General features: G+C 64.3%; 109 protein-coding genes (2 of these 109 only partly in view). 58 read left to right on the forward strand and 51 right to left on the reverse strand.

The genetic code is table 11. From position 1 onward, the window contains the following. From ureC to urtA, 10 genes are all read right to left on the reverse strand, one after another. Positions 1 to 225 carry the 5' portion of an urease subunit alpha gene (gene ureC, locus ACKWRH_RS41340; RefSeq protein ID WP_445218234.1) on the reverse strand. It extends 1,491 nt beyond the left edge of the window, so 225 of the gene's 1,716 nt are visible here — the first part of the coding sequence; its start codon is at positions 223 to 225; its stop codon lies off the left edge, out of view. Between the two features lie 34 nt (positions 226 to 259). Continuing rightward, on the reverse strand, positions 260 to 799 hold the full coding sequence (locus ACKWRH_RS41345; RefSeq protein ID WP_445218235.1) for an HD domain-containing protein: 540 nt from the start codon (positions 797 to 799) through the stop codon (positions 260 to 262). 3 nt (positions 800 to 802) lie between these two features. Further along, positions 803 to 1,108 (reverse strand): urease subunit beta, encoded by a 306-nt coding sequence (locus ACKWRH_RS41350; RefSeq protein WP_007599812.1) that lies wholly within the window; start codon positions 1,106 to 1,108, stop codon positions 803 to 805. 11 nt (positions 1,109 to 1,119) lie between these two features. Further along, positions 1,120 to 1,422, reverse strand: a complete 303-nt coding sequence (locus ACKWRH_RS41355; protein ID WP_007605424.1) for an urease subunit gamma — start codon at positions 1,420 to 1,422, stop codon at positions 1,120 to 1,122. 39 nt (positions 1,423 to 1,461) lie between these two features. Next, a complete protein-coding gene (locus ACKWRH_RS41360; RefSeq protein ID WP_445218236.1) occupies positions 1,462 to 2,292 on the reverse strand; it encodes an urease accessory protein UreD in 831 nt (276 codons plus the stop codon). Between the two features lie 36 nt (positions 2,293 to 2,328). Further along, positions 2,329 to 3,024: an urea ABC transporter ATP-binding subunit UrtE gene (gene urtE / locus ACKWRH_RS41365; RefSeq protein ID WP_445218237.1), complete on the reverse strand. Its 696-nt coding sequence runs from the start codon at positions 3,022 to 3,024 to the stop codon at positions 2,329 to 2,331. Between the two features lie 3 nt (positions 3,025 to 3,027). After that, the gene (gene urtD, locus ACKWRH_RS41370) at positions 3,028 to 3,789 is read right to left on the reverse strand and encodes an urea ABC transporter ATP-binding protein UrtD (RefSeq protein ID WP_445218238.1); all 762 of its coding nucleotides are present in this window, start codon (positions 3,787 to 3,789) and stop codon (positions 3,028 to 3,030) included. A 5-nt stretch (positions 3,790 to 3,794) separates the two neighbouring features. Further along, positions 3,795 to 4,964, reverse strand: a complete 1,170-nt coding sequence (gene urtC, locus ACKWRH_RS41375) for an urea ABC transporter permease subunit UrtC (RefSeq protein WP_445218239.1) — start codon at positions 4,962 to 4,964, stop codon at positions 3,795 to 3,797. After that, positions 4,961 to 6,568 carry an urea ABC transporter permease subunit UrtB gene (gene urtB / locus ACKWRH_RS41380; RefSeq protein WP_445218240.1) on the reverse strand — a complete coding sequence of 536 codons (1,608 nt, stop codon included), beginning with the start codon at positions 6,566 to 6,568 and terminating at the stop codon, positions 4,961 to 4,963. The genes urtC and urtB overlap by 4 nt, the downstream gene beginning before the upstream one ends. An 82-nt stretch (positions 6,569 to 6,650) precedes the next feature. Beyond that, positions 6,651 to 7,973, reverse strand: a complete 1,323-nt coding sequence (urtA, locus tag ACKWRH_RS41385) for an urea ABC transporter substrate-binding protein (RefSeq protein ID WP_445218241.1) — start codon at positions 7,971 to 7,973, stop codon at positions 6,651 to 6,653. A 507-nt stretch (positions 7,974 to 8,480) separates the two neighbouring features. Here urtA and ACKWRH_RS41390 point away from each other — a divergent pair. The 3 genes from ACKWRH_RS41390 to ACKWRH_RS41400 all read left to right on the forward strand — a co-directional run bounded on the left by ACKWRH_RS41390 (position 8,481) and on the right by ACKWRH_RS41400 (position 10,843). Continuing rightward, a complete protein-coding gene (locus ACKWRH_RS41390) occupies positions 8,481 to 10,052 on the forward strand; it encodes a DEAD/DEAH box helicase (protein WP_445218242.1) in 1,572 nt (523 codons plus the stop codon). Positions 10,053 to 10,075: 23 nt separating this feature from the next. Beyond that, positions 10,076 to 10,363, forward strand: coding sequence for a translation initiation factor IF-1 (infA, locus tag ACKWRH_RS41395; protein ID WP_008131890.1), 288 nt, complete (start codon positions 10,076 to 10,078; stop codon positions 10,361 to 10,363). 267 nt (positions 10,364 to 10,630) lie between these two features. After that, positions 10,631 to 10,843 (forward strand): cold-shock protein, encoded by a 213-nt coding sequence (locus tag ACKWRH_RS41400; RefSeq protein WP_028148374.1) that lies wholly within the window; start codon positions 10,631 to 10,633, stop codon positions 10,841 to 10,843. A gap of 174 nt (positions 10,844 to 11,017) precedes the next feature. Here ACKWRH_RS41400 and ACKWRH_RS41405 read toward each other — a convergent pair whose 3' ends face one another. Then, complete coding sequence (locus ACKWRH_RS41405; RefSeq protein WP_063980973.1) at positions 11,018 to 11,515, reverse strand: pilus assembly protein N-terminal domain-containing protein; 498 nt, start codon at positions 11,513 to 11,515, stop codon at positions 11,018 to 11,020. Positions 11,516 to 11,673: 158 nt separating this feature from the next. Next, positions 11,674 to 12,501 carry a sterol desaturase family protein gene (locus ACKWRH_RS41410; RefSeq protein ID WP_014498223.1) on the reverse strand — a complete coding sequence of 276 codons (828 nt, stop codon included), beginning with the start codon at positions 12,499 to 12,501 and terminating at the stop codon, positions 11,674 to 11,676. Positions 12,502 to 12,770: 269 nt separating this feature from the next. Between ACKWRH_RS41410 and ACKWRH_RS41415 the strand changes: the two genes are divergently transcribed. From ACKWRH_RS41415 to ACKWRH_RS41460, 10 genes are all read left to right on the forward strand, one after another. Further along, positions 12,771 to 12,935 (forward strand): Flp family type IVb pilin, encoded by a 165-nt coding sequence (locus ACKWRH_RS41415; RefSeq protein ID WP_014498224.1) that lies wholly within the window; start codon positions 12,771 to 12,773, stop codon positions 12,933 to 12,935. Between the two features lie 70 nt (positions 12,936 to 13,005). Then, complete coding sequence (locus ACKWRH_RS41420) at positions 13,006 to 13,152, forward strand: hypothetical protein (RefSeq protein ID WP_167768029.1); 147 nt, start codon at positions 13,006 to 13,008, stop codon at positions 13,150 to 13,152. Between the two features lie 123 nt (positions 13,153 to 13,275). After that, entirely contained in the window at positions 13,276 to 13,800 is a 525-nt protein-coding gene (locus ACKWRH_RS41425) for an A24 family peptidase (protein ID WP_014498226.1), read from the forward strand. A gap of 126 nt (positions 13,801 to 13,926) precedes the next feature. Then, complete coding sequence (gene cpaB, locus ACKWRH_RS41430; RefSeq protein ID WP_445218243.1) at positions 13,927 to 14,721, forward strand: Flp pilus assembly protein CpaB; 795 nt, start codon at positions 13,927 to 13,929, stop codon at positions 14,719 to 14,721. An 11-nt stretch (positions 14,722 to 14,732) separates the two neighbouring features. Further along, positions 14,733 to 16,208, forward strand: a complete 1,476-nt coding sequence (locus tag ACKWRH_RS41435) for a type II and III secretion system protein family protein (RefSeq protein WP_445218244.1) — start codon at positions 14,733 to 14,735, stop codon at positions 16,206 to 16,208. 20 nt (positions 16,209 to 16,228) lie between these two features. Then, complete coding sequence (locus ACKWRH_RS41440) at positions 16,229 to 16,963, forward strand: CpaD family pilus assembly protein (protein WP_445218245.1); 735 nt, start codon at positions 16,229 to 16,231, stop codon at positions 16,961 to 16,963. Beyond that, the gene (locus ACKWRH_RS41445) at positions 16,960 to 18,225 is read left to right on the forward strand and encodes an AAA family ATPase (RefSeq protein WP_014498230.1); all 1,266 of its coding nucleotides are present in this window, start codon (positions 16,960 to 16,962) and stop codon (positions 18,223 to 18,225) included. Before ACKWRH_RS41440 ends, ACKWRH_RS41445 begins: the two co-directional genes overlap by 4 nt. Positions 18,226 to 18,246: 21 nt before the next feature. Next, complete coding sequence (locus tag ACKWRH_RS41450) at positions 18,247 to 19,710, forward strand: CpaF family protein (RefSeq protein WP_014498231.1); 1,464 nt, start codon at positions 18,247 to 18,249, stop codon at positions 19,708 to 19,710. A gap of 16 nt (positions 19,711 to 19,726) precedes the next feature. After that, the gene (locus ACKWRH_RS41455) at positions 19,727 to 20,704 is read left to right on the forward strand and encodes a type II secretion system F family protein (RefSeq protein WP_028148367.1); all 978 of its coding nucleotides are present in this window, start codon (positions 19,727 to 19,729) and stop codon (positions 20,702 to 20,704) included. Positions 20,705 to 20,713: 9 nt separating this feature from the next. Then, positions 20,714 to 21,688, forward strand: coding sequence for a type II secretion system F family protein (locus tag ACKWRH_RS41460; protein ID WP_063980966.1), 975 nt, complete (start codon positions 20,714 to 20,716; stop codon positions 21,686 to 21,688). A 63-nt stretch (positions 21,689 to 21,751) separates the two neighbouring features. Here ACKWRH_RS41460 and ACKWRH_RS41465 read toward each other — a convergent pair whose 3' ends face one another. The 3 genes from ACKWRH_RS41465 to ACKWRH_RS41475 form a co-directional block, all read right to left on the reverse strand. After that, positions 21,752 to 22,564: a tetratricopeptide repeat protein gene (locus ACKWRH_RS41465; RefSeq protein ID WP_085401886.1), complete on the reverse strand. Its 813-nt coding sequence runs from the start codon at positions 22,562 to 22,564 to the stop codon at positions 21,752 to 21,754. 94 nt (positions 22,565 to 22,658) lie between these two features. Then, complete coding sequence (locus ACKWRH_RS41470) at positions 22,659 to 24,161, reverse strand: metallophosphoesterase family protein (RefSeq protein ID WP_445218246.1); 1,503 nt, start codon at positions 24,159 to 24,161, stop codon at positions 22,659 to 22,661. A 256-nt stretch (positions 24,162 to 24,417) separates the two neighbouring features. Next, positions 24,418 to 24,621, reverse strand: coding sequence for a hypothetical protein (locus ACKWRH_RS41475; RefSeq protein WP_018454690.1), 204 nt, complete (start codon positions 24,619 to 24,621; stop codon positions 24,418 to 24,420). Positions 24,622 to 24,841: 220 nt separating this feature from the next. Between ACKWRH_RS41475 and ACKWRH_RS41480 the strand changes: the two genes are divergently transcribed. From ACKWRH_RS41480 to ACKWRH_RS41490, 3 genes are all read left to right on the forward strand, one after another. Further along, complete coding sequence (locus ACKWRH_RS41480) at positions 24,842 to 26,215, forward strand: leucyl aminopeptidase family protein (RefSeq protein ID WP_445218247.1); 1,374 nt, start codon at positions 24,842 to 24,844, stop codon at positions 26,213 to 26,215. After that, positions 26,208 to 27,050, forward strand: coding sequence for a C40 family peptidase (locus tag ACKWRH_RS41485; RefSeq protein ID WP_445218248.1), 843 nt, complete (start codon positions 26,208 to 26,210; stop codon positions 27,048 to 27,050). Before ACKWRH_RS41480 ends, ACKWRH_RS41485 begins: the two co-directional genes overlap by 8 nt. Before the next feature lie 317 nt (positions 27,051 to 27,367). Then, positions 27,368 to 28,316, forward strand: a protein-coding gene (locus ACKWRH_RS41490) for an IS630 family transposase (RefSeq protein ID WP_445215585.1) whose coding sequence is annotated in 2 segments (ribosomal slippage) — positions 27,368 to 27,703 and positions 27,705 to 28,316 — 948 coding nt in all. Because the reading frame shifts where the segments join, the coding sequence is not laid out codon by codon here. Here the strand turns inward: ACKWRH_RS41490 and ACKWRH_RS41495 are convergent. Continuing rightward, the gene (locus ACKWRH_RS41495) at positions 28,295 to 28,462 is read right to left on the reverse strand and encodes a hypothetical protein (protein ID WP_445218249.1); all 168 of its coding nucleotides are present in this window, start codon (positions 28,460 to 28,462) and stop codon (positions 28,295 to 28,297) included. The two genes, ACKWRH_RS41490 and ACKWRH_RS41495, sit on opposite strands and share 22 nt — an antisense overlap. A 288-nt stretch (positions 28,463 to 28,750) precedes the next feature. Between ACKWRH_RS41495 and ACKWRH_RS41500 the strand changes: the two genes are divergently transcribed. Then, the gene (locus ACKWRH_RS41500; RefSeq protein ID WP_445218250.1) at positions 28,751 to 29,032 is read left to right on the forward strand and encodes a hypothetical protein; all 282 of its coding nucleotides are present in this window, start codon (positions 28,751 to 28,753) and stop codon (positions 29,030 to 29,032) included. A gap of 37 nt (positions 29,033 to 29,069) precedes the next feature. Continuing rightward, positions 29,070 to 29,300: a hypothetical protein gene (locus ACKWRH_RS41505; RefSeq protein ID WP_445218251.1), complete on the forward strand. Its 231-nt coding sequence runs from the start codon at positions 29,070 to 29,072 to the stop codon at positions 29,298 to 29,300. Between the two features lie 93 nt (positions 29,301 to 29,393). Here ACKWRH_RS41505 and ACKWRH_RS41510 read toward each other — a convergent pair whose 3' ends face one another. The 6 genes from ACKWRH_RS41510 to ACKWRH_RS41535 form a co-directional block, all read right to left on the reverse strand. Then, entirely contained in the window at positions 29,394 to 31,031 is a 1,638-nt protein-coding gene (locus ACKWRH_RS41510; RefSeq protein ID WP_445218252.1) for an ABC transporter ATP-binding protein, read from the reverse strand. Positions 31,032 to 31,038: 7 nt separating this feature from the next. After that, positions 31,039 to 32,217 carry an ABC transporter permease gene (locus ACKWRH_RS41515; protein WP_445218253.1) on the reverse strand — a complete coding sequence of 393 codons (1,179 nt, stop codon included), beginning with the start codon at positions 32,215 to 32,217 and terminating at the stop codon, positions 31,039 to 31,041. Then, the gene (locus ACKWRH_RS41520; protein ID WP_445218254.1) at positions 32,217 to 33,326 is read right to left on the reverse strand and encodes a microcin C ABC transporter permease YejB; all 1,110 of its coding nucleotides are present in this window, start codon (positions 33,324 to 33,326) and stop codon (positions 32,217 to 32,219) included. The genes ACKWRH_RS41515 and ACKWRH_RS41520 overlap by 1 nt, the downstream gene beginning before the upstream one ends. A 2-nt stretch (positions 33,327 to 33,328) precedes the next feature. Beyond that, entirely contained in the window at positions 33,329 to 35,215 is a 1,887-nt protein-coding gene (locus ACKWRH_RS41525) for an extracellular solute-binding protein (RefSeq protein WP_445218255.1), read from the reverse strand. A gap of 14 nt (positions 35,216 to 35,229) precedes the next feature. Beyond that, on the reverse strand, positions 35,230 to 37,131 hold the full coding sequence (locus tag ACKWRH_RS41530) for an extracellular solute-binding protein (RefSeq protein ID WP_445218256.1): 1,902 nt from the start codon (positions 37,129 to 37,131) through the stop codon (positions 35,230 to 35,232). A gap of 213 nt (positions 37,132 to 37,344) precedes the next feature. Next, positions 37,345 to 37,899 (reverse strand): c-type cytochrome, encoded by a 555-nt coding sequence (locus ACKWRH_RS41535; protein ID WP_445218257.1) that lies wholly within the window; start codon positions 37,897 to 37,899, stop codon positions 37,345 to 37,347. A gap of 219 nt (positions 37,900 to 38,118) precedes the next feature. On the opposite strand from ACKWRH_RS41535, the gene ACKWRH_RS41540 reads away from it, so the two are divergent. Together ACKWRH_RS41540 and ACKWRH_RS41545 are read left to right on the forward strand one after the other, a co-directional pair. After that, positions 38,119 to 38,859, forward strand: coding sequence for a 3-deoxy-manno-octulosonate cytidylyltransferase (locus tag ACKWRH_RS41540; protein ID WP_014498245.1), 741 nt, complete (start codon positions 38,119 to 38,121; stop codon positions 38,857 to 38,859). Between the two features lie 21 nt (positions 38,860 to 38,880). Further along, the gene (locus tag ACKWRH_RS41545) at positions 38,881 to 39,741 is read left to right on the forward strand and encodes a prephenate dehydratase (RefSeq protein ID WP_038933521.1); all 861 of its coding nucleotides are present in this window, start codon (positions 38,881 to 38,883) and stop codon (positions 39,739 to 39,741) included. A 172-nt stretch (positions 39,742 to 39,913) separates the two neighbouring features. Here ACKWRH_RS41545 and ACKWRH_RS41550 read toward each other — a convergent pair whose 3' ends face one another. Beyond that, on the reverse strand, positions 39,914 to 40,930 hold the full coding sequence (locus ACKWRH_RS41550) for an LLM class flavin-dependent oxidoreductase (RefSeq protein WP_445218258.1): 1,017 nt from the start codon (positions 40,928 to 40,930) through the stop codon (positions 39,914 to 39,916). A 407-nt stretch (positions 40,931 to 41,337) separates the two neighbouring features. Here ACKWRH_RS41550 and metF point away from each other — a divergent pair, with 407 nt between their 5' ends. From metF to ACKWRH_RS41565, 3 genes are all read left to right on the forward strand, one after another. Beyond that, positions 41,338 to 42,264: a methylenetetrahydrofolate reductase [NAD(P)H] gene (gene metF, locus ACKWRH_RS41555; RefSeq protein ID WP_445218259.1), complete on the forward strand. Its 927-nt coding sequence runs from the start codon at positions 41,338 to 41,340 to the stop codon at positions 42,262 to 42,264. Positions 42,265 to 42,271: 7 nt separating this feature from the next. Beyond that, complete coding sequence (gene metH / locus ACKWRH_RS41560) at positions 42,272 to 46,126, forward strand: methionine synthase (protein ID WP_445218260.1); 3,855 nt, start codon at positions 42,272 to 42,274, stop codon at positions 46,124 to 46,126. 711 nt (positions 46,127 to 46,837) lie between these two features. Further along, entirely contained in the window at positions 46,838 to 47,626 is a 789-nt protein-coding gene (locus tag ACKWRH_RS41565; protein ID WP_445218261.1) for a hypothetical protein, read from the forward strand. Positions 47,627 to 47,638: 12 nt separating this feature from the next. On the opposite strand, the gene ACKWRH_RS41570 is transcribed toward ACKWRH_RS41565, so the two are convergent. The 10 genes from ACKWRH_RS41570 to ACKWRH_RS41615 form a co-directional block, all read right to left on the reverse strand. Then, a complete protein-coding gene (locus ACKWRH_RS41570; protein WP_445218262.1) occupies positions 47,639 to 48,268 on the reverse strand; it encodes a glutathione S-transferase family protein in 630 nt (209 codons plus the stop codon). A gap of 275 nt (positions 48,269 to 48,543) precedes the next feature. Then, on the reverse strand, positions 48,544 to 49,137 hold the full coding sequence (locus ACKWRH_RS41575) for a GNAT family N-acetyltransferase (protein ID WP_445218263.1): 594 nt from the start codon (positions 49,135 to 49,137) through the stop codon (positions 48,544 to 48,546). A gap of 7 nt (positions 49,138 to 49,144) precedes the next feature. Continuing rightward, positions 49,145 to 50,647, reverse strand: coding sequence for a glycerol kinase GlpK (gene glpK / locus ACKWRH_RS41580; RefSeq protein WP_445218264.1), 1,503 nt, complete (start codon positions 50,645 to 50,647; stop codon positions 49,145 to 49,147). Between the two features lie 264 nt (positions 50,648 to 50,911). Beyond that, entirely contained in the window at positions 50,912 to 51,235 is a 324-nt protein-coding gene (locus ACKWRH_RS41585) for an endonuclease domain-containing protein (RefSeq protein ID WP_445222567.1), read from the reverse strand. Positions 51,236 to 51,426: 191 nt separating this feature from the next. Beyond that, a complete protein-coding gene (locus ACKWRH_RS41590) occupies positions 51,427 to 52,200 on the reverse strand; it encodes an SDR family NAD(P)-dependent oxidoreductase (protein ID WP_445218265.1) in 774 nt (257 codons plus the stop codon). A gap of 135 nt (positions 52,201 to 52,335) precedes the next feature. Next, positions 52,336 to 53,478, reverse strand: coding sequence for a pimeloyl-CoA dehydrogenase small subunit (gene pimD, locus ACKWRH_RS41595; RefSeq protein ID WP_445218266.1), 1,143 nt, complete (start codon positions 53,476 to 53,478; stop codon positions 52,336 to 52,338). A gap of 133 nt (positions 53,479 to 53,611) precedes the next feature. Beyond that, entirely contained in the window at positions 53,612 to 54,802 is a 1,191-nt protein-coding gene (gene pimC / locus ACKWRH_RS41600; protein WP_085403564.1) for a pimeloyl-CoA dehydrogenase large subunit, read from the reverse strand. Positions 54,803 to 54,951: 149 nt separating this feature from the next. After that, positions 54,952 to 56,139: an acetyl-CoA C-acyltransferase gene (locus ACKWRH_RS41605; RefSeq protein WP_014498261.1), complete on the reverse strand. Its 1,188-nt coding sequence runs from the start codon at positions 56,137 to 56,139 to the stop codon at positions 54,952 to 54,954. After that, on the reverse strand, positions 56,136 to 57,818 hold the full coding sequence (pimA, locus tag ACKWRH_RS41610; RefSeq protein ID WP_445218267.1) for a dicarboxylate--CoA ligase PimA: 1,683 nt from the start codon (positions 57,816 to 57,818) through the stop codon (positions 56,136 to 56,138). Before pimA ends, ACKWRH_RS41605 begins: the two co-directional genes overlap by 4 nt. Before the next feature lie 159 nt (positions 57,819 to 57,977). Continuing rightward, positions 57,978 to 60,074 (reverse strand): 3-hydroxyacyl-CoA dehydrogenase NAD-binding domain-containing protein, encoded by a 2,097-nt coding sequence (locus ACKWRH_RS41615; RefSeq protein WP_063980943.1) that lies wholly within the window; start codon positions 60,072 to 60,074, stop codon positions 57,978 to 57,980. Positions 60,075 to 60,204: 130 nt separating this feature from the next. Between ACKWRH_RS41615 and ACKWRH_RS41620 the strand changes: the two genes are divergently transcribed. The 9 genes from ACKWRH_RS41620 to ACKWRH_RS41660 all read left to right on the forward strand — a co-directional run bounded on the left by ACKWRH_RS41620 (position 60,205) and on the right by ACKWRH_RS41660 (position 70,130). Beyond that, positions 60,205 to 61,071, forward strand: coding sequence for an IclR family transcriptional regulator (locus ACKWRH_RS41620; RefSeq protein ID WP_445222568.1), 867 nt, complete (start codon positions 60,205 to 60,207; stop codon positions 61,069 to 61,071). Between the two features lie 66 nt (positions 61,072 to 61,137). Continuing rightward, a complete protein-coding gene (locus ACKWRH_RS41625) occupies positions 61,138 to 61,935 on the forward strand; it encodes an ABC transporter ATP-binding protein (RefSeq protein ID WP_445218268.1) in 798 nt (265 codons plus the stop codon). Further along, positions 61,932 to 62,645 (forward strand): ABC transporter ATP-binding protein, encoded by a 714-nt coding sequence (locus tag ACKWRH_RS41630; protein ID WP_282519965.1) that lies wholly within the window; start codon positions 61,932 to 61,934, stop codon positions 62,643 to 62,645. The genes ACKWRH_RS41625 and ACKWRH_RS41630 overlap by 4 nt, the downstream gene beginning before the upstream one ends. Positions 62,646 to 62,657: 12 nt before the next feature. Continuing rightward, positions 62,658 to 63,536, forward strand: coding sequence for a branched-chain amino acid ABC transporter permease (locus ACKWRH_RS41635; RefSeq protein WP_063980940.1), 879 nt, complete (start codon positions 62,658 to 62,660; stop codon positions 63,534 to 63,536). A 2-nt stretch (positions 63,537 to 63,538) separates the two neighbouring features. Further along, complete coding sequence (locus ACKWRH_RS41640) at positions 63,539 to 64,558, forward strand: branched-chain amino acid ABC transporter permease (protein WP_028151939.1); 1,020 nt, start codon at positions 63,539 to 63,541, stop codon at positions 64,556 to 64,558. 40 nt (positions 64,559 to 64,598) lie between these two features. Next, positions 64,599 to 65,828 carry an ABC transporter substrate-binding protein gene (locus ACKWRH_RS41645; protein WP_282519964.1) on the forward strand — a complete coding sequence of 410 codons (1,230 nt, stop codon included), beginning with the start codon at positions 64,599 to 64,601 and terminating at the stop codon, positions 65,826 to 65,828. 127 nt (positions 65,829 to 65,955) lie between these two features. Further along, entirely contained in the window at positions 65,956 to 67,182 is a 1,227-nt protein-coding gene (locus ACKWRH_RS41650) for an ABC transporter substrate-binding protein (RefSeq protein ID WP_445218269.1), read from the forward strand. Between the two features lie 240 nt (positions 67,183 to 67,422). After that, the gene (locus ACKWRH_RS41655; RefSeq protein ID WP_445218270.1) at positions 67,423 to 68,652 is read left to right on the forward strand and encodes an ABC transporter substrate-binding protein; all 1,230 of its coding nucleotides are present in this window, start codon (positions 67,423 to 67,425) and stop codon (positions 68,650 to 68,652) included. Positions 68,653 to 68,846: 194 nt separating this feature from the next. Further along, positions 68,847 to 70,130 carry a glycerate kinase type-2 family protein gene (locus ACKWRH_RS41660; RefSeq protein WP_445218271.1) on the forward strand — a complete coding sequence of 428 codons (1,284 nt, stop codon included), beginning with the start codon at positions 68,847 to 68,849 and terminating at the stop codon, positions 70,128 to 70,130. Positions 70,131 to 70,166: 36 nt separating this feature from the next. Here ACKWRH_RS41660 and ACKWRH_RS41665 read toward each other — a convergent pair whose 3' ends face one another. Next, the gene (locus ACKWRH_RS41665) at positions 70,167 to 70,688 is read right to left on the reverse strand and encodes a MarR family winged helix-turn-helix transcriptional regulator (protein WP_445218272.1); all 522 of its coding nucleotides are present in this window, start codon (positions 70,686 to 70,688) and stop codon (positions 70,167 to 70,169) included. A 175-nt stretch (positions 70,689 to 70,863) separates the two neighbouring features. Here ACKWRH_RS41665 and ACKWRH_RS41670 point away from each other — a divergent pair, with 175 nt between their 5' ends. The 3 genes from ACKWRH_RS41670 to ACKWRH_RS41680 are packed head-to-tail and all read left to right on the forward strand — an operon-like array spanning position 70,864 to position 74,407. Further along, the gene (locus ACKWRH_RS41670) at positions 70,864 to 71,904 is read left to right on the forward strand and encodes a branched-chain amino acid ABC transporter permease (RefSeq protein WP_445218273.1); all 1,041 of its coding nucleotides are present in this window, start codon (positions 70,864 to 70,866) and stop codon (positions 71,902 to 71,904) included. A 5-nt stretch (positions 71,905 to 71,909) separates the two neighbouring features. Beyond that, a complete protein-coding gene (locus ACKWRH_RS41675) occupies positions 71,910 to 73,679 on the forward strand; it encodes a branched-chain amino acid ABC transporter ATP-binding protein/permease (protein ID WP_445218274.1) in 1,770 nt (589 codons plus the stop codon). Beyond that, positions 73,676 to 74,407, forward strand: a complete 732-nt coding sequence (locus ACKWRH_RS41680) for an ABC transporter ATP-binding protein (protein WP_282519957.1) — start codon at positions 73,676 to 73,678, stop codon at positions 74,405 to 74,407. The genes ACKWRH_RS41675 and ACKWRH_RS41680 overlap by 4 nt, the downstream gene beginning before the upstream one ends. 211 nt (positions 74,408 to 74,618) lie before the next feature. On the opposite strand, the gene ACKWRH_RS41685 is transcribed toward ACKWRH_RS41680, so the two are convergent. Then, entirely contained in the window at positions 74,619 to 75,245 is a 627-nt protein-coding gene (locus ACKWRH_RS41685; RefSeq protein ID WP_445218275.1) for a pyridoxamine 5'-phosphate oxidase family protein, read from the reverse strand. A gap of 120 nt (positions 75,246 to 75,365) precedes the next feature. Between ACKWRH_RS41685 and ACKWRH_RS41690 the strand changes: the two genes are divergently transcribed. Then, complete coding sequence (locus tag ACKWRH_RS41690) at positions 75,366 to 76,250, forward strand: LysR family transcriptional regulator (RefSeq protein ID WP_445218276.1); 885 nt, start codon at positions 75,366 to 75,368, stop codon at positions 76,248 to 76,250. Between the two features lie 116 nt (positions 76,251 to 76,366). Here the strand turns inward: ACKWRH_RS41690 and ACKWRH_RS41695 are convergent, their stop codons facing one another. Then, complete coding sequence (locus ACKWRH_RS41695; protein ID WP_354175973.1) at positions 76,367 to 76,786, reverse strand: PaaI family thioesterase; 420 nt, start codon at positions 76,784 to 76,786, stop codon at positions 76,367 to 76,369. 327 nt (positions 76,787 to 77,113) lie between these two features. Continuing rightward, positions 77,114 to 78,283, reverse strand: coding sequence for a 4-hydroxybenzoate 3-monooxygenase (pobA, locus tag ACKWRH_RS41700; protein ID WP_445218277.1), 1,170 nt, complete (start codon positions 78,281 to 78,283; stop codon positions 77,114 to 77,116). A gap of 260 nt (positions 78,284 to 78,543) precedes the next feature. On the opposite strand from pobA, the gene ACKWRH_RS41705 reads away from it, so the two are divergent. The 10 genes from ACKWRH_RS41705 to ACKWRH_RS41750 all read left to right on the forward strand — a co-directional run bounded on the left by ACKWRH_RS41705 (position 78,544) and on the right by ACKWRH_RS41750 (position 88,339). After that, a complete protein-coding gene (locus ACKWRH_RS41705) occupies positions 78,544 to 79,560 on the forward strand; it encodes a TRAP transporter substrate-binding protein (protein WP_445218278.1) in 1,017 nt (338 codons plus the stop codon). A gap of 225 nt (positions 79,561 to 79,785) precedes the next feature. Continuing rightward, entirely contained in the window at positions 79,786 to 80,295 is a 510-nt protein-coding gene (locus ACKWRH_RS41710) for a TRAP transporter small permease (protein WP_014498282.1), read from the forward strand. 2 nt (positions 80,296 to 80,297) lie between these two features. Further along, positions 80,298 to 81,617 carry a TRAP transporter large permease gene (locus ACKWRH_RS41715; protein ID WP_028151951.1) on the forward strand — a complete coding sequence of 440 codons (1,320 nt, stop codon included), beginning with the start codon at positions 80,298 to 80,300 and terminating at the stop codon, positions 81,615 to 81,617. 210 nt (positions 81,618 to 81,827) lie between these two features. Further along, positions 81,828 to 82,286, forward strand: a complete 459-nt coding sequence (locus ACKWRH_RS41720; RefSeq protein WP_445218279.1) for a DUF3237 domain-containing protein — start codon at positions 81,828 to 81,830, stop codon at positions 82,284 to 82,286. A gap of 79 nt (positions 82,287 to 82,365) precedes the next feature. After that, positions 82,366 to 83,046, forward strand: coding sequence for a DUF2270 domain-containing protein (locus ACKWRH_RS41725; protein ID WP_445218280.1), 681 nt, complete (start codon positions 82,366 to 82,368; stop codon positions 83,044 to 83,046). 129 nt (positions 83,047 to 83,175) lie between these two features. After that, positions 83,176 to 83,985, forward strand: coding sequence for a crotonase/enoyl-CoA hydratase family protein (locus tag ACKWRH_RS41730; RefSeq protein ID WP_063980927.1), 810 nt, complete (start codon positions 83,176 to 83,178; stop codon positions 83,983 to 83,985). Further along, positions 83,982 to 85,865 carry a feruloyl-CoA synthase gene (locus ACKWRH_RS41735; RefSeq protein WP_445218281.1) on the forward strand — a complete coding sequence of 628 codons (1,884 nt, stop codon included), beginning with the start codon at positions 83,982 to 83,984 and terminating at the stop codon, positions 85,863 to 85,865. The genes ACKWRH_RS41730 and ACKWRH_RS41735 overlap by 4 nt, the downstream gene beginning before the upstream one ends. Before the next feature lie 25 nt (positions 85,866 to 85,890). Next, entirely contained in the window at positions 85,891 to 86,652 is a 762-nt protein-coding gene (locus tag ACKWRH_RS41740) for a 3-hydroxyacyl-CoA dehydrogenase (RefSeq protein WP_445218282.1), read from the forward strand. 25 nt (positions 86,653 to 86,677) lie between these two features. Next, a complete protein-coding gene (locus tag ACKWRH_RS41745) occupies positions 86,678 to 87,097 on the forward strand; it encodes an acyl-CoA thioesterase (RefSeq protein ID WP_212245691.1) in 420 nt (139 codons plus the stop codon). Between the two features lie 90 nt (positions 87,098 to 87,187). Next, positions 87,188 to 88,339, forward strand: a complete 1,152-nt coding sequence (locus ACKWRH_RS41750; protein ID WP_445218283.1) for an ABC transporter substrate-binding protein — start codon at positions 87,188 to 87,190, stop codon at positions 88,337 to 88,339. Positions 88,340 to 88,597: 258 nt separating this feature from the next. On the opposite strand, the gene ACKWRH_RS41755 is transcribed toward ACKWRH_RS41750, so the two are convergent. Together ACKWRH_RS41755 and ACKWRH_RS41760 are read right to left on the reverse strand one after the other, a co-directional pair. Continuing rightward, entirely contained in the window at positions 88,598 to 89,326 is a 729-nt protein-coding gene (locus tag ACKWRH_RS41755) for a glutathione S-transferase family protein (protein WP_445218284.1), read from the reverse strand. A gap of 68 nt (positions 89,327 to 89,394) precedes the next feature. Beyond that, positions 89,395 to 89,655, reverse strand: a complete 261-nt coding sequence (locus tag ACKWRH_RS41760; protein ID WP_445218285.1) for a hypothetical protein — start codon at positions 89,653 to 89,655, stop codon at positions 89,395 to 89,397. A gap of 113 nt (positions 89,656 to 89,768) precedes the next feature. Between ACKWRH_RS41760 and ACKWRH_RS41765 the strand changes: the two genes are divergently transcribed. Together ACKWRH_RS41765 and ACKWRH_RS41770 are read left to right on the forward strand one after the other, a co-directional pair. After that, complete coding sequence (locus tag ACKWRH_RS41765; RefSeq protein WP_282519943.1) at positions 89,769 to 90,467, forward strand: helix-turn-helix transcriptional regulator; 699 nt, start codon at positions 89,769 to 89,771, stop codon at positions 90,465 to 90,467. Positions 90,468 to 90,472: 5 nt separating this feature from the next. Then, complete coding sequence (locus ACKWRH_RS41770) at positions 90,473 to 90,796, forward strand: YkgJ family cysteine cluster protein (RefSeq protein WP_028148856.1); 324 nt, start codon at positions 90,473 to 90,475, stop codon at positions 90,794 to 90,796. Here the strand turns inward: ACKWRH_RS41770 and ACKWRH_RS41775 are convergent. Together ACKWRH_RS41775 and ACKWRH_RS41780 are read right to left on the reverse strand one after the other, a co-directional pair. Then, the gene (locus tag ACKWRH_RS41775; RefSeq protein ID WP_028148857.1) at positions 90,793 to 91,206 is read right to left on the reverse strand and encodes a hypothetical protein; all 414 of its coding nucleotides are present in this window, start codon (positions 91,204 to 91,206) and stop codon (positions 90,793 to 90,795) included. The genes ACKWRH_RS41770 and ACKWRH_RS41775 overlap by 4 nt on opposite strands. Positions 91,207 to 91,547: 341 nt before the next feature. Next, a complete protein-coding gene (locus ACKWRH_RS41780) occupies positions 91,548 to 91,895 on the reverse strand; it encodes a DUF3307 domain-containing protein (protein ID WP_038933545.1) in 348 nt (115 codons plus the stop codon). Positions 91,896 to 92,298: 403 nt separating this feature from the next. On the opposite strand from ACKWRH_RS41780, the gene ACKWRH_RS41785 reads away from it, so the two are divergent. The 4 genes from ACKWRH_RS41785 (at position 92,299) to ACKWRH_RS41800 (ending at position 96,153) form a co-directional block, all read left to right on the forward strand. Next, on the forward strand, positions 92,299 to 93,744 hold the full coding sequence (locus ACKWRH_RS41785; RefSeq protein ID WP_445218286.1) for a TAXI family TRAP transporter solute-binding subunit: 1,446 nt from the start codon (positions 92,299 to 92,301) through the stop codon (positions 93,742 to 93,744). 123 nt (positions 93,745 to 93,867) lie between these two features. Then, positions 93,868 to 94,086, forward strand: coding sequence for a hypothetical protein (locus tag ACKWRH_RS41790; RefSeq protein WP_282519940.1), 219 nt, complete (start codon positions 93,868 to 93,870; stop codon positions 94,084 to 94,086). Between the two features lie 159 nt (positions 94,087 to 94,245). Then, positions 94,246 to 95,355 (forward strand): cyclic nucleotide-gated ion channel, encoded by a 1,110-nt coding sequence (locus tag ACKWRH_RS41795; RefSeq protein WP_445218287.1) that lies wholly within the window; start codon positions 94,246 to 94,248, stop codon positions 95,353 to 95,355. Positions 95,356 to 95,367: 12 nt separating this feature from the next. After that, on the forward strand, positions 95,368 to 96,153 hold the full coding sequence (locus ACKWRH_RS41800) for an enoyl-CoA hydratase/isomerase family protein (RefSeq protein ID WP_445218288.1): 786 nt from the start codon (positions 95,368 to 95,370) through the stop codon (positions 96,151 to 96,153). Here the strand turns inward: ACKWRH_RS41800 and ACKWRH_RS41805 are convergent, their stop codons facing one another. Beyond that, positions 96,154 to 96,588 carry a DUF6157 family protein gene (locus ACKWRH_RS41805; RefSeq protein WP_445218289.1) on the reverse strand — a complete coding sequence of 145 codons (435 nt, stop codon included), beginning with the start codon at positions 96,586 to 96,588 and terminating at the stop codon, positions 96,154 to 96,156. A 17-nt stretch (positions 96,589 to 96,605) separates the two neighbouring features. After that, a complete protein-coding gene (locus ACKWRH_RS41810) occupies positions 96,606 to 97,250 on the reverse strand; it encodes a glutathione S-transferase family protein (protein WP_445218290.1) in 645 nt (214 codons plus the stop codon). Positions 97,251 to 97,332: 82 nt separating this feature from the next. Here ACKWRH_RS41810 and ACKWRH_RS41815 point away from each other — a divergent pair, with 82 nt between their 5' ends. Next, positions 97,333 to 98,316, forward strand: a complete 984-nt coding sequence (locus ACKWRH_RS41815) for a helix-turn-helix transcriptional regulator (RefSeq protein WP_445218291.1) — start codon at positions 97,333 to 97,335, stop codon at positions 98,314 to 98,316. Positions 98,317 to 98,454: 138 nt separating this feature from the next. Then, complete coding sequence (locus tag ACKWRH_RS41820; RefSeq protein ID WP_445218292.1) at positions 98,455 to 98,688, forward strand: hypothetical protein; 234 nt, start codon at positions 98,455 to 98,457, stop codon at positions 98,686 to 98,688. A gap of 56 nt (positions 98,689 to 98,744) precedes the next feature. Here the strand turns inward: ACKWRH_RS41820 and ACKWRH_RS41825 are convergent, their stop codons facing one another. The 3 genes from ACKWRH_RS41825 to ACKWRH_RS41835 form a co-directional block, all read right to left on the reverse strand. Continuing rightward, positions 98,745 to 99,692 (reverse strand): fatty acid desaturase, encoded by a 948-nt coding sequence (locus ACKWRH_RS41825; protein ID WP_445222569.1) that lies wholly within the window; start codon positions 99,690 to 99,692, stop codon positions 98,745 to 98,747. Between the two features lie 15 nt (positions 99,693 to 99,707). After that, the gene (locus ACKWRH_RS41830; RefSeq protein ID WP_445218293.1) at positions 99,708 to 100,727 is read right to left on the reverse strand and encodes an alpha/beta fold hydrolase; all 1,020 of its coding nucleotides are present in this window, start codon (positions 100,725 to 100,727) and stop codon (positions 99,708 to 99,710) included. Between the two features lie 157 nt (positions 100,728 to 100,884). Then, entirely contained in the window at positions 100,885 to 101,688 is an 804-nt protein-coding gene (locus ACKWRH_RS41835; RefSeq protein WP_445218294.1) for an MBL fold metallo-hydrolase, read from the reverse strand. A 194-nt stretch (positions 101,689 to 101,882) separates the two neighbouring features. Between ACKWRH_RS41835 and ACKWRH_RS41840 the strand changes: the two genes are divergently transcribed. After that, positions 101,883 to 103,079: an MFS transporter gene (locus tag ACKWRH_RS41840; protein WP_445222570.1), complete on the forward strand. Its 1,197-nt coding sequence runs from the start codon at positions 101,883 to 101,885 to the stop codon at positions 103,077 to 103,079. Between the two features lie 317 nt (positions 103,080 to 103,396). Here the strand turns inward: ACKWRH_RS41840 and ACKWRH_RS41845 are convergent, their stop codons facing one another. Further along, complete coding sequence (locus tag ACKWRH_RS41845) at positions 103,397 to 103,537, reverse strand: hypothetical protein (RefSeq protein ID WP_445218295.1); 141 nt, start codon at positions 103,535 to 103,537, stop codon at positions 103,397 to 103,399. On the opposite strand from ACKWRH_RS41845, the gene ACKWRH_RS41850 reads away from it, so the two are divergent. Continuing rightward, positions 103,536 to 104,225: a helix-turn-helix domain-containing protein gene (locus ACKWRH_RS41850; RefSeq protein WP_445218296.1), complete on the forward strand. Its 690-nt coding sequence runs from the start codon at positions 103,536 to 103,538 to the stop codon at positions 104,223 to 104,225. The two genes, ACKWRH_RS41845 and ACKWRH_RS41850, sit on opposite strands and share 2 nt — an antisense overlap. Here ACKWRH_RS41850 and ACKWRH_RS41855 read toward each other — a convergent pair. Genes ACKWRH_RS41855 through ACKWRH_RS41865 form a run of 3 tightly spaced genes read right to left on the reverse strand, consistent with a single transcriptional unit; the run spans position 104,222 to position 107,681 of the window. Next, positions 104,222 to 105,229, reverse strand: a complete 1,008-nt coding sequence (locus tag ACKWRH_RS41855; protein ID WP_445218297.1) for a zinc-dependent alcohol dehydrogenase family protein — start codon at positions 105,227 to 105,229, stop codon at positions 104,222 to 104,224. The two genes, ACKWRH_RS41850 and ACKWRH_RS41855, sit on opposite strands and share 4 nt — an antisense overlap. 16 nt (positions 105,230 to 105,245) lie before the next feature. Further along, positions 105,246 to 106,859, reverse strand: coding sequence for an acyl-CoA synthetase (locus ACKWRH_RS41860; protein WP_445218298.1), 1,614 nt, complete (start codon positions 106,857 to 106,859; stop codon positions 105,246 to 105,248). Positions 106,860 to 106,913: 54 nt separating this feature from the next. Then, positions 106,914 to 107,681, reverse strand: coding sequence for a FadR/GntR family transcriptional regulator (locus ACKWRH_RS41865; RefSeq protein WP_445218299.1), 768 nt, complete (start codon positions 107,679 to 107,681; stop codon positions 106,914 to 106,916). Positions 107,682 to 107,845: 164 nt separating this feature from the next. Between ACKWRH_RS41865 and ACKWRH_RS41870 the strand changes: the two genes are divergently transcribed. Continuing rightward, a complete protein-coding gene (locus tag ACKWRH_RS41870) occupies positions 107,846 to 109,051 on the forward strand; it encodes an ABC transporter substrate-binding protein (protein ID WP_085403529.1) in 1,206 nt (401 codons plus the stop codon). A 45-nt stretch (positions 109,052 to 109,096) separates the two neighbouring features. On the opposite strand, the gene ACKWRH_RS41875 is transcribed toward ACKWRH_RS41870, so the two are convergent. Beyond that, entirely contained in the window at positions 109,097 to 110,041 is a 945-nt protein-coding gene (locus ACKWRH_RS41875; protein WP_445218300.1) for a helix-turn-helix domain-containing protein, read from the reverse strand. Positions 110,042 to 110,302: 261 nt separating this feature from the next. Here ACKWRH_RS41875 and ACKWRH_RS41880 point away from each other — a divergent pair, with 261 nt between their 5' ends. Then, positions 110,303 to 111,983: the 5' portion of an AMP-binding protein gene (locus tag ACKWRH_RS41880; protein WP_445218301.1), read on the forward strand. Its footprint extends 221 nt past the window's final position; the window shows 1,681 of its 1,902 coding nt (coding positions 1-1,681); it begins with the start codon at positions 110,303 to 110,305; the stop codon falls past the right edge of the window.

A 111,983-nucleotide genomic window follows, 5' to 3' on the forward strand; every position in this document is an offset into this window, starting at 1 on the left:
CGCATTGGTGATGACGGTGTCGGCCGCACCTTGCTTGTTGGTCACCTGCGACTGGCCCATGCCGTCGCGGATCACCTTGCCACCGCCGAACTTCACCTCCTCGCCGTAAGTGGTGAAATCCTTCTCGACCTCGATGATGAGATCGGTATCGGCGAGCCTGACCTTGTCGCCGGTGGTCGGGCCGAACATGTCGGCATAGACGGAACGCTTCATTTTGACGGACATCACAAGCCCCGTTTGCGTTTGAATTCTTCGTTGTTCACAGCGAAGCTCTCGCTGCTCTTACGGCATCGTCGAATTTTGCATCGAGCCACGAATTGCCGCCACGGCATCCGGCGACGACCTGCTCAGCCCAGCCCGTGTAGTCGGCGAGATCGTCGCGCTCTTCGGCGGACGGGTCGGAATGAATGCGCGCGCCGATATTGCTGATCTTGTCTGCGATCTTGATCAGCTTGGCGCCGGCCGATTTCTTCGGCGCATCGACGATCTGCCGGCGTCGCCGCTCTGGTTTGGACAGGCTCATGTCGTCGGTGCATTCAACGACGAGGGAGGCGACGCGGTCAGAAAACCTCTCCGCAAGTTCCTCGCGCATCGTCTCGGTGTCCTCGATCGCATCATGCAACCACCCGGCCGCGACCAGCTCGGCATCGGCACCATCTGTCGCTACCGCAAGTAGGTTTGCGACCTCGGCAAGGTGATTGATGTAAGGCTCGTTCCCCCGCCCCTTGCGCGCCATGCCATTGTGCCGCCGCGCGGCCAGCTCAGCAGCTTCGGAGATGAGGCGGATAGCGGAGAGCATGACTCACAGCTTCCCCATCACGTCGCCGCGAAAACCGTAGATCGTTTTCTTCCCCGCCACGGCGACGAGCTGGACGTCGCGGGTCTGGCCGGGTTCGAAGCGGACGGCGGTGCCGGCGGCGATGTCGAGGCGCATGCCGCGGGCTTTCTTGCGATCGAACTTCAGCGCCGGATTGGTCTCGAAGAAATGGTAGTGCGAGCCGACCTGGATCGGGCGGTCGCCTGTGTTGGCGACCGTCAGCGTCACGGTCTTGCGGCCGGCATTGAGCTCGATTTCGCCGTCCTGGATGAAGAGTTCGCCGGGGATCATGCGTCTTACTCCTACCTGATCGGCTCGTGCACGGTGACGAGCTTGGTACCGTCCGGAAAGGTCGCCTCGACCTGGATGTCGTGGATCATCTCGGGGATGCCCGGCATCACCTGGTCGCGGGTGAGGACCTGCGCGCCGGATTGCATCAGCTCGGCGACGGTGCGGCCATCGCGCGCGCCTTCGAGGATGAAGTCGGAGATGATGGCGATCGCCTCGGGATGGTTGAGCTTGACGCCGCGATCCAGCCGGCGGCGGGCGACGATCGCCGCCATCGAGATCAGGAGCTTGTCCTTTTCGCGGGGAGACAGGTTCATGCAGCATCTCTTCCGTTCAATGCATCAATTCAGCAGCTATCAATTCAGCCACAGCCGCGGCAGCGCCGCGCCGGTCCGCGCCAGCACCGCCATCATGTCGGCGCGCAAGCGCGCCGCATCTTGGGCACAGAACCGAGCCATTGCAAAGCCATTCCAGGCGGAGATTCCGACCTCGCCGGCGAATGACTCCGAGGCCTCGCGGATACGCTCGATCAACGGCTCGTCGCCGGGAGCGATCAGCGCCGTACCGATCGCGGCACCGCCGTTGGCCACCGCCGATCGCCCAAGTTTTGCACCGATATTGCCGTCGAGCCTGACGGTTTCGGCGAACACCAGCTTGCCACCACGACGCAGCCGCCAGCGATCAATGAACTCGCCCTGCTCCATCCGCTCGCCCATGGCGGTGCGGCCGAACACGACGATCTCGCAAAGCAGAAGCGAGGCGGCCTCGTCGAGTTCGATGTCGAAGCGACGATGGACCCGGGCGCGATCGAACAGGATCGTCTCCTGGGGCAACCAGCCGAGGTGCGCGCCGGCGGCGACCTTCAAGGCGATATTGAGCTGCGCCGCCGCCCTGGGCGCGCGATAGACCTTCTCGGCCGCCGCCGTGGTCAATGTCAGGCGTGAACCCTGGCCTGCCGCGATCTCGATATCAAAACTGTCTCCGCCGGCAACGCCGCCGGCCGTGTTGACGAACACGCCGGAGAGTCCCTCGCCCTCCGGCGAGGGAAAGCGCACGCGCAGGGAGCCGGACTCATGCAAGACGCCCCGCCGCGTCACGCCATCGCGCGCATGGACGTCGAAGCGCACCGCGCCGCGGGCACGGTTCGCCTCGAATACCGAAGATGTCGTCAAAGCGTCGCTGCGCATCCGCCTCCCCAGCCGGCCGCGGCAGAAATTTTCGGATTACAGCGCCATCTGGCGGCTGATTTCGGCCGGATCGAGATTGGATCGGTCGCAGGAGAACTTCACCGCGCCGCGATCCATCACGGCGAAACTGTCGCCGAGTTCGCAGGCAAAGTCGAGATATTGTTCGACCAGCACGATGGCGATGTTGCCGAGGTTACGCAGATACGAGATGGCGCGACCGATGTCCTTGATGATCGACGGCTGGATGCCCTCGGTCGGTTCGTCGAGCAGGAGCAGCTTTGGCCGCATCACCAGCGCACGCCCGATCGCGAGCTGCTGCTGCTGGCCGCCGGAGAGGTCGCCGCCGCGCCGGCCGAGCATGGATTGCAGCACCGGGAATAGCGAGAACACGTCGTCCGGAATGTGCCTGTCCTCGCGCTTGAGCGGACCGAAGCCGGTCTTGAGGTTCTCCTCGACCGTCAACAGCGGAAAGATCTCGCGGCCCTGCGGCACGAAGCCGATGCCCTTGCGCGCCCGCTCGTAGGGCTTCAGGCCCGTGATGTCGCTGCCGTCGAGCATGATCGCGCCGGAGGAGATCGGATACTGGCCGACCATGGCGCGCAGGAGCGAGGTCTTGCCGACGCCGTTGCGCCCGAGCACGCACGTCACCTTGCCGGGCTCTGCGGCGATGGAGACGCCGCGCAGCGCCTGCGCCGCGCCGTAGAACAGGTTGATGTCCTTGACCTCAAGCATCGTTCAGCGCCCCAGATAGACTTCGATGACCCGCTCGTTGGACGAGACCTGGTCGATGGTTCCTTCCGCGAGCACGGTGCCTTCATGCAGGCAGGTGACCTTGACGCCGAGCTCGCGCACGAACGTCATGTCGTGCTCGACGACCATCACGGTGTGGGTCTTGTTGATCTCTTTCAGCAGCTCGGCGGTGAGATGCGTCTCGACGTCGGTCATGCCCGCGACGGGCTCGTCGACGAGGAGCAGTTTTGGATCCTGCGCCAGTAGCATGCCGATCTCGAGCCACTGCTTCTGACCGTGGCTGAGGCTGCCGGCGAGCCGGTTGCGCGCGTCGGTGAGGCGGATCGTTTCCAGCACCTTGTCGATGCGCTCCGATTCCGCCCTGCTGCCGCGCCAGAACAGCGTGCCCTTGACGCTGTGGTCGACATTGAGCGCGAGCAGGAGGTTGTCCTGCACGGTCTGGCTCTCGAACACGGTCGGCTTCTGGAATTTGCGGCCGATGCCGAGCTCGGCGATGCGGGTCTCGTCCAGACGCGTCAAATCGGTGACGCCGTCGAACAGCACCGTGCCCTCGTCGGGCTTGGTCTTGCCGGTAATGATGTCCATCATCGTGGTCTTGCCGGCGCCGTTCGGGCCGATGATGGCGCGCATCTCGCCGGGCTCGAGCGTCAGCGACAAATTGTTGATGGCGTGGAAGCCGTCGAACGAGACGTGCACGCCGTCGAGATAGAGTATCGCGGAGGTCGCGCGTGTATCCATCACGTTCATTGCGCCTACTCCGCCATCTTGGGTTCGGTGACGCCGACTTCGGCCGCGGCGCTCGCGCTGGTCGCCGCAGTGCGTCTTTCTTTGGACGACTCCCACCATGCATTGAAGGTGCCGACGATGCCCTTCGGCAGCAGCAGCGTCACCAGGATGAACAGCGCGCCCAGCATGAACAGCCAGTAGGGCGCGAGCATGCCCGAGGTGAAGAACGTTTTTGCGTAGTTGACGACGACGGCGCCGAGTGCCGCGCCGATCAGCGTACCGCGGCCGCCGACCGCGACCCAGATCACCGCCTCGATCGAATTGCCGGGTGCGAATTCGCTCGGGTTGATGATGCCGACCTGGGGCACGTAGAGCGCACCGGCAACGCCGGCCATGCAGGCCGACAACGTGAACACGAACAGCTTGTAGGATTCGACGCGGTACCCGAGGAACCGGCTGCGCGATTCCGCGTCGCGGATTGCGATCAGAACCTTGCCGAGCTTGGAGGACACGACGGAGCGGCAGATCAGGAAGGCCACGATCAGCGCCAGGCAGCTCAGCGCAAACAGCGCGGCACGGGTGCCCTCGGCCTGCACGTTGAAGCCGAGGATGTCCTTGAAGTCGGTCAGACCGTTGTTGCCGCCGAAGCCGAAATCATTGCGGAAGAAGGCCAGCAGCAGCGCATAGGTCATCGCCTGAGTGATGATCGACAGGTACACGCCGGTCACGCGGGAGCGGAAGGCGAGCCAGCCGAAGCAGAAGGCGAGCAGGCCCGGCACGAACAGCACCATCAGCGCCGCGAACCAGAACATGTCAAAGCCGTACCAGTACCAGGGCAGCTTCGAGTAATTCAGGAAGACCATGAAGTCGGGCAGGATCGGGTTGCCGTAGACGCCGCGGGTGCCGATCTGCCGCATCAGGTACATGCCCATCGCGTAGCCGCCGAGCGCGAAGAAGGCGCCGTGGCCGAGCGAGAGGATGCCGCAATAGCCCCAGATCAGGTCGATCGAGAGCGCGAGGATCGCGTAGCAGACATATTTGCCCCAGAGCGCGACCAGATAGGTCGGCACCTGCAGGAACGAGCCCGCGGGCAGCAGCAGGTTGGAGAGCGGGATGAGGATGCCGCAGGCCGCGACGATGGCGAGGAAGATCGTCGCGCCGCGGTCCAGCGACCTGGTCAGCATGTGGGGGGTCATGCTTCCACCGCACGGCCCTTGAGCGCGAACAGGCCGCGCGGCCGCTTTTGAATGAACAGGATGATGAGAACGAGGATCGCGATCTTGCCGAGCACGGCGCCCGCGACCGGCTCCAGGAACTTGTTGGCGATGCCGAGCGTGAAGGCGCCGACCAGCGTGCCCCAGAGATTGCCGACGCCGCCGAACACCACGACCATGAAACTGTCGATGATGTAGCTCTGGCCGAGATTGGGGCTGACATTGTCGATCTGCGACAGCGCCACGCCGGCGATGCCAGCGATGCCCGAACCGAGGCCGAAGGTCAGCGCGTCGACGCGCGATGTCGCGATGCCCATCGAAGCCGCCATGCGGCGGTTCTGCGTCACCGCCCGCATCTCGAGCCCGAGCGCGGTGTAGCGCAGCATCGCCAGCAGGATCGCGAACACCGCGAGCGTGAAGACGAGGATCCAGAGCCGATTATAGGTGATGGTGATCTGGCCGAGCTCGAACGCGCCGCTCATCCAGGAGGGATTGCCGACCTCGCGGTTGGTTGGGCCGAACATAGTGCGCACCGCCTGCTGCAGCACCAGCGACAGGCCCCAGGTCGCCAGCAGCGTCTCCAGCGGACGGCCGTAGAGGAAACGGATGATGCTGCGCTCGATCAGCACGCCGATGCCGCCGGCGACGAGGAAGGCGAGCGGCACAGCGATCAAGAGCGAATAATCGAAGAGTGCGGGATAGCGGGTGCGGATTACCTCCTGCACCACGAAGGTGGTGTAGGCGCCGATCATCACCATCTCGCCATGGGCCATGTTAATGACGCCCATGACGCCGAAGGTGACCGCAAGCCCGATCGCGGCGAGCAGCAGCACCGAGCCGAGCGAGAGGCCGTACCAGGCATTCTGCACGGTGGACCAGACCGCGAGCGAAGACTGGATCGAGCCGATCGCGCTCGCGGCGGCCTTGGTCACCGAGGCCGGCTGGTCGCCCATGCCGGTGAGCAGCGCCATCGCCTCCTGGTCGCCGCGCGCCTTGAGGGTAGCGACCGCCTCGAGCTTCTCGACCTCGGTGGCATCGGACTTGAACAGCAGGATCGCGGCGCGGGCTTCGCCGAGTGCAGCCTTGACCGATTTGTTGGTTTCCTTGGCGAGCGCGCCATCGACCGCCTCGAGCGCGGTCTCCTCGTGCGACTTGAAGACGGATTGGGCGGCCTGGAGCCGCGTTCCGACGTCCGGAGACTGGAGCGTCAGGCTGCCGATCGCGGCATCGACGCTGCGGCGCAGACGATTGTTGAGACGCACCGCGCTCGCGCTGTCGGGAACGCTGGCCACGGGCTCGCCAGTCGCGGCATCGATCGATTTGCCGTCGGCGCCGGTGACGTAAACCTTCTTGCTGTCAGGATCGGCCATGAGACGGCCGTCCTGGAGCGCGCTGATGATGGGGAAAGCCAGCTTGTTGCCGCTGCTCGCGACCACGCTGATCGCCTCTTCCGTGTCGGAGTAATCGTCGTTGGCGAATTTGGCGACCGCGTCCTCGAACGGACCGGCAAAGGCCGGCAGTGCGAACGCGATCAGGAATAACGAGAGGACAAAGGTGCAGAAACGAGCGGATAGATTGGTTGGCACTGTGGATCACCCCGGCAGAAGTGGGGAGAAGGCGGCGGAATAGCCGTCTTCTCCCGTCGTGCAATCAAACGTCAGATCCGGATCAGGAGCCGGAGCCGAGGCACTTGTTGGTCTTGGTGTTGAAGTTGCCGCACTTCTTGCCGACCCAGTCGCCGACCAGGTCCTTGGAGCCGTCGAGCTCCTTCGACCAGGCGTCGCCCGCGACAAGACCCGGGGTCTTCCACACCACGTCGAACTGGCCGTTGGCTTTGATTTCGCCAATGAACACCGGCTTGGTGATGTGATGGTTCGGAAGCATCTTGGAGGTGCCGCCGGTCAGGTTCTTGGCTTCGATGCCCGGGAGAGCGTCGATCACCTTGTCCGGATCGGTCGACTTCACCTTCTCGACCGCCTTGACCCACATGTCGAAACCGATGACGTGAGCTTCCATCGGATCGTTGGTCACGCGCTTCGGGTTCTTGGTGTAGGTCTGCCAGGCCTTGATGAACTTCTCGTTCTCGGGCGACTTGATCGACTGGAAGTAGTTCCAGGCGGCGAGATGGCCGAGCAGCGGCTTGGTGTCGATGCCGGCGAGCTCTTCTTCACCGACCGAGAACGCGACGACCGGGATGTCCTTCGCCTTGATGCCCTGGTTGCCGAGCTCCTTGTAGAAGGGAACGTTGGCGTCGCCGTTGATGGTCGAGACCACCGCGGTCTTCTTGCCGGCCGAGCCGAACTTCTTGATGTCGGCCACGATCGTCTGCCAGTCGGAATGACCGAACGGCGTGTAGTTGATCATGATGTCTTCCTGGGCGACACCCTTCGACTTCAGGTAGGCTTCCAGGATCTTGTTGGTGGTGCGCGGATAGACGTAGTCGGTGCCCGCGAGCACCCAGCGCTTCACCTTCTCGTCCTTCATCAGATAGTCGACGGCGGGGATCGCCTGCTGGTTCGGCGCAGCACCCGTGTAGAACACGTTGCGCTCGCTCTCCTCGCCCTCGTACTGCACGGGGTAGAACAGGATGTTGTTCAGCTCCTTGAACACCGGGAGCACCGACTTGCGCGACACCGAGGTCCAGCAGCCGAACACGACCGCAACCTTATCCTTGGTGATCAGCTCGCGCGCCTTTTCGGCGAACAGCGGCCAGTTCGAAGCGGGATCGACGACGACGGCTTCAAGCTTCTTGCCGAGCACGCCGCCCTTCTTGTTCTGCTCGTCGATCAGGAAGAGGATGGTGTCCTTCAGCGTGGTTTCGCTGATGGCCATGGTGCCGGAGAGAGAATGAAGGACGCCGACCTTGATGGTGTCGTCCGCGGCCTTTGCGCCGGTCAATGAAGCCAGACCGAGCATCAGTCCGGCGGTCGCGGCGAGCACGCCGCGGCGGCTAAATGACGCCGCTATATCGTGAGTGGATTTGGTAAGCATGAGTGTATCATCTCCCTGACGCAGACGTGAAAAAGACGCTGCGAAACGGCCCCACGGCCGCCTGCGATTAACGGAATCGCAAGAACCATGCCATGGGCTGAGCACATGCCAACCTATTGGTCAGGCTAGATAATTTTGCCGCAATCCAACTTGCGCCGCAGTCCGATTGCTCAAATCTTGGGCGAATAAAATGTATGCTAATGCGGCACGCAGATTATTTTTTAAGCAAAGCAGCAACTCTGTCTAAATTTCCGGCATAACTATTTTTGCACTGCAATCGCGGTTTGAGGCCGTGTTGCCTTGAAACCGCCCCCTGAATGTTCCATATGGAGGTTCGAGACCTCTTGCGAATCAGGGGGTCGTAGCGAGCCGCGTGTTCTTAAGCCCTTTCCGGGCCTCTGGCTTGCCCCATCCCATCAAGCCATCCGACACCCCAAACACGCAGGTGTCTATTCGACACCCTTATTGCGCGTGCCCCGCTGATTGCGCCGGGCGCCCGCTTTCGACATGGAAAGAACCCATCTTTTGACTTCCTTTCAGGACTTCGGCCTTGCCGAACCCATCGCGCGTGCTCTCGCCGAAGAGAATTACGTCACTCCCACCCCCATCCAGGCCCAGACGATTCCCACGGCGCTGACCGGCCGCGACGTTGTCGGCATCGCCCAGACCGGCACCGGCAAGACCGCGTCCTTCGCGCTGCCGATCCTGCACCGCCTGCTCGAGAACCGCATCAAGCCGCAGCCCAAGACCTGCCGCGTGCTGGTGCTCTCGCCCACCCGCGAGCTGTCCGGCCAGATCCTCGACAGTTTCAACGCCTACGGCCGCCACATCCGCCTGTCCTCGACGCTCGCCATCGGCGGCGTGCCAATGGGCCGCCAGGTTCGCGCGCTGATGCCTGGCCTCGAGGTCTTGGTGGCGACCCCCGGCCGACTGCTCGACCTTGTGCAGAGCAACGGGCTGAAGCTTGGAAGCGTCGAATTCCTCGTGCTCGACGAGGCCGACCGCATGCTCGACATGGGCTTCATCAACGACATCCGCAAAATCGTCGCCAAGCTGCCGATCAAGCGGCAGACGCTGTTCTTCTCGGCCACCATGCCGAAGGACATCGCAGAGCTCGCCGACGCGATGCTGCGGGACCCCGCCCGTGTTGCGGTCACCCCGGTGTCCTCGACCGCCGAGCGGATCAACCAGCGCATCATCCAGGTCGATTTCTCCGCCAAGCCCGCCTTCCTGACCAAGCTCCTGAAGGCCGAGCCGGTCAATCGCGCGCTGGTCTTCACCCGCACCAAGCATGGTGCAGACAAGGTCGTGAAGACACTTGAGAAGGCCGGCATCGCCGCCAGCGCCATCCATGGCAACAAGTCGCAGAACCATCGCGAGCGGACGCTCGCCCAGTTCCGTTCCGGCGAGATCCGCACCCTGGTCGCCACCGACATCGCCGCCCGCGGTATCGATGTCGACGGCATCAGCCACGTCATCAATTTCGACCTGCCGAACGTACCCGAGACCTATGTGCACCGTATCGGCCGCACCGCGCGTGCCGGTGCCGACGGCACCGCGATCTCGCTGGTCGCCGGCGGCGAGGAACTCAGCTATCTCCGCGACATCGAGCGACTGATCAAGGTGGCGCTGCCACGCGAGGATCTCCGCACCGACGCCGGGCGCCGCGATGCGGGTCCTCCCCCGCCGCAGCAACGACAGGGCCGGTCGGGCCGCCCGGGGCAGCGTCCGCAAGGCGCAAGGCATGGTGAGGGACGTCACACTGACGGACGGCGCACCGACGAAAGGCATGCCGACGGACGCCACCATAGCGCCGCCAAGCAGGGCGATGGACGGCCTGGTGAAGGCCGGCACGGTGACGGAAGGCATGTTGACGGACGTCCCGGTGGTAGCCAGAAGGTCTCGAAGGGGTCTCGCCGCCACCGGTCCGGTGGTAAGACGCATTCTTCCCCAACCGACCGCCCGGAACAGCGTTCCGCGCATAGCGCCGGCAAGCCCGATGGGATACAAGGCGTGGCCTTTTTACGCCGCGAGAGTCGGCCGATGGGCCAACCGACCCGCAAACCCTATTCGCACTAGCCGTCCACGACCTGGAGAAATTCATGGCTAAGGAAGAGCTGATCCAGTTCGAAGGACTGGTCACCGAAATCCTCCCCGACGCGCGCTACCGCGTGCAACTCGACGCCGGGCACGAGATCGTCGCCTACACCGCCGGCAAGATGAAGAAGAACCGCATCAAGACGCTGGCGGGTGACCGCGTGACTGTGGAAATGTCGCCCTACGACCTCGAGAAGGGCCGGCTGATTTTCCGCCACAAGGACGAACGTCCGAGTGGCGTGGGCGGGCCTCCCCGTCCCGGACAGCGCGGTGGCCAGTTCCGCCGTCGCTGATCGGCTTCAAGCATCTCGGCTGCGAAAGCAAAATTCTGACCTGTATGCTGATCCGCCGTGTCGATCGCGGCGGATCAAAAAATCGTGCACGTCAGGATTGTTTTGGTGCCTTAATTCCAATAAAATCACTCATCGATTTTCGGCCGGACGACATTGGCATCCACCGGTACAGCCGGTTCAGACACGCTGACGACCCTTCCAGAAACTCGATCTAACCCGCCTGCGAAAGTAGGCTTCGACACTGCACATCTGAGAAGGAACTACCCCGTGAGCATGGGAACCGTGAAGTGGTTTAACGCGACCAAGGGCTTTGGCTTCATCCAGCCCGACGATGGCGGCCAGGACGTCTTCGTACACATCAGCGCCGTCGAGCGCGCCGGTCTCGGCACGCTGCGTGAAGGTCAGAAGGTCTCTTACGAGATCGTGGCCGACCGTCGTTCCGGCAAGTCGGCAGCGGACAACCTCCGCGCCGCCGGTTGAGCCCACGGGCCTTCGGTCCGGACCGCTCTAGCGAGCAAAAGGAAAAGGCCGTGCGCAACGCACGGCCTTTTTTCATGTCCGAAAGAGCGGATGGACTCAGCAAGTATCCGCGCTGTCGTAGACGCAACTGGACAACGCGTCGGTCTTGCTAATTCGTCTTGCGAGCTCGTCTTGCTAGTTCGTTTTGGCGGCCGCGCCGGCATTGCCGCTGGCGTTGTTGCTCAACGAACCGGCCTGGCTCATCGTGTTGTTGAAATAGTTGTCGCTGTCGCCGAGCGTCACGCGACGCTGGCACAGCGGCATGCAGCTGTAGGACTCGCGCTCGACCCCGCGATAGACGGTGACGAGCCGGTCGCTCGGACCTTCGACCTGGATCTGACGGTCGACCAGGATCTCACCGCCCCGGTCGAGCGCGATGAAATTGGTGGCACCGTAGCCTTTCCCGGTCACGACGATCATGCCGCCGGGCTGGAGCGTGACGTCGGCGATCAGGGGATTGCCGACCACGATGGTCGCCACCTTGCCGGGCAGCCGGACCAGCTTGGCCTGGTCGACATTGACGGCGATGGTGTCGGCGGTCGCCTCGGCAAGGCTGGCGGCCGGCGATGCCAGCACCGCAGCCGCAACCAGAAGACAAACGCGCGCATGACGGCGCAGCAACTCTTTACGCATACTCTTACCCCCGGGACGTCACAAACCGGCAGAAGCGATTCGATACACAGCGGAGCCGGTGCCCGACCCGGCTAACCTGCCCTTAATTCGTGAACGTTCCGCAAACTCGCCGACTATTGTTTGAACGGACTGGGCGTTTTGCTGGCTCAGAAGATCCCTTACTGGCGGAACGGATAAGCGAGCTGGCCCCCGATCTCCTTCGGCATGGTCGCTTCGTCCTTGCCGTAGTCCTGCGGCAGTTTCCCTTCCGGCATGCGGAAGGTGCCGAACAGCACGTCCCAGATCGGAAACGTCCCGGCAAAATTGGTGTCACCGCCCTCTTCGAGCGCGGTGTGGTGCCAGCGGTGGAACACCGGCGTCGCCAGCACATATTTGAACGGCCCGAAGGTCCAGTTCAGATTGGCGTGCACGAAGGCCGAATGGAAGGTGGTGAACGGACCGAGCCAGATCATGACGTTCGGGGAGATGCCGGCCATCAGCAGCACGACGTCGACGCCGATCGTCCCGAGCATGAGATTGACGGGATGGAAGCGGGCCGCGGAAATCCACCCGATCTCCTCCGACGAATGATGGATCGCGTGGTACTTCCAGAATCCGCCGTCGTGGAACAGCCGGTGCAGCCAGTACAGCATGAAGTCAGACAGCACCAGGAACAGTATGGCCTGTACCCACAGCGGCAACTGCGCCAGCGGGCCATGGCCATTGTCGTAGAAGGCGATCAGGTCGTCGGCGTCGTGGATGTTGAAGACGGCACCGGCACCGACGATCAGGAGTCCGATCCGCATGGTGCGGGCGAACACCGGAACGAAGAACCAGTAGCAGATGTCGGTGAGGATCTCGCGCTTGCGCCACCACGGCGCGCCGGGATTGCAGGCCCAGAAATGCTCGAGCACGGTGAAGACCGCCGCGAGCACGAAGGTGACGGGGACCATCTTCTGAATGGTCTCGCCGAGCATCAAGGCAACTTGCATGGGCAGGCTCGACATCGTCGCCTCTCTTCCGGACTTCTGATCCCGCTTATGCCTACTCCGCGAAATTTAAGGGAGGGTGAAGTCCACGTCGCGCTTGGGGCGCATTTGGAACAGGAAGAATTTCGATTGCGTCCTTAAGGCCAAATTCACTCTGGCCAAAAGCATCGGGCCGAAAGCAGGTTTGCCCGATCGAATTAACTCTACCGAAAGAGCTCGGATCTCATGTTTATCGCGTCAAGCACAGCGCCGAACGAGGCGATCACACCCCAGACGGAGTTTAGTTCATGAAGAACCTGATTGCGCGTTTCGCGAAGGATGAATCCGGCGCCACCGCCATCGAATACGGCCTGATTGCCGCCGGCATCGCGCTGGCCATCATCACCGTCGTCAACAACCTCGGCAGCTCGCTGAACACCAAGTTCGGCTCGATCAGCTCCTCGCTGAAGTAAGCAACCGACCAACGACGGCAAAAGCCCCGGACCTCCGGGGCCTTTGTTTTTCTGAATGCGGCGAGTTCCAGTGGCGTTGCGCGAGTACAGAACCGAAGCCGCGGTTGCGGCGAGCGAGGCGGAGGCGGCCGAGACCTCTTCGCCGGCGTACTGGGTTTGCCTTGCCCTGCTGCTCGCGACGGCCGTCCTCGCCGCGCGCATTGCCAGCATCTGGTGAGTGCGCCTCCGGCAGATCCCTGCTCGCAGCGCCGCTGCCGCCGTTGTCGGTTTGTTTAGCACTGCCGGCTAGCATGCGGCGACACCCCGATCCCGCGATGAACCCAAGCTCAAGACGCCGCCCATGATCCTCGACCTTGCGCGCCTTCTGCTCTTCCCCGCCCTGATGGCCTTCGCCGCCGCGAGCGATCTCTTCACGATGACCATCTCGAACCGCGTGTCGCTGGCGCTGATCGCGGGCTTCTTCGTGCTCGCGTTCGCCGGTGGCATGGCACCTTACGAGATGCTGAGCCATGTCGGCGCCGGCGCACTGCTCCTTGTCGTGGCCTTCGGCTGCTTTGCGATGGGCTGGATGGGCGGCGGCGACGCCAAGGTCGCGGCTTCGGTCGCGCTCTGGTTCGGCTTCGCGCAATTGATGGATTTCCTGCTCTACGCCTCGCTGTTCGGCGGAGCCCTGACGCTGCTCCTGCTCCAGTTCCGGCAATGGCCATTGCCTTACGGGCTGGCGGGCCAGGCCTGGCTGGCACGGCTGCACGACAAGGAGAGCGGCATTCCCTACGGCATCGCGCTCACGCTCGGTGCGCTGATGGTCTATCCGGAGACCGAATGGGTGAAGGCGATCGACCTCGCTCACCTCGCACTGCGCTGAACGCACCGGGTAAGCCGGCGTTAAGCCGATTTAGATACGCCTCATTAACCATGCTTTGACGAATAGCTGGTCAACTGCCGATTACGGCGGCGGCTGCGTCGCGGCGTTTTGTGGAAAGTGAAGCGTATGAATAGGGCACGCATTGTCGTCCTGACGGTCGCCATCTGCGCCGGCGGTGTCGCCGCGTACCTGGCGAGCGGCTCGGACTCTGCGCCGCCACCGGCGGCTCCGGTCGCACAGCTTCCGACCGTCGACGTCCTGGTCGCCAAGAACGACATCGGCCTCGGCCAGACCGTGAAGCCGGAAGACGTGCAATGGCAGACCTGGCCGGCTGCGACCGCGAGCTCCACCTTCATCCGCCGCAACGAGCGCCCCGAGGGCGCAACCCAGGTCATCGGCTCGATCGCCCGCGCGCCCTTCATCCAGGGTGAGCCGATCCGCGACCAGAAGCTGGTCAGGGCCGAGGGCTCCGGCTTCATGGCGGCGATCCTGCCGACCGGCATGCGCGCGATCTCGACCGAGATCTCGCCGGAGACCGGCGCGGGCGGCTTCATCCTGCCCAACGACCGCGTCGACGTGCTTCTGACGCGCCGCCTCAAGAACGCCGACCAGGGCGCCGGCGCCCAGGACATCGTCACGTCCGAGATCATCCTGGCCAATGTCCGCGTGCTGGCCATCGACCAGGCGCCGAAGGAAAAGGACGGCCAGAACACCGTGGTGGGCAAGACCGTCACGCTCGAGCTCAATCCCGCGCAGACGGCGACGCTCTCCGCGGCCCGGCAGAGCGGCACGCTGTCGCTGGCGCTGCGCAGCATCGCCGACGTCAAGATGAGCGAGATCACGCTCGATGATTCCGCGAAGCGCGATGGCGTTTCGATCATTCGCTACGGCATCCCAAGCGCGACGGCGAAGGCACGATGAGGACTGTCGATATGAAATGCAGGGCAGATTTGGCGACGATGCGAACCTCAATGGTCCGCGCCCTGTCGTTTTCGGCCGCCTTCGCGCTGACGCTCAACCCGGTGCTCACCCCCGCGGTCGCCGCCGACTACCGCCCCGTGACCCAGGTCGCGGCCGACGGCCAGATGAACGCGCGCTTCCTCTCGCTCGGCGTCGGCAAGTCGATCGTGATCGACCTGCCGCGCGACATCAAGGATGTGCTCGTCGCCGATCCCAAGATCGCCAATGCGGTGGTCCGCTCGTCGCAGCGCGCCTACATCATCGGCGCCTCGGTCGGCCAGACCAACATCGTGTTCTTCGATTCCGCCGGCCAGCAGATCGCGGCCTACGACATCGCGGTCAAGCGCGATCTCAACGGCCTGCGCGCAGCGCTCAAGCAGATCCTTCCCAATTCCGACATCCAGATCGACGGCCTCGGCGACGGTGTCGTCCTGACCGGCTCGGCGGCGAACCCGCTGGAAGCGCAGCAGGCCAATGATCTCGCCGCGCGCCTCGCCGGCGGCGCCGACAAGGTGGTGAACTCGATCGTGGTCCGCGGCCGCGACCAGGTCATGCTGAAGGTGACCGTCGCCGAAGTCGCGCGCACCATCATCAAGCAGCTTGGCATCGATCTCACCGCGAACCTGAACTACGGCACCTCGGTGGTGAGCTTCACCAACTCCAACCCCTTCACGGCTCTCGGCAAGAATCTGGTGGACGGCAATGCCCTGACCACGAAGTTCGGCGCGACGCCGTCGGTGCAGGCGACCCTGCGCGCGATGGAGAGTGCCGGCGTGATCCGGACGCTGGCCGAGCCGAACCTGACCGCGATCTCCGGTGAGTCCGCGACCTTCATCGCCGGCGGCGAATTCCCGGTACCGGCGGGCTATGCGTGCGATCCCACCACGCATGTCTGTACCACCCAGATCAGCTTCAAGAAGTTCGGTATCTCGCTCAACTTCACCCCGATTGTGCTGAGCGAGGGCAAGATCAGCCTGCGAGTGATGACCGAGGTCTCGGAACTGTCGAACGAAAATTCGATCACGCTGTCGCAGGCCGTGACCTCGAACTCGGTGAACTCGCTGACGGTGCCCTCGATCAAGACCCGCCGCGCCGAAACCTCGCTGGAAATTCCCTCCGGCGGCGCGATGGCCATGGCCGGCCTGATCCAGCAGCAGACCAAGCAGGCGGTCAGCGGGTTGCCGGGACTGATGCAGCTCCCGATCCTCGGTACGCTGTTCCGCAGCCGTGACTTCGTCAACAACTCGACCGAGCTGGTGGTGATCGTGACACCTTATGTCGTTCGCGCGACGTCGCCAAAGGACCTGTCGCGGCCGGATGACGGGTTCGCCGCGCCTGCGGATCCGCAGGCCGAGCTGATCGGCAATATCAACCGCATCTACGGCGTGCCCGGCCGGACCGAACCGGCCAAGAACTACCGCGGCACCTACGGCTTCATTACCGACTGAGGCGGAACGGGGATTTCACGATGATCACAGCACCACCCCAGATTCGCAAACGCGCCATCCGTTTCGGTGGCACGCTCGTCGGCATGGCGCTCGCCCTCGGCGGCTGCCAGCATAACGAAGCGGTCACGGCCTCCATCCCCGACGATTACAAGCAGCGCCACCCGATCGCGATCGAAGAGCAGAACCGCTCGATCGTCGTCTTCGTCGGCCATGCCCGCGGCGGATTGACCGCCGCCCAGCGCGCCGACGTGATGGGCGTCGCCTCGGCTTGGCTGCACGAAGGTACCGGCGCCATCCGCATCGACGTGCCGTCCGGCACGCCCAATGCACGTCCGGTCGCGGACACGATGCGCGAGATCCAGGCGATGCTGGCAGGCGCGGGCGTTCCGCCGCGCGGCGTCAACATTCGCCCCTACCAGCCGGAAGACAGGCGCTTCCTGCCGCCGATCCGGCTCACCTATTCCAAGATCGCCGCGATCGCGGGTCCCTGTGGCCTGTGGCCGGACGACATCGGCCCCTCGATGAAAAACAAGAGCTGGTTCGAGAACAAGGACTATTACAACTACGGCTGCGCCTATCAGCGCAACATGGCGGCGATGATCGACAATCCGTCGGACCTCGAGCAGCCGCGGCCTGAAACGCCGTCCTATACGGCGCGTCGCATCACGGCCTTCGAGAAGTATCGCAAGGGAACGACGACGGCGACCATCTATCCTGAGGCCGACAAGGCCAAACTCAGCGACACCGGCAAATGATCAGCTACGCTCGCCAGACTCAAGAAGAGCAGCCCGAGGCGCCGACGCCGGTCGAGGAGCATATTGCTCCCTCGCCGCGCGTGTCGGTCCAGGCTTTCTGCGAGACCGTCGAGACCGCTGCCGCGGTGCAGTCGGCCGGCGAAGACCGTCGTCTCGGCAAGGCCCATCTGAAGATCCAGATGGGCGGCATGGCGGCCGCGATCGAAGCCTACCGCTCGGCGCCGACGCCGAACGTGATCGTGCTCGAGAGCGACGGCCGCAACGATCTTCTGACCGGCCTCGACCATCTCGCCACGGTCTGCGACGCCGGCACCCGCGTGGTCGTGATCGGCCGCATCAACGACGTCACGCTCTACCGCGAGCTGGTGCGCCGCGGCGTCAGCGACTACGTGCTCGCGCCGGTCGGCGCGATCGACGTCGTGCGCTCGATCTGCAACCTGTTCTCGGCGCCCGAAGCCAAGGCGGTTGGCCGCATCATTGCCGTGGTCGGCGCCAAGGGCGGCGTCGGCGCGTCCACCATCTCCCACAACGTCGCCTGGGCAATCGCGCGCGACCTCGCAATGGACTCGGTCGTCGCCGATCTCGACCTCGCCTTCGGCACCGCCGGGCTCGACTACAACCAGGATCCGCCGCAAGGTATTGCGGATGCCGTGTTCTCGCCGGATCGCGTCGACACCGCCTTCATCGACCGCCTGCTGTCGAAATGCACCGACCATCTCAGCCTGCTGGCGGCGCCGGCGACGCTCGACCGGGTCTATGATTTCGGCACCGACGCCTTCGATGCCGTGTTCGACACGCTGCGCTCCACCATGCCCTGCATCGTGCTCGACGTTCCGCATCAATGGTCGGGCTGGACCAAGCGCGCCCTGATCGGGGCGGACGACATCCTGATCGTGGCGGCGCCTGATCTCGCCAATCTGCGCAACACCAAGAACCTGTTCGATCTGCTGAAGGCCTCGCGGCCCAACGACCGGCCTCCGCTCTACTGCCTGAACCAGGTCGGCGTCCCGAAACGGCCCGAAATCGCCGCCGCCGAGTTCGCCAAGGCGATCGAGAGCCAGCCGGTCGTCTCGATCCCGTTCGAACCGCAGATCTTCGGCTCGGCCGCCAACAACGGCCAGATGATCGCGGAGATATCCGCCAACCACAAGTCGATCGAGATGTTCCTTCAGATCGCCCAGCGCCTGACCGGCCGCAGCGAGACGAAGAAGCAAAAGTCGTCCTTGCTTTCACCCCTGATTGACAAGTTGCGGGGAAAATAAGCCGCCGCATGGAGTTGTTAAGTGTTCGGTAAGCGTAGCGGAACAGACACCGATACTCGGGCTCCCAAGCCCGGCGCCGTGTCGCCAGAGCCTGCCCAGGCTCCGGCGCCCGCGGTGTCGCGCGCGCCGCCCCCGCCGGCCGTCGCCTCGCCGCCGCTTGCCCCCGCCCGGCCGGCGCCGGCCATGGAATCCCGCCGCTCGGACAATTACTACGAGGTCAAGGCGACGATCTTCGGTGCGCTGATCGAGGCCATCGACCTCGCCCAGCTCGCCAAGCTCGACTCCGAGTCCGCGCGCGAGGAAATCCGCGACATCGTCAACGAGATCATCGCGATCAAGAACATCGTGATGTCGATCGCCGAGCAGGAAGAGCTGCTCGACGATATCTGCAACGACGTTCTCGGCTACGGCCCGCTGGAGCCTCTGCTGTCGCGCGACGACATCGCCGACATCATGGTCAACGGCGCCGACACCGTCTACATCGAAGTCGCCGGCAAGATCCAGCGCACCGGCATCCGCTTCCGCGACAACCAGCAGCTCCTCAACATCTGCCAGCGCATCGTCAGCCAGGTCGGCCGGCGCGTCGACGAATCCTCGCCGATCTGCGACGCGCGCCTCGCCGACGGATCCCGCGTCAACGCTATCGTGCCGCCGCTGTCGATCGACGGGCCCACGCTCACCATCCGAAAATTCAAGAAGGACAAGCTGACGCTGGATCAGCTGGTCAGGTTCGGCGCGATCTCGCCGGAGGGCGCGGAAATCCTCCAGATCATCGGCCGCGTCCGCTGCAACGTGCTGATCTCCGGCGGCACCGGCTCCGGCAAGACCACGCTGCTCAACTGCCTGACCAACTACATCGAGCACGACGAGCGCATCATCACCTGCGAGGACGCGGCCGAGCTCCAGCTCCAGCAGCCGCACGTGGTGCGACTCGAAACCCGTCCGCCCAACATCGAGGGCGAAGGCCAGGTCACCATGCGCGAATTGGTGCGCAACTGCCTGCGTATGCGCCCCGAACGCATCATTGTCGGCGAAGTCCGCGGACCCGAGGCGTTCGACCTGCTCCAGGCCATGAACACCGGCCATGACGGCTCGATGGGCACGCTCCACGCCAACAATCCGCGCGAAGCGCTGTCGCGCTGCGAATCCATGATCACGATGGGCGGCTTCTCACTGCCCTCGCGCACCATCCGCGAGATGATCTGCGCTTCGATCGACGTCATCGTCCAGGCCGCGCGCCTGCGCGACGGCTCGCGTCGCATCACGCACATCACCGAGGTGATGGGCATGGAAGGCGACACCATCATCACCCAGGACATCTTCCTCTACGACATGGTCGGCGAGGACGCCAACGGCAAGATCATCGGCCGGCACCGCTCGACCGGCATCGGCCGCCCGAAATTCTGGGAGCGTGCGCGCTATTACGGCGACGAGAAGCGCCTTGCCGCTGCGCTCGATGCGGCGGAAGTCGCGCCGAAGACATGAGCAGATCGGCGTAGCCATGAACATGCAGGTCCTTGCCCTCGCCTTCCTCGCCACCGCCGCCGTCGGCGGTATCGCCTGGGTGTTCCTTTATCCGCTCCTGTCCGGAGAACGGAAGGCGGAAAACCGCCGCGCCTCGATCGCGCGCGCCGATGCGCCCGCTGCCAAGCAGACCGAAAAGAGCCAGCGGTCGCGCCGCGAGCAGGTCGAGACGTCGCTCAAGGATCTCGAGGCGCGGCGCCAGCAGGAGAAGAGCGTTCCGCTCGGTGTTCGCCTGTCGCAGGCAGGGCTCGACTGGACGCCACAGAAATTCTGGATCGTGTCCGCCGTCGTGGCGGGAGTGCTGTTCGCGATCGCCCTGTTCGTCGGCGGCGGCCTGCTTGGCGCCGCCGGTCTTGCGTTCGCCGGCGGCTTCGGACTGCCACGCTGGGCGCTGGGCTTCCTGAAGAAGCGACGCGAAAACAAATTCCTGGCGGCGCTGCCCGATGCGGTCGACGTGATCGTTCGCGGCATCAAGGCGGGCCTGCCATTGTTCGAATCGATCAAGGTCGTCGCCGCCGACTCGCCTGAGCCGCTGCGCAGCGAGTTCCTGGCCATCATCGAGACCCAGGCGATCGGCATGCCGCTCGGCGAGGCCTGCTCGCGTCTCTACGAGCGCATGCCGCTGCCGGAAGCCAACTTCTTCGGCATCGTCATCTCGATCCAGCAAAAATCCGGCGGCAACCTCTCCGAAGCGCTCGGCAACCTCTCCAAGGTGCTGCGCGACCGCAAGAAGATGAAGGAAAAGATCCAGGCGATGTCGATGGAGGCCAAGGCCTCGGCCGGCATCATCGGTTCGCTGCCGCCGATCGTGATGTTCCTCGTCTATCTCACGACTCCGCACTACATCTCGCTGCTTTGGACCCATCCGACCGGCCAGCTCATGCTGGTCGGCTGCGTCGTCTGGATGTCGATCGGCATCATGGTGATGAAGAAGATGATCAATTTCGATTTCTGACGGTGCCGTATGGTCGAATTCCTCGTTTCGAAACTGCATGATGTCCGCTTCATGACCATGCTGCTGGCGGCCATCGCCGCCAGCGCCACCGTCTATACGCTGGTGATGCCGCTTTTCGCCGGCGAAGGCCTCGCCAAGCGCATGAAGGCGGTGGCGAGCGAGCGCGAGCGTATCCGCCAGCGCGAGCGCGAGCGCCTCAACAAGAGCGAGAAGGTCTCGCTGCGCCAAACGCCGAAGCAGGTCGTCTCCCGGGTCGTCGAGGACTTCAACCTCACCAAATGGCTCGCGCAGGAAGCCGCGCGCGACAAGCTCATCATGGCGGGCTATCGCGGCCAGGCGCCCTACATCACCTTCCTCTTCGCCCGCATGGTGGCTCCGCTCGTGCTGTTCGTCGGCTCGATCATCTACGTGTTCCTGATCGCACATATGCAGCAGTCGATGCCGATCAAGATCGGCATCTGCATCGGCGCGGCCTATCTCGGCCTTCAGGCGCCCATGCTGTTCCTCAAGAATGCGATTTCCAAGCGCCAGCTATCGATCAAGCGCGCCTTCCCCGATGCGCTCGACCTGCTCCTGATCTGCATCGAATCCGGCATGTCGGTCGAAATGGCGTTCCGGAAGGTCGCCACCGAAATCGTGGGCCAGTCGATCGCGCTGTCCGAGGAGTTCACCCTGACCACGGCCGAGCTGTCCTATTTGCAGGATCGCAAGGTCGCCTATGAGAACCTGGCGCGGCGCACCGGGCTCGAGGGCGTCAAGTCCGTGTGTCTCGCACTTCAGCAGGCGGAGCGCTACGGCACCCCGCTCGGGCATTCCTTGCGCGTCATGGCGCAGGAAAACCGCGACATGCGCATGAACGAGGCCGAGAAGAAGGCCGCCGCGCTGCCGCCGAAGTTGACGGTGCCGATGATCCTGTTCTTCCTGCCGGTGCTGTTCGTCGTCATTCTCGGACCGACCGGCATCAAGATCAGCGAGCTGCACTGACGGTCAAGACGCGGACCGCGCGCGGTCCGCCGGCAGCTTCAGGATTGCAAGATCAAGTTCTGATCAGTCGGGCTGGCTGAGCGAGGCGACTGGCGTCCGCTTCGGTGCGCCGCGCGGAGCGTCGCTGCGGCTCAGCATTTCCTTCAGGTAAGCAACATTGGCCGCGGCCTGGTCCGGCGGCAGGTCGGCCTTCACGATCGTCTCGGCTTCGGCGAAGCGGCCCTGGAGACCGACGACGAGGCCAAGATTCTGCCGCACCCGGGTACTGGCACGCGGCGAGGCGTAGGCCTGCCGTAACGCCTCTTCGGCCTTCGGCAGGTCCTTCGACAACATGTAGGACAGGCCGAGATTGGAGAGCACGCCGGGATCGCCCGGTGCGATCCTCAGCGCGCTCGCATAATAGGAACGCGCCTCGTCGTGGCGGCCCATCTGATCGAGCGCGGTGCCCTGCACCGAGAGCAGGCGCCAGTCCGGATTGTCGGGCGAGTGCGCCTTCGACAGCACGTCGAAGGCCTGCTGAAAATTGCCGTTGTCGGCGAGTGCGCGGCCATACTGCGCGAGCAGCGCCTTGTTGCCGGGATTGGCGATGGTCGCCTGCTCGAGCACGGCGGCGGCCTGGGCGCGCTGGCCGTTGGCGCGCAAGGCCTGGCCGTAGCCGAGCGCCGCGTCGGCGTCCTTGGGATTGGCACGGTAGCGCTCGCCATAGACATCGACGGCGCGCGCGGGATCGGCGGGGGCGGCTTCCGTCCGCGGCCCGACAGAGCCCGTGACGTCGGAGAGTTTCGACATGGCCGTGCAGCCGCCGAGGCCCATGGCCACTGCCGCCACCAGCGAAGTGGACGCGAGAAGCCGGGCAAGACTGAACCGTTGACGCATGACGCTTTTGACTCACGAGCCGATTGATCGAGCCGAACGCGCCAGCAATAGACTGTTAACCCTAACGGCCGGTTAACGTCAGCCTGGCTGCCCATCATGGCGGTGTCTGCGGCGGCGGCTCGCCACCAAGGGCCAGATCGAGACCGAGCACCTTCACCGGCTCGTTCAGGTCGTGCAGCAGCAATTGCAGCCGGCGCCGCGCCTGGGCAACATCGACGCCCGCGCTCGGCATCCCCGGCCATTCGCGCCGGAAGTCGTCGCGGTTGACCAGCCGCTTCGCAAGGAGCTCGTCGAGCTGCACGTCGTCAATGCCGAGCACGTCGGCGCAGTGCTCGATCAAGCGGCGCAGCAGCAACTTCACCGCGGCCAGCGCCTCGGCGTCATCCCTGCGCTCCGATCTCGCGAACTTGCCCGCGATATCGGCCCAGGCCCATGAGGTGACGAGATAGGCGTGGAGCGCGCTCACCCAGTCCACCTCGCCGTCGGCATAGAAAGCGCGGCGCATCAGGAGCCTGCGGGCCTGTGCGGCAACTTGATCACGCCTCAGCATCGCACATGAGGCGATCTCGATGGCCGACTGGACGGCGGGATCGCGAGAAAAATCCCGTCCTGCCGGCAACCTGATGACGCCGTCCGGCAGGTTCGAGTCGAGCAGCCCGAAGGTGCCGTCGTTGCGCGGCCGCGAATAGCGCGAGATCGCGAACTGGTGCTCCGCGCGGCCCGCCTGGGACGATGCGCCAAAATGAATGATGTTGAAGCCGGCATCGTCACCGGCCTGCCCGGTCGAGGACGGACACGAGAGCACGTAGATCGTACGCCAGAAGGCTTCGCCGCTTTCGCTGCGCGTGGCCCGCGGATCCGGGATCGAATAACGGGTCAGCCCTTCGACGTGCCGGTGTCCGTGCAGGACCAGATTGACGTTAAGCGACGTCGCCGCTTCGAGGAATGTTGCGGGCGCCGCGAGATACATCAGCGGTTCGTCGGGGACGCCGAGAAACCGCTTTCCTTCGCCGGTCGCCTGCGGCAGCGGATGATGATGCAACGCCAGCACGCGCACCAGGTTTTCCGCCGGCTCGGCATAGTCGGCACGCCCCACGGATCCCATGCTGCCCGCGAGCTCGACGCTCAGCCGGGCTGAATCCGCGACAAGCGCGCTGTAGCCGCTTTCGTCGATACTGCCGCTTGCCAGCGTTGAGAGGCTCGCGCGGTTGGAGTCCAGCAGCACCAGATCGAGGCCAGCCTGGCGGTAATAGACGCTCTTCGAGCTCCGCGGCAGATGCAAATAATCATAGACGTCGTGGCGGCCCGCGCGCTGGCTCAGGCGCTTGACGTCGTGATTGCCCGCGACCGCCTGGATGTCGGTGAACAGCCCGGCCTGCCGGAAGGACGCGATGACGGCGAGCGCTTCGTCCAGCGCGCGCGGCGTCGGGTCGTCCACGAGATCACCCGTGATCAGCAGAATGCGATCGGGAACGTTCGCGAAGTCCGCCATCGCCTCACGGATTGCGGCACTGAGCGCCTCGGTCGTCGCCAGCAGCCGGCCTGACCCATCCAGATGCAGGTCGGAAATCTGCGCAATAACGAACGCTCTATCCATTTTGCGCCGCTCATTTGCGAATGCTGCGCCGCCCAAACGATGAGAAGAATGCTTTCGACGAACAGGTTTGGCCGGATATCAAGCCGGCCCGCCGCGTTGTTGCGCTCGATGCCAGCAGAACCGCACGGCACAATCTAAAATATTCGTCAATAATGCCACAACCGCGGCGCTAGTAAAGCCCCGCGGCCGCGCTCTCGTGAACGGCAGTTCTCAGCATGGATACGAGATCCGCCCGGCGATGGTTTCGCTCACCCGATCAATATTCGATGGCAAGCCGCTTGCGGATTTCGTCGATGCGCTTGTCGAGCGCATCGAACCGCGCGTGGACGGAGCGGTCGTGGAGATAGAAGACGTAACCGCCGGCAAGGAATGCGAAGATCCAGTGATGATGCTCGACATAACCAAAAATCGCCTCGACGGCCTGGCCGATGAATGTGACCACGCTCCACACAAATTCCATTGCAGTTTCCTCCCGGCAGGCCTCGTCTTCGGCCGCCGGTCATCTCCTGCACAGTTTTCCCAGTCGATCCGGCGGCCGTTGCCGGAACCTAGCATGGGCCCCTTGCGGCGAGTAGCGGGTCGCTGAACGGTGACGTCAAAGCCGATTGCAGCCGCGGCGAAACTCTGCGAAGTCTCGTCCGTTCGCATGACCTGCTTGATCTGACGATCCGGACCCGCCAATGCCTTCTGTCTTCGAGACATCGCCCACTGCCATCCCGATCACCTTCGTCACCAAATCGAGCTGGGATCAGGTCGCCGAGAAATTGCCGCCGGTGCAGCGCCAGTTCGCCACCGCGAGCGCCTTTGCCGCCAAGCCGGGCGGCTATCTCGCGCTGCCTGCGCCGGACGGCGCGATCGCGCAAGTGCTGTTCGGACTCGAGGACGAGGGCGCGAGATCACGCGACCTGTTCCGGCCGGGCGCCCTGCCCGGCCTGCTGCCGCCGGGCATCTATCGCTTTGCCAATGCGCCGCACGATGCGCGGCTGGCGTCGCTTGCCTTTGCACTCGGCAGCTACCGCTTCGCCCGCTACCGCAAGGCTGACCGCCCCGCCGTCCGGCTGGTACCGCCCGATGGCGTCGACGCGGCCGAGATCAATCGCGTGGCGGACGCCGCGATGCTGGCGCGCGATCTCATCAACACGCCGTCCAACGACATGGGCCCGGAAGAGCTCGCTGCGGTCGCGCAAGCGCTCGCCACGGAATTCGGTGCCAGCTTTGCCTGCACCATCGGCGAGGATCTGAAGACGAATTTTCCACTGATCCACGCCGTCGGCATGGCCTCGGACCGCGCGCCACGGCTGGTCGACATCGGCTGGGGCGATCCCGATCATCCCAAGGTGACGCTGGTCGGCAAGGGCGTCTGCTTCGACACCGGCGGGCTCGACCTCAAGCCGTCGAGCGGCATGCTGATCATGAAGAAGGACATGGGCGGCGCCGCCAACGTGCTGGCGCTCGCGCGCATGGTGATGGATGCGAAGCTCAAGGTCCGCCTGCGCGTGCTGATTCCGGCCGTGGAGAACGCCGTCTCCGGCAATGCCTTCCGGCCGCTCGACATCTTCACCTCGCGCAAGGGCATCACGGTCGAGATCGGCAACACCGACGCGGAGGGCCGGCTCGTGCTCGCCGACGCGCTGGCGCTGGCCGACGAGGAAAAGCCGGATCTTCTGATCGATTTGGGCACGCTGACCGGCGCGGCGCGCGTCGCGCTGGGGCCGGATTTACCGCCCTTTTACACCAATGATGAGACGCTGGCCGCCGACGTCGCGCGGTGCGCGGCGAAGGAGAACGATCCGTTGTGGCGCATGCCGCTGTGGCCGCCTTACGATGCGTGGCTGGACTCCAAGACCGCCACCATCACCAACGCGCCGTCCGGCGGCTTTGCCGGCTCGATCACCTGCGCGCTGTTCCTGCAACGGTTCGTCGAACAGGCGAAGAACTGGCTGCATGTCGATATTTACGGCTGGACCCCGTCGGCAAAGCCGGCGCGGCCCGAAGGCGGCGAATGCCAGGCCGCGCGCGCCATCTACACATTGCTGAGCGAGCGCTATGGATGATCCGCGGCTGACACCGGCGCGCGGCGACCTCGCCGCGAAATATCTCGAAGGCAAGGTGCAAGCCGACCGCTTCGTCACGGGCGAGGAATTCGAGGTCTTCGAGGCGATCGCGCCGGTGCGCGAGCAGCCGTCGTCGAACGCGATGCTGATGACGGAGGCGCTGCGCGGCGAGCGCGTCACGGTCTACGATCGCAACGGCGAGGGCTGGGCCTGGGGCCAGCTTGGCGGCGATGGTTATGTCGGCTGGCTCCCCGACGCAGCCCTGATGAAGCCGGCCGCTGCGCCGACCCACAAGGTAAGCGCGCTCCGAACGTTCGCCTTCCCTGGTCCCTCGATCAAACTGCCGCCGGCCGCCACGCTCGCGCTGGGCTCGAAGATTGTGGTGGTGCGCGAGGACGGCAGCTTCGCCGTGACGCGCGACGGACAATATCTGCCTAATGCCCATCTCGCCCCGCTCGATCATCGCGAGCCGGACTTCGTCGCGGTCGCCGAACGCTTCGTCGGCACGCCCTATCTCTGGGGCGGCAAGAGCAGCCTCGGCATCGATTGCTCCGGCCTCGTGCAGGTCTCGCTGACAGCAGCGGGCATCGGCTGCCCGCGCGACAGCGACATGCAGCAGGCAGGGCTCGGCCGCGCGCTGGAGCCTCATGAGCGGAGCAAGCTGCAACGCGGCGCTCTCATCTTCTGGAAGGGCCATGTCGCCATCGTCCGCGATGGCGGCACCATGGTTCACGCCAACGCGCATCACATGGCAACCGTGATTGAGGCGACCGAGCCGGCGATCGCGCGGATCAAGGCGGCTGGCAGCGAAATCGTCGCGATCAAGCGGCTCTAGGGCGGGCACTGATGAATTCGTCGCGTCCGCTCTACTTTCGGAAAGCGGCGTCGAAGCCGATATGGCCGCATGTCGATCGTGGGCCAGAAGCGGATCCGCATCTGATGTATGTCAGACGTCGCCATGTTGCCTGGGTACATTGTCGGCGCTGGTCTTCGGCTTGGAAATCGGAGGGATGCAGCTGCCGAAGCGCGGATCGAGCGGATCGTAACGCGACCTTGTTCTAGAGCCTTTCATTGCTTAATTGAATCGGAGGGGATTCCGGTTTTTGGCGGATTGTGATTCAAGATGCTGACTGGATTGGAGGCCAGCATCGCATGACCCGACCTCTTTCCCTGGATCTTCGCGAGCGTGTGGTGGCGTCGGTTTTGGCGGGCGAGAGCTGCCGGTCTGTGGCGGAACGGTTTGGTGTTGCGGTCTCGTCGGTTGTGAAGTGGTCACAGCGGCAGCGGGCGACCGGCTCGGTTGTGCCTGGCAAGATGGGCGGTCACCGCAAGCCTGTGCTTGATCCGCACCGCGCCTTCATCGTCGAGCGGATCACTCAGACGCCGCACCTGACGCTGCATGGTCTGAAGGCGGAACTGGCAACCCGTGGGGTCAAGGTCTCACACAACGCGGTCTGGCTGTTCCTGCGTCGGGAAGGGCTGCGGTTCAAAAAAAACACTGTTCGCCCTCGAACAGGCTCGCGCCGACGTCTCTCGTAGGCGCCAGCGTTGGCGATCCTGGCAGGCCGGACTTGATCCGGGCCGGCTCGTCTTCATCGATGAGACCTGGATCAAGACCAACATGGCCCCTTTGCGGGGCTGGGGCCCCAAAGGGGCACGCCTGCGCGGCTTCGCCCCACACGGTCACTGGCGTACCCTCACATTCCTCGGCGCGCTCCGTCATGACCAACTCACGGCACCCTGCGTCTTCGACGGCCCGATCAACGGCGAATGCTTCCGCGCTTATGTGAAGCACCTTCTCCTGCCAACCCTGCGCGAAGGCGACATCGTCATTCTCGACAATCTCGGAAGCCACAAGTCGAAAGCTGTCAGGCAGATGATCCAGGCTGCTGGCGCCAGGCTCTGGTACCTGCCGCCATACTCGCCCGACCTCAACCCGATCGAACAGGCCTTCTCCAAGATCAAACACTGGATGCGGCAAGCTCAGAAGCGCACCATCGAGGACACTTGGCGCCACATCGGTCACCTCGTCCACGACATCCAGCCTCGCGAATGCGCCAACTACTTCGCCAACGCCGGTTATGCTTCAGTCAAAATGTGAAACGCTCTAGCGACGATATACAGCACCGCCAATGCAAAGGAACCAAGCACCAGCAGTAGCCACGCGGGTGGCCGAAGTGCGATCAAAAGCGCCGTTGTTCCAGCCAGTAGCAAGGCAACAACGCCCGAAGACAGCTTTGAAGCCATCACCGCCTCCGCGGTAAGCTCTTGGGTCGGATATTATCGTAGGTACCGATATATTTGAGCGAAGCCGACTGCGACACTCCAGCGCAGATAGACCCGGAAGTCTCGTACGTTCCCCAAGCTCATTTTGCAGGGAACACACGCACGATCATTCCTGCAACCCGTCATTCGAAGGGCAACCCGCGGCCGGCTCATAGGCACTTCGCGGCGCAGCTACGGAACAACGTTACAACTGAGAGATTCGCGGAACGAAAGGCGTCGTCAGTCTTTCTCTGCCTTTGGGAGGTGCCCATGAATTCTCAGGCCAGAGAAGGCGCGTGTGCGTTCGCTTGGCGGAACTACTTGCTGCTCCACAGTGGCGTCGGCGAGAATGACAACAGGCGTGCCGCCCTCTACCGCTACATCGCCAATCTTCGCAATACCGGCGAAGATGATTTCGATCTCTTGCAAATAGCCGCAGTCGCCTACTTGAGAAAAATGGATGAATTGCATGACGACCAATGTGCGCGACTCGCGGCAGATCAAATTTTGGCCGAGCGTTTAGAAGAACGCGATTCTCAACCCGAGAGGTGACTTTAGACCATAACACCAGAGCGAAGGAGCGAGCACCATGGCAGACAAGACCGGTACTGCAAACCATCTCGCACACGACCCACAACGGCGCATCGCCGCAGCGACAGCAATCGGCATGAATGCCTTGAAGCCGATGATCCACTTTCAGGTCTCAATGCTGAGGATGTGGGCCGATAGTATTGAGAGGCTCGCGGGCAGTTACGAAAAGAAGTTGGAAGAAACAGCGACCACGATCGAGGAACAGTCAGACAAGGAACGCGCCGCGTAGATCAACGCGACTGGCAGGTGCAAGCCCGCTGCTTTGGCCACAAGCAGAAGCGTCCCCCGGGTTCGCACTATCGCGCGCCCCGGAATAACGGGATCAGGTCGCCACCGCCCCGTTCCCCGCCGTCTCCAGCCGGAACGCCGCCGCGAACAGCGCGCGCGTGTAATCCGTCTTCGGGCTCTTGAACAGTTCGGCGGCCTGCCCCTCCTCGACCACCTTGCCGCCGCGCATCACGATGAGATGGCTGGCGAGCGAGGCGACGACGCGCAAATCGTGCGAGATGAACATGTAGGTGAGATCGCGCCTGCGCTGGAGTTCCCGCAAGAGGTCAACCATCTGCGCCTGGATCAGCATGTCGAGGGCGCTGGTCGGCTCGTCCAGCACGACGAAATCCGGCTCCAGCACCACCGCGCGCGCGATGCTGATGCGCTGGCGCTGGCCGCCGGAGAATTCATGCGGATAGCGGTGGCGGGTGTCCGCCTTCAGCCCGACGTCCTCGAGCGCCTTGACGACGCGCGCCTCGCGCTCCTCGCGCGACAGCTTGGGCTGATGCACGGTGAGGCCCTCGGCGACGATGTCGGCAACGGACATGCGCGGGCTGAGCGAGCCGAACGGATCCTGGAACACGATCTGCATGTCGCGCCGGAACGGTCGCATCTCCTTGAAGCGCAGGCCCTGGATGTCCCTGCCGAGGAAAACAATGCGGCCGTTCGAGGAGATTAGCCGCATCAGCGCCAGCCCGAGCGTGGTCTTGCCCGAGCCGGATTCACCGACAACACCGAGCGTCTCGCCCTTGCGTACGGCAATGCTGACGCCGTCGACCGCCTTGATGTGGCCGACCGTCTTGCGCATCAAGCCGCGCTTGATCGGGAACCAGACCTTCAAATCATCGGCGGACATCACCACCGGTGCACTCGGCTGCGGCGGTGCCGGATCGGGCTTCGGCTCCGCCGCGAGCAGGTCGCGCGTATAGGGATGGTTCGGGGTCCTGAAGACCTGCTCGACCGGCCCCTGCTCGACGATCTCGCCGCCCTTCATGACACAGACATGGTCGGCGATGCGGCGCACGATGCCGAGATCGTGGGTGATGAACAGCAGGCTCATGCCGAGCCGGGAGCGGATCTCGGCGAGCAGCGCCAGGATCTGCGCCTGCACGGTGACGTCGAGCGCCGTGGTCGGCTCGTCCGCAATCAAGAGGTCCGGCTCGTTGGCAAGCGCCATCGCGATCATGACGCGCTGACGCTGGCCGCCGGAGAGTTGGTGCGGATAGCTGTTGAGCCGCGTTTCGGGCTCGGGAATGCCGACCTGCGTCAGCAGTTCCAGCGTCCGCTTGCGCGCCTCGGCATTGCTGGTCGGATTGTGGAGCTGGATGATCTCGCCGATCTGCGCCTCGATCGTGTGCAACGGATTGAGCGAGGTCATCGGCTCCTGGAAGATGATGGAGATATCGCTGCCGCGAATCTCCCGCATCTGCTGCTCGGACTGGTCGATCAGCTCGCGCCCCTTGAAGCGGATGCTGCCCGAGGGATGCGAGGCGTTCGGATAGGGCAGGAGCTTCAGGATCGAGAGCGCGCTGACCGACTTGCCGGAGCCGGATTCGCCGACCAGCGCGACGCATTCGCCGCGCTTGATCTGGAACGAGACCTTGTCGACCGCAAGCGTCGTCGCGCCGCCCTGGTGGAAGGCCACCGAGAGGTCGCGGACAGCAAGCAGGGGCTGGTTGATCGCGTCCATCACGCCCTCACTTGAACGTCTTGCGCGGATCGAAGGCGTCGCGCACGGCTTCGCCGATGAAGATCAAGAGCGACAGCATTATCGCGACCGAGAAGAAGCCGGAGAAACCGAGCCAGGGCGCCTGCACGTTGGACTTGCCCTGCGACAGCAGTTCGCCTAGCGACGGCGAGCCGGGCGGCAGCCCGAAGCCGAGGAAGTCCAGCGCCGTCAGCGTCATCACCGAGGACGACACGATGAACGGCAGGAAGGTCATCGTCGCGACCATCGCGTTCGGCAGCAAATGCTTGAACATGATCACGGCGTTCGACACGCCGAGCGCACGCGCGGCCTGGATGTACTCAAAATTGCGCCCGCGTAGAAATTCCGCGCGCACGAGCCCGACCAGCGACACCCAGGAAAACAGGAGCAGGATGCCGAGCAGCACGAAGAAGCCGGGCACGAGCACCGACGAGAGGATCAGCAAGAGGTAGAGCGAAGGGATCGCAGTCCATATCTCGATGAAACGCTGGAACAACAGGTCGACCCAGCCGCCGAAATAGCCCTGCACCGCGCCGGCTGCGATGCCGACAACCGAGGAGACGATGGTCAGGCACAGACCGAACAGCACCGAGATGCGGAAACCGTAGATCAGGCGCGCAACCACATCGCGGCCCTGATCGTCGGTGCCGAGCCAGTTGTATTCGAGGTCGCGGCAGCTCTTGAGGCCCTTCTTCTCGACGACAGGCTTGCACTGCGCCTCCGTCAACATCCAGGTCGGCGGCGACGGCGCCGGCGTCGGCAGGTCGAGATTATGGGTGTCGTAGGAATAGCGGATCAGCGGCCAGACGATGCTGCCGCCCTTGTCCTTGATCAGCTTCTGCAAATAGGGATCGCGGTAGTCGGCCGCCGTTTCGAAGTCGCCGCCGAAGGTCGTCTCGGAATAGGTGACGAAAGCCGGCCAGTAGAGATGACCGTCGTACTTGATCAGGAACGGCCGGTCATTGGCGATCAGCTCGGCAAACAGCGACACCACGAACAGGATCATGAAGATCCAGAACGACCAGTAACCGCGCCGGTTCGCCCTGAAATTCTGCCAGCGCCGGCGGTTGAGCGGCGATGGCACGAACGGCTTGCGCGTGATCGGCACGGCATCGCCGAGCGGCGACTTTGCGGTGGTTTCGATCGGGGTCGGGGCGATCAGTGTCATCAGACCTCCCGCGCCTCGAAATCGATCCGCGGATCGATCCACATGTAGGTCAGGTCAGAGATGAGGTTGATCACGAGGCCGACGAGCGAAAAGATGAAGAGCGTGCCGAACACCACGGGATAGTCGCGGTTGAGAACGCTCTCGAAACTGAGCAGTCCGAGCCCATCCAGTGAGAAGATGGTCTCGATCAGAAGCGAGCCCGAGAAGAAAGCGTGAATGAAGGTGCTGGGAAAGCCCGCGATCACGATCAGCATCGCGTTGCGGAAGACGTGGCCATAGAGCACTCGATTCTCGCTGCAGCCCTTCGCGCGCGCAGTCATCACGTATTGCTTGCGGATCTCGTCCAGAAACGAGTTCTTGGTCAGGAACGTCATGGTGGTGAACGCGCCGAGCCCCATGGCGATCAGCGGCAGCGTCAAATGCCAGAAGTAATCGATGATCTTCCAGTACCAGGGAAATTGCGACCAGCCGTCCGACGTCAGCCCGCGCAGCGGGAACCAGTTGAAAAACGAGCCCCCGGCGAACAGGATGATCAGGAGGATCGCGAACAGGAAGCCGGGAATCGCGTAGCCGAGCACGAGTACGCTCGACGTCCAGGTATCGAAGCGCGTTCCGTCCTTGACCGCCTTGCGGATGCCGAGCGGAATCGAGATCAGGTAGGTCAAGAGCGTCAGCCAGATGCCGAGCGATATCGAGACCGGCAGCTTTTCCTTGACCAGCTGGAGCACGCTGACATCGCGAAAATAGCTGTTGCCGAAATCGAAGCGGGCGAAATTCCACACCATCAGCGCGAAGCGTTCGGGGGCCGGCTTGTCGAAGCCGAATTGCTTCTCCAGCTTCTTGATGAAGTCAGGGTCCAGGCCCTGCGCGCCGCGATATTTCGAGTTGATGGCATCGCCACCAGCGCCCAGCTGACCGGGCGCGCGCTGAGCGAAATCACCGCCGCCCGAGATGCGCGAGCTGCCGCCGGTGTCGGCGCCCGAGAGCTGCGCGATGACGCGCTCGACCGGACCGCCCGGCGCGAATTGCACGACGACGAAGGAGACGAAGAGGATCCCGAGCAGCGTCGGGATCATCAGGAGGATGCGGCGGGCGATATAGGCGCTCATGATTATTTCGCCTGCTCGAGCTTGGCCGTCTTGGCGGCATCGTGCCACCAGATTTCGGGAGCGCCGACGCCGTTGGCGTAACGCGGCAGCTTCTGCGGATGAGCGAATTGGTCCCAATAAGCGAGCCGGTGCGTCTTGTTATACCATTGCGGCACCCAGTAACGGCCGGCGCGGAACAGGCGGTCGAAGGCGCGGCAGGCGACGGTCAAATCCTCGCGGTTGTCGGCCGCCATGATCTTCTCGATCATGGCATCGATCGCCGGGCTGGCGACGCCCGCAAGATTGTACGAGCCCTTGGTTGCCGCGACCTGCGAAGAGAAGAACGATCGCATCGCGTCGCCCGGCGTCGCCGACATGCTGAAACGCTGGATTGTCATGTCAAAGTCGAAATCTTCCTGGCGCGCCTTGTGTTGCACAGCGTCGACGAGACGCACGCTCGCTTCGATACCGAGCGTGCCCAGGTTCTTGATGTAGGGCGCGTGGTGCGGCTGGAACGAAGGCTCGTCCAGCAGGAACTCGATCCTGAATACCTCACCATTCGGCAGCACCCGCTTGCCATCCTTGATCGGCATGCCAGCCTCGGCCAGCAGTTGCTGGGCCCTGCGCAACAAGCCGCGATCCTGGCCGGAGCCGTCCGAGATCGGAGGCGTGAACGGTGCGGCGAACACTTCGTCGGGCACCTGGCCGCGAAACGGCTCCAGCAGCTTCAGCTCTTCCGGCGACGGAGGCCCATCGCTTGCCATGAGGTCCGAGTTCTGGAACGGCGACACCGTGCGGGCATAGGCGCCGTACATGATGGTCTTGTTGGTCCATTCGAAGTCGAAGGCATTGATCAAGGCCTCGCGCACACGCGGGTCTTTGAACTTGTCGCGCCGCGTGTTGATGAACCAGCCCTGCGCACCGGACGGCGTGTCGTCAGGGACCACCTCCATCTTGACGCGCCCGTCCTTCACCGCCGGAAAGTCGTAGCGCGTCGCCCAGATGCGCGAGGTGAATTCCTCCCGATAGAGATAGTTCTTGCCGGTGAACCCCTCGAACGCGACATCGCGATCCCGATAGAATTCATAGCGCACGACGTCGAAATTGTAGCTGCCGCGGCAAACCGGCAGGTCGGCAGCCCACCAGTCCTTGACGCGCTCATATTCGATATAGCGGTTGACCTCGAACTTGCCGACCTTGTACGGGCCAGAGCCGAGCGGGGTATCGAGTGACGTTTCGTCGAAGGCGCGCGACGCATAATACGTTTTCGAGAAGATCGGCAGGCTCGCGACATAAAGCGGCACGTCGCGGGCGCGCCCCTTGGCGAAGGTCACGACGAGCGTCGCGTCGTCGATCGCTTCCGCACTCACCATGTCGCGCATCTGCAGGATGATCAGCGGATGTCCCTTGGCCTTCAGTGATGTCAGCGAAAACGCGGCGTCGTGGGCGGTGAGCTTGCTGCCGTCGTGGAATTTCGCCTCGGGCCGCATGGTGAAGCGATAGACAAGCCTGTCCGGCGATATCCGCACGGATTTGGCGGCAAGGCCGTACATTCCATCAGGCTCGTCATTTGCACGCGCCATCAGCGGCACAAACGTCATGTCCATGCCTTGCGCGCCGTCACCCTTCAGGATGAAGGCGTTGAGCGAGTTGAAGGTCTGATAGGACTGGTTGTAGGCGCGCACCGACGGAATGAGCGAGAACGTGCCGCCCTTCGGCGCATCGAGATTGACGTAGTCGAAATGGTGGAAGTCGGCGGGGTATTTGAGATCGCCGAACGCCGAGATGCCGTGCGCCTCGGTCCCCGCTTCCGATGCGCGTGCGCCGGGCAACATCAGCGCGCCGAGGGACGCACCGAGAGCGCCGCCGACACCCAAAGCCAGAACATGGCGGCGTGACATCTGCGTCATGCGGGGGATGTCCTTCACGACTTCTTTGCGATCCGTGCCGCCTTGTCTGCGTCGTACCACCAGATGAACGGGAAGCCGGACTGACCGTATTTGGGCAATTCCGCCGGTCGGCCGAAGCGATCCCAGCGCGCGGTGCGGATCTTCGAATAGGTCCATTGCGGAACGACGTAGTGATTCCATAGCAGCACGCGGTCGAGCGCTTTGGTTGCCGCGACGAGATCGTCGCGACCCGTGGCGTAGATCAGCCTCTCGATCAGCTTGTCGATCGCCGGATTCTTGATGCCGGTAATATTGCGCGAACCAGCGATGTCGGCCGACTTGGACGACCAGAACTCGCGCTGCTCGTTGCCGGGCGACTGCGACTCGCCCCATGAGTTGGTGACGACGTCGAAATCCCAGTCCCGAGTCCTGTTCTCGTATTGAGTCGGGTCGACCGTGCGCACGCTGACCGCGATGCCGAGTCGTTCCAGCGACGGCTTGTAGAACAGCGTGACCCGCTCGAAGCTCGGATCCTGGTTCAGCAGCTCCAGGGTGAACTGCGCACCGGTCTTGACGTCGACCAACTTGCGGTCGCGCACCTCGTAGCCGGCCTCCTTGAACAGGCGCAGCGCCTCGCGAAGATTGTCGCGCACGGCTTCCGGACTGCCGCCGACCGGATTGGTGTAGGCCGTCGTGAACACTTCCGGCGGGACCTCGGCGCGGACGGTCTCGAGGATCTCGAGCTCTTTCCCCTGCGGCAACCCGGTCGCCATGAGCTCGTCGATGCCATCGAAATAGCTGCTGACGCGCTTGTACTGACCGTAGAAGATCTGCTTGTTCATCTCCTCGAAGTCGAACGCATAGTTGAGCGCACGACGCACGCGAGGATCTTTGAATTTGGCGCGGCGCAGGTTCGGCACGAAAGCCTGCATCACACCCGAGCTACGATTGGCGAACTCCTCGAGGATCACCCGCTTTTCGGTCACGGCCGGGAAGTCGTAGGCTGTCGCCCAGTTCTTCGCACTGTTCTCGGTGCGCCAGTCCACCTGATCGGCCTTGAAAGCCTCGATCGCCACGGTGGCATCGCGGAAATACTCGTAGCGCATCTCGTCGAAATTGTTGCGGCCCACATTGGCGGCGAAATCGCGCCCCCAATAATCCTTGACGCGCTCCAGCGCGATCGACCGTCCCGCAACGAATTCCTTGACCTTGTAGGGGCCGGAACCGAGCGGTATTTCGAGCGTGGTCGCGGAGACATCGCGCTTGCGGCCCTGCGCGTCGGTCCCCTCCCACCAATGCTTCGGCAAAACCGTGAGCTGCCCGACGATCTGCGGCAACTCGCGGTTGCCCGGTGCGTCGAACACAAACTTCACCTCGCGCTCGCCGACCTTCTCGGCCTTCACCACATGGCTGTAATAGGCCGAGTACATCGGGTGATGCTTCTTGAAGGCATCCAGCGAGAAGATCACGTCGTCCGCAGTGACCGGCTTGCCATCATGCCATTTGGCCTGCGGCCGCAAACGATAGGTGACGAAGGAAAAGTCGGCCGGGTGGCTGACGGCCTCGGCCAGCGCGCCGTATTCGGTCGAGACTTCGTCGAGCGAGGGCGTCGTGAGGGATTCGTAGATGAACGCGACGGCACCGGCGACCTGCCCCTTCACCCCCGCCACCACGATATTGAAATTATCGAAGGTGCCAACGGCGATCTGGCGTGCGACACCGCCTTTGGGCGCTTCCGGATTGACGTAATCGAAGCGCTTGAAGTCGGCGGGATACTTGACCTGCCCGAACAGCGACAGAGCATGCCGCCAAGGCAGCTCGCTGGCGGATTGCGCCACGGCCGTGCCGATGACGGGAAGGCCCCCTACGGAACCGAGGGCGGGGAGCGCTACGGCGGCAGTGCCGGTGAGCAGGAGATCGCGTCGGGTAATGGCCAAATCAACATTCCTGGTCTTGAAGGAGGTTACCCCTTTAAGTGCTCAATATAGGCGAGGTTTCGACGGAATATGTTGCTTTTTCCTCATGTTGGAAGCCCGGGCGGCCTGTCGGATGCGGCCAAACGCCCCGATAAACTCACCGCGAGGCCCGGATAAGCAAACGGCCAGGCTTTTCAGCCTGGCCGCACTTTCCAAGATCGGTTTTTGACGGCCTTACTTCGACGCCGTTGGGATCGGTTGAGGGTGCTCTGACAGCGAATTCAGATAGGCGATGACGTCGGCGCGCTCGGAGTCCTTCGGGATGCCAGCAAAGCCCATCGCGGTGCCCGGGATGAAACCCTTCGGGTTGGCAATGAACTTGTTGAGGTCGTCGAACGACCAGGTGCCACCCTTGGCCTTCATGGCGGCCGAGAAGTTGAAGCCGCCACGGCCCTCACCCCTCGCTTCGCCGACGACGCCATAGAGGTTCGGACCGACGCGATTCGGGCCGCCCTTCTCGAAGGTGTGGCAGGCACCACACTTCTTGGCGGCCGCCGCGCCCTTCTCGACGGACGCGGTCTGGAGCAGCTTTTCGATGGGCTCGGAGGCAGCGGCAGCGGCGCCGCCTTCCTTGCCGTGGCCGGCGTCTTCCTTGACGGCAATCTCGAAACCCGGCTTCTCGAGCGGCTTCGGCGTGAACAGCGCCTGGGCGGTGAAGCTCGTCACCAGCAGGATGAGACAGGTGCCCAACACGGCACCGAGAATCTTATTGAGTTCGAAAGAGTCCATTTCCGGCCAGGCCCCACACCACAGTAAGGAAATAGCGGCCGCGCGGCCGCCAGGACGAGCCTCGGGAGAATCAAACGTTCCTTGTTGTTTCCCCGAGTTTTGCCATTGAGATATCGGTTTGCCCGGGGTCTGGCAACCCGTATAAGCGACCCGGCTTTCAGCCCGTCCCCACCCCATTTCTCGACGCGGAAAACCTCTCGTTTCCAGGCCCTTGACCCGATGATCGATCCCCGCATCCTGGTGCTGATCCCGGCCCGCATGGCCGCCACCCGCCTGCCCGGCAAGCCGCTCGCCGACATCGCGGGCCTGCCGATGATCGTGCATGTGATGCGGCGGGCAGAGGCCGCCGGCATCGGCCGGGTCGCGGTCGCGACCGATACGGACGAGATCGCCTCCGTGGTCACCGCCCATGGCGGCGAAGCCGTAATGACCCGCCCGGAGCACCCCTCGGGCTCCGACCGCATCCACGAGGCGATGCAGAAGCTCGATCCCTCAGGCAAGGCCGAGATCGTGGTCAATCTCCAGGGCGATTTCCCGACCATCACGATCGACAACATCCGCGAGGTGCTGCCGCCGCTGCAAGATCCGGCGGTGGACATCGCGACGCTGGCCTCGCAGATCCATACCGAGGAGGAAGACCTCGCGCCGAGCGTCGTAAAGGCGATCGGGACCTCGCTGGGCGGGAAACGCATGCGCGCACTTTATTTCACTCGCGCGACCGCTCCGACCGGCGACGGACCGCGCTACCACCATATCGGCCTCTACGCCTATCGCCGCGCCGCGTTGGAGCGCTACGTCTCGCTGCCGCCGTCCCCGCTGGAATTGCAGGAGAAGCTCGAGCAGCTCCGGGCGCTGGAGGCCGGGATGCGGATCGACTTCACCATCGTCGACACCGTGCCCCGCGGGGTCGACACGCCGGCGGACCTGGAGACCGCCCGCAGTATCCTTTCCAAATCCTGAGCCGCTGTTACAAGGCCGATCATGAGCAAGCTGAAAATCGCATTCCAGGGCGAGCCTGGGGCAAATTCCCACATCGCCATCGTCGAGGCCTATCCCGACGCCGAGCCGATGCCCTGCGCCACCTTCGAGGACGCGCTGTCGGCGATCTCGTCGGGCGAGGCCGATCTCGGCATGATCCCGATCGAGAATTCGGTCGCGGGTCGCGTCGCCGATATCCATCATCTGCTGCCGGCCTCCGGCCTCTTCATCATCGGCGAATGGTTTCTGCCGGTCCGCCATCAGTTGATGGCGGTGAAGGGGACGAAGCTCGAGGACATCAAAAGCGTCGAGAGCCACGTGCATGCGCTCGGCCAGTGCCGGCGCATCATCCGCAAGCTCGGCATCAAGCCGATCGTGCACGCCGACACCGCCGGCAGCGCCCGCGACATCTCCGAGCGCAACGACAAGGCCGTCGCGGCGATCGCCTCGCGGCTTGCGGCAAAGATCTACGGCCTCGACATCCTGGCCGAGGACATCGAGGACGAAGCGCACAACACCACGCGCTTCGTGGTGCTGGCGCGCGAGCCGAAATGGGCCGCGCAAGGCTCCGGCCCGCTGGTCACGACTTTTGTATTTCGCGTGCGCAACTTGCCCGCCGCGCTCTACAAGGCGCTCGGCGGCTTCGCCACCAACGGCGTCAACATGACCAAGCTCGAAAGCTACATGGTCGACGGCAATTTCTTCGCCACCCAGTTTTATGCCGACGTCGACGGCCACCCTGACGACAAGGGGCTCGCCTTCGCGATCGAGGAGCTGAAGTTCTTCTCGCGCGAATTCCGCATCGTCGGCGTGTATCCGGGGCACCCGTTCCGCGCGACGTTCAGCGAGACGCAGCAGGATTGATTGGCCACCCTCCCCTGGAGGGGAGGGTCGATCGCGCGCCGCGCGAGCGGGGTGGGGTGGGGTGATCTCTCCATTCGGGCAGTATTCGTCGCCGAGAGACCGTCACCCCACCCCGCTACGCATTTCGCTTCGCTCAATGCCTAGCGACCCTCCCCCTCCAGGGGAGGGTAAGCTACGCCGCGGCCGCTTTCAGCCCGAACGCCTCCGCCAGCAGCGAATACGACTTCTTTCGCGCGTCGTGATCGTACACGGCCGTGATCACCATCAACTCGTCCGGTTTGCTCGCGTCGATCAACGGCTGCAGTTTCTTCTGCACCGTCGCCGGATTGCCGACGAAGAGGCGCGAGCGGTTGCGCGAGATCGAAATGCGCTCGGCGTCCGTATAGGGATAGGCCAGCGCCTCCTCGACACTCGGCAGCGGCAGATATTGCCCGCGGTCGCGGCGCAGGCGGTTGAGATCGAACGAGGCGGCGAGCTTTTCGGCCTCCTCATCCGTGTCGGCCGTGATGACGGCGACGGCGAGGATCGCGTGCGGGCTCGCGCTCCAGGCCGAGGGCTGGAAACGGTTGCGGTAATGCACCATCGCATCGATCGCGTCATGGGATGCGAAATGATGGGCGAAGGCGAAGCCCATGCCGACCTGCGCGGCGAGCTCCGAGGAATAATCGCTGGAGCCGAGCAGCCAGATCGGCGGCAGCTTGGTGTCGTCGGGCATCGCGACGACGTTGTTGTAGGGATGGCCCGCGGGAAATTCGCGGGTCTCCCACAGAATCAGTTCGTGCAGCCGCTCCAGGAAGTCGTCGCCCTCGCGGCGGTCGAGACGGCTGCGCAGTGCGTAGGCGGTGGCCCCGTCGGTGCCGGGGGCGCGGCCAAGACCGAGATCGATGCGGCCGGGAAACAGCGCCTCCAGCATCTTGAAGCGCTCGGCCACCACGAGCGGGGCGTGGTTGGGCAGCATCACCCCGCCGGAGCCGACGCGGATGTGCTTCGTCACCGCCGCGATCTGCCCGATCATCACATCGGGAGCCGGGCTCGCCACCGAGGCGAGGTTGTGATGCTCGGCGAGCCAGTAGCGGACATAGCCAAGCCCATCGACATGGCGCGCCAGATCGATGCTATTACGCAGCGCCGCGGCGGGTCTTGTACCTGTGGTGACGACGGAGAGGTCGAGGACTGAGAGCGGGATCATGGCGCGCTAAGGTAATGAAGGCCGGCGCGGCGGCAATGGGCAGACTGCGCAGGTCTGGCGTGTGCGGGCCGCGAGCCCGCGAGCCCGCGCGGCAAGACCGGTTGAGGCGATGGGACAACACTTGTCCTAGCAGCACGATCTTCACACTGCCCACACCACTTATTCGCTTCCGCTTATCGCTAGAATCATATTAACGCTCTGATTTATTTATATTTTTGTCAACTCTGCGCACTTCCCAACCGCTGCCTCATCCGCACGATATTTCCACTGCTATCGATGAAAGTGGGCCATTTCCCATCTCCGATGGGCTGTCGACTGCAACCGCTTTGGCTTATCTTAGCCGCGTCCAATCGAGACCTGACTGCCGGCCGCCGAAAGCCGGACGAGCCCCTGGAGTGAGTGGTGCCATGACCGATCTGACGACGCCTGCCCGAGCCGAAGGGCAAAACGGGCACCTCTCCTCGAAGCGGCCTGCGATCTCCTTCGAGTTCTTTCCGCCCAAGACGGAAGAGATGGAGCGCAATCTCTGGGAGACCATCAACCGGCTCGCCCCGCTCGACCCGAAATTCGTCTCCGTGACCTATGGGGCCGGCGGCTCGACCCGCGAGCGCACCCATTCGACCATAACCCGCATCCTCAAGGAGACCGCGCTGCTGCCGGCCGCGCATTTGACCTGCGTCGGCGCCTCGCGCGGGGAGATCGACGAGATCGTCGACCGCTATCACGAGGTCGGCGTCCGCCACATCGTCGGCCTGCGCGGCGATCCCGCCGGCGGCATCGGCACGCCCTATTCCAGCCACCCCGACGGCTACCAGAGTTCTGCCGACCTCGTTGCGGGCATCAAGAAGCGGCACGGCGACATCGAAGTGTCCGTGTCCGCCTATCCCGAGAAGCACCCTGAAGCGCGCGACTTCGACGCCGACATCGACACGCTGAAGGCCAAGGTCGATGCGGGTGCGACGCGCGCGATCACCCAGGTGTTCTTCGATAACGACCTCTACTTCCGCTACCTCGACCGCGTCCGTGCCCGAGGCATCGACATCCCGATCGTGCCCGGCATCATGCCCATGCACAACTTCAAGCAGGCCCGCAATTTCGTCACCCGCGCTGGCACCAGCGTGCCGGATTGGCTTGCGGAGAAATTCGACGGCCTCGACGACGACGCCGAGACCCGCAAGCTGGTGGCCGCGACGGTTGCGGCCGGCCAGGTGCAGAAGCTGGCGAAGCGCGGCGTCGACACCTTCCATTTCTACACCATGAACCGCGCCGATCTCGTGTTCGCGATCAGCCATTTGCTCGGCATCCGCGCCAAGAGCGCGCAGAAGGCGGCGTAAGAAGACAATGACCGTATCCACCTCTCCCAAGCGAACTGCCCTGCTCAATGCCGCACGCGAGCGCATCCTCGTGCTCGACGGCGCCATGGGCACGATGATCCAGAACCTCCAGTTCGACGAGGCCGCCTTCCGCGGCGAGCGCTTCAAGGATTTCCATCGCGATCTGCGCGGCAACAACGACCTGTTGATCCTGACCCAGCCGCAGGCGATCGAGGATATCCACGCCGCCTATTTGCGCGCCGGCGCCGACATCGTCGCGACCAACACCTTCTCGACGACCTCGATCGCGCAGGCCGATTACGACCTCACCGACATCGTCTACGAGATGGCGCGCGAAGGCGCCCGCCTCGCCGGCAACGCCGCACGGCGCGTCGAGGCCGAGGACGGCAAGCCGCGCTTCGTTGCGGGGGCCATCGGCCCGACCAACCGCACCGCCTCGATCTCGCCCGACGTGTCCAATCCCGGCTACCGGGCCGTCACGTTCGACGATTTGCGCAAATCCTATGGCGAGCAGATCAACGGCATGCTCGACGGCGGCGTCGATCTGCTGCTGGTCGAGACCATCTTCGACACGCTGAACGCCAAGGCGGCGCTCTATGCGATTGCCGAAATCACCGAAGAACGCGGCATCGACGTGCCCGTGATGGTGTCGGGCACCATCACCGACAAATCCGGCCGCCTGCTCTCGGGCCAGATGCCGGAAGCGTTCTGGAATTCGGTGCGACACGCAAAACCCGTGACCATCGGCTTCAACTGCGCGCTCGGCGCGGAAGATCTGCGCGCCCACATCGCCGATATCGGCCGCGTCGCTGACACGCTGGTGTGTGCCTATCCGAACGCCGGCCTGCCCAACGAATTCGGCCAGTACGACGAGACCCCGGAATACATGGCGCGGCTGATCGGCGAGTTCGCACGCGACGGCCTCGTCAACATCGTCGGCGGCTGCTGCGGCACCACGCCGGACCATATCGCGGCGATTGCGGCGGCCGTCGCCCCACACAAGCCGCGCGTCGTGCCGGAGATCGAGCCGCGCCTGCGCCTCTCCGGCCTCGAGCCTTTCATTCTGACCGACGCTATCCCGTTCGTGAACGTCGGCGAGCGCACCAACGTCACCGGCTCCGCTCGCTTCCGCAAGCTGATCACCGCCGGCGACTACACCGCCGCGCTGCAGGTCGCCCGCGACCAGGTCGAGAACGGCGCGCAGATCATCGACGTCAACATGGACGAAGGGCTTCTGGATTCGGAAGCCGCGATGGTGACCTTCCTCAATCTCGTCGCCGCCGAGCCCGACATCGCTCGCGTCCCGGTGATGGTCGACTCGTCGAAATTCTCGGTGATCGAGGCCGGCCTGAAATGCGTGCAGGGCAAGCCGGTCGTCAACTCGATCTCGATGAAGGAAGGCGAGGAGAAGTTCATTCACGAGGCGAAGATCGCCCGGCGCCACGGCGCAGCCGTGGTGGTGATGGCGTTCGACGAGGTCGGCCAGGCCGACACGTTCGCGCGCAAGACCGATATCTGCAAGCGCGCCTACGACATCCTGGTGGACCGCGTCGGCTTCCCGCCGGAAGACATCATCTTCGATCCGAACATCTTCGCGATCGCGACCGGCATCGAGGAGCACAACAATTACGGCGTCGACTTCATCGAGGCGACGCGCTGGATCCGCCAGAACCTGCCGGGCGCGCACATCTCGGGCGGCGTCTCCAATCTGTCGTTCTCGTTCCGCGGCAACGAGCCGGTGCGCGAGGCCATGCACTCGGTGTTCCTGTATCACGCCATCAAGGCGGGCATGGACATGGGCATCGTCAATGCCGGACAGATGATCGTCTATGACGACATCGATGCCGAGCTGCGCCAGGTGTGCGAGGACGTCATCCTCAATCGCGACCCCGGCGCTTCCGAGCGCCTGCTGGCACTTGCGGAGAAATTCCGCGGCAACAAGACCCAGACCAAGGAAGCCGACCTCGCCTGGCGCGAATGGCCGGTGGAGAAGCGGCTGTCGCATTCGCTGGTGCACGGCATCACCGAGTTCATCGAAGTGGACACCGAGGAGGCCCGCAAGGCATCCAAGCGTCCGCTCGACGTGATCGAGGGACCGCTGATGGCCGGCATGAACGTGGTCGGCGACCTCTTCGGCGACGGCAAGATGTTCCTGCCGCAGGTGGTGAAATCCGCGCGCGTGATGAAGCAGGCGGTGGCGTGGCTGATGCCGTTCATGGAGGAAGAGAAGGCACGCAACCTCGCCAACGGCATCGGCACCGAAGGCTCCTCTTCCGCCGGCAAGATCGTGCTCGCGACCGTCAAGGGCGACGTCCACGACATCGGCAAGAACATCGTCGGCATCGTGCTCCAGTGCAACAACTTCGAGGTCATCGACCTCGGCGTGATGGTGCCGGCTGCAAAGATCGTCGAGACCGTGAAGGCGGAGAAGGCCGACATCGTCGGGCTATCAGGCCTGATCACGCCCTCGCTCGACGAGATGGCGTTCTTCGCCGGCGAATTGCAGCGCGAAGGTTTGAAGCTGCCGCTGCTGATCGGCGGCGCCACCACGAGCCGCGTGCACACGGCGGTCAAGATCGACCCGAGCTATCGCGCCGGTCCCGTCGTGCATGTGAATGACGCCAGCCGCGCCGTCGGCGTTGCCTCCTCGCTGCTCTCGCCTGAGAAGCGCGAGGCCTATGCCGCCGAGGTGCGCGCCGAATACGCAAAAATCTCGGATGCGCATCTGCGCGCGCAGGCCGACAAGAAGCGCCTGAAGCTCGCGGCCGCGCGCGCCAACCGCGTGCCGGTCGACTTCGCCGCGAACAAGCCGGTGAAGCCGACCTTCCTCGGCACCCGCAGCTTCGACGATTACGATCTCGCTGAGCTCGTGCCCTATATCGACTGGACGCCGTTCTTCCAGACCTGGGAGCTCGCCGGCCGCTTCCCCGCCATTCTCGACGATTCCAAGGTCGGCGAGGTCGCGCGCTCGCTCTATGACGATGCGCGGAAAATGCTCGACCTGATTGTCAGGGAAAAATGGTTCCGGGCGCGCGCGACGGTCGGCTTCTGGCCGGCGAACGCTGAAGGTGACGACATCGTGCTCTATGCCGACGAAAGCCGGACCAAGAGAATCGCGACGCTGCACACGCTGCGCCAGCAACTCGAGAAGCGCGAGGGCCGGTTCAACGCCGCGCTCGCCGACTTCGTCGCGCCCGTTGGTGCCGGCGTGCCCGACTATGTCGGCGGCTTCGTCGTCACGGCCGGCATCGGCGAGGATGTGGTCGCCGACCGCTTCAAGATGGCCAATGACGATTACTCCTCAATCCTGTGCAAGGCCTTGGCCGATCGCCTTGCGGAGGCCTTCGCCGAACGCATGCACGCCCGCGTGCGCCGCGAGTTCTGGGCCTACGCGCCGGACGAGGCGCTCTCCAGCGAGGACCTGATCCTCGAGAAGTACCAGGGCATCCGCCCCGCGCCGGGCTATCCCGCGCAGCCCGATCACACCGAGAAGGCGACGCTGTTCGAGCTGCTCGACGCGGAAGCGACTGCCGGCGTGAAGCTGACCGAGAGCTTCGCGATGTGGCCGGGCTCCTCCGTGTCCGGGCTCTATTTCGCGAACCCCGAGAGCTATTATTTCGGCGTCGGCAAGATCGAGCGTGACCAGGTCGAGGACTATGCCGCACGCAAGGGAATGAGTGTGGCGGAAACCGAGCGCTGGCTCGCGCCGGTGCTGAACTACATCCCGTCGCGGCAGACCGACAAGGCTTTCGCGGCGACACCTGCGAACGACGAGACGTCGAAGGACCTCGCCTCGCACCCGCCCGGCTGCACCTGCGCGGTGCATCTCGTCTGGCAGAAGAAGCGCGCGGGGGCGGGGTAGGCCCGCCTTCGCTTCCCAGCCCGCCTTCGCTTCCCAAGACTAAAAAGTGAAAAACAACCCCATGCACAGTAGAGGTGGGGTTGAAAGGCTTGAGGAATTTCGGCCTTACCGAAATGACTTGCTCCGTCGGGCAAAACACCGGTAATATTCCATCATCCCTGCCATGCCGATGGATGCCACACGCGCGTCCCCATCCTCCCCTGGTGGGGGAGGATCGCTTCGCATGCAGCGAAGCGGAATGCGGACCGAGGTGGCGTGACGGTCTCTCCGCGTTGAACACGACCCGTGTTGAGAGGTCACCCCACCCCGCTCGCGCTTCGCGCGATCGACCCTCCCCCTCCAGGGGAGGGTAGAGACCTCGCTCCTTCGGCGACGCCGGCGGGTGCACGATCTACTTGGACGGCGCCTTCGCCTCGCAACAACGGCAGTGCACGACGCAAAGAGCGAGCTGCTCCTTTCTGACACACAACCAGGACGAGTCGCGGCCCCGAATTCGGCTCACCGGCAATTTCGCGCAGGAACCGGGCGGTGTGAACTCGTTCACTTGTCCGCTCAACCTTGATTCGCTAATCTATCGGCCTACTACCTTCAAACCGATGGTTTGCTTGGGATCGAACATATGACGCAGTTCATTGCACTGTTCGTCGCCGCGATCGCCCTTGTCGTGCTGCCTACGATTGCCGCGGCTGACTGCCCGAAAGGCTACGTGCCATGCGGCGAACGAAATCAGTTGTGCTGCCCGCGAAAGTAGCGAGCCGCAAATGGCTTTGGCTTGGTAGCGGCGTCTTTGTCGCGATCGGCCTGGTGATGGTTGCGGCCTGGGTCGGGTTTCCGCGAAAGAAGCAGACGATCACGGCCATCCTCTCCGAGACCGGATATTTCGAGGTGGTGCCGCCGAGCACGTTCGGCGGTCCCGGCACGATCAACACGATCGAGTACCTCAGCAATGGCCGGCTGGAGCTGCATCCGACCTGCGAAGTCGACCCCGCGCTCCTGACCGGCAAGATTCAGAAATCCCGGACCATGGACCGCGACTTGAAGCAGTCGCTCGAGAAGAATCTCGACGTATCCGCCCAGGTCAGGGACAAGCTCTCCGCCGTCGCCGGGATGGAGCAGGTCGATTCAATTCACCTCAAGCTCGAGAACGCCAACATTCTGCTGATTTCCGACGAGTCGCTGATCTCGACCCGGAATGCATTGCTGAAAGCCGACTGCGAGGACGCGGTCACCCAGAACATTTCGAGCGGCAGCCTCGTGTGCCAGACGCGATCCGTGCTGGAGGCCGATGTTGTCTACGAGATCAAATACCACAACAAGATTTCGATGGAGGAGCGGGCCAAGCTGACATCCGAGATCGCGGCGAAGCTCGAGCTGGAGGCACACGAGGGATCGGACGACAAGGTGTCCGGCTCCCAATTGTTCTTCGGCATAAGGCTGTCGCCGAATCCGATCGTCCTGAAGACCGCGGCGGGTGAGATCAAGCCCTGTAGCAGGAGATAGGACGGCGCGCTTTCACCCCTTCGGCGGGGCCAGCGGCTGCACGATCTCCCTGAACGGCGCGAGCGCCTCGCAGCGTTCGGCATGTGCTGACAGCGCCGGATAGCGCGACGGCTCGAACAGAAGCGGGTGCGCCTCGCGGGTGAAGCGGACGACGCAGGCCACCGCAATGTCGGCGTGGCCGATGCGATCCCCTAGCCAATACGGCGTCGTCACCCCCGCGCGTTCGGCCTCCAACACGCCGAGCACGTCGCCGATCTGCGCCTGGCAGCGCTCAACCCACAGCGCAAGCTGCTCCTTCCGCAGCACGCGCTCATAGAGCAGGCTCACCGCCTTGTCGCCGAGACCGGAGGCGAGCGCGCAGATGCGCAAATGCTTTCGCCGCTCGGCGCCGCCGCGCGGCAGCATCGCCTTCTCCGGCCCGACGAGTTCGTCGAGATAGTCCAGAATGATCGTGCTCTCGATCAGCGCCTCACCATCGTCGAGCACCAGCGTCGGCACGCGCCGCAGCGGATTGTACGGCGCGATCTTGTCGGCGTCGCCGAAGGTCGACCACGGCCGGTGCTCGAAGGCGAGGCCGTAAAGTCGGAGCGCAATCGCAACGCGGCGGACGAAGGGGGAGTCGTATTGGCCGATCAGGAACATGGGTTGCGCTCGCTCGTCTGTTGGATGAGTGAAGTAGATAGCGACGTAATGAAGCGGAAATGCGGGGACTTCTTCTGAGCGCTTCCCCGGATATCGCTTCGCTCATCCGCGCTACGACACCGTCGCGCATTGATGTGCCGATTCGAAGAGCGACGGCAGCGCCACATTCCGTCATTGCGAGCGCAGCGAAGCAATCCAGGATCTTTCCGCAGAGACAGACTGGATTGCTTCGTCGCAAGGGCTCCTCGCAATGACGATGGGGAGGCAGCCGCGCACTACTCGATAATCGGCACATGTTTCGCCGCCGTCCGCGGCGCCGTGCCATCGAGACGCGGGTCGTCCGCAACCTCGACTTGGCGGCGGAAGGGACGGAAGCCGGAGCGCTGGTAGAACGCGACGGCCGAGGGATGGTCGAAGGTGCAGGTGTGCACCCAGACGCGGCGCAGGTCGCGTGACCACGCAATCTCCAGCGCGCGGTTCATCAGGAAGCGAGCAGCGCCCGTCCCGATCAGGCCATCGGTGACGCCGAAATAGACCAGCTCGCACTGCCCGGCCTCGCGGAAATCCAGCTCCAGGAGGCCTTCGTCGCGGCCGTCCACGACCAATGCGTAGACTTCTACCCCCAGTGCGTGGATGACAGCGGCGAGCTCCGTGTCATTCAAGCGCGCGCGCGAAAACCACAACCACTCCTCGCCGACCCGGCGATGGAGATCGCGATACCAGTCGAGCGCGGGCGCGTCGACCTTGCGCAAGGACCAGCGGCCTGGAGGATCGTCGCGGCGCGTGGGAGGTGCGGTCATCTCCAGATGGGTGACGACCGCGGCGATCTTGCCTGAGGGAACGTCGGAGTAGCCATCCGGCATGATCATCCGGCCGTCACTCCCCTTCGTCACTCGCGAGCACGCCCTTCACCGCGCGCGCCCAGCCGGCAAGCTTCCGCTCCCGCGTCGCCTGGCTCATGTTCGGCTTGAAGCGGTGCTCGAGCCGCCAATTGTCGGCAAACTTCGTCGGCTCCGGATAGACGCCCGCCTGGAGGCCGGCGAGATAGGCCGCGCCCAACGCCGTGGTCTCCTGGATCACGGGGCGATCGACCGGTGCGTCGAGCAGATCGGCGAGGCGCTGCATGGTCCAGTCCGACGCCGTCATGCCGCCGTCGACGCGCAGCACGACGCTCGCGACTTCCGAGCTCGGCCAGTCCGCGCGCATCGCGGCCCAGAGGTCGAAGGTCTGGTAACACACGCTCTCCAGCGCGGCGTGCGCGAGCTCGGCCGGGCCGGTGTTGCGGGTGAGGCCGAACAGCGCGCCGCGCACGCGCGGATTCCAGTAGGGCGCCCCCATGCCCACGAAGGCGGGGACCAGATAGACGCTCTGCATGGAGTCGGACTGATCGGCGAGCGGGCCGGTCTCGGCGGCGTGCTTGATGATGCCGAGGCCGTCGCGCAGCCACTGCACCGCCGAGCCTGCGACGAAGATCGAGCCTTCGAGCGCGTAGGTGCGCTTTCCGTCAAGCTGGTAGGCGACCGTGGTGAGCAGCTTGTTCTTCGACACCACCGGCGTAGTCCCGGTGTTGAGCAGGGCAAAGCAGCCGGTGCCGTAGGTGGACTTCATCATGCCCGGGCGGAAGCAGGCCTGACCGATGGTCGCGGCCTGCTGGTCCCCCGCGATGCCTGATATGGCGATCGCGCCGCCGAACAGGTCTGGCGTGCTCTCGCCGAAGCGGGCGGAGGAATCCTTCACCTCGGGCAGCATCGAGCGCGGCACGCCGATGATCTCCAGCAGCTCGTCGTCCCATTGGCCGGTGTGGATGTTGAACAGCAGCGTGCGCGAGGCGTTGGTGGCGTCGGTGGCGTGCACCTTGCCGCCGGTGAGGCGCCAGAGCAGATAGCAGTCGATGGTGCCGAACATCAATTCGCCGCGCGCGGCACGCGCCCGCGCGCCGGGAACGTGATCGAGGATCCAGGCGACCTTGGTGCCGGAGAAATAGGGATCGATGATCAGGCCGGTCTTTTGCGAGATCACGGGCTCGCGGCCGTCCGCCTTGAGTTTCGCGCAGATGTCGGCGGTGCGGCGGTCCTGCCAGACGATGGCGCGGTGCACGGCCTGGCCGGTGGCGCGGTCCCACACCACGGTGGTCTCGCGCTGGTTGGTGATGCCGATCGCGGCGATGTCCTTAGGCCCGATGCCGGCCTGCTCGATCGCGTCGCGGCAGACCATCACGGTCGAGGTCCAGATGTCCTCCGGCTCGTGCTCGACCCAGCCCGAGGCCGGAAAATGCTGCGGAAACTCCTGCTGCGCGCGGGCGGCGATCGAGATGTCGCCGCGAAAGACGATGGCGCGCGAGGAGGTGGTGCCCTGGTCGATGGCGAGGACGAAAGACATGGTGGCTTACCTTGGCGTTTCCCTGAGAGGGGTCATTGTGTCGCGCCAAAGGGAGCGGATTAGGGCGGGAAGGTCAAGATTGGTCTCGCTTACCCTCCCCTGGAGGGGGAGGGTCGGCTCACATGAAGCGCAGCGGAATGTGAGACGGGGTGGGGTGACAGTCTTTCCGCATCGCGCGGTGCCCGTGCGGAGAGATCACCCCACCCCGCTCGCGCTACGCGCGATCGACCCTCCCCCTCCAGGGGAGGGTAAGATAGCGAACTTCTACTTGCGTCGATGTTTAAATCGGATCGTTTCTGCCTCGCGCGATCCGTACAGCTCCACATAGATCCGTTCGAGCACCGCGGTCAGATCGCTCGAGATCTCCGAATTCCAGAATCGGATGACGCAATAGCCTTCGTTCTCGAGCCAGCTTTGCCGCGCGTGATCTCGCGCGGCCGTCTCGCCTTCGTTGTGGTGTCCGCCGTCGAGCTCGATGATGAGACGTTTGGCTGGGCAGAAGAAGTCCACGACATAGGGCCCGATCGGCGCCTGGCGTCGGAAGTGCGAGCCTTCCATCGGAAGTTCCTTGAGTGCGCGCCAAAGGATGCGCTCGTGAGGCGTCGTGTTGGCCCGAAGCCTTTTAGCGGCGGCGCGTCAGATCGATGTTGAGACCATCTCTGTGGCTTCACCCCACCCCGCTTGGCGTTGCGCTCTGCGCAACACGAAGCGACCCTCCCCCTCCAGGGGAGGTTGAAGTGAAGCGCGATCGCGATACAATTGCAAGTAGTGACGAAAGCCTACACCGCCGCCGTCGTCACACCGCCGTCGATTACGATGGTCTGGCCGGTCATGAAGCTCGATGCATCCGAGGCGAGGTAGGCGACCGCGCCGGCGATTTCGTCGGGTTCGCCGATGCGGCGAAGGGGCGTGGTGGCGGTGCGGCGCTTGAGGTTGGCTTCGTCTTCCCACAGCGCGCGGGCGAAATCGGTCTTGACGAGGCCGGGCGCGATGCAGTTGACGCGGACGCCTTTCGGGCCCCATTCGCCGGCGAGCGAGCGGCACAGCGCGAAGTCGGCGGCCTTGGAGATGCCGTAGGCGCCGATCACGGTCGAGCCGCGCAGGCCCCCGATCGAGGAGATGATGACGACGGAGCCGCTGCCACGCTCGGCCATTTGCGGGATCGCCAGCGCGGAGAGCCAGATGTTGCTCTTGACGTTGCTGCCCATGATCTTGTCGAAGGCCTCGTCGGTGATGTCGAGCAGCGGGCCGTAATACGGATTCACCGCGGCGTTGCAGACCAGGATGTCGATCTTGCCGTAATGTCTCGTCGTGCCCGAGATCAGCGCCTCGACCTCGGCCTTGCGCGCGATGTTGCAGGGAATGACGATAGCATCGCCGCCAGCAGCAACGATGCCGTCGGCGACTTCCTTGCAGGCTTCCGCTTTCCGCGATGACACCACGACCTTGGCGCCGAGCTTTGCCAGCAGTTCCGCCGAGGAGCGGCCGATGCCGCGGCTGGAGCCGGTGACGATTGCGACCTTGCCAGTGAGATCGAACGGGGTGTTTTTCATTGTTGTTGCCTCGATGCTTCAACGGACTCCGTCATTGCGAGGAGCGAAGCGACGAAGCAATCCAGAGATGTCGCCGCGGAGACAGTCTGGATTGCTTCGCTTCGCTCGCAATGACGGTGGTGGTGGTGGAGAGACTCAGATCAACCCGCCACCATCCGCGACGCGGCGCTGGTGGTAGTCGGTGTCGCCGAACGAGTTCTCGATCATCGTCAGCCGCTTGAAGTAGTGGCCGATCTTCGCCTCCATGGTCATGCCGATGCCGCCGTGGAGCTGGATCGCCTGCTGTCCCACGAACTTCAGCGACTTGCCGATCTGCACCTTGGCCGCGGCGATCGCATTGGAGCGCTCCTTGGCGTCCTCGAAATCGCCGGCCATGGTCGCGAACATCGACATCGATCGCGCCTGCTCGGCGGCGACGAACATGTCGGAGGCGCGGTGCTGGAGCGACTGGAACGAGCCGATCGCGACACCGAACTGTTTTCGCGTCTTGATGTACTCGACGGTGGTCTTGAGCGATTCGTCCATCAGACCCACCGCTTCGGCGCAAAGCGCGACGCGGGCTTCATCCACCACGCGCTCGATCAGCGCGAGCGAGTCGTCGGGATTGCCGAGCGCCGCATCGGCGCCGACCTCGACGCCGGTGAAGGTGATGTCGGCGGCGTGCAGGCCGTCCTGTGTCGGGTACGACTTCTTCGTCACGCCCTTGGCATTCGCCGGCACCAGGAACACGCCGATGCCGGTCTTGTCGCGGCGGTCGCCCTTGGTGCGGGCGGTGACGATCAGGGTCTCGGCGTTCTCGCCGTTGAGCACGACGAACTTTTCGCCGTCGACCACCCAGCCGTCGCCCTTCTTCTTCGCCGTCGTCGAGACGTCGAAGAGATCGTAGCGCGAGTTCTTCTCGAGCTGGGCAAAGGCGAGCGTCTTGCTGCCGTCGATGATCCCGGGCACATGCGCGGCCTTCTGCGCATCGGAGCCGGCGTGGCGCAGGAAGCCGCCGCCGATCACGACCGTGGCCAGATAAGGCTCGAGCACCAGCGCCTTGCCGAGCGCTTCCATCACGATCATGGTCTCGACACCGCCGCCGCCGAAGCCGCCATCGGCCTCCGCGAACGGCAGGCCAAGCAGGCCCTGCTCGGCGAGCTTGCCCCAGACGGCCTGGCTCCAGCCGCCCTTCTCCTTCATGTACTTCTTGCGGCTCTCGAAATCATAGGAATCGGTCAGCAGGCCGTCGATGCTGTCCTTGAGAAGCCGTTGCTCCTCGTTCAGATCAAAATCCATTTCTTTGGTTCCTCGTACCCGGATTATCTGATTTCGTCATCCCGGGGCGCGCGCAGCGCGAGCCCGGGATCCATACGCTCGATCGTGGTTATGGATTCCGGGCTCGCGACTTCGTCGCGCCCCGGAATGACGCCTAGAGCCCCAGCACTGCCTTGGCGATGATGTTGCGTTGGATCTCGTTGGAGCCGCCGTAGATCGAGACCTTGCGGTTGTTGAAGTAGCTCGGCGCGATCTGGGCGGTCCACTCCATGGCTTCGTTCGAGCCGTCGTCGCCGTGCACGTCGTAGGGTGCCGCGAACGGACCGATCACTTCCATCAAGAGCTCGGTCGTGGTCTGCTGGATCTCGGAGCCCTTGATCTTCAGCACCGAGGACGCCGGATTGGGCTTGCCCTTGCCGTGCTTGCCCTCGTCGGCGACGACACGGAGCTGCGTGAGCTCGAGCGCCTTCAGCTCGATCTCGCAGGCCGCCAGCTTCTCGCGGAACGCGGCGTCCTGGATGATCGGCTTGCCGCCGGATTCGACCTTGGAGGCCAGATCGCGGATGCGGCGCAGCCGCTCCTTGGACACGCCGACCCGGGCAATGCCGGTGCGCTCATTGCCGAGCAGGAATTTGGCGTAATCCCAGCCCTTGTTCTCCTCGCCGATCAGGTTCTCGATGGGCACCTCGACGTCGTCGAAGAACACTTCGTTGACCTCGACGCCGCCGTCGATGGTCTGGATCGGTCGCACGGTGACGCCCTTCGACTTCATGCTGAAGACGATGAAGGAGATGCCCATCTGCTTCTTGGCGGAGGGGTCGGTGCGGCAGAGGCAGAAGATCATGTCGGCGTGCTGGGCGAGCGTGGTCCAGGTCTTCTGGCCGTTGATGATCCACTTGTCGCCCTTGCGCTCGGCCTTGGTCTTGAGCGAAGCGAGGTCGGAGCCGGAGCCGGGCTCGGAGAAGCCCTGGCACCACCAGTCGTCGACATTGGCGATGCGCGGCAGATACTGCTTCTTCTGCTCTTCGTTGCCGAAGGTGTAGATGACAGGGCCCACCATGCTGACGCCGAAGGCGAGCGGCTGCGGCGCCGGATAGGACTGCAGCTCCTCGTTGAAGATGTAGTGCTGCACGGATGTCCACCCCGTCCCGCCATACTGCTTCGGCCAGTGGCTGACGCCCCAGCCCTTCTTGTTGAGGATGCGCCACCACGTCACCATCTCGTCCTTCGAGAGGTGACGGCCCTCGACCAGCTTGCGCCGCGTATCCGGCGGTACGTTGTCGCGGAAGAATGATCGCACTTCCTCGCGAAACGCCTGCTCTTCCCTAGTGAATGCGAGATCCATCGGATCCTCCTGTGGACAGTTCTATTCTTACCAAACCCGCCGTCATTCCGGGATGCGCCGTAAGGGGCAGGCCCGGAATCCATATCCCCGACTGGTGGTTATGGATTCCGGGCTCGCCGCTTCGCGGCGCCCCGGAATGACAGAAACAATTACTGCAACACCTCGAACAACCCGGCCGCGCCCATGCCGCCGCCGACGCACATGGTGACGACCGCATACTTCGCCTTGCGGCGGCGGCCTTCGATCAGGGCGTGGCCGGTCAGGCGCGCGCCCGACATGCCGTAGGGGTGGCCGACCGAGATCGCGCCGCCGTCGACGTTGATCTTCTCGGGGTCGATGCCGAGCTTGTCGCGGCAATACAGCACCTGCACCGCGAAGGCTTCGTTCAGCTCCCAGAGGCCGATGTCGTCGACGGTGAGGCCGTGGCGCTTGAGCAGGCGCGGCACGGCGAAGACCGGGCCGATGCCCATCTCGTCCGGCTCGCAGCCGGCGGAGACGAAGCCGCGGAAGATGCCGAGCGGCTTAAGGCCGCGCTTCGAGGCTTCCTTGTCGCTCATGATGACCGAGGCGCTGGCGCCGTCGGAGAGCTGGCTGGCATTGCCGGCGGTGATCGAAAAGCCTTCGCCGCGCACGGGCTTGAGACCGGCAAGGCCTTCAGCCGTGGTCTCGGGGCGCGGGCCTTCGTCCTGCGACAAGGTCACCTCCTTGAACGAGACGGCGCCGGTCGCCTTGTCGGTGACCGCCATCTGCGTCGTGATCGGCGCCAGCTCGTCCTTGAACTTGCCGCCCTGCTGGGCCGCGGCGGTGCGGCGCTGGCTCTCCAGCGAATATTCATCCTGCTTCTCGCGCGAGATGCCGTAGCGCTTGGCGACGACTTCGGCGGTGTCGATCATGGGCATGTAGACCTCGCCCTTGATCTTGAGCAGCGCGGGGTCCTGGGCGTGGAAGCCGTTCATCTTGTCGTTCTGCACGAGGCTGATCGACTCGCCACCGCCGCCGACCGCGATCTCGACGCCGTCGAAGATCACCGAGCGCGCAGCGAGCGCGATCGCCTGCAGGCCCGAGGCGCATTGCCGGTCGATGGTGGTGCCGGCGACGGTCACGGGGAGACCTGCGCGGAGCAGCGCCTTGCGCGCGATGTTGCCGCCGGTCGCGCCCTGCTGCAGCGCCGCGCCCATCACGACGTCCTCGACCTCCTTCGGATCGACTTTTGCGCGGGCGACGGCCTCGCCGATGGCGTGGCCGAGCAGCGTTGCGCCCTCGGTGGCGTTGAGCATGCCGCGATAGGCCTTGCCGATCGGGGTGCGGGCGGTGGAAACGATGACGGCGTCGGTCAAGAGCGACCTCCTGGTGCGTGTTGGGTGGATTGTGATGGTTTCTGCTGCTGGCGCAATTCGTGGCGCGACAATTTTCCGACCGGCGTGCGCGGCAGATCGTCGACGAACTCGACCGCTGCCGGCAACTCGTGCTTGCCGACCTTGCCGGCGAGCTGTGCGCGCAGCTCGTCGAGCGAGAACGGCTTGGCGTCCGGCTTGAGCTTGATGAAAGCCTTGGCGGCCTCGCCCCGATACTGGTCGGGAATACCGAGCACGATCACCTCGTGCACGCCTGGAATCGTGTAGATCGCCTGCTCGATCATCTGCGGGTAGACGTTGAAGCCGCCGGAGATGATCATGTCCTTCTTGCGGTCCACCAGGAAGAAATAGCCGTCGGTGTCGACATAGCCGATGTCGCCGGTGAGGAAGCGGCCGTCGGCGAAGGAATCCGTGGATCCCTCCGGCTTGTTCCAATAGCCCTTGGTGACGTTCGGACCCTTGATGCGGATTTCGCCGACTTCGCCCGGCGGCAGAACTTTGGTCGGGTTGTCGAGCGAGACCACGTCCATCTCGATACCGGGCAGCATCAGGCCGATCGACCCCGGCTTGTCCGGTCCCGTCGGCGGGTGGCCGGTGCCGGGCGAGCAGGTCTCGGTCATGCCCCAGCCGCTGCGCAGCTTCTTGCCGACCTTGCGCTCGAAGAAGTTCGCGATCTCCACCGGCAGCGGCGCGCCCCCGGAGCCGATGGTGGCGAGTGAGGAGAAGTCGCGCTTGTCGAGATCAGGCAGTGCCGCGATCGCGATCCACATCGTCGGCACGCCCGGGAAATACGTCGCGCGCTTGATTTCGATGTCGCGCATCACCGCCTCGACATCGAAGCGCTGGTGGAGCGAGATCAGATTGCCGCGGCTGAGCGAGGACAGCAGCACGACGGTGAGCGCATAGATGTGGAACAGCGGCAGCACGCAGATCACGCGCTCGACGACGTCGCCGCGCGCCGCACGCGACGGCTTGCCCCAGACATCGTAGATCGACACCGCCGAGGTGAGATTGCCGTGGGTGAGCATCGCGCCCTTGGGCAGGCCGGTGGTGCCGCCGGTATATTGCAGCAGCGCGACGTCGTCCGCCATCACGGACGGCCACTCTGCCGGCGCGGTCGCGCCCTCGGCGAAGGTCTTGAAGGTGACGATGCGGGGATCATCGGGGATCGGCGCCTGCGGCGTGCCGAGCTTGCCCCAATTGTCGTCCTCGCAGACGACGAGGCGATCGATCAGGCCCTTCTCCAGGAACTTCAGCGCGGTCGGCAGCAGCGCCGCGAGGTTGGAGGTGACGAGCAGGCGCGAGCCGGAATCCGAGACCTTGTGCGTCAGCGCGATCTCGCCGTCGAGCGGGGAGAGATGCGCGACGCGGGCGCCGGCCTTCAACGCGCCGAAGAAATTGACCGGATGGTCCGGGGTGTTGCCGAGGAACAGCGCCACGGAGCTGTTCTTGCCGCAGCCGGCGCGCAGGAAGGCAGCCGCGGCGCGCTCGGCCATTGCGGCGAGCTCGGTATAGCTGATCGGTCGGTCGCGGAATTCCAGCGCGGTGCGCGGGCCGAAATCGGCGGCGGCTTTCGACAGCAGGTCAGGCAGCGAGCCCTGGACGATGGTGTCGTCCCAACGCACGCCCTCGGGATAAAACTGTTCGCCGGGATGGGTCATAGTTCTTGATTTATCGAGCGAGCAATTAACAGACGCCGTCATTCCGGGGCGCGACGAAGTCGCGAGCCCGGAATCCATAACCACCAGCTGGGGTTATGGATTCCGGGCCTGCGCCTTGCGGCGCATCCCGGAATGACGAGGGTTGAGATGAAGCGGCCATCACGCCGCCTTCGACGCCGCCGCCAGCGACGCGAACGTCTTGCCTTCGGCCGCGAGCTTCTTCAGCAGCGGCGCGGGCTCGAGGCTCGGGTCGTTGGTCTCCTTGGCGTAGAAGGAGAGACGATCGGCGATGTGCTTGAGGCCGACGGTGTCGGCCCAGAACATCGGGCCGCCGCGGTAGATCGGCCAGCCGTAGCCGTAGAGCCAGACCACGTCGATGTCGGAAGGACGCGCCGCGATGCCCTCTTCGAGGATCTTCGCGCCCTCGTTGATCATCGGGTACATCATGCGCTCGAGGATCTCCTCGTCGCTGACGACGCGCTTCTTGCGGCCGAGACGGAGCAGCGTCTCGTCGATCAGCTTTTCGACCTCCGGATCGGGCAGCGCCGAGCGACTTCCTGCTTCATACTTGTAGTAGCCCTTACCGGTCTTCTGGCCGAAGCGGCCGGCTTCGCAGAGTGCGTCCGCGATCTCCGACTTGATGCCGCGGTCCTTGCGCGAGCGCCAGCCGATGTCGAGGCCGGCGAGGTCGCCCATCGCGAACGGCCCCATCGGCATGCCGAATTTTGTAACCACGGCATCGACCTGCTGCGGCAAGGCACCTTCGAACAGCAGCTTCTCGGACTGCTTGCCACGCTGCGCCAGCATGCGGTTACCGACGAAGCCGTCGCAGACGCCGACCACGGCCGGCACCTTCGCGATCTTGCGCGCGATGGTCACAGCGGTGACCAGCGCATCCGGCGCGGTCTTGTCGGCGCGCACGATCTCGCACAGCTTCATGACGTTGGCGGGCGAGAAGAAGTGCATGCCGAGCACGTCCTGCGGCCGCTTGGTCGACTTCGCGATCTCGTCGATGTTGAGGTAGGAGGTGTTGGAGGCGAGCACGGCGCCGGGCTTGACGTATTGGTCGAGCTTGCCGAACACTTCCTTCTTCACCGCCATGGTCTCGAACACGGCCTCGATCACCAGGTCAGCATCACCGACGTTCTCGATACCGACGACGCCGTTGATCAGCGCCATGCGCTTGGCGGGCGCGTCGGCCGGGATGCCGCCGCGCGCGGCGGTTGCTTCCCAGTTCTTCTGCATGATGCCCATGCCGCGCTTGAGCTGCTCCTCGCCGGTCTCGATCAGGGTGACGGGCACGCCGGCATTGGCAAAGGACATCGCGATGCCGCCGCCCATGGTGCCGGCACCGAGGATGGCGACGCGGTTCACGGGCCGCGACTTGGTGCCCTCAGGGACGCCGGCGATCTTGCTCGCCTCGCGCTCGGCGAAGAAGGCATAACGCTGCGCCTTGGATTGGTCGCTGCTGACGAGCTTGAGGAAGCCCTCGCGCTCCTTCTTCAGGCCCTCGTCGAACGGCAGGTCGATGGCGTAGCCGACGGCGTCGGCGGCGGCGAACGGCGCTTCCAGGCCGCGCGACTTCTTGGTCATGGCGGCGACCGCATTGGTGAAGATCGAGCGGTCGGCCTTGGCCGCGGCGAGCTTGGAATCGTCGTCGCGCAGGCGGCGCAGCGGACGCTTCTCGGCGAGCAGCTTGCGCACGAAGGCTTCGCCGCCGGAGGCCGGACCTTCGACGATCTCCTCGATCAGGCCGTTCTTGAGCGCTTCGGCAGCACCGATCGGATCGCCGCCGACGATCATCTTGACCGCGAGTTCCGGCCCGACCGCGCGCGGCAGGCGCTGGGTGCCGCCGGCGCCGGGCAACAGGCCGAGCTTCACCTCGGGCAGGCCGAGCTTGGCTTCCTTCACGGCCACGCGGAAATGACAGGCCAGCGCGACCTCGAGGCCGCCGCCGAGCGCGGTGCCATGGATCGCGGCGACGACCGGCTTGGGCGAGTTCTCGATCTCGGCGAGCACGTCGTTGAGGGCGGGCGGCTTCGGCGGCTTGCCGAACTCGGTGATGTCGGCACCAGCGATAAAGGTGCGGCCGGCGCAGGTCAGCACGATGCCCTTGATCGCGGGATCGGCAATCGCGGCCTTGATGCATTCCAGAATACCGCCGCGCACTGCGGCACTCAGCGCATTGACCGGAGGACTGTTGACCGTGACGATCCCGACTTCGTCATGACGCTCAAGCTTGACCACTTCGCTCACGGCTTCCCTCCTTGGTGGGGATTTACTTTTGTTCGATTTCGCGGTGCGGAATTTAATTCCGCATCTTGACGGCAGGGTTATTTTGAAGCACGGACGTTGTCAACGACTCCGCGCAAGAAGCAGATCAGGGATGAAGCGTACAGGCAAGAAGACTGCGACCGATCGGAATTTCGTCGTCGCGCTTTCCCGCGGACTAGATGTATTGCGCGCATTCCAACCCAGCGACGGACTTCTTGGCAACCAGGAGATCGCTGCGCGTACGAACCTGCCCAAGCCGACCGTTTCGCGCCTGACCTACACGCTGACGAAGCTCGGTTATCTGACACCGGTTCCCCGTTTCGAGAAGTATCAGCTCGCGCCGGCCGCGATGGCGCTCGGTTATGCGGCGCTATCCAATCTCGGCGTTCGGCATTTGTCCGAGCCATTTCGCGAGGAAGTGATGCGCGCGACCGGCGGCGCCGTCGCGATCGGCGGCCGCGACCGTCACAGCATGATCTATTTCGGGCAAAGTCGCGGCAGCGAGACGGTCGGCGTTCAACTTGACGTCGGCTCCCGCGTGCCGATTGCAACCAGCGCGATGGGCCGCGCCTATTTCTGGGCGCTCGACGAAGAAGCCCGCGCCGAGGTGTCCCGCATTCTGCGCGAACATTACGGCAGCCGGTGGCCGAAGATGCGCGACGGACTGGAACGTTCCGGCGAGACGGTCGCGAAATACGGTTTCGCGATGTCCGTCGGCGACTGGCACGACGACATCGGCGCCGCCGGCGTCGCGCTCAAGCTCAACGACGGAACCGGACCTTACGCATTCAATTGCGGCGCGCCCGCATTCCGCTTCACGGAAGAGCGTTTGATCAACGACATTGGACCGCGTCTGCTGGCGATGGTAAGGAACATTGAAGCGGCACTCGGTGGACTGATGCCGCAATCCAAAAAAGAAGTCAGCAAAAAGCTGAAATCAGGAGGAAAAGTTGCGCGTGTGGCCGAGGGGTTCAGATAGCCTTTGTCATCACCGGGAGCGGTTCGCATCGCCCCTTCGCCCACTGACGTGTGTGGGCGAGACGAGATGACGCAGGCACAGCTCGCGCGGGGGACATCGCCCCTGCTCGCGGTTCGCGACGTCAGCGTCGTGTTCGGCGGCATCATCGCGCTCAACGGCGTGTCCTTTGACATGCACAAGGGCCAGATCCTCGGATTGATCGGCCCCAACGGCGCCGGCAAGACCACGCTCTTCAACTGCCTCTCGCGACTCTATCAGCCGTCGTCGGGCGACATCCTGATGGAAGGCGCGAGCATCCTGTCGCGGCCTCCGCACCGGATCGCCGAGATCGGCATCGGCCGCACCTTCCAGAACGTGGCGCTGTTTCCGAACCTCTCGGTGATGGACAACGTCCGCGTCGGCGCCCATTCGAAGACCTCCAGCGACATCATCAGCGACTCCCTGAGGCTCGCCTGGGTCCGGCGCAGCGAGACCGAGGTCAACAAGAAGGTGCAGGAGATCCTCGCCTATCTCAAGCTCGAGGACGTCGCCCACACCGTCGTGTCCGGCCTGCCCTTCGGCACGCAGAAACGCGTCGAGCTGGCGCGCGCGCTCGCGGCCGACCCGAAGATCCTGCTGCTCGACGAGCCCGCCGGCGGCCTCAACCACGAGGAAGTCTACGTGCTCGGCGACCTCATCCGCCGCATCCGCGACGACCGCCACATGACCGTGCTGCTGGTCGAGCACCACATGGGCCTCGTGATGTCGATCGCCGACCACGTCGTCGCGTTGAATTTCGGCAAGAAGCTCGCGGAAGGCACGCCGGCCCAGGTGCAGGCGGACCCCGACGTCATCAAGGCCTATCTCGGGAGCAAGGACCAATGACGACGCTGCTCAACGTCAAGGACCTGCGCGCCTATTACGGCCAGGTCCAGGCGCTCCATGGCCTGTCCTTCTCGCTCAACGAAGGATCGTTGACGACGCTGCTCGGCGCCAATGGCGCCGGCAAGACCACCACCTTGCGCGCGATCTGCAACATGGTGCGTTCCACCGGCGCGATCGAGTTCGAAGGCAAGCCGCTCAGCAACCGCTCCACCGAGAGCATCGTGCGGTTCGGCATCGCCCACGTGCCGCAGGGGCGTGGCACCTTCACGACGATGACGGTCGAGGAGAACCTGCAGCTCGGGGCCATCACCCGCAAGGACAGCGCCGGCATCGTTTCCGACATCGAGCGCATGTACGCGCATTTCCCGGTGCTGAAGCAGCGCCATACCCAGCAGGCCGGCACGCTCTCGGGCGGCGAGCAGCAGATGCTCGCGGTCGCCCGCGCGCTGATGCTGCGGCCGCGCCTGATGCTGCTCGACGAACCGTCCTTCGGCCTCGCGCCGCTGGTCGTGCGCGACCTGTTCGGCATCCTCGGCAAGATCAACCGCGAGGACAGGGTGTCGATCCTGGTGGTCGAGCAGAACGCCCAACTCGCGCTCGAGCTCGCCGACCAGGCCTATGTGATCGAGACCGGACGCATCGTGATGTCGGGCAATGCCAAGGACATCGCGAACAACGAAGAAATCCGCAAATCCTATCTGGGTTACTGAGGAGCCGGCACGATGGAGCTGTTCACCAACCAAGTGCTGGCCGGCATCGCCACGGGCGCGATCTACGCCTGCATGGCGCTCGCCGTGGTCATGATCTACCAGGCGATCGACCATCTCAACTTCGCGCAGGGCGAGATGGCGATGTTCTCGACCTTCATCTCGTGGCAGCTGATGCAGTGGGGCGTGCCTTACTGGGCCGCCTTCATCCTCACGCTGGCCCTCTCCTTCGTCGCCGGCATCGCGATCGAGCGCATCCTGTTCAAGCCGCTGGCGAAAGCGCCCGTGCTGACCAACGTCGCCGGCTTCATCGCCCTGTTTGCGATCATCAACTCCTCGGCCGGCCTGATCTGGGACTTCACCATCAAGCAGTACCCGACCCCGTTCGGCTCCGCGCCGTTCCTGGGCAGCCAGCTGATCTCGACCCACCAGGCCGGCATGATCGGCGTCACGGTGCTCCTGCTGCTCGGCCTCTACTTCTTCTTCCAGTACACGCGCATCGGCCTGGCCATGCGTGCGGCCGCCTCGGTGCCTGAATCGGCCCGCCTCGTCGGCATCAACACGTCCTGGATGATCGCGCTCGGCTGGGGCATGGCGACCGCGATCGGCGCGATCGCCGGCATGCTGATCGCCCCCGTCGTGTTCCTCGAGCCCAACATGATGGGCGGCGTGCTGATCTACGGCTTTGCCGCCGCGGTGCTCGGCGGTCTCACCAGCCCGTTCGGCGCCGTGGTCGGCGGCTTCCTGGTCGGCATCTTCGAGAACCTCGCCGGCACCTACATCCCCGGCGTCGGCAATGAGCTGAAACTCCCGATCGCGCTCGCGCTGATCATCTCCGTCCTGGTCGTCAAACCCGCTGGCCTGTTCGGCCGGCACATCGTCAAGCGAGTTTGATCATGAGCGCTGCAGAAGAAGTCGTTGCAGAAGGCCACGAGGCGGTCGAGGCTGTTCCGAAGCGCGCCATGACGCTGGGCACCGGCACCTCGCTGGTGGTGCTCGCGGCACTGCTGATCGCGCCCGTCTTCGTCAAGAACTTCATCATCTTCCAGATGACGATGCTCCTGATCTACGGGCTCGCGGTGCTGGCGCTGAACATCCTGACCGGCGGAAGCGGCCAGTTCTCGCTCGGCCAGAGCGCGTTCTATGCGGTCGGCGCCTATACGACGGCGGTGCTGATGGAGCACTTCAACGTCAACTACGCGCTGACGCTGCCGATCGCCGGCGTCGTCTGTTTCGGCTTCGGCTTCCTGTTCGGGCAGCCGGCGCTGCGGCTCTCCGGCGTCTACCTCGCGCTCGCGACCTTCGCGCTCGCCACCGCCATGCCACAGCTCCTCAAGCTGAATTTCCTCGAGCACTGGACCGGCGGCGTGCAGGGCCTCGTCGTCACCAAGCCGGACGCGCCGTTCGGCCTGCCGATGTCGCAGGACATGTGGCTGTACTACTTCACGCTCGTGGTCGTGATTGCGATCTACATCTTCTCGGTGAACCTGCTGCGTTCCCGCTCGGGCCGCGCCTTCATGGCGATCCGCGACAACGAGATCGCGGCCTCCGCGATGGGCGTCGACGTCGCGCTGTACAAGACGCTGGCCTTCGGCGTCTCCGCCGCCATCACTGGCATCGCCGGCTCGCTCGGCGCCATCGCCGTGCAGTTCGTCGCGCCCGACAGCTACACCATCACGCTCGCGATCTCGCTGTTCCTCGGCATGGTCGTCGGCGGCGTCGGCTGGCTGCCCGGCTCGATCGTCGGCGCCGCCTTCATCATCTTCGTGCCGAACATCGCGGAGGGCATCTCCAAGGGCCTCTCCGGCGCGGTGTTCGGCGTGCTCCTGTTCCTCGTCATCTACCTCGTGCCGCATGGCGCAAGGCAAGTCGCGATCCTGGGCCAGCAACTCGCCGGTCGGCTCAGGAAGAACTGAAACTTCCATCCAGACTGTTGTTTTAACCAAGGAGACCCAATTGCTTTTCGGAAGAATACTGCGAACCACCGCACTCGTAACGGCGGTCGCGACCCTCACCTCCGGCGCAGCACTTGCCCAGAAAAAATACGACACCGGCGCGTCCGACACCGAGATCAAGATCGGCAACATCATGCCGTACAGCGGTCCGGCGTCGGCCTATGGCATCATCGGCAAGACCGAAGAAGCCTATTTCAAGATGATCAACGACAAGGGCGGCATCAACGGCCGCAAGATCAACTTCGTCACCTATGACGACGCCTATTCGCCGCCGAAGGCCGTCGAGCAGGTCCGCAAGCTGGTCGAGAGCGACGAAGTGCTGGCCGTGTACAATCCGCTCGGCACGCCCTCGAACACCGCGATCCAGAAGTACCTGAACGCCAAGAAGATCCCGCAGCTCTTCGTCGCCACCGGCGCCACCAAGTGGAACGACCCGAAGAACTTCCCCTGGACCATCGGCTGGCAGCCCTCCTACCAGAGCGAAGCGCAGATCTACGCGAAATGGCTGATGAAGGAAAAGCCGAACGCCAAGGTCGCGATCCTCTACCAGAACGACGATTTCGGCAAAGACTACCTCAAGGGCACCAAGGACGGTCTCGGCGCCAAGGGCGCGTCCATGATCATCATGGAAGAGAGCTACGAGATCTCCGAGCCGTCGATCGACGGCCACATCGTCAAGATCAAGGCCGCCAATCCTGACGTGCTGCTGATCTACGCGACGCCGAAGTTCGCGGCCCAGACCATCAAGAAGACCGCCGAGCTCAGCTGGAAGCCGCTCCAGATCCTCACCAACGTGTCGATCTCGGTCGGCAGCGTGATGAAGCCGGCCGGCTTCGAGGCCTCGCAGGACGTACTGTCGGCGGCCTATGCCAAGGATTCCACCGACCCGCAGTGGAACAACGATCCCGGCATGAAGAAGTGGAACGAGTTCGTAGACAAGTACATGCCTGGCGCCGACAAGACCGACACCGGCATGGTCTACGGCTACGGCGCGGCGTCGACCCTGGTCAAGACGCTGGAGATGTGCGGTGACGACCTCACCCGCGCCAACCTGATGAAGCAGGCCGCCAGCCTGAAGGATTTTGCACCGGACACCCTGCTGCCCGGCGTCAAGATCAACACCAGCGCCACCGACTTCGCCCCGATCTCGCAGCTCCAGATGCAGCGCTTCAAGGGCGAGAAGTGGGAACTCTTCGGCGAGATCATCAGCGGCGACGTCGCTTCCGAGTGACGCTGACGCAATAGTCCAAGTCTAGTCAAATCTGACAAAGCCCCCGCGCGCGACCGCGGGGGCTTTTTGTTGACGTCAGGCGTCAATCTTGTTCAATGCGGCGCCGATCCATTCCGGGTGGAGAAAGATGACTGTCGTTCGATTTCAGGTTGCGGCCGCTTCGGCCGCGCTCGCGTTGTGCACTGCGATGAGCAGCCCGGCACTGGCGCAAAAGAAATACGACAGCGGCGCTTCCGATACCGAGATCAAGATCGGCAACATCATGCCCTATAGCGGGCCGGCTTCCGCCTATGCCGCGATCGGCAAGGCCGAGGAAGCCTATTTCAACAAGATCAATGCCGAGGGTGGCATCAACGGCCGCAAGATCAAGTTCATCTCCTACGACGACGGCTATTCGCCGCCGAAGACGGTGGAGCAGGCGCGCAAGCTGGTCGAGAGCGACGGCGTGCTGCTGATCTTCGGCTCGCTCGGCACCTCCACCAATGGCGCCATCCGCAAATACATGAACGACAAGAAGGTGCCGCAGCTGTTCGTGGCGAGCGGCGCCTCCAAGTGGAACGATCCCAAGCAATATCCGTGGACCATGGGCTGGCAGCCGAGCTACGCCAGCGAGGCGCGCATCTACGCCAAATACATCATGAAGGAGAAGCCGGACGCGAAGATCGGCGTGCTCTACCAGAACGACGATTTCGGCAAGGACTATCTGAAGGGGCTGAAGGACGGCCTTGGCGCCAAGGCATCGATGATCGTGCTCGAAGACAGCTACGACACGTCGGAGCCCGCGATCGACGAGCACGTCGTGAAGCTGAAGGCCTCGGGCGCCGACGTCTTCCTCAGCATCACCACGCCGAAATTCGCCGCGCAGGCGATCAAGAAGGCGGCCGAGATCAACTGGCATCCGGTCCACATCATCTCCAACGTCTCGGCTTCGGTCGGCGGCGTGCTCGAGCCCGCGGGCCTGGAGATCTCGCAAGGCATCCTGTCGGCGAGCTACACCAAGGACGGCTCTGACCCGCAATGGAATGCCGATGACGGCATGAAGAAGTTCTATAACTTCCTCGCGCAGTACGACCCCAAGGCCAACAAGCTCGATGCCGGCGTGGTGTTCGGCTATGCCGCGGCCCAGACCATGGTGAAGGTGCTGCAGATGTGCGGCGACGAACTCACCCATGAGAACGTCATGAAGCAGGCCGCTTCGTTGAAGGATTTCGAGCCCGACACGCTGCTGCCCGGCATCAAGATCAACACCTCCCCCGATAATTTCGCCCCGATCGAGCAGCTCCAGATGATGCGGTTCAAGGGCAGGAAATGGGAGCTGTTCGGCGACATTATCTCGAGCGAGCTCGGCCACTGAAGCCACGCAACTCAAAATCGCCTCCGACTGGTTAATCAACTCAAGACAGCCGCGCCGTCTCGCAGTCGCACACGAGCGCGCGCCGGTCCTTGACTACTAAAGGAGCAGCCCCTGCGACGCAGCCGCGGGGGCTTTCTGTTGAAGGCTCCCGGTAAATCGTATTGAATTGCGGCAGCGCCGCCAAAAATCATCAAGCCAAGAAAAGGGACGCACACACACCAAGAAAATAGGGAGATAGGAATGCTTGCTGTCACCGGCAAACTTGCGGCCGCGTCACTGGCGCTTGCGCTCGTTGCGGCCTCGGCCTCCACTGCATCGGCTCAGAAGAAATACGATACAGGCGCGACCGATACCGAAATCAAGATCGGCAACATCATGCCCTACAGCGGACCGGCCTCCGCCTACGGCATCATCGGGCGGACCGAAGCCGCCTATTTCAAGAAGATCAACGACGAGGGCGGCATCAACGGCCGCAAGATCAATTACATCTCCTATGACGACGCCTACTCTCCGCCGAAGACGGTGGAGCAGGCACGCAAGCTGGTCGAGAGCGACGAGGTGCTGTTCATCTTCAACTCGCTCGGCACGCCGCCGAACTCGGCGATCCACAAATACATGAACTCGAAGAAGGTGCCGCAGCTGTTCGTCGCGACCGGCGCCACCAAGTGGAACGATCCGCAGAACTTCCCCTGGACCATGGGCTGGCAGCCCAATTACCAGAGCGAGACGCAGATCTATGCGAAGTGGCTGCTCAAGAACAAGCCGGACGCCAAGATCGCCGTGCTGTTCCAGAACGACGATTACGGCAAGGACTATCTCAAGGGCCTGAAGGATGGCCTCGGCTCGAAAGCCGCCTCGATGATCATCATCGAAGAGAGCTACGAGACCTCCGAGCCGACCATCGACAACCACATCGTCAAGCTGAAGTCGACCGGCGCCGACGTCTTCATGAACATCACGACGCCGAAATTCGCCGCGCAAGCGATCAAGAAGAATGCCGAGATCGGCTGGAAGCCGCTGCACTTCCTCAACAACGTCTCCGCTTCGGTCGGTAGCGTGATGAAGCCCGCCGGCTTCGAAAACGGTCAGGACATCATCTCGGCCGACTATCTCAAGGACGTGTCGGATCCCGCGTGGAACAACGATCCCGGCATGAAGGAGTTTCTGGCCTTCATGACCAAATACTTCCCCGAGGGCGACAAGCTCGATAAGGGCACCATCGTCGGTTATGCCGTGGCGCAGACACTGGTCCAGGTCTTGAAGCAGTGCGGTGACAATCTCACGCGCGAGAACGTCATGAAGCAGGCCGCGAGCCTGAAGGACTTCCGGACCGAGGCGCTATTGCCGGGCGTCAAGATCAACACCTCGCCGACCGATTTCGCGCCGATCAGCCAGCTTCAACTCGAGAAGTTCAAGGGCGAGAAGTGGGAGCTGTTCGGAGACGTGATCAGCGCCGACGTCGGCGGCTAGCCGCCTTGAAGACGAGAAGACGGAAAGCCCGCTGCGAGACCATCGCAGGGGGCTTTCTATTGCGCGCCGATTATGATCACGCGATTGCACAATCGAATGATGGTAAAGCCCGCTTACGCTCGTCCGCGTGATGCGGTAGGCAAGTGATCGGCGAGATCCCGCCAGTTGCTCCCTGTCCGCCGAAGGCCATCGTCATGACCGACCGACGTCCCCTGCTCCGCGCGCTCTACGACGCCGCCGTTGCCGCCGCCCATCCCAGCACGATTCTGGCGCCGCATCTGCGGCCCACGCCGAAAGGGCGCGTGATCTGCCTCGCCGCCGGCAAGGGCGCGGGTGCGATGGCCGCGGCCGCCGAGCGGCATTATCTCGACACGCTCAAGCTCGCGCCGGAGCGCCTCGTCGGCATCGCCACCACACGCCACGGCTACGGCGTGCCGACGCGCCGCATCCGCGTGGTCGAGGCCGGTCACCCCGTGCCCGATGAAGCCGGTTTGAAGGGCGCCGCCGATACGCTCGCGCTCGCTGGCGAGGCTGGCCCTGACGATCTGCTGCTGGTGCTGCTCACCGGCGGCGGCTCGGCGAACTGGATCGCGCCGGTGGACGGCATCAGCTTCGCGCAGAAACAGGCGGTCAACAAGGCGCTGCTCCGCTCGGGCGCGCCGATCGGCGAGATGAACACGGTCAGGAAACATTTGTCGCGGATCAAGGGCGGCCGGCTGGCGCGCGCCGGCAAGAATGCCGCCGAGATCGTGACGCTCGCGATTTCCGACGTGCCGCACGACGATCCGTCCGCCATTGCTTCCGGCCCGACCGTGCCCGACCCGACCACGCTGGCGGATGCGCGCGCGATCGTCGCGAAGTACAGGCTCGCCATCGACGACGCCGTCCGCCGCGCGCTCGACGATCCCGCCAACGAAAGCGCCAAACCGGGTGATGCCGCCTTCGCGCGCGCGCATTTCGAGCTGATCGCGCGGCCCAAGCAATCGCTCGACGCCGCGGTCAGGCTTGCCAAGGAAGCGGGCTACGAGACCATCGATCTCGGCGCCGATCTCGAAGGCGAGGCGCGCGAGGTCGCCGCCGATCACGCCAGGCTCGCGCTTCAAGCACGCGCGCAAGGCAAGCGCCTCGCGATCCTCTCCGGCGGCGAGCTCACGGTCACCGTGCGCGGCCAGGGGCGCGGCGGCCCCAACCAAGAATACGCGCTGGCGCTCGCCGGCCTGTTGAAGGACACGCCTGACATCTCCGCTCTCGCCGGCGACACCGACGGCGCTGATGGCGGCGCCGGCCACCCCACCGATCCCGCCGGCGCGCTGATCGATGCTGCGACGTTCGCGAAGATGAAGGCGCTGGCGCTTCAGCCGCAGGCGTACCTGGACAGCAACGACGCGACGACGTTCTTCGAGGCGACCGGCGATCTGCTGATGCCGGGACCGACGCTGACGAACGTGAACGATATCCGGGTGATTTTGGTGGATTGAGGTTTCTTACCCTCCCCCTCCAGGGGAGGGTAAGAGTCAAAACTCGTTCGCGATCTTCGAGAGCATCCCGATCAGGGCTTCGCGATTGGCCTGCCCGAGCAGCTCGTTCAGCCGGGACTCGTGCTTGGTGGCGACGAGCTTTTTCGCCCGGGTCAGCACGGCCTTGCCCTTGTCGGTCAGCACCAGGATGTGCGAGCGGCGGTCGTTGGTGGAGCGGATCCGCGCGCAAAGGTCGCGGCTCTCCAGATTGTCGAGCATCGCCACGAAGTTCGGGCGCAGGATGCCGAGGGTCGAGGCGATCTCGGTCTGGTTACGGCCCGGGTTCTTCTCGACCAGCAGCAGCACGGAGAACTGCGCCGGCGTGAGCTGGAGCGAGGCCATGCAGCGCAAAAAGTTCTCGAACACCTTGAGCTGCGCCCGCTTCAGCACGTAGCCGAGCTGCTCGGAGAGCTCGCCAAGCTGGAGGGCTTCAGGCTGGGCGTCGGCCGCGTCCTTGCGGCCCTTGGCCGCGTCGCCGGGCTTTTCAGAAGACTTTTCAGCGGTCTTGGAAACGGTCATCGCCTCGTGCTCGTGATCCCGCTAAATTCGGGCGGGTCGTCCGCCCACCCTTGAAGTTATATTTGATAATTGTTATGGACCATATCAAATATCGTCAGCGTTTCAATGGCTGTGAGCGGACCGTCCACCGCAATTGCGGAGCCCGGTCCCGATCTTTGAGGGGGAGCGTCCGGTCTTGAATACCACCATCATGCTGTTCTTGGTACAGGACGGCATCACCAATGGCGCGATCTATGCGCTGCTCGGCCTGGCGCTGGTGCTGGTGTTCGCCGTCACGCGCGTCATCCTCATTCCCCAGGGCGAATTCGTCACCTACGGCGCGCTGACCTATGCCTCGCTGGCCGCGGGCCAGATGCCGGGCACGGCAAAGCTCGCGCTGGCGCTGGGCATCGGCGCCTTCGTGTTCGACCTGTTCGTGGCGCGCAAGGCGCTGCACGGCCGCCTGATCGTGCGCAGCCTCATCACCAACGTCGTGCTACCGGCCATCGTGCTGGCGCTGACCATCTACTTCGCCGCCCAGAAGCCGCCGGTGGCGGTCTGCATCGCGCTGTCGCTGGTGATCGTGGCGATGATCGGCCTGTATCTCTACCGCATCGCATTCCAGCCGCTGGCGCACACCTCCGTGCTGGTGCTGCTGATCGCATCGGTGGGCGTCCACCTCGCACTTCAGGGGCTGGGCCTGCTGTTCTTCGGCGCCGAAGGCCAGCGCGGACCTGCCGTGCTGTCCGGCTCCTTCACCGCCGGCGCACTGCGCTTCACCGGCCAGAGCATCACCGTCTACGGCATCACCATCGCCTTCATCATCGGGCTCTGGCTGTTCTTCGGGCTGACGCTCTACGGCAAGGCGCTGCGCGCGACCGCCGTGAACCGGCTCGGCGCCCGCCTTGCCGGCATCCGCACCACGCTGTCAGGGCAGATCGCCTTCCTGCTGGCCTCCGTCATCGGCGCGCTGTCGGGCATCATGATCGTGCCGATCACGACGCTCTACTACGACTCCGGGTTCCTGATCGGCCTGAAGGGTTTCGTAGCCGCGATCATCGGCGGCCTCGTCAGCTATCCCCTCACCGCCGTCGCGGCGCTGGTCGTCGGCATCGTCGAGGCGTTCTCGTCCTTCTACGCCTCCAACTACAAGGAAGTGATCGTCTTCATGCTGCTGATCCCCGTGCTGCTGCTGCGCTCGCTCGCCGCGCCCGCGGTCGAGGAAGAGAAGGACTGACGCGCATGCAGAGCCGGCTTCCCATCCTCGTCTTCGCGCTTCTCATGGCGGCGATCCCGCATCTCCCGGGCATGCCGCCGTTCTGGATCGTGCTGCTCGACAATATCGGCCTTGCCGCCCTCGTCGCGATGGGCCTCGTGCTGCTCACCGGCGTCGGCGGCCTGACCTCGTTTGGCCAGGCAGCTTTCGTCGGCTTCGGCGCCTACACCACCGCGGTGCTGTCGACGGCCTATGGCCTGTCACCATGGCTGACCTTGCCGCTGTCGCTGTTGGTCAGCGGATCGTTGGCGGTGCTGCTCGGGCTGGTGACCGTCCGTCTCTCCGGACACTATCTGCCGCTCGGCACGCTCGCCTGGGGGCTAGGCCTGTTCTATCTCTTCAGCAAGCTGGAATTTTTGGGAAGAAACGACGGCATCTCGGCGATCCCGCCGCTGTCGATCGGCTCGTTCAAGATGCTTTCGCCCGGCTCGATCTATTACGCGATCTGGGTTGCCGTGATCCTCTCGGCCCTGCTCACGATGAACCTGCTGGATTCCCGCACCGGCCGCGCCATCCGCGCGCTGCGCCGCGGACACGTCGCGGCCGAAGCGTTCGGCGTGCACACGCCGCGCGCAAAGCTCCTGGTGTTCATCCACGCCGCGGTGCTCGCCGGCCTCTCCGGCTGGCTCTACGCGCATCTCCAGCGCGCGGTGAACCCGACGCCGTTCGGCGCGCAGGCCGGCATCGAATATCTCTTCATCGCGGTGGTCGGCGGCGCCGGCTATGTCTGGGGCGGCGTGCTGGGCGCGGCGATCGTCGTGGTCCTGAAGGAGGTGCTGCAAAGCTATTTGCCCCTGATCCTGCCCGGCTCCGGCCAGGTCGAGACCATCGTATTCGGCATCATGCTGGTAGCGCTGCTCCAGCTTGCGCCCGGCGGCGTCTGGCCTTGGCTGATGTCGTTCCTGCCCGAGCGAACCAGCGGCAAGAAGCCGGACACCTCGCTGAAACTCGAGCAGCGCACCCGCGCGGCCGGCCAGTCAGGCGTCCTGCTCCAGGTCGAGAAGGCGCGAAAGCAGTTCGGCGGTGTGATCGCGGTCAACAACGTCTCCTTCGACGTGCAGGCGAAAGAGATCGTCGCGCTGATCGGACCGAACGGCGCCGGCAAGAGCACGACGTTCAACCTGATCACCGGCGTGCTGTCGGCGACATCAGGCTCGATCTCGGTACTCGGCAAGAAGGTCGACAGGGCGCCTCCGCAGGAGATCGTCAAGCTCGGCATCTCCCGCACCTTTCAGCATGTGAAGCTCGTCCCTGATATGACCGTGCTGGAGAATGTCGCGATCGGCGCGCATCTGCGCGGCCATTCGGGACCGATCTCCTCGATGCTGCGGCTCGACCGCGCCGATGAAGCGAGGCTGCTCGCGGAGGCCGCCCGCCAGATCGAGCGCGTGGGCCTCGCCGAGCAGATGCATCAGCTCGCAGGCTCGCTCTCGCTGGGCCAGCAGCGCATCGTCGAGATCGCGCGTGCGCTGTGCGTCGATCCGATGCTGCTGCTGCTCGACGAGCCGGCCGCCGGCCTGCGCCACATGGAGAAGCAGCGCCTTGCCGCGCTGCTCCGCGAGCTGCGCGACGGCGGCATGAGCGTGCTTCTTGTCGAGCACGACATGGGCTTCGTGATGAACCTCGCCGACCGCATCGTGGTGCTCGATTTCGGCACCAAGATCGCGGAAGGCACGCCCGCCACGATCAAGACCAATCCCGAAGTGATCAAGGCCTATCTCGGAGTGGCGGCATGAGCGCGCTGTTGTCCGTCGCCGACGCCCATGTCGCCTATGGCAAGGTCGAGGCCGTGCGCTCGGTCTCGCTCGAGGTCGGCGCCAACCAGATCGTCACCATCGTCGGCGCCAATGGCGCCGGCAAGACCACGCTGCTCTCCGCCATCATGGGCATTTTGCCGCTGAAAGGCCGTGTCGCCTTCGCTGGGCAGGATCTGTCACGGCTCGACATCGAGGACCGCGTCGCGATGGGGCTCGGCCTCGTCCCCGAGCACCGCGAATTGTTCGTGACCATGAACGTCGAGGACAATCTCGAGCTGGGGGCCTTCCGCATCGAGCGGAGCAAGGCGAAAGCCTCGATGGAGCGCGTCTACACGCTGTTCCCCCGGCTGAAGGAGCGGCGCAAGCAGCTCGCCGGCACCCTCTCCGGCGGCGAGCAGCAGATGCTCGCGATGGGCCGCGCGCTGATGGGCGAGCCGAAGCTCTTGATGCTGGACGAGCCGAGCCTCGGCCTCGCCCCGATCATCGTCGCCGACATCTTCCGCATCGTCACCGAGCTCCGCGCCAGCGGCGTCTCCGTGCTGCTGGTCGAGCAGAACGCACAGGCCGCGCTGAAGATCGCGGACCAGGCCTATGTGATGGAGCTCGGCGAGTTCGTGCTCAGCGGCAAGGCCAGCGATATCGCGGCGAACGAGCGGGTCGCGGCCAGCTATCTCGGCTTCCAGCACGAAGGCGCGAGTGTGATCTGATTTCGCGGCGAGCTCCTCTTCCTTCTCCCTCGTTGGAGAAGGTGGCGCGTGTAAGCGCGCCGGATGAGGGGTTCTCTCCACGAATGACGACGTGGGACCATCGCCTGCGGAGAGAAACCCCTCACCCGTCTCGCGGCTACGCCGCGAGCCACCCTCTCCCGCAAGGGGAGAGGGTGAAGCCTCGTCTTTCCTGCGCTGTATCCGGCATGAATCAGGTTGCCTTCGCCGCCGCCCCCTTCAACGCCGCCACTTCCGCTTCCAGCTCCGCGATCCGCTGGTCCCTCGCCGCCAATACTGCCGCGACATCCGGCGCATCGAACTTCTGCGGAATGTGCTGCGGGCAGTTGGTGTCCCACGCTGCGATCTTGAACAGGATCACCTGCTCCGGGCGTGCGCGGTACCCCTTGGGCATCAGCGACGTCGTCAGCGCCTCATCGTCCTCGACGACGCGCGCTTCGCCCCAGATCTTGACGCGGCGGCGATGGGCGTAGTCCATCACGAAGATATAGGCCTTGGGATTCTCGGACAGGTTTCCCTGCGTGATGTATTGCCGGTTGCCGGCGTAGTCCGTGAAAGCCAGCGTCTGCTTGTCCAGCACCTTCAAAAACCCCTTCGGGCCGCCGCGGTGCTGGATGTAGGGCTGGCCATCGCCGGAGGCGGTGGCGAAATAAAAGCTGTTGGCGTCGGCCAGGAACGCCGCGAGGTTCTCATCGACCTCGGTGCGCCAGCCGCGCTGCTCGGCATGGGCATAGCCTTCACGTGATCCCTTTCGGGTCTGGATCGATTTCACCGCCGGCGTGAACGCCACGTCGCTGGCGTAGGTGTGAGCTGCCGTCATCGGAACATCTCCTGAAATCCCGGCGCATCCTGCGTCTTTCGGGGTCTAAGTTGGCCCTTCCGGCGACCAAAACAATCTGGCGGCTTGACACTTCATCATTGCATTATATGCAATAATATCATGGACCGCCTCGAAGCCATGCACGTCTTCGTCACCGTCGCCGATCTGCGCGGCTTTGCGCCGGCAGCACGCAAGCTGCAGCTGTCCCCTTCGGCCGTGACGCGGCTGATCGCGGCGCTGGAGGAGCATCTCGGCGCGCGGTTGCTGCAACGCACCACCCGGCAGGTGAGATTGACCGATGTCGGCACGCGCTATCTGGAGCGCGCGCGGCGTATCCTCGCCGATGTCGAGGAGGCCGACGGCTCCGCGCGGGAGGAACGCAACCGGCCGAGCGGGCGTCTCGTGGTGTCGGCGCCGATCGGCTTCGGCCGGCTCCATGTCGGGCCGGTGATGACCGATTACCTCAAGCGCTATCCCGAGGTCGCCTGCGAACTCAGGCTATCGGACCATCTCGTCAACCTCGTCGAGGATGCCGTCGACGCCGCCGTCCGCATCGGCCATCTCGCCGACTCCTCCCTCGTCGCGCGCCAGGTCGGCGAGATGCGGCGGATCGTGGTGGCGACGCCGGGCTATCTGAAGCGCCATGGCGAGCCGAAGACGCCGGAGGCGCTGCTCGAACACCAGACCATCGCGTTCGGCCCGTCCGCGAGCTGGCGCTTCGTGCAGGACGGCCGCGACATCGAGGTCACGGTCAACCCGCGCTTCACCAGCAACAGCGCCGACGCCGCCCTGCAATATGCCGAAGCCGGCGGCGGCGTGACGCGCGTGCTGGCCTATCAGGCCGCGGAGGGCCTGAAGCGCGGGCGGCTGAAAATCGTGCTGGCGAAATACGAGCAGCCGTCGCTGCCGATCCACATCGTCTATCCGACCTCGCGCCTGCTCTCGGCCAAGGTGCGCGCATTCATCGATCTCGTGGTGGAGATGGCGGAGTGGAGGTTTGGGTAACTCGCCTCTCTCCGTCATGGCCGGGCTTGTCCCGGCCATCCACGTTCTTTGACACGGAAAGTCAGAACGTGGATGGTCGGGACAGGCCCGGGCATGACGACGGAAAGGGCGGAGGCTCACCCCTTCTTCGGTACCACGCGGAACGTCCCGCTGGCGCGCGCAATCACGGCGTCGTCGGCCTTTGCGAGACTCTGCGCGAAACAGATCGTCTTGCCGGTCCTGATCACGTCGCTCTCGATCGCGAGCCACTGGCCGATCTCGGCGGAGCCGACGAAATCGACCGTGAGCGAGATCGTGACGAACGAGGTGGTCCAGTTCGTCATCTGCGCGCAGCTATAGCCCATGGCGTTGTCCGCGAGCGCGGCGATGAGGCCGCCATGGATCAGACCGCGGCCGTTGGTGTGCGGCCTGGCGAGACGCAGGCCGATGATCACGGCCTTGTCGGTTTTCTTGGCGTAGAGCGGCTCCCACGGCTCGGTAAGCGGACTCTTGCGGGAAAGCGGCTCGAAGCCGTCGGGGATGTCGGTGTCGGTCATAACTATCTCACATCGAGGTGGGGTCGCCGCCATTGAACGCGATGTGGATGACAGTTTCACCGCCTACAAAGTTTTAAACGGAATTTGCGCAGGTGTTTGAAATGGGCACTCCCGTCATTGCGAGGAGCGAAGCGACGAAGCAATCCAGACTTTCTCCGCGGAAACAGTCTGGATTGCTTCGCTTCGCTCGCAATGACGATATGGAGAGAGCACGCGAGGCCGTAGGGTGGGTTAGCCGTAGGCGTAATCCACCGCTTCTGTTTCCACGGAGACCAAGGCGGTGGATTACGCTACGCTAATCCACCCTACGGCACCGTCAATGCCGTCCTAAAACGGCAGCCCCACATAGTTCTCCGACAGCGACGTCATCGCGGCCTGCGACTGCGTGACGTAGTCGAGCTCGGCGAGCTGGATGCGCCCGCCGATGGTACCGGTGTCGGGGAATTTGTGCAGCATCGAGGTCATCCACCAGGAGAAGCGCACCGCTTTCCAGACCCGCGCCAGCGCCGTGGCGGAATAGGCGTCGATGCCGGCGTTCGATTTCTCGTCGTAGAATTCGCGGAGTGCGTTCGACAGATAATGCGCATCGCTGGCAGCTAAGTTCAGCCCCTTCGCGCCGGTCGGCGGCACGATGTGCGCGGCGTCGCCGCACAGGAACATCGTGCCGAACCGCATCGGCTCGGCGACGAAGCTGCGCAGCGGCGCAATGCTCTTCTCGATCGAGGGGCCCGTGACCAGACTGTCGGCCGCCTCCTGGTCGAGCCGGCGCTTCAATTCGTCCCAGAACCGGTCGTCCGGCCATTGGTCGACATGGTCGTCGAGCGCGCACTGCACATAGTAGCGGCTGCGCTTGGTCGAGCGCATGGTGCAGAGCGCGAAGCCGCGGGCGTGGTTGGAATAGATCAGTTCGTGGCTGACCGGCGGCGTCTCCGAGAGGATGCCGAGCCAGCCGAACGGGTAGATCCGCTCGAACTCCTCTATCGCCGTGGCCGGGACGCTGGCCCGGCTGACGCCGTGAAAGCCATCGCAGCCGGCGATGAAGTCGCAATCGATCGTGTGGGTGACCCCGTCCTTGACATAGCTGACGCGCGGCCGACTGCCGTCGAAATCATGCGGCTGCACGTCCTTGGCCTCGTAGACCGAGGTGAGACCCGCGGCCCTGCGCGCATTCATCAGGTCGAGCGTGACCTCGGTCTGGCCATAGATCATGACCGTCTTGCCGGTCGCGGCCTTCATGTCGATGCGGTGACGGCGGCCGGAAAAGGCGAGCTCGATGCCTTCATGCACCAGGCCTTCGGCATGCGCCCGCGCGCTGGCGCCGATCTGGTCGAGCAGCGCGACGGTTCCCTCCTCGAGGAGGCCGGCACGGATGCGGCCGAGCACGTAGTCCGGGCTCTGCCGCTCCACAATCACATTGTCGATGCCGTATTGGTGCAGCAGTTGCCCAAGCAACAATCCGGCCGGCCCGGCCCCGATGATTGCGACTTTTGTCCGCAATACTTGCTCCTCCCGATCCTGTAGGTTTTCGCCGCGGCTCGCTTGTCGCGTCGGTCCGCGCAAGATAATTATATCATATAATCGTTGGGCAAAAGGGGAGTGAGCCCGAGCAGCGACAAATCCATGCAACATGGCTGACGTAGATGACGCGGCGGCGCGCCGCGCCAGTTCCGGCTTGAACGCGCCGGCCAATTAGATAACATGTTAATTAACGAGACCGGGCCATTGAAGCCCGCCGTCGAAACAGGGAGAGACGACCGATGAGGAAAGCCTGTCTGGCGTTGCTGCTGGCAGCAAGCGTGAGCCCCGCGTTCGCGCAGGACAAGACCTTCGACCTGAAAGTCTCGCACTGGGTGCCGGCGTCGCACCCGCTGCAGAAGTCGCTGGAAGACTGGGTGGCCGCAGTGAACAAGGATTCCGGCGGCACCATCACCGGCAAGGTGTTTCCCGCCCAGCAGCTCGGCAAGGCGTTCGACCATTACGACATGGCACGCGACGGCATCGCCGACGTCACCTATGTCAATCCCGGCTATCAGCCCGGCCGCTTCCCGATCGTCGGCGCCGGCGAATTGCCGTTCCTGATCTCGGATGCCAAGGGCGGCTCGATGGGCCTGGACGCCTGGTACCGCAAATATGCGGAGAAGGAGATGAAGGACGTCAAATACTGCCTCGCCTTCGTCCACTCGCCCTCCTCCTTCCATTCCAAGACCAAGAAGATCGTGCTGCCCGAGGACGTGAAGGGCCTGAAGATCCGCCCCGCGCACGCCACCATGGCGAATTTCGTCACCTCGCTCGGCGGCACCAATGTGCAGTCCTCCGCGCCCGAAGTGCGCGACATCATCGAGCGCGGCGTCGCCGACGGCGTCACCTTCCCCTGGGGCTCCCTGGTGCTGTTCGGCATCGACAAGGTGACCAAGTACGACATGGAGGCGCCGCTCTACACCACGACCTTCGTGTTCGTGATCAACAAGGACAAGTACAACGCGATGTCCGACAAGCAGAAGGCCGCGATCGACAAGAACTGCTCGACCGAGATGGCCGGCGTGGTCGGCGAGCACTGGGGCAAGTTCGAGGACGCCGGCGTTGACAAGGTGAAGGCGGAAGCAGGCCACGAGGTCTACAAGCTGACGCCGGAGCAGACCGCCGCCTGGAAGAAGGCTGCCGATCCGCTGGTCAAGACCTGGGGCGAAGGCGCCAAGAAGGCCGGCGCCGATCCCGACGCCGCGCTCGCGGATCTGAAGGCGTCGCTGAAGAAGTACAACGCGCTGGCGGAGTAGCGCCGCGACGCGATCGGTCTCTCCTCCCCCTCTCCCCGTCCTTACGGGGAGAGGTTGGGGTGAGGGGCAGCTTCCGCAGAGACGGTGACAGCTCGATTCGCGAAGAGTCCCCCTCACCTGAATTCGAGCGACGCTCGAATTCGACTTCTCCCCGCAAGCGGGGCGAGGTGAAGTGCGCGGCGAGACCGAGATCAAACAATGACAGCACACGACGTGACACCCCCCATGAAGCGCTCCTGGATGGACCGCATCATCGACACGATCGAATGGATCGCGGCCGGCTTCGTCGGCATCGTCGCGCTCGACATCTTCCTGTCGGTACTGCTGCGCAACACGCTGAACTACTCGATCCCCGATTCGTTCGATATTGGCCGCATGCTGCTCGGTATCCTCATCTTCTGGGGCATCGCCGCGACGTCCTATCGCGGCACCCACATCACGGTTGATCTCGTCTGGGGCAATGTCGGGCCGCGCTATCAGCGCTGGATCGACGTGTTCGCAACCCTGGTGCTGCTGTTCGTCGTCACCGTGCAGACCTGGACGCTGTTCGACAAGGTGCGCGGCACCTACAACGACAACGTCCAGACCTTCGACATGCACATGCCGACCTGGCCGTTCTTCGCGGTCGCGTGGATCGGTGATGCCGCGGCCGTGCTGCTGATCGCGATCCGCACCTACCGATTGATCTTCCATCCCGAAGACATGCACGATCCCAAATTGAAGGCGACGGAGTAATCATGAGCACCGATGCCGTCGCCTTAATCGGCTTCGTTTCCCTGTTCGTCCTGATGCTGCTGCGCGTGCCCGTCGGCATGGCCATGGGCCTCGTCGGCGTGTCCGGCTTCGCTTATCTCGTCAACGGGACGGCGGCGCTGAAGCTGGTCGGCCAGACCTCGATGCGCACGGTCACCGACTACACGTTCGGCGTCATCCCGATGTTCCTGCTGATGGGGTCCTTCGTCAGCAATTCCGGCATGAGCCGCGAGCTGTTCCGCGCCGCCAACGGCTTTGTCGGGCATCTGCGCGGCGGGCTCGGCATCGCCACCGTCGGCGCCTGCGGCGGCTTTGCCGCGATCTGCGGCTCCTCCGTCGCGACCGCCGCGACCTTCTCCGCCGTCGCCTACCCCGAGATGCGCCGCTTCGGCTATCCGCAGTCGTTCGCCACCGGCGTGATCGCCGCCGGCGGCACGCTGGGCGCGATGCTGCCGCCGTCCACCGTGCTCGCGGTCTACGGCATCATCACCGAGCAGGACATCGGAAAGCTTTTCATTGCCGGCATCATTCCGGGCCTCCTGGCGATGACCATGTACATGATCACGATCTTCCTGATCGGTCATTTCCGCCCGGACTTCCTGCCCAAGGGCAAGGTGCTGCCGTGGCGCGAGCGCTTTGCGGGCCTGAAGGACATCTGGGCGCCGGTGCTGTTGTTCGTGTTCGTGATCGGCGGCCTCTACGGCCTGCCGTTCCTGCCACGCTTCACGCCGACGGAGGCCGGCGGCGTCGGCGCCGCGGGCGCCTTCATCATCGGCGTGGTCACGGGGCGGCTCGACCGCGAGAAGATCTTGGCCTCGCTGCTGCAGGCGACGCGCACCGCGGCCGCCGTGTTCACGGTGCTGATCGGCGCGCTGATCTTCGGCTACTTCCTCACGGTGACACAGACGCCGCAGAAGGTCACCGAATTCCTCACCGGTCTCGGCCTCGGCCCCTACGGCGTGCTGGCGCTGATCATGGTGATGTATCTCGTGCTCGGCTGCCTGATGGACGCCATGGCGATGATCATCCTCACCGTGCCGATCATCTTTCCCGTCATCACGCATCTCGGGTTTGATCCGATCTGGTTCGGCGTCATCATCGTGATGACCGTCGAGCTCGGCCTGATCCATCCACCGGTCGGGATGAACGTCTTCGTCATCAAGAGCGTGGTGAAGGACGTCTCCTTCTCCACGATCTTCAAGGGCGTGATCCCGTTCGTGGCGACGGATTTGGTGCGGCTGGTGATTTTGATCGCGTTCCCGCTGCTGGCGACCTGGCTGCCGACACGGATGATGGCGCATTAGATGTGCGTGATAGAGCGGCGAGCTGTCTTCCCCTCTCCCCTTGTGAGAGGGTGGCTCGCCGCGATCGCGGCGAGACGGGTGAGGGGTCTCTCTCCGCACGCAAGCCCGCAGTTGAATTCGCGGAGACAACCCCTCATCCGGCGCTTCGCGCCACCTTCTCCCACAAGGGGAGAAGGGAAGACAGCACGTCGCTGACATAGGAGGTGATAGATGAATCCCACCCTCGAGACCAAATACGTCTTCACCATCACCGCTGAGATCGGCGACGTCGTCACCGCCGGCGAGACCGGCATCGGCGTCCGCCGCATCATTCCGATCATCGGCGGCGAGGTGACGGGCGCGATCACGGGCAAGGTGCTGCCGTTCGGCGCCGACTTCCAGACCATCCGCCCCAATGAGCTGATCGATCTCGAGGCGAAATACGCCTTCGAGACCGATGACGGCGCGATCGTCTACGTCGAGAACAAGGGCATGCGCTTCGGCCCGGTCGAGCTGCTGCAAAAGCTCAAGCGCGGCGAGCCGGTCGATCCGAAATTGATTTATTTCCGCACGGTCCCGAAGTTCGAGACGGGGCACGAAAAATATCGCTGGCTGATGGAGCACATCTTTGTGGCCTCAGCCGCACGCCATGCGGACCGGGTGGTGATCGACGTGCACCAGGTGATGTGAGGAATCTGTCTTTGCCCGGGGGCGGACCTGGTTCAGGATGTGATCTGCGCAAAGTTGTGCAGACCACGGGAGTCCCACCATGTCCCTTATGGCTTCCAGCGAACCAAGCCCCCAACATACCTTCGATTCCGCCGAAATGGGCGCCATCGCTCATCTCTACCGCGGCGAGGTCTATCGCTCGACGATCTGGCGAACGCGGCTCGACAACACGACCAATTGGTCGATCGTCACGATGGGCATCGCGCTGTCGACGACCTTTTCGAGCCCAGAGGCTTCGCCTCTGCCACTCGTACTCGTCGGACTACTCCTTGCCGTGTTCCTCGGGATGGAGGCGCGGCGTTATCGCTATTTCAATGTCTGGCGTGCCCGGGCTCGTTGGCTGGAGAAGAATTTCTATGCGCCAATTTTCACCGGTGAAGCGCACGACGACAGCTGGAAGGCTATCCTGGCGCGCGACTACACTGCACCCCGCCACCACATCTCACTTGTCCGCGCTGCGGGACGGCGGTTGCGTCGGAACTACGTTTGGATTCTCGCCATCCAGGCGACCGCCTATTACGGCAAGATTGCAATCCATCCTACGCCCGCGGTGACCTTGACGGAACTTATCGATCGCGCTGCGGTCGGACCGATTCCCGGCTGGGTCATCCTGATCATGGGCTTTGCCTACAATTTCGGGTGGCTGGCGTTCGCGCTCGGCACGATGTGGCTCGACCAACGCGAGCACGGGGTCAAGGGCGACCAGGTCGCGATGGGCTGATGACAGCGAGCGGTTACCCGTTCCTGGGGGAGCCGAGGGGAGCGTAGCTGCCCCGCCGCCTGGGAGGGCTCCCCTCCTTGACTCCCCCAGAATTCGTTATACAACATAACTATTCTGACAAGGACGCAAATGACACAGGGAAACGCCGAGACCGCTGACGCGGGCGCCTCCGGGCTTTTGAGGATCGAGCGGGCGGACCGGGTTCTGACCGTGGGCCTGAACCGGCCGGCCAAGCGCAATGCGCTCAATGACGGCATTATCCTCGAAATCGGCGAGTGCTTTGCCTCCCTGCCCGAGGATATCGGCGCGGTCGTCATCCACGGCATCGGCGACCATTTCTCCAGCGGTCTCGACCTCTCCGAGCTCCAGGACCACGACGCGACCGGCGGCCTGCTCCATTCCCAGATGTGGCACCGGGTGTTCGACCGCATCCAGTACAGCCGCGTGCCCGTGATCGCGGCGCTCCGGGGCGCGGTGATCGGCGGCGGGCTGGAGCTTGCCTGCGCCGCCCATATCCGCGTCGCCGAGCCCTCGACCTATTTCGCCCTGCCGGAAGGCCAGCGCGGCATCTTCGTCGGCGGCGGCGGCTCGGTGCGGCTGCCGCGGCTGATCGGCGTTGCCAGGATGATGGACATGATGCTGACCGGCCGCGTCTATAGCGCGACCGAAGGCGCCTCCTACGGCTTTACGCAATATGTGACGGAGGCCGGCAACGGGCTCGGCAAGGCGCTGGAGCTTGCGACCAAGGTCGCCTCCAACGCGCCGCTGACGAACTTCGCCGTGCTCCAGGCGCTGCCGATGATCGCGGAGGCCAATCCGCAGGCCGGCCTGTTGATGGAATCGCTGATGGCAACAGTTGCGCAGAGCGACAAAGAGGCAAAACGCAGGATCCGCGAATTCCTCGAACACAAGACCGCAAAGGTGAAGCCGAAGTCATGAGCGGACAGCCGTCCTCTTCCAGCATGGAGCGCGGCGCGAGCACTTCCCCGCTGCGGCCCATTTCGTTCGGCGATCCCGTCGTCAATATCGAGCGGCGCGACGACGGCACGATTTACCTGCGTCCAAAGCAGCCGCTCGGCGGCTATCCGGTCCGCCTCACCGACCGCCTGCATCATTGGGCGACGACGACACCGGACCGCGTCTTCATGGCCGAGCGCGAAGGCGGCCGCGGCTGGCGCAAGATCACTTACGCCGAGCTGCTCGCCGCGAGCCGGCACATTGCCTCCGGCCTGATTGCGCGCGGTCTGTCGGCGGAGCGGCCGGTCGTTATCCTCTCAGGCAATTCGATCGACCACGCGCTGCTCGCGTTCGGCGCGTTCTATGCCGGAATTCCGTTCTGCCCGGTGTCGCCGGCCTATTCGCTGGTGTCGAAGGATTACGGCAAGCTCTCTTACCTGATGAAGCTGCTGACGCCCGGCCTCGTCTTCGCCGAGGACGCCGGCAAGTTCGCGGACGCGCTCGCCGCCAATGTCTCTGATGGCACCGAGATCGCCGCGTCCTGGGGCAGCGTGCCGGGCCGCGACGTCACCCTGCTCGCCGACCTCATGGCGACGCCGCTCCACGGCGATCTCGACGCGATACACGACAGGATCGGCCCCGACACGATCGCAAAGTTTTTGCTGACGTCGGGCTCGACCGGCAATCCCAAGGCGGTCATCAACACCCAGCGCATGATCTGCGCCAATCAGGTGATGCTGCGCGAGACGCTCGCCTTCCTCAAGGACGAGCCGCCGGTCATCATCGACTGGCTGCCCTGGAATCACACCTTTGGCGGCAACCACAATATCGGGCTGACGCTGTACAATGGCGGCTCGATGTATCTTGACGCCGGCAAGCCGGTGCCCGGCGGCATCGAGGAGACCGTGCGCAATCTCCAGGAGATTTCGCCGACGGTCTATTTCAACGTCCCCAAGGGCTATGAGTCGCTGCTGCCTTACCTGCGCGACGACCAGGGCCTGCGCGCAAAGTTCTTCGACCGGCTGCACGCGATGTTCTTCTCGGGCGCGGCGCTCTCGCCCTTCGTCTGGAACAGCCTCGACGAGCTCGCGGTGAAGGAGAAGGGCTACCGCGTGCCGATGCTGACCGGCCTGGGCGCCACCGAGACCGCGCCGTTCTTCATGTCGGTCAATCCGCGCACCAGCCGCTCCGGCCATGTCGGGCTGCCCGTGTCGGGCAATGACGCCAAGCTGGTGCCGAACAACGGCAAGATGGAAGTGCGCGCCAAGGGGCCGAACGTGATGCCCGGCTATTGGCGCCAGCCCGACATCACCGCGAAATCCTTCGACGAGGAAGGATTTTACAAGATGGGCGACGCTCTCAAGCCCGTCGATCCCGATGATCTCAACGCCGGCTTCGATTTCGACGGCCGTGTCAGCGAAGACTTCAAGCTCGGCAGCGGCACCTGGGTCAGCGTCGGCCCGCTGCGCGCGCGTTTCGTCGCGGCCTGCGCGCCGCTGGTGCGCGACGTCGTCATCGCCGGCATCAACCGCGACGAAATCTCCGCGCTGGTGCTGCTCGATCTCGACGGCTGCCGGCTGATCAACCCGACCCTGCCGGCCGACGATCTCACCGTCACCGCCCGGGACCGGCTGGTGCGTGAAGCCTTCCGCGAGCGCCTGACGCGCTTTCTGTCTTCGGCCACCGGTTCCTCGACGCGGATCACGCGCGCGATCCTGCTGGATACGCCGCTCTCGATCGACAAGGGCGAGGTCACCGACAAGGGCTCGATCAACCAGCGCGCGGTGCTGGAGCATCGCGGCGCGCTGATCGAGGAGCTCTACGCTGCCAATCCATCGGACCGTGTGATATCGGTCGGGTAAGAAACCATCGCCAAAGGAGAACGCCATGTTGTTGAAGGATCAGGCAGTCATCGTTACCGGCGGTGCATCGGGACTGGGCGCTGCGACCGCGCGAAAGCTGGCGGCGCAGGGCGCCAAGGTCGCGGTGTTCGACCTCAATGCCAAGCTTGCGGAGACCGTCGCCGCCGAGCTCAAGGGCGTGGCCATGACCTGCGACGTCTCCGACGCCGCCTCGGCTGAAGCCGCGATCACGCAGGCGACCAAGGCGCATGGACCCGCGCGCGTGCTGGTGAACTGCGCCGGCATCGGCGTCGCCAAGCGCGTGGTCGGCCGCGACGGGCCGATGGCGCTTGCCGATTTCGACAAGGTGATCAAGGTCAATCTGATCGGCACCTTCAACATGCTGCGCCTCGCCGCAACCGAGATGTCCAAGCTCGAGCCGCAGGCGACCGGCGAGCGCGGCGTCATCATCAATACGGCCTCCGTTGCCGCCTATGACGGCCAGATCGGCCAGTCGGCCTATTCGGCCTCCAAGGGCGGCATCGTCGGCATGACGCTGCCGATCGCGCGCGAACTCGCGCAGTTCGGCGTCCGCGTGCTGACCATCGCGCCCGGCCTGTTCCTGACGCCGCTGCTCGCCAACCTGCCGCAGGAAGCCCAGGATTCGCTCGCCGCCGCGATCCCGTTCCCGCGCCGGCTCGGCCATGCCGACGAGTTCGCCGCGCTCGCGCTGCACATGGTCGAGAACTCGTACCTGAACGGCGAAGTGGTGCGCCTCGACGGCTCGCTGCGCATGGCGCCGAAGTAAGGCGCAACGAAAGCAGGGCCATCGCATGTTCGTGAACCGGCGCGACGTCCAGATCCAGTGGGGCGACTGCGACCCCGCCAACATCGTCTATTACCCGCGCTATTTCGCGATGTTCGACGATTCGACGTCAACCCTGTTCGAGGTCGCCGGATTCTCAAAGCAGGATTTGGTCCGCAAATACGGCCTGGTGGGCATCCCCATGGTCGATACGCGGTCCAAGTTCTACATCCCTTCGACCTATGGCGACTGGATCACCATCGAAACGAAGATCGAGAGCATCAAGCGCTCGAGCTTCGAGGTGAAGCACAACGTCTACAAGGGCGAGGCGCTGGCGATCGAGGGTTTTGAGACCCGCGTCCTGGTCGGCCGCGATCCCGTTAACCCCGACAAGCTGAAATCGGCACCCTTTCCGGCGGAAATGGTAGCCAAATTCACGGGGAGCTAGGTCTGGAGCTAAATCGCCGCATCACCAAAAGAGGGGGCTGAATTACCCCCCGATTTCTGCTTTCAAAGAAACACGTCAAGGGAGGAATAGATGAAACGCTTTTACCTGACCGCCGCCATCGCCGCGGCGACGCTTGCCCTGCCGGCTCTGCCTGCGCTGGCCCAGACCAATGAAATCACCATCGGCATCACCACCACCACGACCGGCCCGGGCGCCGCGCTCGGCATTCCCGAGCGCAACGCGCTGGAATTCGTGCCGAAGGAGATCGGCGGCGTGCCGCTGAAGGTGATCGTGCTCGACGACGGCGGCGATCCCACCACGGCGACCACCAACGCCCGCCGCTTCGTGACCGAATCCAAGGCCGACATCATCATGGGCTCGGCGCTGACGCCGCCGACCATCGCGGTGTCCAACGTCGCCAACGAGGCCGGCATTCCGCATTTCGGCCTGGCGCCGTTCCCGATCACGCCTGAGCGCATGAAGTGGTCGGTGGCGATGCCGCAGCCGATCCCGATCGTGGGCAAGGTGCTGTACGACCACATGAAGGCGAAGGGCGTGAAGACCGTCGGCTATATCGGCTATTCCGACTCCTATGGCGACCTCTGGTTCAACGACCTGAAGGCGCAGGCGGTGCCGATGGGCATCACCATCGCCGATGAGGAGCGCTTCGCCCGCCCCGATACGTCGGTGACCGGACAGGTGCTGAAGCTCGTCGCCGCCAATCCCGACGCGATCCTGGTCGGCGCCTCCGGTACCGCGGCCGCGCTGCCGCAGACCGAGCTGCGCGAGCGCGGCTATCAGGGCCTGATCTACCAGACCCATGGCGCCGCCAGCATGGACTTCATCCGTATCGCCGGCAAAGCAGCGGAAGGCGTGCTGATGGCCTCTGGTCCCGTCATGGATCCCGAGGACCAGCCGGACGAGGCCGCCACCAAGAAGCCGGGCCTCGCGCTCAACACCGCCTATGAGGCCAAGTACGGCCCGAACAGCCGCAGCCAGTTCGCCGGCCACTCCTACGATGCGTTCGAGATCCTCAAGCGCATCATTCCGACGGCGCTGAAGACGGCCAAGCCGGGCACGCCGGAATTCCGCGAAGCGATCCGCCAGGCGCTGCTGTCGGAGAAGGAGCTGGCAGCGAGCCAGGGCGTCTACAACTTCACCGAAAAGGACCGCTACGGCCTCGACGAGCGCTCGCGCATCCTGCTCACGGTGAAGAACGGCAAGTACACGCTGGTGAGGTAAGGCGCGGCGAAAGTTTTGAAACGACGAGAGCCGGCCTGATGGGCCGGCTCTTTTGCTTTCACTGCCAGGTTCGAATTGCAGTTAAGGCCGTCATGCCCGGGCTTGTCCCGGCCATCCACGTTCTTTGCACCACGTCGCAGGACGTGGATGGCCAGGACATAGGCGAGCGGAAAGCGACGCCGTCCTTCGGACGGCTATGCCTGGCCATGACGACGTCGAAGCTTCAGTGCCCACAAATGCGGGCTCTATGGCAGTGCCTCAGGCCGCCTGCCGCAGCGGGGTCCAGGCGAACTCCGGATAATAATCGTCCATCATGCGGTCGACATAAGCGGTGAGGTTCGCAAATCCCTCGGCGCGCTGCCGCAGGCCGGATTCGAAGAAGGGCGTCAAGATTCCGGCGAGCGCGCCGAAGGCAGTGGCATCGACACCGCAGGGCTTGTTACCCATCAGGTAGGACTTGTCGCCGAGCTGGACCGAGAGTGCGAACAGCGAACGCACCGCGAGATCGACGTCGTCATCGGGCGCGTGGCGGCCGAGGCCGGAGAGCAGATAGTTCTCGGCGACACGGAATTGCGCATCCTCGCGCAACTTTTCGCGATTGTGCTCCGGCGCGCCGTCGAAGAAATGCGCGGGCCCCTTGGCGAAGTTGACCGGATCGACCCAGCGCGCCCCGACCAGCGCCCAGTAGACGTGATGCTCGATCATGCGCTCGAACGCCCAGGCCTGCGCCCGCTCGGCGAGCGACAGCCCGGCGTCAAAATCGAAGCCATAGCGGCGCTCGATATGCGCGCGGATGAAGGTGGAATCGGCCACCGCCTCGCCGCCATCGTCGATGAACGGCAGCTGCCCCTTGGGCGAGGCCGGCGGCATCGCCCGCTCCTTCCGGTAGGGCAGTCCTGCCATCTTGAGCTGGACCTCGGTCTTGGTGACGAAGGGGCTGATTTCCGGCAGGCCGAAGCCGGCGCCAAAGCCATAAAGCGTGATCATGCGAACTCTCTCCTGGACCTGCGAAATTTGGACCTGCGAAGTTTGGACTTGCGAAACTTTGAGGGAACCTAGTGACCGGCTGCTGCCACCATGGTGGCAGCAGCCGTGATATCTTCTGCGAAACGGGCCCCCCGCCAGGCGCGGGCCATGACATGGCGGGCCAACGCGTCCGCAGCCCGGGTCGGCGAGCGTGCCATCACGCTTGCGAGTGCAAATCGGAGGTCGACGGCCATGAGATCGAACGAAACGAGGCGGCCGAGTGCCCAGGCGGACCAGATCTGTGCCCGCAACATCGGAATCGCCGGGCCGAAATGGGTTGGAATGATCATGGACAAATCCTCTTCAGTCGATGTGTTGTCCCGGTATAGACCCCCCCTGCTGCCAACATCCTGTCAGCAGCAGCGCGCCATTTTCTGATCCGTCACCCGATAAGAGAATTGTCATGAGACGCGCCGACCGGCTGTTTCAGATCATCCAGGTGCTGAGGCGCACGCGTAAGCCGCTGACCGCGGACGCGATCGCGGCCGAGCTCGAGACCTCGAAGCGCACCATCTATCGCGACATCGCAACCTTGATCGGCCAGCGCGTGCCGATCCGCGGCGAAGCCGGCATGGGCTACATCCTGGAGAAGGGCTTCGACCTGCCGCCCTTGATGCTGACACCCGACGAGATCGAGGCGGCGGTGCTGGGCGCGCAATGGGTCGCGGGCCATGCTGATTCCGCGCTGGCACGCGCGGCCGAAGATTTGATGGCCAAGATCGCCGACACCGTGCCTGAGCGCTTACGTCCCTTCGTGCTTGAGCCGGCAAGCCGTGCGCGGCCGAGCTGGAACAGGGAGCCGGATCGCCTCGACATGGCGCGCACGCGCACCCAGATCCACGAAGGCAAGAAGATCATGCTGCGCTATCGCGACGAGCAGGGCCGCCCCAGCGAGCGCATGATCTGGCCGATCTCGGTCGGCTATCTCGAAGCCGTGCGCCTGCTTGCGGCCTGGTGCGAGCTGCGCGGCGACTTCCGCAGCTTCCGCACCGACCGCGTCGTGGATGCGAGCTATCTCGACGATAGATATCCGGAGCGGCGCGACGTGCTGCGCGCAAGATGGCGGCAGAGCCTGGTCTGGGGCCCGCCAAAGGACACGTGAGCGCGATGGAAGAGACCTCCCCCGTCGATCTGTCGAGCTGGTGCCAGAGCTGCGGCGCCTGCTGTGGCTATTCGGAGAACTGGCCGCGCTTCTCAATCGAGAGCGACGAGGAGCTTGCCGCGATCCCCGAAACGCTCGTCAACGCGCGCCAATCCGGCATGCGCTGCGAGGGCGATCGCTGTTCGGCGTTGCGGGGGGAGATCGGAAAGCAGACGGCCTGCGGCATTTACGAGGTGCGGCCGGAGGTGTGCCGCACCTGCATGCCGGGAGACGCCGAATGCGCGATGGCGCGGCGGAAATTCGGACTGCCGGTAATCGAGGTCGCTTAAGCTGGAACGGCTACAGCTGGAACGGCTTCGCTGACCTCGTCGTCGAACCCGTCCTCAAGCGGTGCAAGCACCGAGAGCGGCTTGGTCGACAGCGTGATCGGCTTGCGGCCCCCCGACAGCGACGGCGACGATTTGACCGTGCTTTCGCGCGACAGCGCGTAGAGCGTCGAGCCGACGCGGCCGCCATTGTCGATCAGGTCACGCTCGTTGCAGCTGGCTGCGATCGCGACCGCCAGCGAGTGCAGATGGCTGCGGCGATAGCAGAACAGCGCCAGCCTGGCGCGCGCGTCAGGGGAAACACTCTCAACCAGCCTCGGCAGGCCACTCTCGCTGGCGCGATACATCTCGCCAAGGAGCTCGTCGCGGACCGGGCAGAAATCGCTTTCATATGCGTCGCGGCTTGAAAACATTGCGGTTCTCCTCGTTGCCGAAGATGCAGCGCAATTCTCTAATGAAAGGTTAACCACGCCGCCCGGTAGTCACCCGGTGTCCTTGCGCCCTGGTCGCGAATCGGAGGCGCCCGAATGGGGGTCGGGCCACCACATCTGAGCCGATAAGTCGGGACGCCAATGCCTCCACGGCAACATGGCCGGGCTTGTCCCGGCCATCCACGGCTGGCCACGCGGCACGAAGAACGTGGATGTCCGGGCCTTCGCCTCGCCGAAGCGGCTTCGGCCGCGCAGGCGGGACAAGCCCGGGCATGACGACCTCTTGTGAATGCCGATCGACAACTATCCGCAGGCCCCCGGCCTCAGTTCGCCGCCATGAAGATGGAAAGGCCGAAACCGGTCAAATGATGCAGGGCCTGGTCGACGCCGATCAGGGTCCAGAACCAGGGATGCGCCAGGTCGACACCGAAATTGGCGGAGACAAACCCCTTGGCGCGGTCGATGGTGATGTGGATCGCGAAGTCGATGAACGCGACGAACCAGAATCGCGGCGCCACCAACAGGATCAGCGGCAGCGCAACCGCGAGGTGAATCAGGCAATGCACCAGAAGCGGCAAAGCCCAGCCGTGCTTCTGGTCCTTGCCGTGCGCCATCCAGGCGGTCTGGAGCACGAAATCGGCGATGATGTGCTTGAAGGTGAGCAGCAACATCCAGCCAATGAGCGCTTCGACCGGAACCGCCGATGACATGGGTGGAAACGACAAGCTGACGCCCTCATTGACGTGACAAGAAAGATCGGAGCGTTCAGCGCAACTTCTTTTTGGACCGGTCAAATCGCCGGGACGTGTGATTTATGACATCTCCCGCGACGGAATGCAGCCGGGGGGAACTGGAAAATCGCCAACTGTGGCTAACTAGTGATAGGATGACCAATCGCCGCGGCCAGATCGAGTAAGGTTACCTCCGGCTCGAATTTTGCATTCCGGTATCGGCGCGCTATCATTGTCGGCAGAGAATATCGTTCTTTTTTCAGACGTTTAGGAATTGCAGGGCGCCCGCCGCGATTGCATCCGCGAGCCGTCCGCCACTCAGGAATAGGGCCGGAGTGCTGCCATGAGTACTGAAGGCCCGACCTCGTCACCGACCGAACCGCCGCCGCGGCGCCCTAAGGTGATCAAGACCAATCAGCAGCAGGTCCTTCTCTACGTCGTGCTGACCCTGCTGCTGTCGCTCGCCACCGTCTGGGGCGGCCGCGCCATGCTGCACAATTCGGAGACGCTGACCTTTGCCGTCGGCCCCCCCAACAGCGACGAAGCCCTGTTTGCCGCCAAGCTTGCCACGCTGCTGAAGAACAACGCCTCGCGCTTCCGGATCAAGATCGTCAACAACGCAGACAACGCCAAGGCGCTCGCACAATTCGACCGCAAGCAGGCCGACCTCGCCGTCCTTCGCACCGACGCCAAGGTGCCGCTGCGGGCGCGCACACTCGCGATCCTCGAGCACGATCTGGTGCTGCTGCTCGGTCCTGGCAACAAGAAGATCAAATCGCTCGCCGAGCTGAAGAAGAAGAAGGTTGCCGTCGTCGCCGAGAACGAATCCTCGCTTGCGTTCGTGCGCAGCATCCTCGACATCCCCGATGGCCCGGACGCCGCGAAGATCCAGATGGCGCCGCAGGGTGTAACGCTCGACAAGCTGTTTGCGCCGGCGAGCGGCTTTGGTGCGGTGATCGCCATCGTACATGCCTCCAGGGCGGTGCGGGACAAGGCCTATGAGCAGGTCGCCAAGCGCGGCGGCTTCACGCTGAACGCGATCGACGAGGCCAAAGCGCTGGCGCGCAGGATTCCCGGTATTTCCAGCGAGACGCTGACTGCGGGCACGCTGTCCGCATCGCCGGAAATTCCCGACGACGACCTCGACACGATCGGGCTCGAATGGCTGCTGGTGACGCAATCCAGGATGTCGGCGAGCACGGCGGGGGAGCTCGCGCGCGTCGTCTATGAGAACAAATCCGCACTCGGGCTCGACAACGGCTTCGCCAGCCGAATCGAGCCGGCCTCCGTCGAGAAGGACGCCTACGTGATGGCGCATCAGGGGGCGGCCGACTACATCAACGACGACACCAAGTCGTTCATGGATAAGTACAGCGACCTGATGTATCTGGGCGCCGCCGCGCTCAGCGTGATCGGCTCGATCTTCGCCGCGATCTACGCCAAGATCACCCGCATCGCGCCTGAAAAGGCTGGCGAGCTTTCCACCGCCGTCCTCGACATCGGCGAACGCATCGAGCACGCCCATTCGCTGGACCAGCTCGAATGTCTCCAGGACGAGCTGGAGGGCATTTTGCGCGGCGCCGTCATAGGTCTCAGAGACGGCACGATCAGTACCGACGGGCTCGACACCTTCAAGCTCGGCTACGAGTTCGTCCGCGACGAGATCGGCATGCGCCGCGACTATCTCAAACGCCACTGCGGCGAGGCCGACAAGGTCGCCCAGGATACGGCCCCTCCCCAGCAGGACGAGAGCAATATCGTCGTGGTCAAGACAGCTCAGAGTGCCTGACCTATCGATTTGACGGTCTCACAGCGGCGCCTTGCCGACATTTCCCGCGGATCCCGGGGCTGAATTCGGGAACCGTCTCCCGTCCGCAACCGTTTGCTCCCGAATACAACCGGAGCACGCGCCATGCGTACACTCCTCATCATAATCCTTCTGGGCATGCTGGTGGCGGCTGGATATTTCGCCTATTCCGCGATGGCGATCGAGGGCGAGCCGATCCCGACGGAGGGCTATGTGGCACTGGCGCTGGGGGCAGGCTTCTCCCTCGTCGTCGGCATCGGCCTAATGGTGTTGCTGTTTTTCAGCAGCCGCCGCGGCTACGACGAGCCGCCGCATTTCAGGTAGCGCCCCGAATCCACCACGGCACGGGGCTCACCGCACACCTCCCCGACGATGCTGCGGGCAGCCCCCTGCCCGTCGTTGACGGCTCCTGCCCGGGCGGGCACTTTGGCGGTGGCGTCCCAGCCGGGACCTCAAGAGACACGACCGAGCCCGCCTTCCCGCATGTCCAAGCCGCTGATCCCCGCACTGGCCCAGTTCGTGGCCGCCACGGCCGGCCGCAACATGACCAGGGCGGCCTATGCGGCGGTCGGCCTCGGCGTGCTCAGCATGGTGCTGCTGACGGTCAACCCGGCCTATGAAACGGCGCATCGGTGGGTCGATACCCTGCTATGGGCCTGCCTCGTCTATTTCGTGTTCGAATGGGTGGTCCGGCTGCGCCACATGGCACAAACGGGGCGCCTGTCGCTCTACATGACCTCCTCTGCCGGAGTGGTCGATGCTCTGGGCGCGCTGGCCGTGCCGGTCGCGCTCCTGGTCGGCATCGAGCCGAAGACGGCGTGGCTGCTCAGCGTACTCTGGGTGTTGAAGGTGGTGCCGGGCATTCCGGGCCTGCGGCAGCTGCGCCGGGTGCTGGTGCTGGAATCGGGACCGCTGGTCAGCGTGCTCGTGATCTTCCTGATGGTGGTTTTCCTCGCTTCCGTCGCCGAATATTTCCTGGAGCGGGACGTCCAGCCGCAGACTTTCGGCAGCGTCCCCGCCGCGCTGTGGTGGGCCGTCGTCACGCTGACGACGACGGGCTATGGCGACGTCGTGCCGGTCACGCCGCTCGGGCGCATGGTGGCGGCGATGGTGATGATCTCGGGCCTCGGCGTGTTCGGGCTGTGGACCGGTATCCTGGCCACCGGCTTTGCCGCCGAGACCCGCCGCGACAATTTCCTCAAGACCTGGGAGTCCGTCAGCAAGGTGCCGTTCTTCGCAGCGCTCGGGCCGTCGGCCATCGCCGACGTCACCCACATGCTGCGCACCATGGAGCTGCCGGCGCGCACCATGATCATCCGCAAGGGCACGCAGGGCGACTGCATGTATTTCATCGCCGCCGGCGAGGTCGAGGTCGACCTGCCCGGCAAGAAGGTCCAGCTCGGCGAGGGCGCGTTCTTCGGCGAGATGGCGCTGCTCGGCAACAACAAGCGCGGCGCCAACGTCTCGACCACGAAGGTGTCGCGGCTGCTGGTGCTCGACCTTGTCGACTTCCGCGTGCTGATGGCGCGGCATCCCGATCTCGCCGAGACCATCGATGCGGAAGCCAAGCGCCGCACGCTCGAAAATAAATGAATGGAGACAAGAATGTCGGACACAGCCGACGCGGCCTCAGGCCCCGTGCTCGAACGTGACGGCGCACGCGCCACCATCCGCCTCAACCGGCCCAAACATCTCAACCGGCTCCAGGCCGAGGATCTCGGCGAGCTGGTCAGGCTTTTCGACCGGATCGAGGCCGATCCTGATATCCGCGTGCTGGTGCTGACCGGCACGGGGCGGGCCTTCTCGGCGGGCTATGACCTCAACTCGGTTGCCGAGCGCGCGGTCAGCGCCAACGAGCAGCAGAGCGCGGGCTCGGCGTTCGAGGTCGTCGTCAACCGGCTGGAGGATCTCGGCGTGCCGACGATCTGCCGGCTCAATGGCGGCGTCTATGGCGGCTCGACCGACCTCGCGCTCGCCTGCGATTTCCGCATCGGCGTCGATACCGCCGAGATGTTCATGCCGGCGGCGCGGCTCGGGCTGCACTACTACAGAAGCGGCATCAAGCGTTACGTGACGCGGCTCGGCGTCGACAATGCGAAGAAGCTGTTCCTCACCGCGCAGAAGATCAGCGCGCCGGAGATGCTGCGCATCGGCTATCTCACCGCCATGGTGCCGGTGGAATTCCTCGACGAGGAGGTCGACAAGCTCGCCACGGTTCTCGCCGGCAATGCGCCGCAGGCGATGCGCGGCATGAAGCACGCCATCAACGAATTCGCCCGCGGCGAATTGGACGAGCGAGCCGCCGATCAGCGCCACCGCGACAGCATGCGCGGCGACGAGATCAAGGAAGGCATCAAGGCGTTCGCGGAAAAACGGCCGCCAAAATTCTGATCACGCCCGCTGCGACCGCATCGCGCGCACCTGCATGAGCCTGGGATCGCGGACCAGCGCCTGGTAGCGTTTGCTGTCGACGGCGTAAATCGCGATCCGGCCCTCGCTGTCAGCATGAACGCCCCAGCCGAAGCGCTTGCCCAGGCTCGACGCCCGCATGCACGCCTGCCCCCGGGAGAAGAACGCTTCACGAGCCGCACGCTTCTCCATCTTCGTCGCCTTCGCATCGAGCTCGCGGCCCGGCGCAGACGTCGCGAAGATCACGTCGTCGGATGTATGCTTGTAGGGTGCCTTGGCGATCATCTCGTATTGCAGGCACGCCACCGTCGGCTTTCCCGCGCGCAGCGGCGGCTCCTCGCCGGTATGCGCGGGACAGTCTTCAGCGACCCGGATGAAGGTGTTGAAGCAGTTGGTCGTGTGCATCGACTTTGTCATCTGCAACCCTGGATCATTCAACCACCTGCTGCCGCGGCATGCTGCGCCGCCATCTCGTCGTCGGCGGCATTGATCCGCTGGAACGCGGGCCGGGACGTCATCCGTTCGGCATAACGAACGAATGCGTCTTTCTTCGGCACGATGCCGAACATCATCGTCCAGCTGAACGCGACGCCCCACAAGATATCCGCGGCCGTCATCCGCTCGCCGAGCAGATACGGACCTTTCGAGAGCTGCGCCTCGAGCGCGCCCAGCATGGTGTCGTAATCGGCGTAGGGCGACTGCGTGATCGGCGCCGGCTCGCGCTGCATGAACTTGTCGATCAAGGCCGGCTCGAACGATGCGCCGTAATAGGCGATCCAGCGCAGGTAAGGACCGCGCAGCGGGTCGTTCAGCGCGGGCGTCAGCCCCGCCTGCGGAAACAGATCGGCAAGATAGATGGTGATCGCGACCTGCTCGGTCACCAGCGCCTCGCCGTGGCGGACCGCCGGCACCTTGCCGAGCGGATTGATGGCGAGATAGGCGCCCTGGCGCTGCTCGCCGGCCTTCATGTTGAGGACGTGGAGATCGTAGGGCGCGCCCAGCTCCTCCAGCAGCACCCGCGTGCCGGTGGCGCGGCTTTGCGGCGAATAATACAGGGTGATGCGGTTTTGATCGGTCATAACAGGTCTCCATCTGGCCGGCTGGCGATGGCTTGTAGCGGACCATACCTGACATCCTGTGTCAGGTATGGTTTAAGGGATCATGCGCGCGAGCAGAATGCTGTCGATCCTCACCACCCTCCAGGCCAGGGGACAGGTCACTGCGCCCGAGCTTGCGGAAGCCTGCGAGGTCTCGGTGCGCACGATCTATCGCGACATCGACGCGCTCGCGGCGTCCGGCGTCCCTGTCTACGCCGACCGGGGCGCGGAGGGCGGCTATCGCCTGCTCGATGGTTATCGCGTGCGTTTGAACGGCCTGTCGCAGAACGAGGCGGAGGCTCTGTTCCTTGCGGGACTGCCGGGGCCGGCCGCGGCGCTCGGGCTGGACGCGGCGATGATCGCCGCGCAGAACAAGCTGATGGCGGCACTCCCCGCCAACCTTCGCGAAGATGCCGGGCGGATGCAGGAGCGTTTTCACCTGGACGCACCCGGCTGGTTCGGCGAGACCGAAGAGCCCAGACATCTGCGCACCATTGCCGGCGCGGCTCTGCGCGGGACGCTGATCAAGATCCGCTACCAGAGCTGGCGCGCCGAGAAGCAGCGCCGCGTCGCACCGCTCGGGCTCGTGCTGAAGGGCGGCAGCTGGTATCTCGCCGGCGAGGTCGACGGCAGTGTGCGCACCTATCGTGTCGCGCGCGTGCTCGACTGCACCGCGCTCGACGATCGCTTCGATCGTCCCGCCGCGTTCGATCTCGCCACCTATTGGCAGGCAGCGACACTTCGCCTCGAAGCCGAGATGCATCCCAATGTCGCGATCGTGCGGCTGTCGCCGTTCGGCGTCAAACTGCTCGATGCGCTGAGCCAGCCTTACGTCAAGGCGCGCACACAGCTTGAAGAGACCACTGATTCGGACGGCTGGCGCATCGCGCGCGTGCCGACCGGCAAGACGTCATGGCATGCCGCGGCCGAATTGTTGCGGCTGGGGTCCGAAGCCGAAGTGCTGGAGCCCGCTGATCTCCGCGAGAAGATGGCGGAGATCACGCAGGCGATGGCTGCGCGCTATCGCGCGGCGGCGCGAAAAGCCTGACAGCGGCGCATTTCGCCGAAGCCCACGAAACATTCCTGAAACACGATTCCTGCCTCGCGCCCTGAACGCGTTCGCGTCTCGGCCCGACGGAGAAGCAGGGACACAACAACGGCCTTAGCGCCACACTGGAGAATGAAAATGTTTCGTAAGCTTGCCCTTGGTCTGATCGCTGCTGGTTCGCTTGGTGCTGCCGCTCTCGCGCCCACCGCGGCTTCGGCCCACGGCTTCCATCATCACTGGGGTCCCGGCTGGGGCTTTGGCGGCGTCTACGTCAACACCGGTGTCAGCAACTGCTACCAGGAGCGCGTCGTCCGCACCCGCCACGGCATGCGCGTCCGCGTCGTGAATGTCTGCGCCTACGGGATCTACTGATATCTCGCCTTCACGACAAAGCTCCGGTCGCGCTGCGGCCGGAGTTTTGCGTTGTATTAACCAATCTGCCGCTGCCGGCGAAACCAGGCCCAGGTCTCGCGCGTCGTTGCGATGTAGCCGCGGCCGCGATAGACGATCTCGCCGTCCACGATCTCGTTCAGCTTCGGTAGGGCGTGGAAGGGGATCGAGGGATAGGCGTGATGCTCGACGTGGTAGGGCATATTCCACGCGAACCATTTGACAATCGCGCTGGTGTAGGTGGTGCGCGTGTTCTGGAAGGCGCTGCGGGTGCGGTCGCAGCCGGTGTGCTCGGCATAGAGATAGGGCCGCAGGAAGGACTGCCCGATCATCAGCGGAACAATCCAGACCCAGAGCAGCAACGCCGAGGAAAACCACAGCGAGAGCGCGAGCAGCAGCACATAGAGCCCGGCATAGGCGCGCGCCTCGCGCACGATGGTGGCGCGCTTGTTTTCGGGAATCCAGGGCACGGTGACCTTGCCGGTGACGGCGTGGCCGAGCATCAACCGGAGGCGGCCGGCGACCTGAAGCAGGCCGCTATAGGCGAGCGCGAGCTGCGTGTCGGATTTCGGCTTCACGCCGACGATCAGCTCCGGGTCCTTGTCCGGATCCTGGGTGTAGCGGTGATGGTCCCAGTGAAACAGGCAGTAATATTCGTAGGGTTGTCCGATGATGAAGGCCGAGGGATAGCCGACCGCAATGTTGAGGCCACGGCTCCTGAACGCGGTCTTGTGCGCGGTCTCGTGCAGCGCCATGAACAGGAAGGCGACGAAATAGCCCTGCACCGCCATCAGCGGCAGCGCCCATAACACGCCCCAAGCCGAAGAGACCTTCCAGACCAGCGCGCCGACCAGCACGATCAGGCCGTAATGGCTGAGACTTTTCGCGGCCCCCCTGAGATTGGAGCGCACCGACAATTCGCGCAGCATGGCCGGGCTCAGCGGCTTCAGGCGATGGCCGGGCTCTGAAACGGTCGCGTCAGTCATCATCGAAGGTTCGTCCTACTTGCTGAGAAGCTCTGCGACCTCGGCCTTGAGAAAGGCCTGGTCGCGCGGATTGTTGACGGGGTTGCCGGCGCGATGGCCGTGCAGCGACGGGATCGGATGCAGCACCGCCGATTTTGCGTTGATCAGCCTGCCGAGTTCGTCCTCATTGTCGCGGACGTCGAAATAGCGGTCGGTCGCACCCGGCATCAGCAGCACATGCGCCTTGATCGCGGCCAGCGCCCGATCGAGATCGCCGCCGAATGAAGCGCAACGACTGATGTCACCGCGCTGCCAGATTCCGGCTTGCGCGAGGAGATCGTTGGCGTCGCGCCGGGCAAAGGTCGCGTCCCAGTTGCGGACAAGATAATCCTCCAGCGAGGCGAAGCCCGCCTCGCGCCAGAGTTCGTCGCGGTAAAAGCCGTGCGACATCGCCCAGCCGGCATAGACGCGGCCCATGGCGCGATAGCCGGCAACGGGCTTCTCGACGAAGCGGCCGTCGCGGAAGGCGGGATCACCGGTCAGCGCAGCCTTCACGCTTTCGAGGAAGACGTAATTATAGGGTGCACATCGCGCACTGCCGCAGACCACCGCGGCCCGCGCGACCATGTCGGGATGCAGCGCCGCCCAATGATAGGTCTGCATGCCGCCCATCGACCAGCCATAGACCAGCGCAAGCTTTGTGATGCCGAAGCGCTCGGTCAGCAGCCGGTGCTGAATCGCGATCGCGTCGTGATAGGTGATTTGCGGGAATGGCGCCTCGCCGGAATTCGACGGCGACGACGACAGGCCGTTGCCGAACAGGTTCGGGATGACGATGAAGTAGCGCGTAGGGTCGAGCACGCCATCGGGCCCGATCAGCCATTCCGTGTCGTAGTGTTGGGCGCTGAACGAGGTCGGGTAGAGGATAACGTTGTCCCTGGCGGGGTTGAGGGTGCCGTAGGTCTTGTAGGCGAGCTTCATCGCGGGGAAGACGGCGCCGGACTGAAGCGTGACGTCGCCGGCCTCAAATATCTCGTAGTCGCGCTGCCCGGTCATGCGTCCAACTCCCGCTCACGCGGCCGCAGCATGCGGCCCGCCGAGACAACGATGCATCGTTCGTGCCGGACCAGCAACGCATCGTTGCGCCGCGCTTAATATCTGTACTTATAGTACAGTTATTAAGTCAGGACAAGGGGGTTTTGGTCGTCGCGCGTCAGGCGATGGCCGCGATGTATCGCTGCACGGACGCTGCGAATGCGGCCTTGGCGCCGGAGGCGATGTTGCGGCCCCACCAGGCGCCGTAGATGTGGTCAAAGGCGAGCGGCTCCACAGCGGCCGCGATCCGCCGCACCGCGGCGGCGTTGAGCGGCATGTAGTTCGGATAGGAGTACATGAAGCTGACGAAGCGGCGGTCCATCGTCACCTGCGCAATGTCGCCGGTGAGCAGCGCGCCCTTGCCCTCCGCACCGCGCGACCAATGCATCATGGTGGCGCCGGCGAAATGACCGCCGGTGCGGAGCAGCAGCACATCGTCGGAGATAGGATGCTGATCGCCGGTCCAGTGCACGATCGAGGGATGCGGACGCGTCACCCACTGGCGATCATCGGCATGCAGATAGACCGGCACACCGCCGAACGCCTCGCTCCAGTCGGCAAGCGCACCATAGTAATGCGGATGCGAGATCGCGATCGCCTTCAATCCGCCGAGCGACCGCACATGCGCGATCGCCTCCGATGTCGCCAACGGAATGCAATCCCACATCACGCATCCGCCGCCGTCGGGGACCAGCAGCGCGCGCTGCCCGATGGCAAAGTTCGGCTCGAGCGCGAGGCTGGTGAGGCCGAGATCATCGCGCCAGACCAGGCGGTGGCCGTCAGCCAGCTCCGCGCGAGTGAGGAATCTCTGCCCCTTCCAGTTCACATATTGCCGCTCGTCCTCACAGATCGGGCAAGCGGCAGGCGGATGTCCGCTGTCTGAAAATTGCGCGCCGCAGGTTTCGCAGGTCCAGAGAGGCATGGCCAAGATCCAGAAGAAGGGGGACCCCCACGAGATGACGCCGTAGCCCTCCCATCGCAAGTGTGGAGGAACCAACCCGGCTAGCACATGTTACTTTCCGGTCCGCCCCGGCGCCAGTTGCCCGGTCATGTGAGCCCGTCTTGTCAGCCCTGCTTGTGCAAGACCATTTCCGCCGGCAGTCGCTCAACATCTCGATGGCATCGCGCTCCCCTCCCCGCCTCTGGCCCCTCTACGCAGTCAACTTCTTCATGGCCGACATGCAGTCGGGCATCGGGCCGTTCGTCGGCGTGTTCCTCCAGGAGCGCGGCTGGGCGACCGGATTGATCGGCACCGCGCTGACGATCGGCAATGTCGCGGGCATGCTGGCCACTACGCCGATCGGCGGTTTCATCGATTCCAGCCGCAACAAGCGCCTGTGGGTCGTCATTCCCGGCATCTGCGTGGTGCTTGCGTCCGCAATCATCCTGATCTCGCAAGATTTCTGGGCGGTCACGTTTTCGCAAGTCGCGCAATCGCTGGCGAGCGCCGCGATCGTGCCGGCGGTCACCGGCATCACCCTCGGCATCGCCAAACAAAAAGGCTTCAATGCGCTGAACGGCCGCAACCAGGCCTTCAACCATGCCGGCAACATGGTCGGCGCGGCGCTGTCGGGCTATCTCGGCTACAAGTTCGGCTATGTCGCCGTGTTCGTGCTGGCGGCCGTGTTCGGCGCCATCGCGATTGCCTGCGTGCTGATGATCCCCGCAAGGGCGATCGACGATCGCGCCTCACGCGGCAGCAAGGAGGATGACCCCGACAGCGCGCCGGATGCGTTCACCATGCTGCTCAAGCACCGGGCACTGCTCGTGCTGGCGCTGGCGCTCGCGCTGTTTCATCTCGGCAACGCCGCGATCGTACCGCTCTATGGACTTGCGGCGGTGGCCGAAGGCCAGGCCAACGGCCCGACCTTCGTCGCGACCACCGTCGTGATCGCGCAGGGCGTGATGGTCGTGACGTCGCTGATCGCGATGAAGGCGGCGAGCAAGCGCAACTACTGGCCGGTGATCCTGGTCTCTTTCATGTTCCTGCCCATCCGCGGCGTGCTCGCCTTCTTCGTCACGGGATGGTGGGGCGTCGTGCCGATGCAGGTGCTCGACGGCATCGGCACCGGGCTGCAGACGGTTGCCGTCCCCGGCATGGTCGCGCGCTCACTCAACGGCACCGGCCGCATCAATCTCGGCCAGGGTGCCGTCATCACCGTGCAGGGCATCGGCGCGAGCCTCAGCCCCGCGCTCGGCGGCTGGATCGCGCAATGGATCGGCTACGGCCCGACCTTCCTGCTGCTCGGCGGCTTCGGGCTCGCATCGATGGGGCTGTGGCTGGCGTTCGGTGCCGCGGTGAAGAAGTTTTGAGCCAAGCGGCCGCCCGGACATCGCGGCGCGAATGGCTCTTGCGATCCGGGCACACCGGGCTGCGGCACCAGGTCGCGGTCACAGCGCGTCATCGCGAGTGGCTTATCACGCAATCCCGCGCTTTTGCGGTTGCGGAGCACCGGCCTGACGATACAACCTGCCGTAAATCGCCAACCAACCTGCCCTTCCCGATCGATGATCCAGCCTCAACTCTCATTCGATGGCGACCCGAATGGCCAGGCCTATGAGAGATGGCGCGAGCAGTTTTGCCGCCAGGTCGCGGATGTCGATTTCGTTCCGATCGGGGAAGGGCATGTTCACCGGACCATATCGCCGGCCATTCTTCCGCGCCTACGGCTCTCGGCCTCGTTCGGCACGCCGATGTCCTTCGTGTCGCTGGGGACGAACGACGAATTGGTGATCACGATGTCGCCGAATTCGGCGCTGAGCGGGGCCATGGGACGACGTCCGCTGGAGGTCGCCGCCGGCGACGTCACGATCGGCGACCCCTCGATCAAGGGCGCCCATATCACCCAGACGACGCACGGCAACTTCCAGACCGCGCTGCTGCAGCGCAAGGCGCTGCTGCGCGCGTGCCCGAATGCCGAGGACCTGATCGCACAGTCGATCCCCGGCGCCAATCCGATCACGTCGATGTTCCTGCGATATTATGACCTCGCGCACACTTATGCCGACAAGCTCGCGCCCGCGGAGCTCGATGCGGTCTCGCAGCATTTGTTCGACCTCTCCGTGCTGATGATCGGAGCGCGCGGCGATGTCGCCGAGGAGGCTCGCATGCGCGGCCTTGCGGCGGCGCGTCTCGAAACCCTCAAATCCGACATCCTGGCCCAGCTCGACAGCCCTGCGCTGTCGCTCACTGTCCTTTCAGCCGCGCACCGGATCAGCCCGCGCACGATCCAATTGATGTTCGAGCAGGCCGGCATCACCTACAGCGGCTTCGTGCTGGAGCAGCGGCTGCTGCGCGCCGAGCGGCTGCTTCGAAATCCGAACCTGCGCACGCGCAAGATCATCGAGATCGCGCACCTCGCCGGCTTTCACGACGTTTCCTACTTCCATCGCGCGTTTCGCCGGCGCTTCGGACGGACGCCCGACGACGTCAGGAAGCTTTCCGGCGAGATGGACTAGGGAAACTCAACCACGATCTTGCCGAAGTGACCGCCCTGCTGCATCAGCCGCAACGCATCCGGCACGGCATCGAAGCCGAACGCACGGTCGATGACTGGCTTCATTCCGGTCCGCCCTATCGCGGCCGTGAGCCCCTCGAACATGCGGCGGCTGCCGACCGACAGGCCGATGACGTGCAGGTTCTTGGAGAACAGGCTCGGAATCGCGATCTGCTGCGAGAAGCCGGTGAGCACGCCGATCACCAGAATGTTGCCACCGACCCTGATAGCCTCGAGCGACTGCGCAAAGGTATCCTTGCCGCCGACCTCGACGACGTGGTCGACGCCGCCACCGGTCCAATCGGCCGCGGCCTTGCCCCATTCCGGCACCGAACGATAGTTGATGGTGTGGTCGGCACCGAGCGCCCTGGCACGTTCGAGCTTCTCGTCGCTCGACGACGTCACGATCACGCTCGCGCCGGCGAGCTTTGCGAATTGCAGCGCGAAGATCGAGACACCGCCGGTGCCCTGTACCAGCACGGTGTCACCGGGTTTCACCCTCGCCTCCTCGAACAGCGCGCGCCACGCCGTGAGGCCGGCGCAGGGCAGCGTAGCCGCCTCCAGGAATGAAAGGTGCGATGGGGTGCGGCTGACGCCCTCGGCATCGAGCAGCATCACCTCCTGCAACACGCCCGGCCGCGTGCCGCCAAGCGCATAGCGGCGGCTGGTCGCCGACACCTTCCCGTCGATCCAGGACTGGAAGAACATCGGACAGACGCAATCGCCAACCGCGACGCGGACAACGCTGTCGCCGACCGCGATGATCTCGCCGGCACCGTCCGAGAACGGGATCAGCGGCAATCGTGAGACGCCGCCCTTGCCCTGTACCGTGAGCAGATCACGGTAGTTGAGCGATGCCGCCTTCATCCGCACCGCGACCTGGCCCGGACCAGGCGTGGGCTCGGGCAGATCGGCCAGCTCCATCCCCTCGATCGACCAGTCGCGCGCGACCTGCCAGACCTTCATGGCGACCGCTCCGTGCTTACGTTCCAAAATTCTTCTGGATCGCCTTGTCGAGCGTCTCGCCGCCGACGAAGCGCTGGCGCAGCTCGCGCTTGAGCAGCTTGCCGCTCGGGTTCTTCGGCAGGCTGTCGACGAAGATGACGCGCTTAGGCACCTTGAAATGCGCCATCTGGCCGGCGCAGTGCTTGATGACGGCGTCCTCGTCGAGCTTCTCGCCGGTCTTGACCACGACGATCGCGGTCACCGCCTCGATCCAGCGCGGATCGGGCAGGCCGACGACGGCAACCTCGGAGACCGCTGGGATGCGGTAGACCATCTCCTCGACCTCGCGGCTCGCGACATTCTCGCCGCCGGTCTTGATCATGTCCTTGACACGGTCGACCACGGTGATGTGGCCGTCTTCATCGACGGTGGCGAGATCGCCGGAGTGAAACCAACCGCCGGTGAAGGCCGCCGCGGTCTTCACGGGGTCGTTGTAGTAGCCGGAGAGCAGATGCGGCGAGCGGTGCACGATCTCCCCGACCTCGCCCACTTTCACGTCTTCCATCGCCGTGTTGACCACGCGCGTCTCGACATTGAGCACGGGCTTGCCGGCCGAGCCGGCCTTGCGGAGCTGGTCCTCCGGCCGCAGCACGGTCGCGAGCGGCGCGATCTCGGTCTGGCCGTAGAAATTCCAGAATTTGACGTTGGGCAGGCAGCGCTGCAGCTCGAGCAGCACCTCCACGGGCATGATCGAGGCGCCGTAATAACCCTTCTGCAAGGTCGACAGATCGGTCTTGTCGAAATTTGGCGAGCGCAGCATCGCAATCCAGATCGTCGGCGGCGCGAAGAAGGAGGTGATCTTGTGCGCCTGGATCAGCGCCAGGATGTTGTCGGCGGTCGGTTTGCCCGTGATCACGCCGGAGGCGCCGAGATAGATCTGCGGCCCCAGGAAGACGTCGAGCTGGGCGCAGTGATAGAGCGGCAGCGCGTGCAGGAACTTGTCGTCCGCGCTCATGCCGCCGTCAATGATGCAGCTCACGTACTGCCACATCACGGCTTCATGGGTCAGCATTGCGCCCTTGGGCAGCGACTCCGTGCCGCTGGTGTAGACGATCTGTGCGAGATCGCGGCTGTCGACCGAGGTCTCCAGGAACGAGCCGTCGGGGCTGAGGAGATCGTCGAAAGTGGTGAGGCCCTCGGGCGCCTTGGCCGGATCCTCGCCCGGCAGCCAGATCATCTTTTCGACCGCGCAGCCCTTGGCCGAAGCCGCGCGCGCGGGCTCGACGAAATCGGGACCGGTCGCGAGCAGCTTGGCGCCGGAGCTCTTCAGGATGAAATTGATCTCGTCCGGATTTAGCATGAAGTTGATCGGCACCAGCACCGCGCCGATGCGGGCCACCGCAAAACGCAGCGCGGCAAAGGCATGCGAGTTGCGCGAGAGCACGGCGACGCGGTCGCCCTTCCTGACGCCGAGGCCGAGCAGGCCGCGGCCGAGCCGGTTGCAGATCGCGTCCATCTCGGCAAACGTCCAGCCCACATCGCCGCAGCTCACTGCGAGCTTGTTCGGCTCGCGGCCTGCCGAGCGGCGCAAGAGATCGCCGATGGAATGCTCGCGCGCTTTCGAGATGGTGGCTGCGGTGTCGCCGGTCATGTGTTCCTCCGTGTGATGTTTTTATTTGTTCGATTTGTTATCTGAAATCTTGCGTCATCTGCGCCGGGCCGCCTGGGCGTGCTCCATGTACATGTGCTCGACCGACCGATCGAGCGAGGCGATCTTCTCGAAACCGCGCCGCCAGTCCTGCAAGTGCCGGCGCGTCCAGAGCACGCCCGCCTCGCGGTCGCGGCGGCGGATCGCGTCGATCAGATGGCGGTGCGCGGCGACGAGGCGTGGGCCGCCTTCTGCAACGCCGGTCACGATCATCTCGGTGGTCGGATAGAATAGCTGCGCCGCCGGCTCGCGTGCGAGCTGGAGCACGCGATTCTGCGAGGCCTTGGCGACCAGCACGTGGAATTCGGCATCGCATTCGGCAAGCGCGGCGGGATCGCCGACCACGGCCTCGCTGCGCACGAGATTGTTGGTGAGCTCGGCGAGGTTCTCTTCGGTCGCGCGCTCCACCGCGCCTTCGATGCTCGCCACCTCCAGCGTCATCGAGGCCTCGTAGAGCTCGCGGAACGTCACCTCATGCAACACCAATGCGCGGCTGAGGCGGCTTGCGAGCTTGGTGTAGCGCGGCAGGCAGGCGTGCAGACGGCGCGAGGAATCGCGGCTGATCAAGCCGCCCTCCTCCAGCACGCGGATGCCTTCGCGAATGGTCGAGCGGTTGACACCGAACTGGCGCACCAGATCATGCTCGGTGCCGATGGGATCGCCGGGCTTGATGCGCCCATTGACGATCTCGCGCTCGATTGCGTCGGCGACTTTCTGATAGGCCGGCGCGACATCGATCGGACGGAAGAGCGGCGAAACCGGCACGATAGCCCCCAATGGCGATTGTCCGACAAACTATAGGGTCGCCCCGAAGACGCGTCAAACTGCATCATTCATGCCGCAGATGCAGCAAATTGACTCCTGAGGAACCTCGCTCTAGCTTTGTCGGACAAAGGGACAGAATAGTCCCGTACAAGAGGAAACGTATCATGAGACCTATCGCAGCACTCGTGTCTGCGGCCGGCTTGCTGTCGGCTGCCCTGATCGTCCCCGCCTCCGCCCAGCAGACCCCGCTCAAGATCGGCGTGCTCTCCGATTTCTCCTCGGTCTATTCCGACATCGGCGGCCAGGGGAATGTCGAAGCCACCAAGATGGCGATCGAGGATTTTGGCGGCCAGATGTTCGGCAAGCCGATCGAGATGGTCGCAGCCGACGTGCTCAACAAGCCCGATGTCGCCTCCACCATCGCCCGCAAATGGTGGGAGACAGAGGGTGTCGACATGATCATCGACTTGCCGACCTCGGCCACCGCGCTCGCGGTGATGGAGCTGTCGAAGCAGTACGAGAAGGTGATGATCGTGACGGATGCGGCAAGCTCCGACATCACCGGCAAATCCTGCTCACCCTATACCGCGCACTGGACCTATGACACCTATTCCAACGCCCACACCGTCGGCAGCGCCATCGTCAAGAACGGTGGCGACAGCTGGTTCTTCCTCACTGCCGACTACGTGTTCGGTCATTCGATCGAGCGCGACACCGGCGATGTGGTAAAGGCAGCCGGCGGCAAGGTGCTCGGCAGCGTCAAGCATCCGCTCAACACGGCCGATTTCTCGTCATTCCTGCTGCAGGCCCAGGCCTCCAAGGCCAAGATCATCGGGCTCGCCAATGGCGGCGGCGACACCATCAACGCGATCAAGCAGGCCGGCGAGTTCGGCATCGTCGCCGGCGGCCAGAACCTGGCCGCGATCGTGATGTTCATCTCCGACGTGCACAGCCTGGGCCTGAAGCTCGCGCAAGGCCTGATCATCACCGAGGCCTATTACTGGGACCTCAACGACAAGACCCGCGCCTTCGGCAAGCGTTTCCAGGAGCGCATCAAGCGCATGCCGACCATGAACCAGGCCGCGACCTACAGCGCCACGCTGCACTACCTCAAGGCCGTGCAGGCCGCCGGCACCAAGGACACCAAGACGGTGATGGCCAAGATGCGCGAGCTCCCGGTGAAGGATGCCTTCACCGACAACGGCATCCTGCGCGAGGACGGCCGCATGGTGCACAGCATGTTCCTGTTCCAGGTGAAGAAGCCCGAGGAATCCAAGGGCCCGTGGGACTATTACAAGCTGCTCGCCGAAGTGCCCGCCGACCAGGCCTTCCGGCCGCTGAAGGACGGCGGCTGCCCGCTGGTGAAGTAATGCTGAGAACGACGGACCTGCATCGCCAAGCGCGGTGCAGGTTCTCTAGCGCCGTCGCAAATCCGACGGGCTGTGGCCGAACTTCTTGCGGAACACCGTGCTGAAGTGCGACGAGCTGCTGAAGCCCAGCTGATAAGCGACTTCAGTGATCGACAAGGAACGCAACTCGGGACGCGTCAAGACGTCGTAGCAGCGCTGCAGCCGGCGATCCAAAATCCATTCGGACACCGAGACATCGGTGAGCCGGAAGAGATAATGCAGATGCCTGAGCGAGACGCCATTGCTCTTCGCAATCTTCTCCAGCGACAGATCCGCATCGGTGAGGTGCGCCTCGATCCAGGCCTTGACCGAGCGCAGGCGGGCCTGTTGCGCGCTCGCATCCTCCGAAAATTCGTCCCGCTCGCCCATGTCGAGCGCGAGCGCCAGCACGTCCATCAGCTCACCGCCCAATCGCGTTCGCGCGGTCTCGTCGAGCGGCGCGCCTTCCGCGGCGAGCGTCGCGCAGAACTCGGCGGCGATCCGGCCAAGCCCGCGGCTCGTCGCCATCGTCGTCACGACCGGCAGCCGTCCCTCGCTGAAGCGCGCCGAGAATTCCGCGCGCGGAATCTCGAGGTAGAGCGATCGTACCTTGCCGACGCATTCGAGATCATAGGCCTCGGAGGCCGAGAAGATCGCGCTTACGCCGGGATTCGACAGCAGGGTCTGGCCGGCCTGGAGCACGTTGACCCGGCCCTGCTGGACGAATTCGACGTAGTAGCAATCCTTGTCGAGCTTTGCGATATGCCGTTCGCGGCGCGAGATGCGCTGCTCCGACAGCAGGACGTCGGTCATCGTCACCGCGCCGAACCGTGCCTCGCGAATGAAGCCGTGATAGTCGGACCGCTCCTCGGCGGTCACGTCGACATGGACGTAGACGTCGCAGATCGCGCCTTGCCACGCGGCGTAGCGTTTGGACGGCTCCAGATCGTCTGTCGAAAACACCAGGTTCATCGTCCGCCCATCCGTTGCGCTGCCATGATGAACGTCGTTTGTGCATCGCACAAGCCGGCCACGCATCGAGATTCTAGAGGGCCGCCGCCTGCACGCAAGACCGTTTGCGCGGAGAAGCAAAAGCTTTGCGCTCCGGAGCAAGCCGCGTTCCGGCATGTGGCCTATGAAGAACAAAAAGCAGTCCACAAAATAGGCGGGAAACGTTCGCTTGCGTCAGGTCCAGTCAACTGCTGCACAGCTTGCCGTGCCGCCCGAATGGCGATGCCCGTGAGCAGCGCCTCGTCATCGCAAATCACAACGCGGTTCACGCAGCCGGTCAAAACCATCGCCGATATCGAGGCGTTGGAGCAGAGGCCTTACGATTCGCTGGTCCCTTCCCGCAATCTGCTCGATCTCTTCGAAGCCACGGCGCACCTGCATCCCGATCGGCCCGCACTGACGGTGCTGACCAAAGGCTCGCGCGAGCCGGGCGACGCGACGCTGACGCACCGGCAATTGCTTGCGGAGATCATCCGCGCGGCCAATCTGTTCCGGTCGCACGGGATCGGCGAGAGCGGCGGGACCGCCGCGTTCCTCTGTCCGATCCTGCCGCCACTGTTCCCCGCATTGCTCGGCGCCCAGGTCGCGGGCGTCGCCAGCTCGATCAACTATCTCCTGAGCGAAGACGCAATCGCCGACCTGCTCGAGGCGCAGAACGCGACTGTGCTGGTGATCCCGGCCGAAGCGGCCGATCGCGCGATCTGGGCCAAGGCGGCCAACATCGCGAAACGCATCCCGTCGCTGAAGACCATTTTTGTGATGGGCGCGAACGGCCCGCTACCTGGAGGATTTCTAGACTTCAATGAGACGGCCGCAAGCGCGCGCGGCACACTGGACTTCGCACCTTCGACCGATCGCAATGCGATCTGCGCCCTCTTCCACACCGGCGGGACCACCGGGCGACCTAAGCTGGTTCGGCTGACACATGGCAACCAGATCCATGCGGCCTGGAGCTTTGCGCAGGTCCACGGACTGGATGAGCTGGATGCCGCCGTGAACGGTTTTCCGCTGTTTCACGTCGGCGGCACGATGACGCTCGGCCTGTCGATTCTCGCTGCCGGCGGCCACGTGATCATTCCCTCGCCCTACAGCCTCCGAAGCCCCGATGCCATCAGAGACTATTGGCACACCGTGGAGCGCTTCCGCGCGACCATCGTGAGCGGCGTGCCGACCTCGATTGCCGCTCTCGCCGAGGTGCCGATCGGGTCCTCCGATGTCAGCACCGTTCGAATGGCGCTCACCGGCGGCGCAGTCGCTCCAAAGGCCGTCAGCGAGAGATTTCAGGCGCGGACCGGGATCACGTTGTTCGAGACCTACGGCATGACGGAAACCGCAGCGGCGATCGCGTTCAATCCTGGGCGCGGGACGTCCGTGCAAGGCAGCGTCGGCTTCAGGGCGCCGTTCGCGAAGACGAAGATCGTCGCGCTTGACGATGCCGACCTGAAGATGGAATGCCCGCCGCTTACCAGCGGGCTCGTCCTCGCCAGCGGACCGCAAGTTTTTCCCGGATATCTCGATCCTCAGCACAGCAAGGGCGTGCTCACCGACGACCACTGGATCGTCACCGGCGACGTCGGCTATCTCACCCCGGATCAGCGCCTCGTGCTGACGGGGCGCGAGAAGGACCTCATCGTACGAAGCGGTCACAACATCGACCCTGCCGCAATCGAGGACGTCGCGAACGCCTTCCCCGGTGTCCAGATGAGCTCGGCCGTCGGCATGCCCGACGCCTACGCGGGGGAGGTTCCAGTTCTCTTCGTGGTGCCCTCCCCCGGACAGACAATCGATCTGGCGCAATTGCGCGAGCATCTCGAACACAACGTCAATGAGCCTCCTGCGAGGCCAAAGCGCGTCATCCTGCTCGAAGCTCTTCCGGTTACCGCCGTCGGCAAGATCTTCAAGC

It is taken from the genome of Bradyrhizobium sp. Pa8 (genome assembly GCF_052588265.1).

Excerpts from the sequence above, each read along its gene's own strand:
- ACKWRH_RS41500 (WP_445218250.1), top strand. The coding sequence starts at position 28,751 with ATGAATTCTCAGGCCAGAGAAGGCGCGTGTGCGTTCGCTTGGCGGAAC.
- ACKWRH_RS41440 (WP_445218245.1), top strand. The coding sequence starts at position 16,229 with ATGATCACAGCACCACCCCAGATTCGCAAACGCGCCATCCGTTTCGGT.
- ACKWRH_RS41575 (WP_445218263.1), bottom strand. The coding sequence starts at position 49,137 with ATGATCATGCCGGATGGCTACTCCGACGTTCCCTCAGGCAAGATCGCC.
- ACKWRH_RS41465 (WP_085401886.1), bottom strand. The coding sequence starts at position 22,564 with ATGCGTCAACGGTTCAGTCTTGCCCGGCTTCTCGCGTCCACTTCGCTG.
- ACKWRH_RS41535 (WP_445218257.1), bottom strand. The coding sequence starts at position 37,899 with ATGGACTCTTTCGAACTCAATAAGATTCTCGGTGCCGTGTTGGGCACC.
- ACKWRH_RS41470 (WP_445218246.1), bottom strand. The coding sequence starts at position 24,161 with ATGGATAGAGCGTTCGTTATTGCGCAGATTTCCGACCTGCATCTGGAT.
- ACKWRH_RS41690 (WP_445218276.1), top strand. The coding sequence starts at position 75,366 with ATGGACCGCCTCGAAGCCATGCACGTCTTCGTCACCGTCGCCGATCTG.
- ACKWRH_RS41445 (WP_014498230.1), top strand. The coding sequence starts at position 16,960 with ATGATCAGCTACGCTCGCCAGACTCAAGAAGAGCAGCCCGAGGCGCCG.
- pimC (WP_085403564.1), bottom strand. The coding sequence starts at position 54,802 with ATGGATCTCGCATTCACTAGGGAAGAGCAGGCGTTTCGCGAGGAAGTG.
- ACKWRH_RS41425 (WP_014498226.1), top strand. The coding sequence starts at position 13,276 with ATGATCCTCGACCTTGCGCGCCTTCTGCTCTTCCCCGCCCTGATGGCC.
- ACKWRH_RS41635 (WP_063980940.1), top strand. The coding sequence starts at position 62,658 with ATGGAGCTGTTCACCAACCAAGTGCTGGCCGGCATCGCCACGGGCGCG.
- ACKWRH_RS41755 (WP_445218284.1), bottom strand. The coding sequence starts at position 89,326 with ATGATCACGCTTTATGGCTTTGGCGCCGGCTTCGGCCTGCCGGAAATC.
- ACKWRH_RS41785 (WP_445218286.1), top strand. The coding sequence starts at position 92,299 with ATGAGTACTGAAGGCCCGACCTCGTCACCGACCGAACCGCCGCCGCGG.
- ACKWRH_RS41415 (WP_014498224.1), top strand. The coding sequence starts at position 12,771 with ATGAAGAACCTGATTGCGCGTTTCGCGAAGGATGAATCCGGCGCCACC.
- ACKWRH_RS41775 (WP_028148857.1), bottom strand. The coding sequence starts at position 91,206 with ATGTTTTCAAGCCGCGACGCATATGAAAGCGATTTCTGCCCGGTCCGC.
- ACKWRH_RS41485 (WP_445218248.1), top strand. The coding sequence starts at position 26,208 with ATGGATGATCCGCGGCTGACACCGGCGCGCGGCGACCTCGCCGCGAAA.
- ACKWRH_RS41835 (WP_445218294.1), bottom strand. The coding sequence starts at position 101,688 with ATGCCTCTCTGGACCTGCGAAACCTGCGGCGCGCAATTTTCAGACAGC.
- ACKWRH_RS41625 (WP_445218268.1), top strand. The coding sequence starts at position 61,138 with ATGACGCAGGCACAGCTCGCGCGGGGGACATCGCCCCTGCTCGCGGTT.
- ACKWRH_RS41640 (WP_028151939.1), top strand. The coding sequence starts at position 63,539 with ATGAGCGCTGCAGAAGAAGTCGTTGCAGAAGGCCACGAGGCGGTCGAG.
- ACKWRH_RS41495 (WP_445218249.1), bottom strand. The coding sequence starts at position 28,462 with ATGGCTTCAAAGCTGTCTTCGGGCGTTGTTGCCTTGCTACTGGCTGGA.
- ACKWRH_RS41345 (WP_445218235.1), bottom strand. The coding sequence starts at position 799 with ATGCTCTCCGCTATCCGCCTCATCTCCGAAGCTGCTGAGCTGGCCGCG.
- ACKWRH_RS41760 (WP_445218285.1), bottom strand. The coding sequence starts at position 89,655 with ATGATCATTCCAACCCATTTCGGCCCGGCGATTCCGATGTTGCGGGCA.
- infA (WP_008131890.1), top strand. The coding sequence starts at position 10,076 with ATGGCTAAGGAAGAGCTGATCCAGTTCGAAGGACTGGTCACCGAAATC.
- ACKWRH_RS41620 (WP_445222568.1), top strand. The coding sequence starts at position 60,205 with ATGAAGCGTACAGGCAAGAAGACTGCGACCGATCGGAATTTCGTCGTC.
- ACKWRH_RS41675 (WP_445218274.1), top strand. The coding sequence starts at position 71,910 with ATGCAGAGCCGGCTTCCCATCCTCGTCTTCGCGCTTCTCATGGCGGCG.
- ACKWRH_RS41680 (WP_282519957.1), top strand. The coding sequence starts at position 73,676 with ATGAGCGCGCTGTTGTCCGTCGCCGACGCCCATGTCGCCTATGGCAAG.
- ACKWRH_RS41800 (WP_445218288.1), top strand. The coding sequence starts at position 95,368 with ATGTCGGACACAGCCGACGCGGCCTCAGGCCCCGTGCTCGAACGTGAC.
- ACKWRH_RS41650 (WP_445218269.1), top strand. The coding sequence starts at position 65,956 with ATGACTGTCGTTCGATTTCAGGTTGCGGCCGCTTCGGCCGCGCTCGCG.
- ACKWRH_RS41655 (WP_445218270.1), top strand. The coding sequence starts at position 67,423 with ATGCTTGCTGTCACCGGCAAACTTGCGGCCGCGTCACTGGCGCTTGCG.
- ACKWRH_RS41390 (WP_445218242.1), top strand. The coding sequence starts at position 8,481 with ATGGAAAGAACCCATCTTTTGACTTCCTTTCAGGACTTCGGCCTTGCC.
- ACKWRH_RS41455 (WP_028148367.1), top strand. The coding sequence starts at position 19,727 with ATGAACATGCAGGTCCTTGCCCTCGCCTTCCTCGCCACCGCCGCCGTC.
- ACKWRH_RS41630 (WP_282519965.1), top strand. The coding sequence starts at position 61,932 with ATGACGACGCTGCTCAACGTCAAGGACCTGCGCGCCTATTACGGCCAG.
- ACKWRH_RS41780 (WP_038933545.1), bottom strand. The coding sequence starts at position 91,895 with ATGTTGCTGCTCACCTTCAAGCACATCATCGCCGATTTCGTGCTCCAG.
- ACKWRH_RS41710 (WP_014498282.1), top strand. The coding sequence starts at position 79,786 with ATGAAGCGCTCCTGGATGGACCGCATCATCGACACGATCGAATGGATC.
- ACKWRH_RS41870 (WP_085403529.1), top strand. The coding sequence starts at position 107,846 with ATGAGACCTATCGCAGCACTCGTGTCTGCGGCCGGCTTGCTGTCGGCT.
- ACKWRH_RS41735 (WP_445218281.1), top strand. The coding sequence starts at position 83,982 with ATGAGCGGACAGCCGTCCTCTTCCAGCATGGAGCGCGGCGCGAGCACT.
- ACKWRH_RS41480 (WP_445218247.1), top strand. The coding sequence starts at position 24,842 with ATGCCTTCTGTCTTCGAGACATCGCCCACTGCCATCCCGATCACCTTC.
- ACKWRH_RS41850 (WP_445218296.1), top strand. The coding sequence starts at position 103,536 with ATGGGACGACGTCCGCTGGAGGTCGCCGCCGGCGACGTCACGATCGGC.
- ACKWRH_RS41725 (WP_445218280.1), top strand. The coding sequence starts at position 82,366 with ATGTCCCTTATGGCTTCCAGCGAACCAAGCCCCCAACATACCTTCGAT.
- ACKWRH_RS41860 (WP_445218298.1), bottom strand. The coding sequence starts at position 106,859 with ATGACCGGCGACACCGCAGCCACCATCTCGAAAGCGCGCGAGCATTCC.
- ACKWRH_RS41405 (WP_063980973.1), bottom strand. The coding sequence starts at position 11,515 with ATGCGTAAAGAGTTGCTGCGCCGTCATGCGCGCGTTTGTCTTCTGGTT.
- cpaB (WP_445218243.1), top strand. The coding sequence starts at position 13,927 with ATGAATAGGGCACGCATTGTCGTCCTGACGGTCGCCATCTGCGCCGGC.
- ACKWRH_RS41510 (WP_445218252.1), bottom strand. The coding sequence starts at position 31,031 with ATGGACGCGATCAACCAGCCCCTGCTTGCTGTCCGCGACCTCTCGGTG.
- pimA (WP_445218267.1), bottom strand. The coding sequence starts at position 57,818 with ATGACCCATCCCGGCGAACAGTTTTATCCCGAGGGCGTGCGTTGGGAC.
- metF (WP_445218259.1), top strand. The coding sequence starts at position 41,338 with ATGACCGATCTGACGACGCCTGCCCGAGCCGAAGGGCAAAACGGGCAC.
- ACKWRH_RS41770 (WP_028148856.1), top strand. The coding sequence starts at position 90,473 with ATGGAAGAGACCTCCCCCGTCGATCTGTCGAGCTGGTGCCAGAGCTGC.
- ACKWRH_RS41350 (WP_007599812.1), bottom strand. The coding sequence starts at position 1,108 with ATGATCCCCGGCGAACTCTTCATCCAGGACGGCGAAATCGAGCTCAAT.
- ACKWRH_RS41745 (WP_212245691.1), top strand. The coding sequence starts at position 86,678 with ATGTTCGTGAACCGGCGCGACGTCCAGATCCAGTGGGGCGACTGCGAC.
- ACKWRH_RS41685 (WP_445218275.1), bottom strand. The coding sequence starts at position 75,245 with ATGACGGCAGCTCACACCTACGCCAGCGACGTGGCGTTCACGCCGGCG.
- ACKWRH_RS41570 (WP_445218262.1), bottom strand. The coding sequence starts at position 48,268 with ATGTTCCTGATCGGCCAATACGACTCCCCCTTCGTCCGCCGCGTTGCG.
- ACKWRH_RS41695 (WP_354175973.1), bottom strand. The coding sequence starts at position 76,786 with ATGACCGACACCGACATCCCCGACGGCTTCGAGCCGCTTTCCCGCAAG.
- urtC (WP_445218239.1), bottom strand. The coding sequence starts at position 4,964 with ATGACCCCCCACATGCTGACCAGGTCGCTGGACCGCGGCGCGACGATC.
- ACKWRH_RS41875 (WP_445218300.1), bottom strand. The coding sequence starts at position 110,041 with ATGAACCTGGTGTTTTCGACAGACGATCTGGAGCCGTCCAAACGCTAC.
- ACKWRH_RS41795 (WP_445218287.1), top strand. The coding sequence starts at position 94,246 with ATGTCCAAGCCGCTGATCCCCGCACTGGCCCAGTTCGTGGCCGCCACG.
- urtE (WP_445218237.1), bottom strand. The coding sequence starts at position 3,024 with ATGCTTGAGGTCAAGGACATCAACCTGTTCTACGGCGCGGCGCAGGCG.
- ACKWRH_RS41855 (WP_445218297.1), bottom strand. The coding sequence starts at position 105,229 with ATGAAGGTCTGGCAGGTCGCGCGCGACTGGTCGATCGAGGGGATGGAG.
- ACKWRH_RS41550 (WP_445218258.1), bottom strand. The coding sequence starts at position 40,930 with ATGATCCCGCTCTCAGTCCTCGACCTCTCCGTCGTCACCACAGGTACA.
- ACKWRH_RS41705 (WP_445218278.1), top strand. The coding sequence starts at position 78,544 with ATGAGGAAAGCCTGTCTGGCGTTGCTGCTGGCAGCAAGCGTGAGCCCC.
- ACKWRH_RS41730 (WP_063980927.1), top strand. The coding sequence starts at position 83,176 with ATGACACAGGGAAACGCCGAGACCGCTGACGCGGGCGCCTCCGGGCTT.
- ACKWRH_RS41665 (WP_445218272.1), bottom strand. The coding sequence starts at position 70,688 with ATGACCGTTTCCAAGACCGCTGAAAAGTCTTCTGAAAAGCCCGGCGAC.
- urtA (WP_445218241.1), bottom strand. The coding sequence starts at position 7,973 with ATGCTTACCAAATCCACTCACGATATAGCGGCGTCATTTAGCCGCCGC.
- ACKWRH_RS41815 (WP_445218291.1), top strand. The coding sequence starts at position 97,333 with ATGCGCGCGAGCAGAATGCTGTCGATCCTCACCACCCTCCAGGCCAGG.
- ACKWRH_RS41590 (WP_445218265.1), bottom strand. The coding sequence starts at position 52,200 with ATGAAAAACACCCCGTTCGATCTCACTGGCAAGGTCGCAATCGTCACC.
- ACKWRH_RS41845 (WP_445218295.1), bottom strand. The coding sequence starts at position 103,537 with ATGGCCCCGCTCAGCGCCGAATTCGGCGACATCGTGATCACCAATTCG.
- pimD (WP_445218266.1), bottom strand. The coding sequence starts at position 53,478 with ATGGATTTTGATCTGAACGAGGAGCAACGGCTTCTCAAGGACAGCATC.
- ACKWRH_RS41545 (WP_038933521.1), top strand. The coding sequence starts at position 38,881 with ATGAGCAAGCTGAAAATCGCATTCCAGGGCGAGCCTGGGGCAAATTCC.
- ACKWRH_RS41750 (WP_445218283.1), top strand. The coding sequence starts at position 87,188 with ATGAAACGCTTTTACCTGACCGCCGCCATCGCCGCGGCGACGCTTGCC.
- ACKWRH_RS41825 (WP_445222569.1), bottom strand. The coding sequence starts at position 99,692 with ATGACTGACGCGACCGTTTCAGAGCCCGGCCATCGCCTGAAGCCGCTG.
- ACKWRH_RS41565 (WP_445218261.1), top strand. The coding sequence starts at position 46,838 with ATGCGGCGAACGAAATCAGTTGTGCTGCCCGCGAAAGTAGCGAGCCGC.
- ACKWRH_RS41820 (WP_445218292.1), top strand. The coding sequence starts at position 98,455 with ATGTTTCGTAAGCTTGCCCTTGGTCTGATCGCTGCTGGTTCGCTTGGT.
- ACKWRH_RS41355 (WP_007605424.1), bottom strand. The coding sequence starts at position 1,422 with ATGAACCTGTCTCCCCGCGAAAAGGACAAGCTCCTGATCTCGATGGCG.
- ACKWRH_RS41840 (WP_445222570.1), top strand. The coding sequence starts at position 101,883 with ATGGCATCGCGCTCCCCTCCCCGCCTCTGGCCCCTCTACGCAGTCAAC.
- ACKWRH_RS41810 (WP_445218290.1), bottom strand. The coding sequence starts at position 97,250 with ATGACCGATCAAAACCGCATCACCCTGTATTATTCGCCGCAAAGCCGC.
- ACKWRH_RS41520 (WP_445218254.1), bottom strand. The coding sequence starts at position 33,326 with ATGAGCGCCTATATCGCCCGCCGCATCCTCCTGATGATCCCGACGCTG.
- ACKWRH_RS41805 (WP_445218289.1), bottom strand. The coding sequence starts at position 96,588 with ATGACAAAGTCGATGCACACGACCAACTGCTTCAACACCTTCATCCGG.
- metH (WP_445218260.1), top strand. The coding sequence starts at position 42,272 with ATGACCGTATCCACCTCTCCCAAGCGAACTGCCCTGCTCAATGCCGCA.
- ACKWRH_RS41360 (WP_445218236.1), bottom strand. The coding sequence starts at position 2,292 with ATGCGCAGCGACGCTTTGACGACATCTTCGGTATTCGAGGCGAACCGT.
- ACKWRH_RS41715 (WP_028151951.1), top strand. The coding sequence starts at position 80,298 with ATGAGCACCGATGCCGTCGCCTTAATCGGCTTCGTTTCCCTGTTCGTC.
- ACKWRH_RS41830 (WP_445218293.1), bottom strand. The coding sequence starts at position 100,727 with ATGACCGGGCAGCGCGACTACGAGATATTTGAGGCCGGCGACGTCACG.
- urtD (WP_445218238.1), bottom strand. The coding sequence starts at position 3,789 with ATGAACGTGATGGATACACGCGCGACCTCCGCGATACTCTATCTCGAC.
- glpK (WP_445218264.1), bottom strand. The coding sequence starts at position 50,647 with ATGTCTTTCGTCCTCGCCATCGACCAGGGCACCACCTCCTCGCGCGCC.
- ACKWRH_RS41740 (WP_445218282.1), top strand. The coding sequence starts at position 85,891 with ATGTTGTTGAAGGATCAGGCAGTCATCGTTACCGGCGGTGCATCGGGA.
- ACKWRH_RS41475 (WP_018454690.1), bottom strand. The coding sequence starts at position 24,621 with ATGGAATTTGTGTGGAGCGTGGTCACATTCATCGGCCAGGCCGTCGAG.
- ACKWRH_RS41460 (WP_063980966.1), top strand. The coding sequence starts at position 20,714 with ATGGTCGAATTCCTCGTTTCGAAACTGCATGATGTCCGCTTCATGACC.
- ACKWRH_RS41765 (WP_282519943.1), top strand. The coding sequence starts at position 89,769 with ATGAGACGCGCCGACCGGCTGTTTCAGATCATCCAGGTGCTGAGGCGC.
- ACKWRH_RS41540 (WP_014498245.1), top strand. The coding sequence starts at position 38,119 with ATGATCGATCCCCGCATCCTGGTGCTGATCCCGGCCCGCATGGCCGCC.
- ACKWRH_RS41790 (WP_282519940.1), top strand. The coding sequence starts at position 93,868 with ATGCGTACACTCCTCATCATAATCCTTCTGGGCATGCTGGTGGCGGCT.
- ACKWRH_RS41720 (WP_445218279.1), top strand. The coding sequence starts at position 81,828 with ATGAATCCCACCCTCGAGACCAAATACGTCTTCACCATCACCGCTGAG.
- ACKWRH_RS41515 (WP_445218253.1), bottom strand. The coding sequence starts at position 32,217 with ATGACACTGATCGCCCCGACCCCGATCGAAACCACCGCAAAGTCGCCG.
- ACKWRH_RS41435 (WP_445218244.1), top strand. The coding sequence starts at position 14,733 with ATGAAATGCAGGGCAGATTTGGCGACGATGCGAACCTCAATGGTCCGC.
- ACKWRH_RS41525 (WP_445218255.1), bottom strand. The coding sequence starts at position 35,215 with ATGACGCAGATGTCACGCCGCCATGTTCTGGCTTTGGGTGTCGGCGGC.
- ACKWRH_RS41660 (WP_445218271.1), top strand. The coding sequence starts at position 68,847 with ATGACCGACCGACGTCCCCTGCTCCGCGCGCTCTACGACGCCGCCGTT.
- ACKWRH_RS41505 (WP_445218251.1), top strand. The coding sequence starts at position 29,070 with ATGGCAGACAAGACCGGTACTGCAAACCATCTCGCACACGACCCACAA.
- ACKWRH_RS41410 (WP_014498223.1), bottom strand. The coding sequence starts at position 12,501 with ATGTCGAGCCTGCCCATGCAAGTTGCCTTGATGCTCGGCGAGACCATT.